111 protein-coding genes, 1 pseudogene and 1 riboswitch (2 of these 113 running past the window's edge) are annotated in these 112,892 nt (G+C 67.6%); of the genes and pseudogenes, 38 read left to right on the top strand and 74 right to left on the bottom strand.

The features are described 5' to 3' along the window. Positions 1–875: the 3' portion of a glycosyltransferase family 4 protein gene (locus tag ACNO8X_RS08250; protein ID WP_418004899.1), read on the top strand. It extends 298 nt beyond the left edge of the window; 875 of the gene's 1,173 nt are visible here — the last part of the coding sequence; its start codon lies beyond the left edge, outside the window; the stop codon is at positions 873–875. A gap of 53 nt (positions 876–928) precedes the next feature. Beyond that, the gene (locus ACNO8X_RS08245) at positions 929–2,185 is read left to right on the top strand and encodes a hypothetical protein (protein WP_418004898.1); all 1,257 of its coding nucleotides are present in this window, start codon (positions 929–931) and stop codon (positions 2,183–2,185) included. Between the two features lie 299 nt (positions 2,186–2,484). Here the strand turns inward: ACNO8X_RS08245 and ACNO8X_RS08240 are convergent, their stop codons facing one another. The 4 genes from ACNO8X_RS08240 to ACNO8X_RS08225 form a co-directional block, all read right to left on the bottom strand. Further along, on the bottom strand, positions 2,485–3,549 hold the full coding sequence (locus ACNO8X_RS08240) for a HoxN/HupN/NixA family nickel/cobalt transporter (RefSeq protein WP_418005820.1): 1,065 nt from the start codon (positions 3,547–3,549) through the stop codon (positions 2,485–2,487). A gap of 72 nt (positions 3,550–3,621) precedes the next feature. Next, a riboswitch (cobalamin riboswitch) is annotated at positions 3,622–3,772 on the bottom strand. Between the two features lie 144 nt (positions 3,773–3,916). Next, positions 3,917–4,891, bottom strand: coding sequence for an o-succinylbenzoate synthase (locus ACNO8X_RS08235; protein WP_418004897.1), 975 nt, complete (start codon positions 4,889–4,891; stop codon positions 3,917–3,919). Continuing rightward, on the bottom strand, positions 4,888–6,453 hold the full coding sequence (locus ACNO8X_RS08230; RefSeq protein ID WP_418004896.1) for a long-chain-fatty-acid--CoA ligase: 1,566 nt from the start codon (positions 6,451–6,453) through the stop codon (positions 4,888–4,890). Before ACNO8X_RS08230 ends, ACNO8X_RS08235 begins: the two co-directional genes overlap by 4 nt. Positions 6,454–6,483: 30 nt before the next feature. Continuing rightward, complete coding sequence (locus tag ACNO8X_RS08225) at positions 6,484–8,094, bottom strand: amidohydrolase (protein WP_418004895.1); 1,611 nt, start codon at positions 8,092–8,094, stop codon at positions 6,484–6,486. A gap of 96 nt (positions 8,095–8,190) precedes the next feature. Here ACNO8X_RS08225 and fadD8 point away from each other — a divergent pair, with 96 nt between their 5' ends. Further along, positions 8,191–9,792 (top strand): fatty-acid--CoA ligase FadD8, encoded by a 1,602-nt coding sequence (fadD8, locus tag ACNO8X_RS08220; RefSeq protein WP_418004894.1) that lies wholly within the window; start codon positions 8,191–8,193, stop codon positions 9,790–9,792. 80 nt (positions 9,793–9,872) lie between these two features. Here the strand turns inward: fadD8 and ACNO8X_RS08215 are convergent, their stop codons facing one another. Continuing rightward, the gene (locus ACNO8X_RS08215) at positions 9,873–10,559 is read right to left on the bottom strand and encodes a FadR/GntR family transcriptional regulator (protein WP_418004893.1); all 687 of its coding nucleotides are present in this window, start codon (positions 10,557–10,559) and stop codon (positions 9,873–9,875) included. 47 nt (positions 10,560–10,606) lie between these two features. Between ACNO8X_RS08215 and ACNO8X_RS08210 the strand changes: the two genes are divergently transcribed. Beyond that, positions 10,607–11,875 carry a CynX/NimT family MFS transporter gene (locus ACNO8X_RS08210; protein WP_418004892.1) on the top strand — a complete coding sequence of 423 codons (1,269 nt, stop codon included), beginning with the start codon at positions 10,607–10,609 and terminating at the stop codon, positions 11,873–11,875. On the opposite strand, the gene ACNO8X_RS08205 is transcribed toward ACNO8X_RS08210, so the two are convergent. Beyond that, positions 11,876–12,625 carry a hypothetical protein gene (locus ACNO8X_RS08205; protein ID WP_418004891.1) on the bottom strand — a complete coding sequence of 250 codons (750 nt, stop codon included), beginning with the start codon at positions 12,623–12,625 and terminating at the stop codon, positions 11,876–11,878. A gap of 71 nt (positions 12,626–12,696) precedes the next feature. On the opposite strand from ACNO8X_RS08205, the gene ACNO8X_RS08200 reads away from it, so the two are divergent. After that, a complete protein-coding gene (locus ACNO8X_RS08200; RefSeq protein ID WP_418004890.1) occupies positions 12,697–13,149 on the top strand; it encodes a nitroreductase/quinone reductase family protein in 453 nt (150 codons plus the stop codon). Positions 13,150–13,223: 74 nt separating this feature from the next. Here the strand turns inward: ACNO8X_RS08200 and ACNO8X_RS08195 are convergent, their stop codons facing one another. Beyond that, the gene (locus ACNO8X_RS08195) at positions 13,224–13,499 is read right to left on the bottom strand and encodes a hypothetical protein (RefSeq protein WP_166651259.1); all 276 of its coding nucleotides are present in this window, start codon (positions 13,497–13,499) and stop codon (positions 13,224–13,226) included. A gap of 99 nt (positions 13,500–13,598) precedes the next feature. Between ACNO8X_RS08195 and ACNO8X_RS08190 the strand changes: the two genes are divergently transcribed. The 5 genes from ACNO8X_RS08190 (at position 13,599) to ACNO8X_RS08170 (ending at position 17,069) form a co-directional block, all read left to right on the top strand. Then, positions 13,599–14,516 carry a 1,4-dihydroxy-2-naphthoyl-CoA synthase gene (locus ACNO8X_RS08190; protein ID WP_418004889.1) on the top strand — a complete coding sequence of 306 codons (918 nt, stop codon included), beginning with the start codon at positions 13,599–13,601 and terminating at the stop codon, positions 14,514–14,516. Between the two features lie 131 nt (positions 14,517–14,647). Continuing rightward, positions 14,648–15,109: a DUF4383 domain-containing protein gene (locus ACNO8X_RS08185; protein WP_418004888.1), complete on the top strand. Its 462-nt coding sequence runs from the start codon at positions 14,648–14,650 to the stop codon at positions 15,107–15,109. Positions 15,110–15,128: 19 nt separating this feature from the next. Next, positions 15,129–15,776 (top strand): 5,6-dimethylbenzimidazole synthase, encoded by a 648-nt coding sequence (bluB, locus tag ACNO8X_RS08180; protein ID WP_418004887.1) that lies wholly within the window; start codon positions 15,129–15,131, stop codon positions 15,774–15,776. A gap of 26 nt (positions 15,777–15,802) precedes the next feature. Further along, a complete protein-coding gene (locus ACNO8X_RS08175) occupies positions 15,803–16,675 on the top strand; it encodes an SDR family oxidoreductase (RefSeq protein WP_418004886.1) in 873 nt (290 codons plus the stop codon). A 4-nt stretch (positions 16,676–16,679) separates the two neighbouring features. Next, positions 16,680–17,069, top strand: coding sequence for a VOC family protein (locus ACNO8X_RS08170; protein ID WP_418004885.1), 390 nt, complete (start codon positions 16,680–16,682; stop codon positions 17,067–17,069). 38 nt (positions 17,070–17,107) lie between these two features. Here ACNO8X_RS08170 and ACNO8X_RS08165 read toward each other — a convergent pair whose 3' ends face one another. The 3 genes from ACNO8X_RS08165 to ACNO8X_RS08155 are packed head-to-tail and all read right to left on the bottom strand — an operon-like array spanning position 17,108 to position 18,988. Next, positions 17,108–17,416, bottom strand: a complete 309-nt coding sequence (locus tag ACNO8X_RS08165) for a DUF3349 domain-containing protein (protein ID WP_418004884.1) — start codon at positions 17,414–17,416, stop codon at positions 17,108–17,110. A gap of 10 nt (positions 17,417–17,426) precedes the next feature. Then, positions 17,427–17,708: a hypothetical protein gene (locus ACNO8X_RS08160; RefSeq protein WP_418004883.1), complete on the bottom strand. Its 282-nt coding sequence runs from the start codon at positions 17,706–17,708 to the stop codon at positions 17,427–17,429. A gap of 32 nt (positions 17,709–17,740) precedes the next feature. Next, the gene (locus ACNO8X_RS08155) at positions 17,741–18,988 is read right to left on the bottom strand and encodes an anion permease (RefSeq protein WP_418004882.1); all 1,248 of its coding nucleotides are present in this window, start codon (positions 18,986–18,988) and stop codon (positions 17,741–17,743) included. A 271-nt stretch (positions 18,989–19,259) separates the two neighbouring features. On the opposite strand from ACNO8X_RS08155, the gene ACNO8X_RS08150 reads away from it, so the two are divergent. From ACNO8X_RS08150 to ACNO8X_RS08140, 3 genes are all read left to right on the top strand, one after another. Then, entirely contained in the window at positions 19,260–19,583 is a 324-nt protein-coding gene (locus tag ACNO8X_RS08150) for a DUF3349 domain-containing protein (protein WP_418004881.1), read from the top strand. Positions 19,584–19,630: 47 nt separating this feature from the next. Beyond that, positions 19,631–20,728 carry an o-succinylbenzoate--CoA ligase gene (gene menE, locus ACNO8X_RS08145; protein ID WP_418005819.1) on the top strand — a complete coding sequence of 366 codons (1,098 nt, stop codon included), beginning with the start codon at positions 19,631–19,633 and terminating at the stop codon, positions 20,726–20,728. A gap of 97 nt (positions 20,729–20,825) precedes the next feature. Next, on the top strand, positions 20,826–22,544 hold the full coding sequence (locus ACNO8X_RS08140) for a DUF4407 domain-containing protein (RefSeq protein ID WP_418004880.1): 1,719 nt from the start codon (positions 20,826–20,828) through the stop codon (positions 22,542–22,544). Between the two features lie 24 nt (positions 22,545–22,568). Here ACNO8X_RS08140 and ACNO8X_RS08135 read toward each other — a convergent pair whose 3' ends face one another. From ACNO8X_RS08135 to ACNO8X_RS08125, 3 genes are read right to left on the bottom strand one after another with little or no spacing between them, the layout of a single operon-like run. Next, the gene (locus ACNO8X_RS08135) at positions 22,569–23,684 is read right to left on the bottom strand and encodes an NAD(P)H-dependent flavin oxidoreductase (RefSeq protein WP_418004879.1); all 1,116 of its coding nucleotides are present in this window, start codon (positions 23,682–23,684) and stop codon (positions 22,569–22,571) included. Positions 23,685–23,733: 49 nt separating this feature from the next. Continuing rightward, on the bottom strand, positions 23,734–24,510 hold the full coding sequence (locus tag ACNO8X_RS08130; RefSeq protein ID WP_418004878.1) for an S-methyl-5'-thioadenosine phosphorylase: 777 nt from the start codon (positions 24,508–24,510) through the stop codon (positions 23,734–23,736). Positions 24,511–24,513: 3 nt separating this feature from the next. Beyond that, the gene (locus ACNO8X_RS08125; RefSeq protein WP_260937057.1) at positions 24,514–24,834 is read right to left on the bottom strand and encodes a hypothetical protein; all 321 of its coding nucleotides are present in this window, start codon (positions 24,832–24,834) and stop codon (positions 24,514–24,516) included. A gap of 35 nt (positions 24,835–24,869) precedes the next feature. Between ACNO8X_RS08125 and ACNO8X_RS08120 the strand changes: the two genes are divergently transcribed. After that, a complete protein-coding gene (locus tag ACNO8X_RS08120) occupies positions 24,870–25,742 on the top strand; it encodes a 1,4-dihydroxy-2-naphthoate polyprenyltransferase (protein WP_418004877.1) in 873 nt (290 codons plus the stop codon). 14 nt (positions 25,743–25,756) lie between these two features. Here ACNO8X_RS08120 and ACNO8X_RS08115 read toward each other — a convergent pair whose 3' ends face one another. Next, the gene (locus ACNO8X_RS08115; protein ID WP_418004876.1) at positions 25,757–26,074 is read right to left on the bottom strand and encodes a DUF4229 domain-containing protein; all 318 of its coding nucleotides are present in this window, start codon (positions 26,072–26,074) and stop codon (positions 25,757–25,759) included. Positions 26,075–26,123: 49 nt separating this feature from the next. Between ACNO8X_RS08115 and ACNO8X_RS08110 the strand changes: the two genes are divergently transcribed. Next, the gene (locus ACNO8X_RS08110) at positions 26,124–26,267 is read left to right on the top strand and encodes a hypothetical protein (protein ID WP_267318817.1); all 144 of its coding nucleotides are present in this window, start codon (positions 26,124–26,126) and stop codon (positions 26,265–26,267) included. An 8-nt stretch (positions 26,268–26,275) separates the two neighbouring features. Here ACNO8X_RS08110 and ACNO8X_RS08105 read toward each other — a convergent pair whose 3' ends face one another. From ACNO8X_RS08105 to hemL, 7 genes are all read right to left on the bottom strand, one after another. Beyond that, positions 26,276–27,337, bottom strand: a complete 1,062-nt coding sequence (locus ACNO8X_RS08105) for a MinD/ParA family ATP-binding protein (RefSeq protein ID WP_418004875.1) — start codon at positions 27,335–27,337, stop codon at positions 26,276–26,278. A 2-nt stretch (positions 27,338–27,339) separates the two neighbouring features. Further along, positions 27,340–28,308, bottom strand: coding sequence for a c-type cytochrome biogenesis protein CcsB (gene ccsB / locus ACNO8X_RS08100; RefSeq protein WP_133761072.1), 969 nt, complete (start codon positions 28,306–28,308; stop codon positions 27,340–27,342). Positions 28,309–28,339: 31 nt separating this feature from the next. Next, a complete protein-coding gene (locus ACNO8X_RS08095; RefSeq protein ID WP_418005818.1) occupies positions 28,340–29,839 on the bottom strand; it encodes a cytochrome c biogenesis protein ResB in 1,500 nt (499 codons plus the stop codon). 107 nt (positions 29,840–29,946) lie between these two features. Continuing rightward, complete coding sequence (locus ACNO8X_RS08090; RefSeq protein ID WP_418004874.1) at positions 29,947–30,732, bottom strand: cytochrome c biogenesis CcdA family protein; 786 nt, start codon at positions 30,730–30,732, stop codon at positions 29,947–29,949. Then, positions 30,729–31,307 carry a TlpA disulfide reductase family protein gene (locus tag ACNO8X_RS08085; RefSeq protein WP_418005817.1) on the bottom strand — a complete coding sequence of 193 codons (579 nt, stop codon included), beginning with the start codon at positions 31,305–31,307 and terminating at the stop codon, positions 30,729–30,731. The genes ACNO8X_RS08090 and ACNO8X_RS08085 overlap by 4 nt, the downstream gene beginning before the upstream one ends. Before the next feature lie 29 nt (positions 31,308–31,336). After that, positions 31,337–31,945, bottom strand: a complete 609-nt coding sequence (locus ACNO8X_RS08080) for a histidine phosphatase family protein (protein ID WP_418004873.1) — start codon at positions 31,943–31,945, stop codon at positions 31,337–31,339. Further along, on the bottom strand, positions 31,942–33,246 hold the full coding sequence (gene hemL, locus ACNO8X_RS08075; protein ID WP_418004872.1) for a glutamate-1-semialdehyde 2,1-aminomutase: 1,305 nt from the start codon (positions 33,244–33,246) through the stop codon (positions 31,942–31,944). The genes ACNO8X_RS08080 and hemL overlap by 4 nt, the downstream gene beginning before the upstream one ends. A 162-nt stretch (positions 33,247–33,408) precedes the next feature. Between hemL and ACNO8X_RS08070 the strand changes: the two genes are divergently transcribed. Beyond that, a complete protein-coding gene (locus tag ACNO8X_RS08070; protein ID WP_418004871.1) occupies positions 33,409–34,275 on the top strand; it encodes an FkbM family methyltransferase in 867 nt (288 codons plus the stop codon). Positions 34,276–34,292: 17 nt separating this feature from the next. Here ACNO8X_RS08070 and ACNO8X_RS08065 read toward each other — a convergent pair whose 3' ends face one another. The 4 genes from ACNO8X_RS08065 to ACNO8X_RS08050 form a co-directional block, all read right to left on the bottom strand. Continuing rightward, positions 34,293–35,741, bottom strand: coding sequence for a cytochrome P450 (locus ACNO8X_RS08065; RefSeq protein ID WP_418004870.1), 1,449 nt, complete (start codon positions 35,739–35,741; stop codon positions 34,293–34,295). Between the two features lie 19 nt (positions 35,742–35,760). Then, the gene (locus tag ACNO8X_RS08060; RefSeq protein WP_418004869.1) at positions 35,761–36,411 is read right to left on the bottom strand and encodes a TetR/AcrR family transcriptional regulator; all 651 of its coding nucleotides are present in this window, start codon (positions 36,409–36,411) and stop codon (positions 35,761–35,763) included. Positions 36,412–36,493: 82 nt separating this feature from the next. Then, positions 36,494–36,880 (bottom strand): hypothetical protein, encoded by a 387-nt coding sequence (locus tag ACNO8X_RS08055; protein ID WP_043401421.1) that lies wholly within the window; start codon positions 36,878–36,880, stop codon positions 36,494–36,496. Positions 36,881–36,895: 15 nt separating this feature from the next. Then, positions 36,896–38,224 (bottom strand): aspartate aminotransferase family protein, encoded by a 1,329-nt coding sequence (locus ACNO8X_RS08050; RefSeq protein ID WP_418004868.1) that lies wholly within the window; start codon positions 38,222–38,224, stop codon positions 36,896–36,898. A gap of 120 nt (positions 38,225–38,344) precedes the next feature. On the opposite strand from ACNO8X_RS08050, the gene ACNO8X_RS08045 reads away from it, so the two are divergent. After that, positions 38,345–38,725: a nitroreductase family deazaflavin-dependent oxidoreductase gene (locus ACNO8X_RS08045; RefSeq protein WP_418004867.1), complete on the top strand. Its 381-nt coding sequence runs from the start codon at positions 38,345–38,347 to the stop codon at positions 38,723–38,725. A gap of 48 nt (positions 38,726–38,773) precedes the next feature. On the opposite strand, the gene ACNO8X_RS08040 is transcribed toward ACNO8X_RS08045, so the two are convergent. Further along, positions 38,774–39,253, bottom strand: coding sequence for a MarR family winged helix-turn-helix transcriptional regulator (locus ACNO8X_RS08040; RefSeq protein ID WP_418004866.1), 480 nt, complete (start codon positions 39,251–39,253; stop codon positions 38,774–38,776). 174 nt (positions 39,254–39,427) lie between these two features. On the opposite strand from ACNO8X_RS08040, the gene ACNO8X_RS08035 reads away from it, so the two are divergent. Beyond that, entirely contained in the window at positions 39,428–39,844 is a 417-nt protein-coding gene (locus tag ACNO8X_RS08035; protein WP_418004865.1) for a DUF5313 domain-containing protein, read from the top strand. Between the two features lie 52 nt (positions 39,845–39,896). Here the strand turns inward: ACNO8X_RS08035 and ACNO8X_RS08030 are convergent, their stop codons facing one another. Both ACNO8X_RS08030 and ACNO8X_RS08025 read right to left on the bottom strand, forming a co-directional pair. Continuing rightward, positions 39,897–40,283: a carboxymuconolactone decarboxylase family protein gene (locus tag ACNO8X_RS08030; RefSeq protein WP_418004864.1), complete on the bottom strand. Its 387-nt coding sequence runs from the start codon at positions 40,281–40,283 to the stop codon at positions 39,897–39,899. A gap of 103 nt (positions 40,284–40,386) precedes the next feature. Further along, positions 40,387–50,361, bottom strand: coding sequence for an Ig-like domain-containing protein (locus ACNO8X_RS08025; protein ID WP_418004863.1), 9,975 nt, complete (start codon positions 50,359–50,361; stop codon positions 40,387–40,389). A gap of 853 nt (positions 50,362–51,214) precedes the next feature. On the opposite strand from ACNO8X_RS08025, the gene ACNO8X_RS08020 reads away from it, so the two are divergent. Then, a complete protein-coding gene (locus tag ACNO8X_RS08020) occupies positions 51,215–51,556 on the top strand; it encodes a DUF485 domain-containing protein (RefSeq protein ID WP_418004862.1) in 342 nt (113 codons plus the stop codon). Beyond that, a complete protein-coding gene (locus tag ACNO8X_RS08015) occupies positions 51,556–53,187 on the top strand; it encodes a cation acetate symporter (protein WP_418004861.1) in 1,632 nt (543 codons plus the stop codon). Before ACNO8X_RS08020 ends, ACNO8X_RS08015 begins: the two co-directional genes overlap by 1 nt. 11 nt (positions 53,188–53,198) lie before the next feature. Here the strand turns inward: ACNO8X_RS08015 and ACNO8X_RS08010 are convergent, their stop codons facing one another. Further along, on the bottom strand, positions 53,199–53,750 hold the full coding sequence (locus ACNO8X_RS08010; protein ID WP_418004860.1) for a DUF5994 family protein: 552 nt from the start codon (positions 53,748–53,750) through the stop codon (positions 53,199–53,201). A 335-nt stretch (positions 53,751–54,085) separates the two neighbouring features. Between ACNO8X_RS08010 and ACNO8X_RS08005 the strand changes: the two genes are divergently transcribed. The 3 genes from ACNO8X_RS08005 to ACNO8X_RS07995 are packed head-to-tail and all read left to right on the top strand — an operon-like array spanning position 54,086 to position 56,323. Then, positions 54,086–54,829 carry a TetR/AcrR family transcriptional regulator C-terminal domain-containing protein gene (locus ACNO8X_RS08005; RefSeq protein WP_418004859.1) on the top strand — a complete coding sequence of 248 codons (744 nt, stop codon included), beginning with the start codon at positions 54,086–54,088 and terminating at the stop codon, positions 54,827–54,829. Positions 54,830–54,854: 25 nt separating this feature from the next. After that, complete coding sequence (locus tag ACNO8X_RS08000; RefSeq protein ID WP_418004858.1) at positions 54,855–55,964, top strand: fatty acid desaturase family protein; 1,110 nt, start codon at positions 54,855–54,857, stop codon at positions 55,962–55,964. 20 nt (positions 55,965–55,984) lie between these two features. Then, entirely contained in the window at positions 55,985–56,323 is a 339-nt protein-coding gene (locus ACNO8X_RS07995) for a hypothetical protein (RefSeq protein ID WP_418004857.1), read from the top strand. On the opposite strand, the gene ACNO8X_RS07990 is transcribed toward ACNO8X_RS07995, so the two are convergent. The 15 genes from ACNO8X_RS07990 to ACNO8X_RS07920 form a co-directional block, all read right to left on the bottom strand. Further along, positions 56,306–57,295, bottom strand: coding sequence for an IS481 family transposase (locus ACNO8X_RS07990; RefSeq protein ID WP_418002682.1), 990 nt, complete (start codon positions 57,293–57,295; stop codon positions 56,306–56,308). The two genes, ACNO8X_RS07995 and ACNO8X_RS07990, sit on opposite strands and share 18 nt — an antisense overlap. A 109-nt stretch (positions 57,296–57,404) precedes the next feature. Continuing rightward, positions 57,405–58,022 (bottom strand): maleylpyruvate isomerase family mycothiol-dependent enzyme, encoded by a 618-nt coding sequence (locus ACNO8X_RS07985; RefSeq protein WP_418004856.1) that lies wholly within the window; start codon positions 58,020–58,022, stop codon positions 57,405–57,407. A gap of 86 nt (positions 58,023–58,108) precedes the next feature. Next, positions 58,109–58,720: a TetR/AcrR family transcriptional regulator gene (locus ACNO8X_RS07980; RefSeq protein WP_418004855.1), complete on the bottom strand. Its 612-nt coding sequence runs from the start codon at positions 58,718–58,720 to the stop codon at positions 58,109–58,111. Beyond that, positions 58,710–59,579, bottom strand: coding sequence for an oxygenase MpaB family protein (locus tag ACNO8X_RS07975; protein ID WP_418004854.1), 870 nt, complete (start codon positions 59,577–59,579; stop codon positions 58,710–58,712). Before ACNO8X_RS07975 ends, ACNO8X_RS07980 begins: the two co-directional genes overlap by 11 nt. A 39-nt stretch (positions 59,580–59,618) precedes the next feature. Then, positions 59,619–60,830: an acyl-CoA dehydrogenase family protein gene (locus ACNO8X_RS07970; RefSeq protein ID WP_418004853.1), complete on the bottom strand. Its 1,212-nt coding sequence runs from the start codon at positions 60,828–60,830 to the stop codon at positions 59,619–59,621. Positions 60,831–60,840: 10 nt separating this feature from the next. Continuing rightward, positions 60,841–61,083 carry a hypothetical protein gene (locus tag ACNO8X_RS07965; protein ID WP_418004852.1) on the bottom strand — a complete coding sequence of 81 codons (243 nt, stop codon included), beginning with the start codon at positions 61,081–61,083 and terminating at the stop codon, positions 60,841–60,843. Further along, on the bottom strand, positions 61,080–61,580 hold the full coding sequence (locus ACNO8X_RS07960; RefSeq protein ID WP_133761050.1) for a DUF3093 domain-containing protein: 501 nt from the start codon (positions 61,578–61,580) through the stop codon (positions 61,080–61,082). Before ACNO8X_RS07960 ends, ACNO8X_RS07965 begins: the two co-directional genes overlap by 4 nt. Continuing rightward, positions 61,577–61,978 (bottom strand): hypothetical protein, encoded by a 402-nt coding sequence (locus ACNO8X_RS07955; protein ID WP_133761049.1) that lies wholly within the window; start codon positions 61,976–61,978, stop codon positions 61,577–61,579. Before ACNO8X_RS07955 ends, ACNO8X_RS07960 begins: the two co-directional genes overlap by 4 nt. A 138-nt stretch (positions 61,979–62,116) precedes the next feature. Next, positions 62,117–63,106 (bottom strand): IS481 family transposase, encoded by a 990-nt coding sequence (locus tag ACNO8X_RS07950; protein ID WP_418002682.1) that lies wholly within the window; start codon positions 63,104–63,106, stop codon positions 62,117–62,119. 109 nt (positions 63,107–63,215) lie between these two features. After that, entirely contained in the window at positions 63,216–63,695 is a 480-nt protein-coding gene (locus tag ACNO8X_RS07945; protein WP_418004851.1) for a hypothetical protein, read from the bottom strand. Continuing rightward, complete coding sequence (gene hemB, locus ACNO8X_RS07940; protein ID WP_043401382.1) at positions 63,692–64,672, bottom strand: porphobilinogen synthase; 981 nt, start codon at positions 64,670–64,672, stop codon at positions 63,692–63,694. The genes ACNO8X_RS07945 and hemB overlap by 4 nt, the downstream gene beginning before the upstream one ends. An 84-nt stretch (positions 64,673–64,756) precedes the next feature. Next, positions 64,757–66,442, bottom strand: coding sequence for a uroporphyrinogen-III synthase (locus tag ACNO8X_RS07935; protein ID WP_418004850.1), 1,686 nt, complete (start codon positions 66,440–66,442; stop codon positions 64,757–64,759). 3 nt (positions 66,443–66,445) lie between these two features. Beyond that, positions 66,446–67,405: a hydroxymethylbilane synthase gene (gene hemC / locus ACNO8X_RS07930; protein WP_043401375.1), complete on the bottom strand. Its 960-nt coding sequence runs from the start codon at positions 67,403–67,405 to the stop codon at positions 66,446–66,448. Positions 67,406–67,411: 6 nt separating this feature from the next. After that, positions 67,412–68,782, bottom strand: coding sequence for a glutamyl-tRNA reductase (locus ACNO8X_RS07925; protein WP_043401372.1), 1,371 nt, complete (start codon positions 68,780–68,782; stop codon positions 67,412–67,414). Between the two features lie 176 nt (positions 68,783–68,958). Continuing rightward, complete coding sequence (locus ACNO8X_RS07920; protein ID WP_043401369.1) at positions 68,959–69,228, bottom strand: glutaredoxin family protein; 270 nt, start codon at positions 69,226–69,228, stop codon at positions 68,959–68,961. Positions 69,229–69,261: 33 nt separating this feature from the next. Here ACNO8X_RS07920 and ACNO8X_RS07915 point away from each other — a divergent pair, with 33 nt between their 5' ends. Beyond that, entirely contained in the window at positions 69,262–70,137 is an 876-nt protein-coding gene (locus tag ACNO8X_RS07915; protein WP_418004849.1) for an HAD family hydrolase, read from the top strand. A 72-nt stretch (positions 70,138–70,209) separates the two neighbouring features. On the opposite strand, the gene ACNO8X_RS07910 is transcribed toward ACNO8X_RS07915, so the two are convergent. Continuing rightward, positions 70,210–71,058, bottom strand: a complete 849-nt coding sequence (locus ACNO8X_RS07910) for a hypothetical protein (protein ID WP_418004848.1) — start codon at positions 71,056–71,058, stop codon at positions 70,210–70,212. Positions 71,059–71,186: 128 nt separating this feature from the next. Here ACNO8X_RS07910 and ACNO8X_RS07905 point away from each other — a divergent pair, with 128 nt between their 5' ends. Further along, positions 71,187–71,717 (top strand): FAS1-like dehydratase domain-containing protein, encoded by a 531-nt coding sequence (locus ACNO8X_RS07905; protein WP_418004847.1) that lies wholly within the window; start codon positions 71,187–71,189, stop codon positions 71,715–71,717. 21 nt (positions 71,718–71,738) lie between these two features. Here the strand turns inward: ACNO8X_RS07905 and ACNO8X_RS07900 are convergent, their stop codons facing one another. The 8 genes from ACNO8X_RS07900 to ACNO8X_RS07865 form a co-directional block, all read right to left on the bottom strand. Then, on the bottom strand, positions 71,739–72,815 hold the full coding sequence (locus ACNO8X_RS07900; protein ID WP_418004846.1) for a lysophospholipid acyltransferase family protein: 1,077 nt from the start codon (positions 72,813–72,815) through the stop codon (positions 71,739–71,741). 15 nt (positions 72,816–72,830) lie between these two features. Continuing rightward, positions 72,831–73,949 (bottom strand): SDR family oxidoreductase, encoded by a 1,119-nt coding sequence (locus ACNO8X_RS07895; protein ID WP_043401358.1) that lies wholly within the window; start codon positions 73,947–73,949, stop codon positions 72,831–72,833. A 48-nt stretch (positions 73,950–73,997) separates the two neighbouring features. Continuing rightward, the gene (locus ACNO8X_RS07890; protein ID WP_003402602.1) at positions 73,998–74,099 is read right to left on the bottom strand and encodes a 30S ribosomal protein bS22; all 102 of its coding nucleotides are present in this window, start codon (positions 74,097–74,099) and stop codon (positions 73,998–74,000) included. 227 nt (positions 74,100–74,326) lie between these two features. Next, entirely contained in the window at positions 74,327–74,551 is a 225-nt protein-coding gene (locus ACNO8X_RS07885; RefSeq protein ID WP_029105159.1) for a cell division/environmental response transcriptional regulator, read from the bottom strand. Between the two features lie 139 nt (positions 74,552–74,690). Further along, positions 74,691–75,554, bottom strand: coding sequence for a pyrroline-5-carboxylate reductase (gene proC / locus ACNO8X_RS07880; RefSeq protein ID WP_418004845.1), 864 nt, complete (start codon positions 75,552–75,554; stop codon positions 74,691–74,693). A 31-nt stretch (positions 75,555–75,585) separates the two neighbouring features. Further along, complete coding sequence (locus ACNO8X_RS07875) at positions 75,586–76,431, bottom strand: sugar phosphate isomerase/epimerase family protein (protein ID WP_418004844.1); 846 nt, start codon at positions 76,429–76,431, stop codon at positions 75,586–75,588. Between the two features lie 11 nt (positions 76,432–76,442). Beyond that, complete coding sequence (locus ACNO8X_RS07870; RefSeq protein ID WP_418004843.1) at positions 76,443–77,579, bottom strand: FUSC family protein; 1,137 nt, start codon at positions 77,577–77,579, stop codon at positions 76,443–76,445. Continuing rightward, the gene (locus ACNO8X_RS07865; protein ID WP_043402100.1) at positions 77,576–78,562 is read right to left on the bottom strand and encodes a Ppx/GppA phosphatase family protein; all 987 of its coding nucleotides are present in this window, start codon (positions 78,560–78,562) and stop codon (positions 77,576–77,578) included. Before ACNO8X_RS07865 ends, ACNO8X_RS07870 begins: the two co-directional genes overlap by 4 nt. A gap of 49 nt (positions 78,563–78,611) precedes the next feature. Between ACNO8X_RS07865 and ACNO8X_RS07860 the strand changes: the two genes are divergently transcribed. Then, entirely contained in the window at positions 78,612–79,439 is an 828-nt protein-coding gene (locus ACNO8X_RS07860) for a hypothetical protein (RefSeq protein ID WP_418005816.1), read from the top strand. Positions 79,440–79,455: 16 nt separating this feature from the next. Here ACNO8X_RS07860 and regX read toward each other — a convergent pair whose 3' ends face one another. From regX to ACNO8X_RS07825, 7 genes are all read right to left on the bottom strand, one after another. Next, complete coding sequence (gene regX / locus ACNO8X_RS07855; RefSeq protein ID WP_043401347.1) at positions 79,456–80,142, bottom strand: two-component sensory transduction protein RegX; 687 nt, start codon at positions 80,140–80,142, stop codon at positions 79,456–79,458. Then, positions 80,139–81,356, bottom strand: a complete 1,218-nt coding sequence (locus ACNO8X_RS07850) for a sensor histidine kinase (RefSeq protein WP_418004842.1) — start codon at positions 81,354–81,356, stop codon at positions 80,139–80,141. Before ACNO8X_RS07850 ends, regX begins: the two co-directional genes overlap by 4 nt. A 125-nt stretch (positions 81,357–81,481) precedes the next feature. Further along, complete coding sequence (locus tag ACNO8X_RS07845) at positions 81,482–82,225, bottom strand: phosphoglyceromutase (RefSeq protein ID WP_418004841.1); 744 nt, start codon at positions 82,223–82,225, stop codon at positions 81,482–81,484. Between the two features lie 202 nt (positions 82,226–82,427). Continuing rightward, on the bottom strand, positions 82,428–82,934 hold the full coding sequence (locus ACNO8X_RS07840) for a YbjN domain-containing protein (protein ID WP_418004840.1): 507 nt from the start codon (positions 82,932–82,934) through the stop codon (positions 82,428–82,430). Beyond that, the gene (gene mshA, locus ACNO8X_RS07835; RefSeq protein ID WP_418004839.1) at positions 82,931–84,217 is read right to left on the bottom strand and encodes a D-inositol-3-phosphate glycosyltransferase; all 1,287 of its coding nucleotides are present in this window, start codon (positions 84,215–84,217) and stop codon (positions 82,931–82,933) included. The genes ACNO8X_RS07840 and mshA overlap by 4 nt, the downstream gene beginning before the upstream one ends. A gap of 34 nt (positions 84,218–84,251) precedes the next feature. After that, positions 84,252–86,201 (bottom strand): GMC family oxidoreductase N-terminal domain-containing protein, encoded by a 1,950-nt coding sequence (locus tag ACNO8X_RS07830; RefSeq protein WP_418004838.1) that lies wholly within the window; start codon positions 86,199–86,201, stop codon positions 84,252–84,254. Between the two features lie 38 nt (positions 86,202–86,239). After that, positions 86,240–87,655, bottom strand: a complete 1,416-nt coding sequence (locus ACNO8X_RS07825) for an aldehyde dehydrogenase family protein (protein ID WP_418004837.1) — start codon at positions 87,653–87,655, stop codon at positions 86,240–86,242. A 146-nt stretch (positions 87,656–87,801) separates the two neighbouring features. Here ACNO8X_RS07825 and ACNO8X_RS07820 point away from each other — a divergent pair, with 146 nt between their 5' ends. Then, complete coding sequence (locus ACNO8X_RS07820; protein ID WP_418004836.1) at positions 87,802–89,025, top strand: PucR family transcriptional regulator; 1,224 nt, start codon at positions 87,802–87,804, stop codon at positions 89,023–89,025. On the opposite strand, the gene ACNO8X_RS07815 is transcribed toward ACNO8X_RS07820, so the two are convergent. Next, on the bottom strand, positions 89,022–90,308 hold the full coding sequence (locus tag ACNO8X_RS07815) for an ROK family transcriptional regulator (RefSeq protein ID WP_418004835.1): 1,287 nt from the start codon (positions 90,306–90,308) through the stop codon (positions 89,022–89,024). The two genes, ACNO8X_RS07820 and ACNO8X_RS07815, sit on opposite strands and share 4 nt — an antisense overlap. 195 nt (positions 90,309–90,503) lie before the next feature. On the opposite strand from ACNO8X_RS07815, the gene ACNO8X_RS07810 reads away from it, so the two are divergent. Further along, positions 90,504–91,265 (top strand): SDR family NAD(P)-dependent oxidoreductase, encoded by a 762-nt coding sequence (locus ACNO8X_RS07810; RefSeq protein ID WP_418004834.1) that lies wholly within the window; start codon positions 90,504–90,506, stop codon positions 91,263–91,265. 109 nt (positions 91,266–91,374) lie between these two features. On the opposite strand, the pseudogene ACNO8X_RS07805 reads toward ACNO8X_RS07810, so the two are convergent. Continuing rightward, positions 91,375–92,712, bottom strand: a pseudogene (locus tag ACNO8X_RS07805) (L,D-transpeptidase); the annotation flags it as partial. Further along, positions 92,688–93,746 (bottom strand): UDP-N-acetylmuramate dehydrogenase, encoded by a 1,059-nt coding sequence (locus ACNO8X_RS07800; RefSeq protein ID WP_418004833.1) that lies wholly within the window; start codon positions 93,744–93,746, stop codon positions 92,688–92,690. The gene ACNO8X_RS07800 and the pseudogene ACNO8X_RS07805, both read right to left, overlap by 25 nt. Positions 93,747–93,772: 26 nt before the next feature. Here ACNO8X_RS07800 and ACNO8X_RS07795 point away from each other — a divergent pair, with 26 nt between their 5' ends. From ACNO8X_RS07795 to ACNO8X_RS07775, 5 genes are read left to right on the top strand one after another with little or no spacing between them, the layout of a single operon-like run. Then, complete coding sequence (locus ACNO8X_RS07795) at positions 93,773–94,279, top strand: DUF2505 domain-containing protein (protein WP_418004832.1); 507 nt, start codon at positions 93,773–93,775, stop codon at positions 94,277–94,279. Positions 94,280–94,300: 21 nt separating this feature from the next. Further along, complete coding sequence (locus ACNO8X_RS07790) at positions 94,301–95,107, top strand: class I SAM-dependent methyltransferase (RefSeq protein ID WP_418004831.1); 807 nt, start codon at positions 94,301–94,303, stop codon at positions 95,105–95,107. Positions 95,108–95,117: 10 nt separating this feature from the next. Beyond that, positions 95,118–96,308 carry a glycoside hydrolase family 3 N-terminal domain-containing protein gene (locus tag ACNO8X_RS07785; protein ID WP_418004830.1) on the top strand — a complete coding sequence of 397 codons (1,191 nt, stop codon included), beginning with the start codon at positions 95,118–95,120 and terminating at the stop codon, positions 96,306–96,308. A 28-nt stretch (positions 96,309–96,336) separates the two neighbouring features. After that, positions 96,337–97,167, top strand: a complete 831-nt coding sequence (locus ACNO8X_RS07780; RefSeq protein WP_418004829.1) for a carbon-nitrogen hydrolase family protein — start codon at positions 96,337–96,339, stop codon at positions 97,165–97,167. Further along, positions 97,164–98,159, top strand: a complete 996-nt coding sequence (locus ACNO8X_RS07775) for an LmeA family phospholipid-binding protein (RefSeq protein WP_418004828.1) — start codon at positions 97,164–97,166, stop codon at positions 98,157–98,159. Before ACNO8X_RS07780 ends, ACNO8X_RS07775 begins: the two co-directional genes overlap by 4 nt. A 60-nt stretch (positions 98,160–98,219) precedes the next feature. Here ACNO8X_RS07775 and deoC read toward each other — a convergent pair whose 3' ends face one another. The 6 genes from deoC to ACNO8X_RS07745 form a co-directional block, all read right to left on the bottom strand. Then, complete coding sequence (gene deoC, locus ACNO8X_RS07770) at positions 98,220–98,900, bottom strand: deoxyribose-phosphate aldolase (protein WP_418004827.1); 681 nt, start codon at positions 98,898–98,900, stop codon at positions 98,220–98,222. Then, entirely contained in the window at positions 98,900–99,322 is a 423-nt protein-coding gene (locus ACNO8X_RS07765) for a DUF2599 domain-containing protein (protein WP_418005815.1), read from the bottom strand. Before ACNO8X_RS07765 ends, deoC begins: the two co-directional genes overlap by 1 nt. A 12-nt stretch (positions 99,323–99,334) precedes the next feature. Further along, a complete protein-coding gene (locus tag ACNO8X_RS07760; RefSeq protein ID WP_020101171.1) occupies positions 99,335–99,619 on the bottom strand; it encodes a DUF2516 family protein in 285 nt (94 codons plus the stop codon). A 42-nt stretch (positions 99,620–99,661) separates the two neighbouring features. After that, positions 99,662–100,348: a heparin-binding hemagglutinin gene (locus ACNO8X_RS07755; protein ID WP_418004826.1), complete on the bottom strand. Its 687-nt coding sequence runs from the start codon at positions 100,346–100,348 to the stop codon at positions 99,662–99,664. Between the two features lie 33 nt (positions 100,349–100,381). Then, positions 100,382–100,837, bottom strand: coding sequence for a helix-turn-helix transcriptional regulator (locus tag ACNO8X_RS07750; protein ID WP_043401313.1), 456 nt, complete (start codon positions 100,835–100,837; stop codon positions 100,382–100,384). Between the two features lie 108 nt (positions 100,838–100,945). Then, the gene (locus ACNO8X_RS07745) at positions 100,946–102,325 is read right to left on the bottom strand and encodes a DUF445 domain-containing protein (RefSeq protein ID WP_418004825.1); all 1,380 of its coding nucleotides are present in this window, start codon (positions 102,323–102,325) and stop codon (positions 100,946–100,948) included. Between the two features lie 59 nt (positions 102,326–102,384). Here ACNO8X_RS07745 and ACNO8X_RS07740 point away from each other — a divergent pair, with 59 nt between their 5' ends. Together ACNO8X_RS07740 and ACNO8X_RS07735 are read left to right on the top strand one after the other, a co-directional pair. Next, complete coding sequence (locus tag ACNO8X_RS07740) at positions 102,385–103,089, top strand: TetR/AcrR family transcriptional regulator (protein WP_043401309.1); 705 nt, start codon at positions 102,385–102,387, stop codon at positions 103,087–103,089. A 5-nt stretch (positions 103,090–103,094) separates the two neighbouring features. Further along, on the top strand, positions 103,095–103,955 hold the full coding sequence (locus ACNO8X_RS07735) for a polyphosphate kinase 2 family protein (protein ID WP_418004824.1): 861 nt from the start codon (positions 103,095–103,097) through the stop codon (positions 103,953–103,955). Between the two features lie 57 nt (positions 103,956–104,012). Here the strand turns inward: ACNO8X_RS07735 and ACNO8X_RS07730 are convergent, their stop codons facing one another. The 4 genes from ACNO8X_RS07730 to ACNO8X_RS07715 form a co-directional block, all read right to left on the bottom strand. Continuing rightward, a complete protein-coding gene (locus ACNO8X_RS07730) occupies positions 104,013–104,888 on the bottom strand; it encodes a cyclopropane mycolic acid synthase family methyltransferase (protein ID WP_418004823.1) in 876 nt (291 codons plus the stop codon). Positions 104,889–105,053: 165 nt separating this feature from the next. Further along, positions 105,054–105,914, bottom strand: a complete 861-nt coding sequence (locus ACNO8X_RS07725) for a 3-hydroxybutyryl-CoA dehydrogenase (RefSeq protein ID WP_418004822.1) — start codon at positions 105,912–105,914, stop codon at positions 105,054–105,056. 125 nt (positions 105,915–106,039) lie between these two features. Continuing rightward, positions 106,040–107,332 carry an isocitrate lyase gene (gene aceA / locus ACNO8X_RS07720; RefSeq protein WP_043401298.1) on the bottom strand — a complete coding sequence of 431 codons (1,293 nt, stop codon included), beginning with the start codon at positions 107,330–107,332 and terminating at the stop codon, positions 106,040–106,042. A 266-nt stretch (positions 107,333–107,598) separates the two neighbouring features. Further along, entirely contained in the window at positions 107,599–108,375 is a 777-nt protein-coding gene (locus tag ACNO8X_RS07715) for an acyl-ACP thioesterase domain-containing protein (protein ID WP_418005814.1), read from the bottom strand. A gap of 203 nt (positions 108,376–108,578) precedes the next feature. On the opposite strand from ACNO8X_RS07715, the gene ramB reads away from it, so the two are divergent. Genes ramB through ACNO8X_RS07700 form a run of 3 tightly spaced genes read left to right on the top strand, consistent with a single transcriptional unit; the run spans position 108,579 to position 111,680 of the window. Then, positions 108,579–109,994: an acetate metabolism transcriptional regulator RamB gene (gene ramB / locus ACNO8X_RS07710; protein ID WP_418004821.1), complete on the top strand. Its 1,416-nt coding sequence runs from the start codon at positions 108,579–108,581 to the stop codon at positions 109,992–109,994. Between the two features lie 28 nt (positions 109,995–110,022). Further along, positions 110,023–111,198, top strand: a complete 1,176-nt coding sequence (locus ACNO8X_RS07705) for a DUF4185 domain-containing protein (RefSeq protein WP_418004820.1) — start codon at positions 110,023–110,025, stop codon at positions 111,196–111,198. 8 nt (positions 111,199–111,206) lie between these two features. Then, positions 111,207–111,680: a hypothetical protein gene (locus ACNO8X_RS07700; protein WP_418004819.1), complete on the top strand. Its 474-nt coding sequence runs from the start codon at positions 111,207–111,209 to the stop codon at positions 111,678–111,680. Between the two features lie 7 nt (positions 111,681–111,687). On the opposite strand, the gene ACNO8X_RS07695 is transcribed toward ACNO8X_RS07700, so the two are convergent. Then, positions 111,688–112,892: the 3' portion of a DUF5933 domain-containing protein gene (locus tag ACNO8X_RS07695; RefSeq protein ID WP_418004818.1), read on the bottom strand. It continues 127 nt past the right edge of the window; 1,205 of the gene's 1,332 nt are visible here — the last part of the coding sequence; the start codon falls outside the window, past its right edge; the stop codon is at positions 111,688–111,690.

Below are 112,892 nucleotides of genomic sequence, written 5' to 3'. Positions count from 1 at the left end.
ACGTGCTGCACGTGCACAGCTACCACGCCACCACCGGGCTGGCCGTATTGTTCAGCAGGCGACCGACCGTCTTCACGCCCCATTATCACGGCATCGTCGGCCACAGCCCGCTGGCGCGGATGCTGCATCCGTTCTACCGGTATCTGGGACGGTTGATACTGGCGCGAAGCGACGCGATCATCTGCGTGTCGCGGGCCGAACATGAGCTTCTCGTAAGGGATTTCCCCGTCGCCGCGGACAAAGTCGAGGTGATCCCCAACGGCGTCCGCGTCGAGGAATTGCGCCAGGCTCAGCCGTTGCCGATTCCGGAGCCCGTTGTACTGTGCGTCGGCCGGCTGGAGCCGTACAAGGGATTCGCAGACGTGGTCCGAGCGTTTCGCCACGTGCCGCCGCCGGCCCGGCTCGTCATCATCGGCGACGGTAGCCAGCGCGACGAACTGCAGCGCCTGGCATGTGAATACGGCCTCCAGGATCGGATATTCATTCTCGGCCGGCTGAGTGACGCCGAGCTGAGACGGTGGTTCCGCACGGCGAAGATTCTGGTGTCGATGTCGGTTCACGAGGCATTCGGAATGGTTCCGCTCGAGGCTGCGGCAGCCGGCGCCCGAGTGATTCTCAGCGATATCCCCGCACACCGAGAAATCGTCGCCGATTTTCTCACCGCGACCGGCGTCATCGTCACCCCGGGAGATTTCCGCGCATTGGCGACGGAAATCTCCAAACAGCTTGATGCTGCCGGACCGTGCGAAACGGAGAATATCCCGACCTGGAGCGCGGCGGCCGCGCGCACCACCCAAATCTACAGCCGACTGCGGTCTGGTCTTCGCACCACATACCCGGCCACCAGCCCGCCTGCGCCGAACCGGAGATCATGATGGTGAGGAATCTGGGCAGACCTCGCACTGTACGAACCAGCTGGGTGGATCGGGTGTGGGCCAGGCATTGGTCGGCGATTGCCATGGGCCCTATCGCCCGTCCAGAAGTCGGCGTGCTGCGGGCCGCGCTTGCCGAATTCATGGCCACGGACCCGATGAACCCCTTGTGCTGCACCCTGAGCGCCGATGGCCGCAGCTGGCTTCCGGTCGAGAACGAGCGTCGCGCCGACTTCCTGCAGCAGGCGGTGGTCTCCACCGAACCCATGGACATGGTCGACGTCCATTCGTACATCCGACGGCACGCGCCCCACCCCGATCAGCGAATCCCCTACAAAATACTGGTTGGACCGGATTCGCTGACCTGCTACCTCGCGCACGTCGTCGGCGACGCCGTACCGCATTCAGCCTTCGCGGTCTCACTGGCCCTGGGTGACGTCGACGAACTTCGCTATCTCAAGCCCGATGTCGGGATGTTCACCGCCGCAAGGCTTCTGGTGAGCCAAACCCGGCCGCACTACAAGGACTGGTGGCAGTATCACCGTGCCGGGCCGCGCCCCGACACCGCAGGACCGACCACGATACCGGTGCCAAACCAGCTCAGCGCCGACGGCATCGGCCTCCGGGTCAGTGCGCCGAGCTTTGAACGTTTCCAACAGTGGCGCAAGGACAATCATCCCGATGTGCCGACGTCCGCGCTGATCGCGGCCGCCGCATACCGGAGTTTGACACACAACGGCGTGCCGTTGAACCCGGACGGTTTCTACACCGTGATCGATCTGCGTAGGTATCTGCCGGCCAAAAACGCCTTGCGTCCGGGCAACCTCGCCAAGAGCATCTACATCCCGGCCGACATGACCGATCCCCGCTCGATCGCGGCAGGAATCAGGTCGGCGGTCGATTCCGCCCGTGGGATACCCGCATTGGCACAAGGCGGGCTCATCGCCGTGCTGCGAGATCGGAAGTGGCAGCAACATCCCACCGAAATCTCGAAGATAACAATGTCATTCAATCTGATGATGCGAAATCCCGGCCTGAACCACATCCCGTGGCTCGACCCGGACGCCGCACGCTACACCGTGATGACCTACCCGACCAGTCCGACCAATCTGACCGTCGCCGCGTGTGGGTCGAACGGCACCATCGAGTTCGCCGTCAGCTTTGTTCCAGAGTTGGTCAGCAAAGCCGCACTAAGACAGTCCCTCACCGAATTGAGCGACCTGACCGCTGTGTTGTCCTCGGGTCCAGCTGCCTGCAGGCCCAGCAACGGCGATCAGTGCGCCGGCCATCCGACATCCGGGATGGTCCACTAGCTGCGCGAGGCGGCCGAGGATCTCGGAACCCGCCAAGACCCCGACTCACCACAGTCACTGACCACACGCTCCGACACCCACGACAGCCGCCGCGGGAGTGTCGTCAGGGGCTGTACTCAAGTGGTGGCGGGGGAATCGGTTCCGCAGGTGCAGCCGGTCCCACAGGTGCAGTCTTCACAAGTACAGTTCGGGTTGGTGCATCCCGTTGACTGCTCGGTCTCATTGCTGGTCATGCACGGATCTTATGCCCCTCCGGTCGATCCGTAAGGGGAGTCTGCGTACCCGGCATCGGGAACGGCTCACGCGTCGCCAGCGGTGGCCCAACGTTTTTCGACGCCGCTCATTTTCCAGTAGCCGACCGCCGCCAGCCAGGTAGCCACGAACAGCCCCACGATGATGAATCCGACATTGTTCAGATCGATGCCACTGACCCAGTCGGTGAACGGATTGGCCCAGCCCACGTCGTCGTGGAGCACCCCGACGAGCTCGATGGTCCCGATCAGCAGCGCCACCGCGACCGAGAGTCCCGTGATCGCGAGGTTGTAGTAGACCTTCCGGACGGGTTTCGCGAACGCCCAGTCATAGGCCACGGTCATGAACAACCCGTCTGCGGTGTCCATGAGGCTCATCCCCGCCGCGAACAGCACCGGCAGCGTCAGGACGGCAAACCACGGTAGGCCCGCAGCTGCGCCGGTACCGGCCAGCGCGAGCAAAGCCACCTCTGTCGCGGTGTCGAAACCCAAGCCGAACAGCACCCCGACCGGAAACATTTGCACCGGCCGCTTGATGCGCTTCATCACCGGCCGCAGAATGCGGGCCAGGAAGCCGCGGTTGTTCAGTTGTTCCTCGAGACCTGCTTCGTCGAATTCGCCTCGCCGCAATCCCCGGAAAACGTGCCAAATGCCAATCAAGGCAACGATGTTGATGATGCCGATCAGCCATAGGAACAGCCCCGAGGCGAGCGTGCCGGCCAGACCGAGATGCTGACGAACGGGCGAGTCGTCGCTGAGCAGTTCTCCGGCGACCCTGGTTCCGACCACGACCAGCACCGCCAGCAGCAGCACCATCATCGAATGCCCCATGGCAAACCAGAACCCGACCGACTTCGGTTTGGCCCCGTCGGCGGTCAGCTTGCGCGTGGTGTTGTCGATGGCCGCGATGTGGTCGGCGTCGAAAGCGTGCCGCAAGCCGAAGGTGTACGCAGTGACACCCAGACCGACGCCGAACACCTGGGTGCCGACTTGGTAGTGGTTCGGCGCAACCAACACGAGCAACGATCCGAAACCTATGATGTGCAACGCCGCGATGGCGGCAGCCAAAGCGCCGAATTCCCGCCAGTCTTTGCGGTTCCAGGACCGCACCATTCGGCGGAACACATTTCCGGCGGATTCGCCTGCTTCGGACACGGTGACCTCCTTGGGGATCACGCGTCCCCGTCGTGGGCGATGTAGGCGGACGGGTCTGACTCCCATCCGTGCGGTAAGCCGGCACGGATGATCACAGTGGCGCGACCGCACCGGACTCACACCGGTTTCCGCGCCGCCTACGACAACAGATGCGCACCGTACCAGCCCGAACTGTCTTCTGCCAGGGCAGATTCCGGGCATCGACGGACCTCGCCACTCGACCTGAAATGTTTTTCCCGGCACGGGAACTCAACCGCGCGCGCCGACGACCAATACGTAGGCAGTCTGTGGCAGTCCGCCCTTCATCGAGGGTCGGGCCGTAGGCCTAGCCGAGCAGCGGGTAGCACTCCCGGACCCGATTGACCCACCAGTCCCGGCGCGCCGGTGCGGCCGCCAAACCCGTCAACCTGGCCGGGTCAGGCACCACCGGGCCGACGGGCAGGAAGCCGTCGACCGGCGGCGGCACCGCGGCCACGTCTTCGACGAACAGCCCGCCGGTGCCCAGCCCGCAGGCGTGTTGCAGCGTCGGCAGGCAGCCGGCGGCCAGCAGCCCGCGCGTCATGCCGACCGCGGAATCCAACGCACTCGACACCACGATCGGGATGTCGATCTCCGCCGCCACCGCCAGTAGCCGCGTCACGCCGCCCAGTGGCGCGACCTTGACCACCGCGATGTCCGCCGCGCGTTCACGCACGACGCGCAGCGGGTCCGAGGCCTTGCGGATGGACTCGTCGGCTGCCACCGGCACGTCGACCAGACGCCGCAATTCGGCCAGTTCCGGCACCGTCGCGCACGGTTGCTCCAGATATTCGAGCGGCCCAGAGGCGGTCAGTGCGTGCGCCGCCGCCACTGCTTGCGCGACGGTCCAACCACCGTTGGCGTCGACGCGCACGACGGACACCAGGGCGCGAACAGCCTCGACGCGTGCCACGTCGTCGGCCAACGTCTGCCCCGGTTCGGCCACCTTCACCTTGGCGGTGCGGGCGCCCGGGAAGCGGGCCAGCACCTCGGGCACCCGTGCCGCCTCGACGGCCGGCACGGTGGCGTTGATCGGGATGCGATCGCGCACCGGTGCCGGTGCCTGTTCGTACGCCGCCTCGATGCCGGCCGCGAGCCAGTGCGCCGCCTCGGGCGGCCCGTACTCGACGAACGCGCCGAATTCGCCCCAGCCACAAGGCCCGTCGATCAGCGCGACTTCACGAACATCGATGCCGCGGAACCGGACCCGCATGGGCAGCGAGACGACGAACAGTCGCTCGAGTAGTTCGTCCAGAGCAGGCACCCCTCCATCGTGCCTCACACGGTCGCGCGGTCCCGACCCTCCCAGTACGGCTTGCGGAGTTCCTTCTTCAGGATCTTGCCGGTGGGATTGCGGGGCATGTCGTCGACGAAGTCGACGGTCTTCGGGCACTTGTAGGCGGCCAGGTGTTCCCGGGCGAAGGCGATCAGGTCGGTGTCCGTCACCTCACCCTCAAGCGTCACAACAGCTTTCACGGACTCGCCCCACTTCTCGTCCGGCACACCGATGATCGCGACCTCGGACACCGCGGGGTGCTCGGCAAGTACGCGCTCCACCTCGATGGAGTAGATGTTCTCGCCGCCAGAGATGATCATGTCCTTGAGCCGGTCCTCGACGAAGATGTAGCCGTCGGCGTCGACGCGGCCGATGTCACCGGTACGGAACCAGCCCTCAGCGGTGATGGCCTCGGCGGTGGCGTCCGGCCGGTTCAGGTATTCCTTCATCAATGTCGGTGTGCGGAACCACAATTCGCCCTGTTCGCCGGCGGGCGCGTCATCGAGGGTCTCGGGGTTGACCACCCGCACCTCGGCCTCGGGGATCAGCACGCCCGCACTGACCAGCCGTTCCTCGTTGTCGGCGCGGTGGTCCTCGGGCATCAGCCGGCTCACCACACCACACACCTCGGTGAGCCCGTACACCTGGATGAACTCCGTCTCGGGCCACGCCTGCAATGCCTGGCGCAGCAGCGGCAGCGGCATGGGCGACGCTCCATAGGCGTACGTCTTCAAGGCGCTGAACAACTTCACCGCATCCGGGCCGGTGTCGAGGACCTTCGCCAGCACAGCGGGCACCAGGAAGGTCCGGTTCGCGCCGGCGAGGATGCCGCCGGCCAGCGACGCCCCGTCGGCGTCGCGCGTCATGTAGCTCGGCACCCCGTTGTGCAACCCGTACTGCACGTAGGACGAACCACCGACGTGGAACAGCGGCATCGCCACCAGATTCTTGTCCGCCGAGCTGCTTTCCCAGCCCTCGAAGGCGTTGATCGTGTGCGCGATCATGGCGGCCTGCGTGAGAGCGACGCCCTTGGGCCGGCCCGTGGTGCCCGAGGAGTACATGATGATGCAGACGTCGGTCGGCTCCACGTCCGACGAGCGGCCCACCGGTGCCGCACCAGCCAGCAGGGCCTCGTACTCGTCGCCGTCTCCGCCCTCGGGCGTCACGCTGACGACGTGTTCGACGGCGGTCAGCTTGTCGGCGATGTTGTCGACAGCTGCGCGAAGCTCGGCTCCGACGATGAGAACCTTTGCGCCGCAATCGTTCAGCACGAAGTCGAGCTCGTCGGCGGCCAGCCGGAAGTTGATGATGGCTGTCGCGGCACCCAGCGACGCCGCCGCCAGCGTCAGCTCCACGCAGGCCGGGTGGTTCTTGTCGAGGAACGACACCACGTCCCCGCGTTTGATGCCCCAGGCGGACAGTGCGCCGGCCAGCCGGCGGACCCGGTCGTTCCACTGCGACCAGGTCCAGGTCCTGCCGAGATAGGTGATCGCGTCTTCGTCTGGCTTGGTCGCTGCCCAGTGGGCAACACGTTCGTCGAGGAATCGGGGTGCCGACAATTCAGTCATGCGCTGAGCCTGCCACGTGGCGCCGTCCGGTCAGTCGGATTTGGCAAACACTTGTTGTCCCGCCAGGTAAGTCGCGAGCACGTCCAGGTCAGCGACGGCTTCCGGCGGCACCGAGCGCGGATCGGCGGACAGCACCACCAGGTCCGCGTACTTGCCGACTTCCAGTGAACCGATCACATTGTCCGAGAACAACTGCCAGGCCGCGTCGATGGTCTGTGCCCGAATGGCCTGATCGACGGTGAGCCGTTCCTGCGGCGCCAGCACGCGTCCGCTGGGCGCGATCCGGGTGGCCGCGACGCTGATGTTGCGCAGCGGCTCCTCCGGAGTCACGGGTGGGTCGTTGTGCAGTGAGATCCGCATGCCGGTGGCCACCGCCGACCCGGCCGGCATCCACACGTCGCCCTTTTCCGGGCCGAAGAGACCGTCGACGATGACGTCACCCCAGTAATGGATCTGGTCGACGAACACGCTGCACGTGACGCCGAGATCGTGGGCGCGCTGCAGCTGCGCCGGGGTGATGGCGCCGACGTGCTCGAGCCGTAAGCGGTGATCGTCGCGTGGATGTTGACGCAGCGCTTCCTCATAGACATCCAAAATGGTGTCGACACCGTGGTCGCCGTGCACATGGCAGGCCATCTGCCAGCCCTGAGGGAAGAACGTGTTGACGATCTCGGCGAGCTGCTCGCGCGTGTAGTTGGCGTGCCCGCACGATCCGGGCACCACGCCGATGGTGCGCGTGGCTTCGGTGTCCAGGTACGGGAAGGTCAGGTCGATGTTGCCGACCCACGGCGACCCGTCGACCCAGATCTTGATGCCGGCCTGCCGGACCATGTCGTCGCCGTTGTCGGGTGACGCATCGGTGTGCAGCGCCGCGGTGGACATCTCGTAGGTGCGCAGCCGCACGGTGAGCTTGTCGCGCATCTGGTCCAGGACCGGCCGGAACATCGGGTCGAACGCCATCTCCGAACACGTCGTCAGGCCGGCCCGGTTCAGCCGGGCACATTCGGCGAGCAGCAGCGCCGGGTAGTCCGCGGGCGTCATCACCCCCGTCACCAGCGGGAACACCGCGCCGGTTTCCACCGCGGTGCCATCGAGTTCGCCGTCGGCGTCGCGCCCGTACTTGGCACCGTGTGGGTCCGGGGTGTCGCGCGTCAGCCCGGCGGCTCGCGCGGCAGCGGAGTTGAAGTACGCCTTGTGCCCCGAGTTGTGCACGATCACCAGCGGACCGTCGGGCGCCGCCTCATCCAGCCAGGCCCGCGTCAGCTCCGGCAGGCCCTGCTGCAGTAGCGGGTCCCAGCCGTTGAGGTAGGCGCCGTCGGCGCCGCGGGCGGCCACCTCGGCGTAGATCGCCGCCACCACGTCGGCCGCGTCGGGCATCGTGACCGGGCGGATGTCGACCATACGGCCACCGAGGACCACCGCCTCCATCAGCGGGTGCCCGTGCGCCTCGACGAACCCGGGCAGCACGCAGCCGGCGACCTCCCGCACCTCGGTGTCAGCACCGATCCACGGCTGGATGTCGTCGCGCGATCCGATGGCCACGATCCGGCCGTCGGTGATGGCAAGTGCCTCGGCGGTGGGCCGCTCCGGGTCGACGGTCAGGATGTTTCCGACGATGACGAGATCGGCAGGGCTGGCCATGAGATGGATGCTAGGCCGCGTCGGCCCGGCGAGTTTCGAGATGCGTCAATTCCAAGGGCTTGACCAACGGACTAGAACACGTTCTAGTCTTAGGTCATGACTGACGAGCTGCTGCGCCATCCCCTGCATTCCGGGCATTTGACGGTCGGCGCCCTCAAGCGCAACAAAGACAAGCCAGTCCTGTTCCTCGGCGACACCACGCTGACTGGCGGCCAGCTCGCCGACCGCATCAGCCAGTACATTCAGGCATTTGAAGCGCTCGGCGCCGGCTCCGGCGCGAGCAGCGGCCTGCTGGCCCTCAACCGGCCCGAGGTGCTGATGATCATCGGCGCCAGCCAGACGCAGGGCTACCGCCGCACGGCACTACACCCTCTCGGCTCGCTGGACGATCACGCCTACGTCCTGAGCGACGCCGGTGTCACGACCCTGATCATCGACCCCACCGAGGCGTTCGTGGAGCGCGCCATCGGCCTGCTGGAGAAGGTGCCGTCGCTCAAGCAGATCCTGACCATCGGCCCGGTGCCCGACGCACTGACCGGGTCGGCCATCGACCTGGCCGCCGAAGCCGCGAAGTACGAGCCGCAGCCGCTGAAGGCCGCCGACCTGGCACCTGATCACGTCGGCGGGCTGACCTATACCGGCGGCACGACCGGCAAGCCCAAGGGCGTCATCGGCACGACGCAGTCCATCAGCACCATGACGACCATTCAGCTGGCCGAATGGGAGTGGCCCGAGCACCCGCGGTTCCTGATGTGCACTCCCCTGTCGCATGCCGGCGCGGCGTTCTTCGTGCCGACCATCGTCAAGGGCGGCGAGCTGATCGTGCTCAAGAAGTTCGACCCCGCCGAGGTGCTGCGGGTGATCGAGGAGCAGAAGATCACCGCCACCATGCTGGTGCCGTCGATGATCTACGCGCTGATGGACCACCCGGATTCGCACACGCGGGACCTGTCGTCGCTCGAGACCGTCTACTACGGCGCCTCGGCGATGAACCCGGTGCGCCTGGCCGAGGCGATCCGCCGGTTCGGCCCGATCTTTGCGCAGTACTACGGCCAGTCCGAGGCCCCGATGGTCATCACCTACCTGGCCAAGGGCGAGCACGACGAGAAGCGGCTGACCTCCTGCGGCCGCCCGACGCTGTTCGCGCGGACCGCGCTGCTCGGCGACGACGGCCGGCCCGTCAAGCAGGGCGAGGTCGGTGAGATCTGCGTGTCCGGTCCGCTGCTGTCGGGCGGCTACTGGAACCTGCCGGAGGCCACTGCCGACACCTTCAAGAACGGCTGGATGCACACCGGCGACCTGGCCCGCGAGGACGAGGACGGCTTCTGGTTCATCGTCGACCGCACCAAGGACATGATCGTCACCGGCGGCTTCAACGTCTTCCCGCGTGAGGTGGAAGACGTTGTCGCCGAACACCCTTCGATCGCGCAGGTCTGCGTGGTCGGCACCCCCGACGAGAAGTGGGGCGAGGCGGTGACGGCCGTCGTCGTGCTGCGTCCGGACGCCGACCGCTCCGACGAGGCCGTCGCGAAGATGACCGCCGAGATTCAGGCTGCCGTCAAGGAACGCAAGGGCTCGGTGCAGTCGCCGAAGCAGGTCGTCATCGTCGACGCCGTGCCGGTGACGGCACTCGGCAAGCCCGACAAGAAGGCCGTCCGAGCGCAGTTCTGGGCCGGCTCAGAGCGTTCCGTCGGCTGAGAGTTCCCTCCGCGAGCTGGGGGTACCTCCCGCTTGCGGGGGAACATAAAACTGTCCTTTTTCGCCGCAGAACGACAGTTTTATGTCGGCTCGCGAGTAGATCGCAACTCGGCGAGCAGCCGGTCGAAGAGCACCGCGGCCGCGTGGGCCGCGCCTTGAGCGTCACCGGCGATGATGTGGTCGAGCAGCCGGTGATGGTCCTCGAACTCGGTCTCCACCGGCGTCTCGTTCATGACGGACACGCTCGCGGTGATGACCTCGATGAGCCCGAGGTACAGGTCGACCAGCATGGCGTTGCCCGATGCCCGCATGACGGCGCAATGGAATTCGGTGTCGGCATGGACGAATTCCTCGTGATGCCCGGCGCGCTGCTCGTTGTCGCGGCCCTCCAGCAGCCGCCGCAGCGTCGTGATGTCGTCGTCGGTCCGGTTGGTGGCGGCCAGCCGGGCGCCTTCCACTTCCAGCCCGCGGCGCACCTGCAGCACGTCACGCAGTTCGTCACTGCACAGTCGGCTCAGCGCACCTGACATCTCGCTGGTGGCGCGGACGTAGGTGCCGTCGCCCTGCCGCACCTCGAACAGGCCGGCGTGCGCCAGCGCCCGGACGGCCTCGCGCACGGTGTTGCGGCCGACGCCGAGCGCTTCGACGAGGTCGGTCTCGTTCGGAATCCGATGCCCGACGGGCCATTCACCGTCGGCAACCGATGCTCGGAGCTGTTCGATGACCTGGTCGACCAAGCCGGCACGGCGGGCTGTGTTCAGCGCCACGCAATCATCCTTTCAACCAATCATAGGATGTATGTCATCATAGCAGGATGAGTGCTGTAGTGAACGGATCCGAACACGCCCGTTACGAGGATGAACTGGCACTCGAACTCGACGGCGCGATCGAGATCACGGATATCCCGGCGAGCCCGAGCACCCGCGTCGCCAGCGGCGTCCTGCTGGCGCTGGCCATCGTCGTCACCGCGCTGAACCTGCGACCGTCGGTCACGAGCGTCGCTCCCCTGCTCGGCGAGATGCGCGCCGCACTCGGCGTGTCGTCGGTCTGGGCCGGCATCCTGACCACGCTGCCCGTGCTGTGCTTCGCCGCCGCCGGAGCGACCGCGCCGTGGCTGGCCAAACGACTCGGCCTGGGCCGGACCGTCACCGTCGCCCTGTTGGTCCTGGCTCTCGGACTGGTGGTGCGCCCGTACGGCGGCGGCGGTCTCATGCTGGGCGCCACCCTGCTCGCCTCGTCCGGCGTCGCGCTGGCGAACGTACTGATCCCGGTGGTGATCAAGAGTTCGTTCCCCGCCCGCGTCGGCCTGATGACGGGCATCTACACCAGCGCACTGCAGGCCGGCGGCGCCTTGGGTGCCGCGGTCACCCCGGCCGTCGAACACACCGTCGGCGGCTGGCGTCCGTCTCTGGCGCTCTGGGCGGCACTCGCGCTGGCCGCCCTGCTGCTGTGGCTCCCGGCCGCCCGTCAGCACCGCGCCGACTGGGCCGCCACCGCCGCCCAGACCACCGCGCGCCGCTCGCTGCTGCGGAACCCACTCGCCTGGACGGTGACGCTCTACATGGGCAGCCAGTCGTTCCTGGCCTACATCATGATGGGTTGGCTCCCACAGATTTTCATCGACAACGGCATGGACAAGACCTCCGCCGGCGTGATGTCCGGCGTGATGTCGCTCATCGGCGTCCCCATCGCGCTCCTGATCTCGCCGCTGGCCGCCCGCAGCACCAACCAGAGCCTGTGGAACGTCGGCCTCGGCGTGCTGGGCCTGTCCGGCGCCATCGGCTTGCTCGTCGCACCGAGCGCGGCCCCGGTCCTGTGGAGCCTGCTGGTCGGTATCGGCATGAGCGCCTTCTCGCTGGCGCTGACGGTCATCGCGCTGCGCGCCCGCAACGCCGAAGACACCGCTCAACTCTCCGGCATGGCACAGGGCTTCGGCTACCTGTTCGCCAGCACCGGGCCGTTCCTGTTCGGGCTGCTGCACGACGTCTCCGGCGGCTGGCACGTCCCGTTCGTGCTGTTCTTCAGCGTGTACGCCGTGCAGCTGACGGCCGGCTGGTTCGCCGGGCGCAACCGCTACGTGTAGTTAGTACTGCTGCGGGTAGCCCGGGTAACCGGCGGGAGCGGCAGGTGTTGTCCGACCGCTCTTCCACTGGCACCACTGCTGCGTCGAGTTCAGGGCGGCCAGCACACCGGTGACGAGCGCGAACACGATCGGCACCGCGGCGGACATCACCGACAGCCCGGCCAGGCCCTGCATCGAATCGCTGTAGCTGCCCAGCGCGGAATCCAGCCGCTTGAGGATGGTCAACGAGGCGAACAGGCCGACCACGTTCGACAACACCACGACCGTGCAACCGCCCATGACGATCCAGCGGCCCACCGAACGCCCGAGGACCAGCAGCACACCGCCAGTGAGCAGCGCGATGGCCACGATGGTCTGCACGACGGCCATGGCACTGGTCAGGCCCATCAGTTCGGATCGGGTGTCACTCGCGTAGGAGCCGGTCAGCGAGCTCAACGTCGCGACGACGTACCAGCTGGAAAACGCCTGGAAAGCCGTCGACACCGCACCGAGCAGGCTCAGCACCGCGGCGATGATCGCCGTCACACCCGACGGTCCGGACGGCCCGGCCGGCATCGGCACGCCGTAACCCGCGGGCTGCGGGTACTGCGGCTGCGGATACTGCGGCTGCGGGTACTGCGGCTGGGGGTACTGCGGCTGGGGGTACTGCGGATAGGGCATGCTCGGCGGCACGCCGGGAGCGCCGTACGGGTCGCCCCCATACGGTTGGCCCGGTCCGAACTGACCAGGCGGCGGCCACTGATTAGACATCGAAACCCTCCTCCAGCTGGGCGAACATAGCACGCCAGCGCGCTTTCGGCGGCTCGTCTAGCCTCGAGCCCATGGCCCAGGACAGCGACGCGAACCTCAAGCCACCATGGTGGCTCAAGCCGATGAACAAAGTGATGATGGCGGTCATGCGGGTGGTCCCGATCAAGGGTCCCGTGGTGCTGACCGTGCCGGGCCGCAAGTCCGGGGAACCGCGGTCGACGCCCATCACCCCATTCGAGGTCGATGGCCTGCGCTACGTGGTGGGCGGATTCCCGAACGCCGACTGGGTGCAGAACGCACGGGCCGCTACCACTGCCACCGTCACCCAGGGCCGCCAACGCGAAGAGGTCCGCCTGTTCGAGGTACCCGCCGAGCAGGCCCGTCCGCTGTTGCGGCAGTTCCCGATCCTGGTGCAGACGGGCGTCGGGTTCATGAAGAACTCCGGCCTGGTGTCCGGCCCCAACCCCGACGAATTCGAGGCGCTGGCGGGCCGCTGCGCGGTGTTCCGGTTCGATCCCGTCTAGCACCTCGGCGAGCGTGGGGCTTTACGAGAAATTCTGGCCGAATTTCCGCGTAAAACCCCACGCTCGGCGGCCGACTAGAGGTGCGGCGCGTCCTTGATCGGGGCGTCCTGCTGGCCGAGGGTCTGGCACCACGCCAGCGCCGACACGCGGGTGCCCGTCACCTCCAGCGACGTCGGATCGGCACCCTTGCGGTCCTTGATCATCTTGTTGACGGCCTGGTTCTGCGTCTTCTCGTCGGCTCCGACGAAGTCCTTGCACTTGGTGTCGCCGCCTTGAACGGCAGGCGAGCATCCGACCAGCACCAGTCCGGCAATGACACCTGACACCAACATTCCTGCAGACCGCTTCATCGAGGTTCTCCTATTCGGGCCGGCATCGGCCGCCTATTGTCACCTGTCTAGTACCCCTGGGTGGCGCGGGCGAAACCAGGTCGCCTCTAAGGTCGAGGCGTGAACGCAGACAATCCGTTTGACCCACAGCTCTGGCAGCCGGTGACCGAGATCGGTGAGCTCACCGACATCACCTACCACCGCCACGTGCTGGACGGTAAGCCGCAGCCGACGGTCCGGATCGCCTTCGACCGGCCCGACGTCCGCAACGCCTTTCGGCCGCACACCGTCGACGAGCTGTACCGCGCGCTCGACCATGCCCGGATGAGCCCCGACGTCGGCGTCATCCTGCTCACCGGCAACGGACCGTCGTCCAAGGACGGCGGCTGGGCCTTCTGCTCCGGCGGCGATCAGCGCATCCGCGGCCGCAGCGGCTACCAGTACGCCGACGGCGAGACCGCCGAGACCGTCGACCCCGCGCGGGCCGGGCGCCTCCACATCCTCGAGGTGCAGCGGCTGATCAGGTTCATGCCGAAGCCCGTGATCTGCCTGGTCAACGGCTGGGCGGCCGGCGGCGGCCACAGCCTGCACGTGGTCTGCGACCTGACCCTGGCCAGTCGGGAACATGCCCGGTTCAAGCAGACCGATGCCGACGTCGGCAGCTTCGACGGCGGCTACGGCAGCGCGTATCTGGCGCGGCAGGCCGGACAGAAGTTCGCCCGTGAGATCTTCTTCCTGGGCCGCGCCTACGACGCCGAGACCATGCACACGATGGGCGCGGTGAACGAGGTCGTCGACCACAAGGACCTGGAAACCGTTGCGCTGCAATGGGCTGCCGAGATCAACGGCAAGTCGCCGCAGGCCATCCGGATGCTGAAGTACTCCTTCAACCTGATCGACGACGGCCTGGTGGGTCAGCAGATTTTCGCCGGTGAGGCCACGCGGCTGGCGTACATGACCGACGAGGCGGTCGAGGGCCGGGACGCGTTCCTGCAGAAGCGCGACCCGGACTGGAGCGAGTTCCCGCGCTACTTCTGAGCCGCACGTATGGCCTCAGTGGTGCCGTGTCGGTCAGCCGGACGACACGTCGCTGTGCGCTTTCCCATGAGTGAGCTGTGTATCCGCTTGGGCGCGTATCGATGTCGGGCACCTCGCGTCAGACTGGGCACGTGAACGTCGCGGCGCGAGCGCGGATCGGCCAGTGGGCGCTGGGGGCCGAGGGCTTCGCGATGGGCGTCTTCGGCGGCGCCGGCCTGGCCTGGTCCATGGCCAACCCGCATTTCGGCGCCGCCGGCGCCCCGATCATGTGGTTGCGGGTGACTCCGCTGCACTGCTCGCTGCTGCTGGTGGTCGGCGTGCTGACGGTGTTCGCCTCGTTCGGCCGGAGAGCGGCGATGTTCAGCCGGATCGCCGCCCTCGGGTGGTTCGTCGTGACGGCGGTGTGCGTGGCGGCGACGTCCAATCACAGCCCGGGCCCGCTGGGTTTCGACTCCCGCGACACCGTGCTCTATGCGGTTCTCACCGTCTACAACGTGGCGTTGGCGGCGTGGTTCGCGCTCCCCGCCCGTTCCCGCCCACGCGCCCGGTCTTCCCGCCGGTTCCACCACTCCGACGCGATCGGTTCCCGCTGATCCCTGTTAGCCTCCCGGAGTGAGCGAGCCGAGCTACTCCGACGCCGAACGCGCAGCCGTCTACCGGGTCATGTCCGAACGTCGGGACATGCGGCACTTCACGCCCAATTCCGTAGTGCCCGAAGATGTTCTGCGCCGCATCCTGGAGGCCGCGCACATGGCGCCGAGCGTTGGGCTGATGCAGCCGTGGCGCTTCCTGCGCATCACCGACCCGGCCATGCGCTCAGCGATCAAGGAGCTCGTCGACGCCGAGCGGATCCAGACCGGCGAGGCCCTCGGGCCGCGCGAGGCGGAGTTCCTGGCGCTCAAGGTCGAGGGCATCCGCGACTGCGCCGAGCTGTTCGTGGTGGCCCTCGGCGACGATCGCGAACGCCACATCTTCGGCCGGCGCACCATGCCGCACATGGATCTGGCGTCGGTGTCCTGCGCGATCCAGAACATGTGGCTGGCAGCCCGCGCGGAAGGCCTTGGGCTGGGCTGGGTTTCACTGTTCGACCCGGCAGAGCTGGCCGCGCTGCTGGCCATGCCCGACGGCGCCGACCCGATCGCGGTGCTGTGCGTCGGTCCCGTGCCGGAGTTCCCGGACCGCCCCGAACTCGAGATCGTGGGCTGGACGACGGCCCGCCCGCTCGACGACCTGGTGTACACGAACATCTGGCCCGCTTGATCGCCGAGCCCCCTAAGCTCAGGGGCGTGAGTAAGAGTCCGCTGCGCCGGGTCACCGAGAGTCTGCTGCTCGCCGGCATGCGACCACCCCTGATCGAACGATTGTCGGGCCAGGGCGACGTGGAGCTGGCCGGGAAACGCATCGTGCTGACGGGCGCGTCGTCGGGCATCGGCGAGGCGGCCGCGGCCAAGCTCGCCCGATTGGGCGCGACGGTCGTGATCGTGGCCCGCCGGGCCGACCTGCTGGACAAGGTGGCCGCCCGGATCACCCACAGCGGAGGCGACGCGATCGCGCGGCCCTGCGACCTCTCGGACATGGACGCCATCGACAAGCTGGTCACCGACATCGAAGCCGAATTGGGCGGCGTGGACATCCTGATCAACAACGCCGGCCGGTCGATCCGCCGGCCGCTGGCCGAATCCCTGGACCGCTGGCACGATCTCGAACGCACCATGGCACTGAACTACTACTCGCCGCTGCGACTGGTCCGCGGCTTCGCCCCCGGCATGCTGGAGCGCGGCGACGGGCACATCATCAACGTGTCCACCTGGGGCGTGATGAACGAGTCGTCGCCGCTGTTCGCGGTGTACAACGCCTCCAAGGCAGCCCTGACCGCCGTCAGCCGCGTCATCGAAACCGAATGGGGCGCAAGCGGAGTGCACTCGACCACGCTGTTCTACCCCCTGGTCAAGACGCCGATGATCGCGCCGACCCGCGCCTACGACGGGCTACCCGGACTCTCGGCTGACGAAGCCGCCGACTGGATGGTCACCGCGGCCAGGACCCGCCCGGTGCGGATCGCACCCCGGATGGCGGTGACGGCGCACGCGCTCAACAGTTTGGTGCCCGGCGTGGTCGACAAGATGATGAAACGTCAACGCGCACAACCGGTTGAGTGAGTCCATGGAAATCCTGGCCAGCCGCGTCCTGATCCGTCCCGCCGACTACACGAAGTCGGTGGCTTTCTACCGCGACGCCATCGGCCTCGCCATCGCCCGCGAATACGGCGCCGGCACAGTGTTTTACGCCGGCCAGTCGCTCATCGAGCTCGCCGGCCACGGCCGCGACGACGACGGTCCCACCGCCCCGTTCCCGGGCGCGCTGTGGCTGCAGGTGCGGGACGTCTACCAGACGCAGGCCGAACTCGAAGGCCGTGGCGTGCCGATTTCCCGTGCGGCACAACAGGAACCGTGGGGCCTGCACGAGCTGCACGTCACCGACCCCGATCAGGTCACCTTGATCTTCGTCCAGGTGCCCGACACCCACCCCCTACGACGAGACACCCGGAGCTAGCCGCTCCGGGTGTCTCGTGTGGTGCGTGGTGCGGCGCGTCAGCGCGCCGGCGTGGCCAGCGGCCAGCCGACCGATGCCAGCCGGGCTGACACCTGGTGGATGTCGTCTGCGCTGGGCTCCTGGTTGGTGACGTTCGCGATCGCGGCCTGAATCTCCGCCTCGGTAACCGGGTTCTCGCCGTCGTTGGTCCGCAGGATGGACCGCGCCGCATCGACGACCTCGTCCTCGGTCAGCGAGCGCTTCAGCAATGCCAGCACCGGGTAGTAATCCTTCGGCGGCACGCCGTCGGGGTATCCGGCCCGCAGCCACTTCAGGACGTTTTCGAACAATCCGTTTGATTCGGTCATTTTCACAGGCTCACTTCTTCAGGAAGGGGAACAGGTCGACGCCGGTGTGGTGGATGATCGTCGACCGCGTGATCCACAGGATCGCGGCCAGGACCACCGCTCCGACGAGCACGAACAGCGCCAGACCCAGGTACTTCAGGATGGGGTTGGGCGCCGTGACGGTCCCGTCGGAGTGCTCTCCGCCGGCTCCGTTGGAGTAGGCGACCAGGCCGCCCGCGAACACGGCGGGCAGGCCGGCGCCGAGGACCAGACCCACGACGAGGACCTTGAAGATGGCTTCCACGTAATTCATCAGTGATTCCTTCTCGTTCAGTTCTCGGGGAATCAGACGCCGGCGGATTCGGGCGACTTGGCGGCGGCGTCACGGACGTCGGCCGGCACCACGGAGTTGGTCGAGTCGTCCCAATCGGCGTTGACGTTGCTGCTGTCGACCTTCTGCTGCTGCGCCCGCCAGTACATGAAGCCCGACAGCGCGACCAGGATGACGAAGATCGTGCCGTCGCCGACCAGTGCAGAACCGGTCGCGGACTTCAGGCCGTAGGACAGCCAGTACGACAGGGCACCGACCAGAGCCGCGGCCGGCAGCGTGATGAGCCAGGCCATGGCCATGCGGCCGGCGACGGCCCAGCGGACCGAGGCGCCCGGCTTGCCGACGCCGCTACCCAGGATCGAACCCGTGGCGACGTGGGTGGTGGACAGCGCCATACCGGCGGCGCTGGAGCTCAGGATGATCGCGGCAGAGGAGGCCTCGGCGGCCAGGCCCTGCGGGGACTCGATCTCGACGAGGCCCTTGCCCAGGGTGCGGATGACGCGCCAGCCACCGATGTAGGTGCCCAGACCGATGGCGAGGGCGCAGGAGGCGATGATCCAGAACGGCAGGCCGTCCTTCTTCACGTCGCCGGTGAGGTGGCCGGTGGTGATGAGCGCCAGGGCGATGACGCCCATGGTCTTCTGTGCGTCGTTGGTGCCGTGGGACAGCGCGACCAGCGAGGCCGTGGCGATCTGGCCCCAGCGGAAGCCGTCTTCACGCCGCTTCTTGATGACGTTGCGCGTGATTCGGTACACCAGCCAGGTGCCGACAGCGGCCACCAGACCGGCGATGAACGGGGCGGCGACGGCGGGGATCAGGACCTTCTGGATGACACCGTTCCAGTTGATCCCTGCGGTGCCGAGCGCGGCCAGGCCTGCACCGATCAGTCCGCCGAAGAGCGCGTGCGACGAACTGGAGGGGATGCCGAACAGCCAGGTGAGGAGGTTCCACAGGATGCCGCCGATGAGGCCGGCGAAGATGATGGTGAGTCCGGTCGACGCATCGATGGACTTGAGGAGGTGCCCGGACTTACTGTCCTGAATCTTCAGCACCGAGGTGGTGACGGTGACGGCGACCTCGACTGACAGGAACGCGCCGACCAAGTTCAGGACGCCGGCCAGCAGCACCGCGGTCTTGGGCTTCAGCGCGCCTGTGGCGATCGAGGTCGCCATGGCATTACCGGTATCGTGAAATCCATTCGTGAAGTCAAATGCCAGTGCTGTTGCGATCAACAGCCCCAGGATGACTAGCTCTGCGCTCATGGCGCTCATTCTGGTGTAACGCCGCCGTTTTTAGCGAGTTACGGCGACCCCCAAATCTGATCACGACCTGGCTTTTTGCAGTTCTGTTCAATGTGTTCACTGAGAGTTCATCGGCCTGTGAGGTCCGGTTCCGCCGCCAACGCGCTGTTCAAAGCTCTGAGTACTACCGTGTCGGTGAGCCTGCCGCAGCCGCCGCTACCGTTTCGGGGCGCAGGATTGCGGCTATAGACATGGACGACGCTGGACGTCCCGGACATCTGGAGGTGACGTCATGAACGCTTTTCTCACCAAGATCGTGGCGTGGCTGCAGGCCGGATATCCCGACGGCGTCCCCGCCACCGACCGGGTTCCGCTGCTGGCCCTACTGTCCCGGCGCCTGACCAATGACGAAGTCAAGTCGTTGGCACGGGTGTTGATGAACCGCGGTGAGTTCGATCAGGTCGACATCGGCGTACTGATCACGCGCATCACCGATGAGCTGCCCCGCGCCGAGGACATCGAGCGCGTGCGGGCGCGGCTGGCCGCCAAGGGCTGGCCCCTCGACGATCCCCGCGATCCGGCCGACGGTGGGCCCGGCGACGGAGGCGTGGCATAGGCGTTCTCCATCCGGTCGCCGTCGGTTCCGGCGCTGCGGCCCTTGCCCTGCTCCCCGAGCTGAAGCGGGCCCTGGACGGCAGCGGCACGCTGCTGCCGGTCCCGGCCGACGACGACCGGCAGGCCGCCCTGCTGACCGAGACGTTGCGGGCCGGTGAGCCCGTCGACGACGCCGTCGCGCTCGTGGTCTCGACATCGGGTTCGACAGGAATCCCCAAGGGCGCCTTGCTTTCCGCGTCTGCGCTGCACGCCAGTGCCGACGCCACCCACGACCGGCTCGGCGGCCCCGGCCGGTGGCTGCTGGCCCTGCCCGCCTACCACGTCGCCGGATTGCAGGTCCTGGTGCGGAGCCGGCGGGCCGGCACCACGCCCGTCGCCCTGGATCCGGGATTCGACGTCAGCGAATTCCCGTCGGCAGTACGGGCTTTGGGCTCGGGCCGGCGCTACACGTCGTTGGTCTCGGTGCAGCTGGCCAAGATTCTGGCCGACCCCGCCGCCACCGAAGCCCTGGCCGAACTGGACGCCGTCCTGATCGGGGGCGGCCCGATGCCCCCGGGTCTCGGCGAAAAGGCCGCGGCCGCAGGGGTTTCCGTGGTGCGCACCTACGGGATGAGCGAAACCTGCGGCGGCTGCATATATGGCGGAACACCGTTGACCGGTGTCCAGTTGCGAATCGACGACACCGGACGGATCTCGCTCGGAGGGCCGACGGTGGCCTCCGGCTACCGCAATCCGGTCGACCCGTCTCCGTTCGTCGACGGCTGGTTCGTCACCGATGACATTGGCGCCGTGGATGATTCGGGTGTGCTACGGGTACTGGGCCGGATCGACGACGCGATCGCCACCGGCGGGCTCAAAGTCCTGCCTGCCCTCGTCGAATCGGCCTTGGCCGGCCACCCGGCCATCGCCGAATGCGCGGTGTTCGGCGTGCCCGACGAACGCCTGGGCCAGCGGGTGGCCGTGGCCGTCGTGCTCCATCCGGGTGCGGACGCACCCACCGTCGCTGACCTGCGGGAACAGGTGAGCGCAGCCCTGGCCGCGACCGCCGCCCCGCGAGAGGTCCATGTGCTCGATGCACTCCCCCGCCGCGGAATCGGCAAGCTCGACCGCCGCGCGCTGACGCTCAGATACCAGAAAAACGCCTGATCGGACCGTGATGCCGGTCACAGGATCAGCGCTTGATTCGGTGGCGAGCCCGGCTCTCTGGGACCCTGGAACGCGGACCGGAAGAGTTGGAGTTTCCATGCCTGCCCACAGACAGCCTGACAACCACCCTGCGGTGACCGCCCTGACCTGGTCAGGAGGTGTGCTGGCCTGGCTCGTCGCCGCCGCCGTCGCGACCCCGTCCACCGGTCTGGCACTGGCCGTCGTGCTGCCCGTCACCCTGATTTTCGGCGTTCTGGTGGTCGTGGCCATCCGCAGCACGGTCGCCAGCGCCCGCGGCACGGCCGGCCGCGTGGCTCTGGCTGTCGCGATCGGCCTGTTGGTCGGCGAACTGGCCGCGATGACCCTGTTCAGCAACGCGATCTCCCAGCGCATGGACAGCCTGGCCGCGGCCCGCGCCGCGACGACACCGGCCGTCACCTCCGCTCAGGGACAGTTGGACGCGCTGCGTGCCAGCCGCGGCACGCTCGACGCGGCCGTCGACTCCGCCCGGCAGCGTCGGGATGACGCCCAGGTCGTGGCCCGCTGCGAGTACCACCCGACTCCGTCCTGCGCCCAGCAGCCGGTCACCGGCGTGCCCGGCGACGGCCAGATCACCCAGAACACGCAGGACACCCTCGCGCACGACCAGCGCGAGCTGGACGCTGCCCTCGCCGCCCGGAACGAGCGGGCCCCGACCCTCGACGCGCGGATCGCCGGTGCCGAGCACGCGGTCACGGCAGCCAGTAACGCGGCCGGTGTCGGCGCCGACCGCGGCTTCGGCGCGCGCTGGATCGCGATGAACGGCTACACCATCGAGACGCCCGCCGCCCTGGTGGCACGCATCGCCGTCATCGGTGTCTGCGTCCTGCTCTACCTGCTGCCGATGCTGCTGCACGCCCGGCAGGACCGGACCATGCGCGAACGCCACGACGAGTCCCGGCTGCGGGCCGAGCTGCGGGCCGAGACCGCCATCGCCGTCAAGCAGGCCGAGGTACGGGCCGAAGCCGAGATCCTGAAGGCCGAGCACCAGCTGGCCGCCATGCGTCTGGCGCTGGAATCCGATGCGGAGATCAACCGCGAATACCACCGCCAGCGCGTGGCCGAGGCCCTCACCGGCGAACCCGCACAGCACGCGATCGCCGCCCCGTCCGCCGAGGTGCTGAGGCCGGCTGCGCAGCCGCAACCGATGTACTCGGACTGGGACGAGCTCATGGCGTTCCCCGACCCGCAGCAACGCTCGCTGGCCGCGGCGCCCGCCCCGGAGCCCGAAACCGACAGCGCCCCGGACGAACCGACCGTCAGGGCCGAACTCGTCCCGATCGACGACACGCCCGCCGAGAACCTGCCGGTGCCCGCGACCTCGCAGCCCGCCGGTGGCCTGACGCTGCCGCAGCTGCCCGACCTCACCAAGGTCGCGGCCCGCCTGCTGCGTCCGCTGATGGCACCCGTGGCGCCGGTGGTCGACCGCGTCATCGACACGTCGGTGCAGCAGCTGCGCTCCGCGCAGAAGGTCATCGAGGAATTCGAGGAGATCACCTTCACCCTGCGGCGTACCTCCCGCACCACCGTGAGCGACAGCGAGCACGAGCAGTCGTCGGGCCCGCGCGCGGCCGATCAGGGCCAGGCGCTCGGACAGGGCAGCCAACCGCGCGTCGAACCCCAGTGGGCCGCACCGCAGATGAACGCCACGTTCGCGCCGACCGCACCGCTGCGGGGCGTCGACCACACAGCGCTCAGCGGCAGCGACACCACGATCATCGACGCCGCGGACGAGCGCCGTCAGCTCCGTGAAGGTCGCCGCGCCATCGAGCCGTGACTGAGTGATTTGTGCACGATTCGCCTATGGCAGCGACCGGTTCAGTCGCTCCGTGGCGGTCAGGTAGTCCTCGATGAACTCGCGAACCACCTCGCGGGCGGGCTTGACCTTGTTCATCAGGCCGACGCCCTGGCCGACGAAGTAGGTCGCCAGCTGCTGGGCGCCCGGATGTCCTTGGGCGGCAAGCCGATCGATGCGGCGGATCACCGGCTCGCTCAGCATGTTCTGCAATGGCAGCGGCAGCGGTTTGCGGCCACCGTCTTTCGGCGCCCAAGCGTCGGTCCAGTCCGAAACCAGTTGGCGGGCAGGCTTTCCGGTCCGCCCCGCGGACCGGACGGTGTCGCGTGAGGTCGCGGCGAGCATCTTCTGCTTGGTGGCCGGCGCGGTCTCGGCTTCCTCGGTGGTCAGCCACACCGAACCGGTCCACGCCCCGGCGGCGCCGAGCGCGACCACGGCGGCCATCTGCCGACCGGTGACGATGCCGCCCGCGGCCAGCACGGGCACCGCATCATCAATGGCCTCAATGACTTCCGGCACCACGACAAGCGTCGACACCTCGCCGCAGTGGCCGCCGGCCTCGGTACCTTGCGCGACAATGATGTCCACTCCGGCCGCGACCTGTTTGACGGCGTGCTCCTTGGCGCCGACCAGCGCGGCCACCGGAATCCCCCGCTCGCGGCCCGCCTCGATCATGTAGTCCGGCGGCACCCCAAGGGCATTGGCGATCAGCTTGATGGGGTGGCTCATCGCCACGTCGAGCAATTCGTGCCCGGTGTTGCCGGACAGCACCGACCCGCCGGTGCGGGCCCGCTCATCCGGCTCGATGCCGTGGTCGGCGAGCAGCTGGGTGACGAATTCCCGGTATTCCGAAGGGATTCGGTCGGCCAGCTGGCCGTCGGAGAGGTTCTCGCCCTTGCCCTCGAATTTCGCCGGCACGATGATGTCCGCACCGTAGGGCCGGCCGCCGACGTGATCGTCGATCCAGGCCAACTCGCGATCCAACTGCTCGGGCGTATACGCCGTCGCGCCCAGCACGCCGAAGCCGCCGGCGTTGGTGACCGCGGCGACCACGTCGCGGCAGTGGCTGAAGGCGAAGAGCGGGAAATCGATGCCGAGCTGTTCGCAGATGCGGGAAGTCACCCCGTCAGTTCTGCCACCCCGTCTTGACGGGTGTCAAGAGCCTGGCTGATCAGGGCAGCTCAAACGGCAACGCCAGCCCGGCGTGGGCCAGGCACTGGGTACAGGTCCGTTCCGCGGGGACCGTGGCGAGAGCCTGCTGCACCAACGCCTTGAACATCGGGGTGTTCCGCTCGAACTCGGCGAAGACGTCGACCGCGGTGACGCCGGCACCGGCCTCGATACCGGCGTCCAGATCGGTCACCAAAGCTATTGCCGCATAGCACATCTCGAGTTCCCGGGCCAGGACTGCCTCGGGGTAGCCGGTCATGTTCACCAGGGTGAACCCCTGCGTCGCGAACCACTGGCTCTCGGCCCGGGTGGAGAAGCGGGGCCCCTGAATGACCACCATGGTGCCGCCGTCGACGACGCCGGGCTGCTCGGCCGCCACGGCACGCAGCGTCGGACAATACGGATCAGCGAAACCGACGTGGATGCCACCGGCATCGAAGTAGGTGTCCTCGCGGCTGCGGGTGCGGTCCACCAGCTGATCAGGCACGACCACCGCGCCGGGGCCGAGATCCGCGGTCAGGCTACCGACGGCGCACGGCGCGAAAATCCGGCGCACCCCGAGCGACCGCAGCGCCCACATGTTGGCCCGGTACGGCACGGTGTGCGGCGAGTATTCGTGCTTGAGCCCGTGCCGCGGCAGGAACGCCACCTCGTGCCCGCCGACGGACCCGACGGTGATCGGCGCGCTCGGCGCGCCGTAGGGCGTGTCCACGCTGACGGTGCGCGCGTCATCCCCGAAGAACGTGTAGAAACCGCTACCGCCGATGACTCCCAGCATCCGTTATTCGGCGTCGGTCGCGGGAGCCTTGGGTGCGTCCTCGGTTTCCGGCTGCACGGCCGTGACCGGCGTCGGCGCGGGCGCCTCCGCGTCGTCGGCCTCATCAGCGCTGTCCTCACGGTCCTCGTCCAGTTGTGCGCGGGCCCGCCGGGCGCCGTCACGGATTTCGAACGCATCGGTGGCCAGGGCGCCGATGGAGCTCGCCACGTCCTTGACGGCAGTGACGACGATGTTCATGACCTCGCCGACGGTGCCGGCAACCGCTTCGACGGATTCCTGAACGACGTCTTTGCGAATCTCGTTCTTGCTGAGCCGATCCTTCATGCCGATAAGTGTAGGGGCGTGGGACGATTGCGCGCGTGGCCAGTCTTTCGCAGTGGATTGAGGGTGCCCGACCACGGACCCTCCCGAATGCCGTCGCTCCGGTGCTGGCAGGTACCGGCGCCGCGGCCTGGGTGGGCGGCGCGGTGTGGTGGAAAGCCGCTCTGGCCCTTGTGGTTTCGGTGGCATTGATCATCGGCGTCAACTACGCCAACGACTATTCCGACGGCATCCGCGGCACCGATGACGACCGGTCCGGGCCGGTCCGCCTGGTCGGCGCCAAGTTGGCTTCGCCACAGGCGGTGCTGGCGGCGGCGGTGATCAGCCTGTGCGTCGGCGCGGGAACCGGCCTGGCGCTGGCCCTGGTGAGCCAGCCGTGGCTGATCGCCATCGGCGCGGCATGTATCGCCGGGGCCTGGTTGTACACCGGCGGCACCAACCCGTACGGCTATCGGGGACTCGGCGAGGTCGCGGTCTTCGTGTTCTTCGGGCTGGTCGCCGTGCTCGGTACGCAGTACACCCAGGCCCTGCGGATCGACTGGGTGGGACTGGTGCTCGCGGTCGCGGTCGGATCGTTGTCGTCGGCAGTGCTGGTGGCCAACAACCTTCGCGACATTCCCACCGATCAGGTGTCCGGCAAGATCACCCTCGCGGTGCGGCTCGGCGATGCGCGCACCCGCCAGCTGTTCCAGGTGCTGACGGCGCTGCCGTTCCTGCTGACCGCGGTCCTGGCGCTCGCCACACCCTGGTGCCTGGTCGGCTTCGCGGCGGCTCCGCTGGCGGTGCGCGCGGCCAAGCCGGTGCGTTCCGGGCTCGGCGGCCGCGAGCTGATCCCGGTGCTGCGCGACACCGGGCTGACGATGCTGGTGTGGGCTGCCCTGGTGACCGCCGTGCTGGTGATCAAACCGTAGGAATCGGAGCGGGGTCAGTCGCCGGAGGAATCCTCGCCGTGCAAGCGGGCCCGCAGCTGCTCGCGCTCGGCGCGGCGGCGCTCGTCGACGGCGGCGATCCCGGCAGTGGCCCGGCGGCGCAGCGGCGCGAACAGCCAGATGCCCAGCGGCATTCCGAGGACCAGCGCGAACAGCAACGCCACCATCGCCGGGAAGTTGCGGATGCCCAGCAACTGAACAACACCGAAGATCGCTCCCGCAATCGCCGCTACCAGCAGCAGGCGGGCAAGCGCGTAGAGAAAGACATCGAGCAGCAAACGTGGCAGGGACGGGGTAGCTGGCGCATCAGACACCGTACGAGTTTACCGACGGACGCGTATATTCGAACAAAGGAGGTTTTACGTGCAGTTCCTGCTCCTGATCGCGCTGCTGGCGCTGTTGGCCTACGTCGGCTGGCGCGCCACTCGCGCTACCGCCGCGCGCCCGACGACCCGCGTCATCGGCCCCGACGACGATCCTGAATTCCTGCGTCGGCTCGGTTCTTAGCGCGCGCGCTACAGCGACAGCGGAAATCCGTCGGCGACGGCCACGGCCAATTCCAGCAACGCATCTCGGGTGTCCGCCCGGAGCCGGTCCAGGCTGATCTCGGCACCCTCCTCCAGGTGCGGATCGAACGGCACCAACTGCACCGACCGGCACCGGCGGCCGAAATGATCGACCACCTTGCGCAGATCGACCTTGCCGGATCGCGGACGCACCGCGTTGACCACCGCGACGGCGTTGCGCACCAACTCCTGATGGCCGTGGGCATCGAGCCAGTCGAGCGTCGCCGCCGCGCTGCGTGCCCCATCGACCGAGCCCGAGCTGATCACGACGAGCACGTCGGCGTGATCGAGCACCGCGCCCATCGCCGAATGCAGCATGCCGGTGCCACAGTCGGTCAGCACCAGCCGGTAGTACGGCTGCAGCACCGCCAGAGTGCGGGCGTAGTCCTCCGAACTGAACGCTTCCGACACCGCCGGATCGCTCTCCGACGCCAGCACCTCGAGCTCGCTCTCGCCGCGCGAGGTGTAGTTGCGGACGTCGCTGTAGCTGGAGATGCCCTCGGCGTCGCGCAGGAGGTGACGGACCGTCGCCGGCGTTTCCAGCGGCACCTTCTGGCTGAGGGTGCCGCGGTCCGGGTTGGCGTCCACCGCGATGACCCGGTCGCCGCGGATCGACGCGAACGTCGCGCCGAGCGTCGCGGTGATGGTCGTCTTACCGACGCCGCCCTTCAGGGACAGCACCGCGATCCGATAGCAGTCCCGCAGCGGCCGGTTGATCTGCGCGGTGAGGGCGTTGCGGCGCAGGGTCAGGGGGCTCTCGCCGGGGTTGAGCAGGGTGCCCGTCGCGTAGTACAGCGCTTTACGCCAGCCGGTCGACGGCGCGCGACTCGGCCGGCTCAGCAGTGCGACAGTCGCAGGGTCCAGGCTCCGCGGTTTCGCGGGTTTCACCGCCAGGACGGGCGTGACCGCGTGCGCGATGACGATCCGGGACTCCGGCGCCGCAGCGGGCGCGGGCACACCGACTGAATCGGCCGGATCCTTGAACCGGCCCTGAGCGCGGAACGAAGCCAAGCTCAGCCGACCCCTGCGTACGAATGCAGGCCGACGGTCACCAGGTTGATGAAGAACAGGTTGAACACCATCGCGACGAAGCCGACGACGTTGATCCACGCGGCCTTCTTGTCGCGCCAGCCGGCGGTGGAGCGGGCGTGCAGGTACGCGGCGTAGACCACCCAGGCGACGAACGACACCGTCTCCTTGGGGTCCCAGCCCCAGTAGCGGCCCCACGCTTCTTCCGCCCAGATCGCCCCGAAAATGACGCCGAACCCGAAGATCGGGAACGCGAAGATGGTGGTCCGGTAGGCGATGCGGTCCAGCGTCTGGGCATCGGGCAGGCGCTGGATCATCCGGCCGAAGCCATTGTCGCGGTCGGCCAGCGGCGACATCTTCAGCAGGAACAGGATGCTCGCCACACCGGCGACCAGGAAGACGCCGGAGCCGATGCTGACCACCGAGACGTGGATGGGCAGCCAGTACGACTGCAGCGCGGGCATCACCGGGGCCGCGTTGGTGTACAGCCATTTTCCGGAGACGGACAGCAGGATCAGTTCGGGCACCAGCACGAAGACCCACAGCGCGCGGAACTGCGGCTTGCGTAGCACAACCGCGGCGGCGATCAACCCGCAGAAGCTGGTCAGGTTGATGAACTCGTACATGTTGCCCCACGGCACGCGCGTGGTGGCCAGACCGCGCAGGACGATGCAGGCGAACAGCATCGCGATCCCGACGTACACCAGGGCGAGCCCGACGCGACCGATGCGCTCGTCAGCCGTCCGCTCCGGCGCGTCGATCACGACACCCGGCGTCATGCTGTCGGCGCCGACACCCGCGGCGACCAGTTCCCGGCTCTCGACCTTGCGGCCACGGCTGTACGCCAGCTCGACGGCCAGCAGCAGCAGGGCACCGACCAGCACCACTACGGACGTGGTGAACGCCCAGTCCGAGTACCGGGCCAGGTCGACATCGATGTGCTCTGTGTTCATGCGCGATCCGCCTTCGCTACTCGCTGACCGTTCATGCTTCCGTTCCTCTCACCAGCCGCGCGGTGAGTCGCTCGAACTCGTCACCCCACCCCGAGTTGTCCGTCCGGGCCAGGCCGCCGAGCTCGACGTTGACGGTACCCGGCTGGGCCGACACGATCCGAATCCAGACGCGGCGGCGGCGCACCACCAATGACACCACCAGCCCGGCCATCATGGTCAGCGCGAACACCAACACCCACACCTGCGCCGGGTCGTGCGAGACCTGCACGTTGATGAACGGCACCGCGCCGTCGAACTTCACGATGGTGCCGTCGTCCAGCTTGGTCTGCTCGCCGGCCTTCAGGTTGACGCGCGCCTGCTTGATGAGCCGCTTCTGCTCGATGAGGCTGGGGTCCAGCGAGAACAAGGATTGCGGCTTACCACTGTCCAGGCCGCTGTCGCCACGGTAGATGTCGATGGCCACCGCGGGCGCGTTCATCGCCGGGAAGCTCGAGGACAGCAGCTTGCCGTCGAGTTCGGCGGTCGGCGCGAACAGCCCCTGGATGGCGATCTGGTGCTTGCGCCGCTCGCGGTCGTCGGGATAGGTACCGCCAGGCGGGTCGACGCGCATCACGCCCGACGACAGCATGGTCAGCGCGTTCTCGGGCTTCCACTGCACCGTCGACGTACGGGTCTGCCCATTCGGGAAGGTGACGGTGAAGGTCGGCGCGTAGCCGTGTCCCTGCAGGTAGATGCGCTCGCCACCGATGCGCAGCGGGTGGTTGACCTCGAGCCGGTACGGCCGCCAGGTGCCGCTGACCAGGTCAGCGCCGTCCTGGTAGTCGATGTTGGCCGCGAATGCGGTGGCCTGCCCGCTGGGCAGGTACCGGGCGTCGAAGTCGTGCACGCGCAGGCAGCTGGGGTGCAGCGCGGTGCCGTCGACGACGTTGCCGGCGCGGAACGAGTCGAATGCGGCCGGCGACGCCGAGCAGAACCCGGGCCCGCCGTCGGCGATGACGATGACGTTGCCCTCGTAGCCGAACAGCTTGCCGAACGCGATGGCGACCAGCAGGCCCAGCAGCGAGAAGTGGAAGACGATGTTGCCGAACTCGCGCAGGTAGCCCTTCTCGGCGGAAATCTCGCGAGTGCCGTCCTCCAGGGTGCGGGTGGTCTGCCGCCAGCCTTTGAGCCGCTTGGTCATCTGCTCGGCGACGGCATCCGGCTCGCCGGGAACGACGGCTTCGGCGTGCTTGGGCAGCCGCGTCAGGTTCCGCGGGGCGGGCACGGGGATGGCGCGCAGGCTGCGGACGTGCTCGAGCATGCGCGGCGTCAGGCAGCCCACGAGCGAGATGAACAGCAGCACGTAGATCGAGGTGAACCAGAAGCTCGAGAACACCGAGAAGGCCTGCACCCTGTCCAGCCACGGGCCGATCGTCGGGTGCTGCGCCAGGTATTCGTCAACCTTGCTGGCGTTGAGCGAGCGCTGCGGCAGCAGTGCACCCGGGACGGCGCCGAGGGCCAGCAGGAACAACAGCACCAGCGCGGTGCCCATCGACGTCAGGTTGCGCCAGGTGTTGCGGAACAGCGCGACCACCCGCGAGATGGGGCCGGGGCGCCGGGTGTCGGTGCCCTGCACATCTTCGGGCGAGGAAACGTCGGTCATATCGGGAGCCTCACGTTGCTGACGAAGGCGTCGCGCACCCACGAAGTGAAGTCGTTCCACACGCCGGTGACCAGCGCCGTGCCCACCACGATCAGCAGCAGCCCGCCGAAGATCTGGATGGCGCGGGTGTGCCGGCGCAGCCAGCCCAGCCCCTGCACGGCACGGGCCGAGCCGAAGGCCAACAGCACGAACGGAATTCCGAGACCCAGGCAGTACGCGATCACCAGAGCGATACCGCGGGCGACGCTGGCGCCGTCACTGGCCGAGGCCACGGCGATGACGCCGGTGAGCGTCGGGCCCAGGCACGGCGTCCAGCCGAGACCGAACACCGCCCCGAGCAGCGGGGCGCCCAGGACCGTCGACACCTGCCGCGGCGTGAACCGCACCTGTCGCTGCAGCGCGGGCACCAGCCCGATGAACACCAGGCCCATCAGCACCGTGACGACGCCGCCGATGCGTTGCAGCAGAAGCTGATTGGCGATCAGCGTGGTGGTGAGGCCGAGGACCGCGACCGCGCCCATGAGGAACACCGCGGTGAAGCCCGCGACGAACAGCGCCGCCGCGCCGGCGACCCGCCAGCGCGCGGTGCGCACCTTCATGGACCCCGCGGCGCCTGCCGCATCGTCGTCGTCCACCCCGACCACCGCGGCCAGATACGACAGATACCCGGGCACCAGCGGCACCACGCACGGCGAGGCGAACGACACCAGACCGGCCAGCACGCTCACCCCGATGGCCACCAACAGCGGTCCAGCCGCGGCGGTCTCGGCGAAGGAGGTCATGCCTTGCCTTCTTCGGCGAGCCGTTCGACGACGGGCTTGAGATCGTCGGCCAGCAGTTCCCGCAGGAACACCGCGGCCACCCGGTGCTCGCGGTCCAGCACCAGCGTCGACGGGATGACCGTCGTCGGGTATTTGCCGCCGAACGCGATCATGGTGCGCATCGCCGGGTCGTAGATGGACGGGAACGTCACCTTGTGGTCGACGACGAAGTCGACGGCGGACTGCCGGTTGTTGTCCCGCACGTCGATGCCTAGAAAAGCCACGCCGCGACCCCTTGTGGCCTCGTACACCTTCTCCAGTTCGGAGATCTCCGAACGGCACGGGCCGCACCACTGGCCCCAGACGTTGATCACCACGACCTGACCCGAAAAGTCGTCCAGGGATAGGGTTTTCGAGGGATCCGCGAGCGACGGCCCACGCACCGCGCCGGGCTTGCCACGGCTGGCGGGCGGGTCGTAGAAGATGTCGGTCTTACCGCCGGGGGCCACGAATTCGAAGGTGCCGCCCTGAGCGACGGCGTCGTCACCGGTGGAGCAGCCGACCAGCAGTGCGGCGGCCATCGATACAGCCACCATCACCACCCGAGCACGGGCCACCCGCGAAATCACTGTCCGGCCAGCTCCGCGTAAGCCCAGCCGACCATCTGGTCGCCGTGGAAGTAGAACGAGGTCACCGACGCCAGGTTGCACATCCGCCTGGTCGGGAAGTGGTGCAGCTTCTTGCCCAGCATCGCGCGCCGCAGCGTCTCGACCGGCAGCTGATGGCTGACGCACACCGCCTCGTGGCCCGCGCCCTTGATCCGGGCCCGGTCGACGGCGCCGGTCATGCGCTCGGCGATGTGCTTGTACGGTTCGCCCCACGACGGGGTCTTCGGGTCGCGCAGGTGCCACCAGTTGCGCGGGTCACGCAGGGCGCCGTCGCCGGGTGAAACCCGCTGTCCCTCAAAGACATTCTCCGACTCGATGAGGTGCGGATCGGTGTCGATGGGCAGGCCGTGCCGGGCCGCGATGGGCGTCGCGGTCTCCTGCGCGCGCTCCAGCGGCGAGGCCACGACGTAGACGATGTCGCGTTCGGCCAGCCAGCCGGCGACCGCCGCGGCCTGGGCCTGGCCGCGTTCGGAGAGGTGGAAATCGGGCTTGCGGCCGTAGAGGATCTGGTCCGGATTGTGGACCTCGCCGTGACGCATCACGTGCACGATCGTCTTGTCGGTCATGCGGGCTCCTGAGCTTGAGCGGCGGCCCGCGCGGCGGCGGGCAGCGCGTCGGCGATCCGGTCGAACGCAGCGTCGTCGAGTGCGGCCGAGACGAACCAGGTTTCGAAGGCACTGCACGGCGGGTACACCCCGGCGTCCAGCAGGGCGTGGAAGAAAGCCGGGTAACGCCAGGTCTCGGTAGCCTTGGCGGACGCGAAGTCGGTGACGGGCGCGTCACCGAAGAACACCGTCAGGAAGTTCCCGGCCCGCGAAATCCGGTGCGCCACAGACGCTTCGGTCAGCGCGTCACCGATGAGCCCGGAGAGCCGGTCGGCGTTCACGTCCAGGGCGCGGTAGACGGCGTCGTCGGCGGCGCGCAGCGTGGCCAGGCCGGCGGCCATCGCCACGGGGTTCCCGGACAGCGTCCCGGCCTGGTACACCGGCCCCAGCGGAGCCAGGCGTTCCATCACCTCGGTGCGGCCGCCGAAGGCCGCGGCGGGCAGGCCGCCGCTCATCACCTTGCCGAAGGTGAACAGGTCGGCGGCGACGGGATCGAGGCCGTACCAACCGCCGCGGCTCACGCGGAAACCCGTCATCACCTCATCGATGATGAGCAGCGCGCCATGCTCGGCGGTGATCTGCCGCAGCGCGGCGTTGTAGCCCTCGGCCGGCGGGACGGTGCCCATGTTGCCGGGGCTGGCCTCGGTGATCACACAGGCGATCTGATCACCGATGGCGGCGAAGGTCTGACGCACCGCGTCCAGGTCGTTGTACGGCAGCACGATGGTGTCGGCCGCTGCCGCACCCGTGACGCCGGGCGACGACGGCAGGCCCAAAGTGGCCACGCCAGAGCCGGCATCGGCCAGCAGCGCGTCGCTGTGGCCGTGGTAGCAGCCGGAGAACTTGATGATCTTGGGCCGGCCGGTGAAGCCGCGGGCCAGCCGGATGGCGCTCATCGTGGCTTCGGTGCCGGAGTTGACGAAGCGGATGCGCTCGACGGGCGCGACCCGGTCGATGATCTCGCGCGCCAGCTCCGTCTCCGCGGGCGTCGGCGCACCGAAGGACAGGCCGTTGACCGCGGTGGTCCGTACGGCCTCGACCACTGCCGGGTGGGCGTGGCCCAGGATCATCGGCCCCCAGGAGCACACCAGATCGACGTAGCGGTTGCCGTCGGCGTCGGTCAGCCAGTAGCCGTTGGCCGAGGTGATGAATGCAGGGGTGCCGCCGACCGAGCTGAAGGCCCGCACGGGCGAGTTGACCCCGCCCGGGATCACGGTCGACGCGTCGGCGAACAGTTTCGCGGAGACGTCGGTAGAGCGCATGGTCACCAGTGTCCCAGCCGCACGCGAATGGACCAACTACAGGGTGTAGGAGGGGGCGGGGCACCAGCCCGGCAGTAAATTGCAATCTCGTCAATATTTCCGCTGCCGGCCGCGAAACCTTGGTAGCTTCGATCTTCGAGATTTCCTCGCGAAGGTTCGCCCATGACTTCTGTCGCCACGTCACCGATCCACGATTTGGTCTGCTGCTCGCGCCTTTCCAGCGTCCTGGACATCGGCGCGAATCCGATCGACGGCGATCCTCCATATCAGGAGATGCTGGAGTCGGCGCTCTGCACGGTGATCGGATTCGAGCCACAAGAAGCTGCGCTGGGCGAACTGGAGCGACGAAAGGGCGCCAGGGAGAAGTATCTGCCCCATGTCGTCGGCGACGGGCAACGGCATCGCTTGAAGATCACCGCGGCATCGGGAATGACGAGCCTTCTCACTCCCGACCCGAAGCAACTCCGCCTGTTCAACGGATTCCCTGAGTGGGGCGCAGTGATCGAGGAGATCGACGTGCAGACGCATCGCCTCGACGACATCGACGACGTCGCCGACTTCGACCTGCTCAAGATCGACGTCCAGGGCGGGGAACTGATGGTGTTCCGGCATGGTCGCGAGAAGTTGAAGAACGCTGTCGCAATCCAAACAGAGGTGTCGTTCGTGCCCCTTTACGAGGGCCAGCCGACTTTCGGCGACGTGGACATCGAACTACGACGCCAGGGATTTCTGCCGCATTCGTTTCCGGCGATAAAGCGATGGGCGATCGCGCCAACTGTTTTCGGTGGTGATTTCCGCCGCGGCGGGAACCAATTGCTCGAAGCCGACATCGTTTACGTACGGGATATCGCCTATCCCGAACGCATGACAACCGAGCAGTTGTCACAGCTCGCGATGATCGCGTTTCACGTCTACGGCTCGATTGACCTTGCGCTGTTCTGCATCACCGAACTGAGCCGCCGCGGGCAGGCTGCAGCGGACGCCGGCACACAGTTCCTACAGCGTGCTGCACCAACTGCTCCGCACTGAATCCGCGGCGACGCCTGTCAGGGTGCCAGTGGCCGCAGGGTCACCGGGAAGTCGTCGGTGGGCACCACGAGCGAGGTGTGGTCCCACTCGAGCTCATAGTCCGCCGGGATTTCGAACCGATAGCGGAGCAGCATCTTGTGCAGCAGCGCTTTCACCTCGGCAGATCCGAACGTCATGCCGATGCACTTGTGGGCGCCACCACCGAACGGCACGTACCCGAAGCGGTGTTCCTTGTGCTCGCTGCGTGGCTCTTCGAACCGGAGCGGATCGAATGCGTGCGAATTGGTCCAGGAGTCCCCCAGCTCGTGGGTGGCCCCCGGTGCGACGGAGATCATGGTGCCTGCCGGCACGTAGTAACCGGCCAGGTCGATGTCCTCGGTGGTCTTGCGCACCATGGCAGGCACGGGTGCGACCAGCCGCATCGACTCCTTGAAGACCAACTCCAGCGTCTCGAGCGTTTCCAGATCGTCGATGCCGATGTGGCCGGGGTCGCCGAGGACCAGCGATTCCGCGCGGCACTTGTCCTGCCACTCGGGGTGCTTGGCCAGGTAGTAGACCATCGCGGTGGCGGTGATGGTCGAGGTGTCGTGCGCCGCCATCATCAGGAAGATCATGTGGTTCACGATGTCGTCGTCGGTGAACTTCTCACCGTCCTCGGTCTCGACCCGACACAGCGTGGCGAACAGGTCGTCGTCGGCAGACGCCCGCTTGGCCGGGATCAGCTCGCGGAAGTACTTCTCGAGTTTCTGCCTGCCGATCAGCCCGCGGTTCCATCGGGTGGGCAGCACGGGCACCGGGCGGCGGATGTAACCCGTGCCGGCCCGTACCGCATCCTCGAACGCCTCGATCAGCTCCTGGGATTCCGCGCTGGGCTCGGCGCCCATGAACACCCGGGTGGCGATCTCGAGCGAGGTGTTCTTGATCGCCGGGTACATCAGCATCGGCTGATCGGTCGGCCAGCTCGGCAAGGTGGCGTCGATGACCGCCTGGACCTGCTCCTGGTACGCCACGAGACGGGTCCGGGTGAACGCCACCTGCATGATCCGCCGGTGCAGGAGGTGTTCCTGGCCGTCGAGCAGCATCAAGCCACGGGTGAAGAACGGGCCGATGAAGTACTCCCAACCGGCCTGGGACATGGCCTTGCTGCGGTTGGTGAGCACCTCCTGCACCGCATCCGGACCGAGCGCCCACACCACCCGCGTCGCGAAAGCATGACTCCAGGTGACGGGGCCGTATTTGGCGTAGTACCGGAGTGCCGATTCCTGGCCGTGCAGCAGCACCTCGACTGTCTTGCCCAGCCCCGGCAGTCCGCGCTCCCCCATCACCGGCTTCAGCCCGCTGCCCGGCGGCGGCTCGGCCAGCGGTTCCCCGGTGGTGCCGATCCGCTCGGTGAGCTCATCCAGAAGGCCAAATACCTTTGTGCCCAACGTTTTCCGGGCATTGCCCAGGATTCCTGCCGAGGTCATGTCGCTTGTTCCTTAGGGGTTAGTTGGCCATGCCGAAGCGAGCGCGGGGCGAGCTGTGCAGCACGTCCGCGGTGATGCTCAAGAAGAATTGGGTGCAGTCGTCGAGCAGTTCTTCGCAGTTCGCGGCAGGGTCGGCCATCCACGCGGTGAGCAGTTCGACGAACCCGCCGACGAAGAAGCGCGAGATGGTCAGCAACCGGCCCGGGTCGGTGCCCGGCCGCAGGTAGTCGCCGCCCAGATTCGCGATGATGGCGGCGATGCGCTCACTGGTGTCGCGACGACGTTCGGCCAGCCCGGGGCTGGCCAGCGAAAGATTGAGCACGACCCGCCCCTTGCGCGGATCCGCCGCGAAAAGGTCCACCGCGCAACGCAATCCCGCATTGACCTGACGAGACAGCTCCGACGGCGCCTGCGCGACCCTATCGAGGCCCAGCTGGATCATTTCTTCGACGATCGAGTCGTAGACGGCCACGGTGAGCGCGTCGGTATCCGCGAAGCTCTCGTAGAAGTACCGCGATGACAGGTTGGCGGTCTTGCAGACCCCGCGCAGGGTGACGGCCGTCAGCCCGCCGGTGCCCAGAAGTTCCAGGCCGACATCAAGGAAACGGGCGCGACGCTCGGAGCTTCGCTCACTGGCGCTACGTCCGCCATAGCTTCGGGCTTCGGCCATTTCGCCATCTTGGCACAAGTGAGTGCAGATGGATAGACCATCTGCTCACATATGTGCGCAGATACTGAGGTCAGCGCGGACCCTACTGCTGCGGAGCCAGCTTGAAGACCGGGTGGTCGGCGTCGTCGGGCAGTTCTTTCCAGTAGCCCTCGACGACCTTGCCGGCCAGCGGCCGGTACGCCGCGATGATCGGCGCCCGGTCCGCGACCGGAATCTCGGTGGCCAGGTAGTTCGCCTTGCCGAGCGCCACCACCGGGTTCTCCCGGACGTTCTTCACCCATGCCGATTCGCCGCGGGTCGACACCAGGTACTTCACCCCGTCCACCTCCGGCACCACGACCGGGATGCGCTGCGGCAAATGGTTGGAGCTGCGGGTGACGGTCAGCGTTTCACTGCCACCGATGCCGGTCAGCCGCGCAATCGGGTTGAAGACGTTGACGACGAACCACGGCGGCTTGAGGTAGGCCATGGCCAAAGCCTATGGCTACACCGCGCTCAGCGCATCGTCCAGAATGTCCAACCCACGCTTGGCATCGTCGATGCTGATGTTGCACGGCGGCACCAGGTGGAAGCGGTTGTAGTTCATGAACAGCAGCAGGCCGTTCTGCCGGGCACGCGCATTGATCGCGCCCATCTCCGGCGAGCTGCCGCCGTACGGTGCCAGCGGCTCCTTGGTGGCCCGGTCCTTGACCAGCTCCACGGCCCAGAACACGCCCAGACCGCGGACGTCGCCGATGATGTCGTGCTTCTCGGCCAGTGCCGCGAGGCCGGGACCGAAGACGTCGGTGCCGATCAGCTCGGCGTTCTCGACGATCTTCTCGTCGTGCATCGCGTTGATCGTCGCCACGGACGCCGCACACGCCAGCGGGTGGCCCGAGTACGTCAGCCCGCCCGGGTACGGCTGCTCCAGGAAGCGCTCCAGGATCTTGTCGCTGACGATGACGCCGCCGAGCGGCACATAGCCGGAGTTGACGCCCTTGGCGAAGGTGATGAGGTCCGGCGTGACGCCGTAGTTGTCCAGCGCGAACCACTTACCGGTACGGCCGAAGCCTGCCATGACCTCGTCGAGGATCATCACGATGCCGTGCTGGTCGCACAGCTCGCGCACGCCCTGCAGGTAGCCGGGCGGCGGCGGCATGATGCCGACGGTGCCGGGCACCGACTCCAGGATGATCGCGGCGAACGCGCCCGGGCCTTCGAATTCAATGACGGACCGCAGGTGCGCCAGGGCGCGCTCGGACTCTTCCTCCTGCGTCTGCGAACCGAACTGGCTGCGGTACTGGAACGGCCCGAAGAAGTGCGTGGTGCCTTCGCTGCCGTAGTCGTTGCCCCAGCGGCGGACGTCGCCGGTCAGGTTGATCGTCAGCGCGGTGCCGCCGTGGTAGCTGCGGTAGGTCGACAGCGTCTTGTAGCGGCCGGTGTACACGCGGGCCATGCGGATGGCGTGCTCAACGGCGTCGGCGCCGCCGTTGGTGAAGAACACGCGGTTGAAACCTTCGGGGGCCACCTGGCAGATCAGGTCGGCGGCAGTGGCCCGGGCCTCGTTGGCGTGCTGCGGCGCGATGGTGCACAGCTTGGCGGCCTGCTCCGCGATGGCCGCGACGACCTTGGGGTGCTGGTGGCCGATGTTGGTGTAGACGAGCTGGCTGGAGAAATCGAGCAGCCGGTTGCCGTCACCGTCGATGAGGTAGCTGCCCTCGGCGCCGGTGAAGACCAGTGGGTCGAGCTTCCCCTGGGCCGACCACGAGTGGAATACGCGGCTGCGCTCCAGGTCATAGATCCGGCGGGCGTCAGCGTTGGCGGGCGCAGGCATGCATTCCTCCTCGAAAATGAATCAGCGGGCTGGTGTGCGGCACGGCGGCATCGCCGCTACCGATCGGTAACATTACTCGCTTCCCTGGCCGCCTCCGTCACGATGGCGCACGATGAGGACATGCAGATTCCGCAATCGGTCGCCCGTTTCAACCGTCGGGTCACCAATCCCATCCAACGGCTGTGGGCCGGCCGCGCGCCGACGTTCGGCATCCTCGAGCACGTCGGGCGTAAGTCCGGCAAGACGTTCCGCACGCCGCTGACGGTGTTCACCACCGCCGACGGCTTCGCCATCCTGCTGACCTACGGCCCCGACCGCGACTGGCTCAAGAACATCACCAAGTCCGGTGGCGGCCGGATAACCCGGCGCGGTCACACGGTCGACGTCGTCGACCCGCGCGTGGTGAGCAAGGAGGAAGCCGCCCCGCTCATCACCGGTTCTCTACGTAAGGTGTTTCCGCGCTTGCCTTTTGAGCAGGCAGTGCTGCTGCGGCGTGGGTAGCTACCCCATCGAACGCACCTCGGCAACGATCGCCGTCTAGTACGCGGGTCACTCTGCCGACTCGCCGGCAGCAACGGCAGCTGCATTGATCTTGGTGAGCACAGCGTGGAGGTGCTCCAGTTCGGTCAGATCAACGCCCAGTTGCTTTACGACTGCCGGCGGGATTTTCAGTGCGCGGCGTCGTAGCGCGACCCCTTTGGGCGTCAGGGTGATGTGTGTGGTGCGTTCGTCGGTGGCGCTACGGGTGCGGTGGATCAGCTCAAGGGTTTCGAGGCGTTTGAGCATCGGCGACACGGTGGCCGAATCCATCTGCAGCAACGCGGCGATCTGTTTGACGGTCAACGGGTCTTGCTTGGATTTTGCGTTGTCCCACAACGCCAGCAGGACAAGGTATTGCGGATGCGTCAGCCCGAGCGGCTCGAGTAGTGGCCGGTAGATGGCAAGCACCGCACGGTTGGTGATAGCCAGCGCGAAGCAGACCTGACGTTCCAGGGCGAGCGGGTCGACGTCTTCTGAGACAGTGGACATGCCGCCCAGTTTATTACCAGTTAGGGCCCTAACATTTTGTGCCCGCTGCGTCTGTCGAAATCGCCATCGGCGGCACCCCCTCCTGGCGGAATAGCGGACTAACAGATAGTGTACTAACTATTAGGGCACAAATAAGGTGGTGTCCCCTCGATCCGATCAGTCAAAGGAGTCGTCATGGCCGCCGATCGTCCGACGTTCTGGCAGCACATCGCCTACGCCTACGGGCGCCGCTTGCCGGATCACCTGCAGGACTGGGTTCGTCGCGACCTCACCGACGACGGGGCGGTACGCCGGCACATGATCCGATACGCAATCCCACCGGTTTTCGTGCTGGCTCCGCTGTGGCTGCTACCGGCATCGGTGTACGTCCACTCCGAGATGACGCTGCCGATCTACTTCTGGGCCTTGGTGATGGCGTTCGTACTCAACAAAGTGTGGCGCCGATACCGCCTCGCCCAACATGGCATGGACCCCAATCTGATCGACGAGGTTCAGCGGCAGCAGCAGGCACAGATGCATGAGCGCTACATCGAGCGCTACGGCCAACGACCAGAATCGGCCAAATGGCAGGCCAACAGCCGGCCGTTCTGACGCCCGCATCCGAGCGCCAGAAAGCGCACCTGAAATCGGCCCGCGTACGCGCCTAGGGAGTCTCGTCCAGCACCTGCTGGACCACCCGCATCGCGCTCAGCGCCGCGGGCGCCCCGCAGTAGCCCGTCGCGTGGATGATCGCTTCGACGATCTCCTCGCGGGTGAGTCCATTGTTCAGACCGCCCCGGACGTGGCCGGCGAGTTCCTCATGGGCGCGCAGGGCCGTCAGCATGCCGAGGTTGAGCAGGCTGCGATCGCGGCGGCTCAGGCCCGGCCGGTTCCACACCGCGTCCCACACGTGTTCGGTGACGAAGCGCTGGATCGGTTCCGATTCGGTGCCGCTGGTTCGGGCCAGCGCACGGTCGACGAACTCGTCGCCCATCACCTGACGGCGGGTGGTGATTCCGGCCTCGAACGCCGAAGCTGGCTCGCTGGTCATGTCTGGGCCTTCCCTCTCGATGTCGTTGCGGCCGACCGTACGCGTAGCAGGGCCAGAATCGAATCAAGCGTTTCGATCGTCTACCTCTGGCAGGCCATCCGGCTCAACCGCCGGTCACGTCCCCGCTACTGCCTGCGCTCCCGCCAAATCCGTCGTCACCGGCGTGACCGCCAAAACTTGCGGCGCCACCGAAACCACCAAGACCACCGATGCCTCCGAATCCACCGAGGGCACTGGCGGTAGAGGCGCTGTTGGTGATGATGGCAGCGCCGCCGTCACCACCATCTCCGCCATCACCACCGCGACCGCCATCGCCAGGGCTGCCGAATGCATCTCCGCCGTTACCGCCGAAGGAGCCGTCACCGCCCCAACCGCCGCTGACCCCGCCCAGCCCTGCTGTGGATGCCGAGCCGCCGTTGCCGCCCGAGCCGCCGCTGCCGCCGTTGTTGCCATTGGGGCCATCGGTGCCGTCACCGCCGAAGCCGCCGCCTCCGCCGTCGCCGCCTATTGCGATGGCGGTGGAAGTGCTGTTGCCGATGGTCGCACCGCCACCGCCGCCGCCCTTGCCGCCGCCTCCACCCGGGGCATTGCCACTGGAGCCGTCATAGACCGCGCTGCCGCCCCAGCCGCCGTGGCCGCCATACGCGTCGCCGCGCCCGGTGGTGGCGACATCACCTCCGAATCCACCGGTACCGCCGGCGGTGAACAGCTGTCCGCCGCCCCAGGTTGAATACGCTTCGTTGCGGCTGCCACTTCCGCCTGATCCTCCGTGGGCACCACTGACGGTGACCGTCGATGTGGTGTTGGTGACACCAGCGAATCCTCCGCTGCCTCCGTTTCCGCCCACACCATCACTACCGTCACCGCCTGCGCCGCCATTGCCGGCAGTGACCTGTCCGGTGCCGTAGGTGATCGCACTGCCACCGTTGCCGCCGGCGCCGCCATTCGTGCCGTCGGAGCCGTTGCGCCCGTCGGCGCCCTGAGCATTGCCGGTCCCGTATGTGACTGCACTGCCGCCCGAACCGCCGGCACCGCCGGTGCTGATCGTTTCCCAGCCGTAGCTGGTCGCGCCGCCGCCACCCGCGTATCCGCCAGCTGCACCGACCGCGTCAACTGGCGACATGCTGTTGTAGATGTTCGCGCTCCCGCCCGAGCCACCGTTGCCGCCAGCGTTTGTGCCATCTCCGCCGTCGCCGCCGGTTCCGGCGTCGGCTTGTCCGAATCCGTAGTTGACGGCGGTTCCACCGGCGCCGCCTGCACCGCCGATGGCCCCGTCGCCACCCGCACCGCCGTGGCCCGCAGTGGCCGTGCCGGTCGAAGAACTGCTGTTGAAGTTGCTGATGTCCCCGTTGGAGTCAGGCATTGGTGTGTAGGTGTAGACGTAGTCGAAGTTGCCGTAGTTGGGACTGTAGAACTGGGGGCCGTTGCTGCCCGAGTCAAGCTTCAGGATGTTGGAATGGCTGCCATAGGGGGTATGGCTGCCAAAGTTGTAGGCGACCAGTCCCGCGCTACCAACGTAGGCGCTACCGCCGGCGCCACCGCCTCCGCCTGTGCCGTAGGGCAAATCGCCGCCGTCTCCACCATCACCAGCAGTAGCGTCTCCGGTTCCGAGAGCGACGGCGTTGCCACCCATGCCTCCACCTCCACTACTACCGCTTCCGCCGTCACCACCCAAGGCCCAACCAGCCCCGTAGTTGACGGCGCCACCGCCGTTGTTTCCAGCGCCGCCCGACCCGCCGTCACCGCCTGCGGCGGTTGAAGTTGAATTGATGTTGAGGATCACCGCGTTACCCCCGCCGCCGCCAGCACCTGTGCCGGCAGCGCCGACGGTCCCGTCACGGCCATCAGCACCGCTAGCTGCCCCGAAGCCATAGGTCACGGCGTCACCGCCGGCGCCGCCTCCGCCGCCTGTCCGGCCGCTGCCGCCGACCCCGCCCACACCTCCGACAACATCAAGGCCAGAGGCACTGTTGGAGATCAAGACGTCCCCGCCTCGGCCGCCCGTACCGCCGGTGTCGGCGCCATCGCCGCCATCGCCACCGGCGCCGGCGCTGACCTGACCCACGCCGTATGTAGTGGCGTCGCCACCTCTACCGCCAGCACCACCGCTGGAAGCGGTGCCTGTACCACCCACTGCGCCAGCACCGCCGAACGCATGCCCACCAGAAGCAGTGTTGTGAATGGTGGCGTCGCCTCCATCGCCTCCGATGCCCCCATTCGGACCCGCGGTACCGATGCGGCCCGCACCGCCGAAAGCGTTTCCGGTGCCATAGGTATCTGCGGTGCCGCCGGCACCGCCGGCGCCGCCAGTGCCAGCGCTGCCGCCGCCGAACCCGCCGTCTCCACCGACTACATCGAGGGTTGACGCGGTGTTCGAGATGCCCACACTGCCACCGCCACCGCCGACCCCGCCTGCGGTGGTGCCGTAGCCTCCGTTGCCCGCGAGACCTGCGGTGACGTGCCCGCTACCGCTCGTCGATGCGGAGCCGCCGTAACCACCTGTTCCACCAGTCGCGCTTATCGAGCTGCTGGAGATCCCGAGGTGAGCGTTGCCGCCTTGACCACCATCACCGCCGCGTAGGTCGCCGCTGCCGGTGGTGCCGACGTAACCGCCGGCTCCGCCCGCGCCCCCGGCAGTGATCTGCGACGACGCGCCCCAGCTCGAGGCGGTTTCGTCGCGAGTCCCGTCGCCACCTCGTCCGCCGCGGGCACCAATGACATTCACGTCGGATGAGGTGTTAGAGATGCTGGCCATGCCCGCGCTACCTGCGATACCGCCGACTCCGTCGGTTCCGTTGCCGCCGTTGCCACCGTTACCGGCGGTGACGTGTCCCGTGCCATAAGTGGTGGCGCTGCCGCCGCTGCCGCCGGCTCCACCGTTTGCCCCGGTCGAGCCGTCGCGTCCGTCGGCGCCGTGCGCGTTGCCGGTGCCATAGGTAACGGCATTGCCTCCGCTGCCGCCAACTCCGCCAGTGCTATTGGTTTGCCACCCATAACTGGTCGCGCCACCGCTACCCGCGTGTCCGCCCTCGGCGCCGACTGCGTCCACCGTCGAGGCGCTGTTGTAGATGTAGGCGCTGCCGCCAGTGCCGCCATTGCCACCAATCGCCGACGAATTCGAAGCTTCGTTCCACGTCGCGACGACGGCACCTTGGAAGTCGGCCAGTTCCTTCTTGATTCCGGAATAGTCGGATGCTGCTGGTCCGGTCAGACCGTCGAAGTCATTTCCTATCTTCTCGTACGTTTTTTCATCTAGGTGCACGTTCCAATATCCACCCGAATCGGCAGCTATTTCCATCGCGACAAGTACTGGGTCCTGACCGTCATCCGAAGGTTCCACGCCTCCGGAATCCACGAACAACTGCGACGCATTCCCTACATCGCCTGCGACCCAGCCGAACGTGAAGGCGCGGAATACAAAGTCTTTAGGGTCTTCGAGGTTGATGACAGCAACGTCACTCGGGAAGTCTGACGGTTCGTGCGTGAGTGGAGTTCCGAAGGTCACCAGGGCCGCCACGTTCGAATAACGACCAGACGCCGCAATGTTGGCGGCATCGATACCGCCTTGACTGTAGCCAACCAACATGATCGGCACATTGGGGTTCTCCGCAACCGCGGCATCCATTTCCCGCGTGACATCGGAATCCGGAATTCCAGCTTCGGCTAAAATATTCTCCTGTACTTTCGACTGATTTTCGCCCCAGAAATCTTGCGACGTACCCCCGACATAAACGATCAAACGTTCGTTGTCGTTGGCATCTCGCACTTTCTCAACAATGACGCCATTCGGAGCCAGCGCCTGCTCCATTGCCACCTTTCTTATGTGGTCGTACAGTCCGGCCGTTGATGTCGGAGACGCGCCGTAGGCGCCGTCACCGCCATCGCCGCCTACACCCGGCGCGGCCGGCCCAAGCCCATAGTTATAGGCGGATCCACCAGATCCGCCGTTACCCGCCACAGCACCGTCGCCACCGTTGCCGCCACGACCGCCGGAAGCGGTTGCAGTGGAGGAACTGCTGTTGACGAAATCGGCGTCCCCGCTGCTATTGATGTGTGGCGGGTACGCGTAGGTGTAGCCGTTCGTATAGGTCTGGACGTAGCCGGCCCCACCCACAAATGCGGTGCCACCGTCGCCACCGCGACCGCCGTAACCACCCGGCTTGTCACCGGTGACGCCCGACGGAACATCGGCACCCGCGTTATCGCCGCCCTCGCCGCCGCGGCCAGCTATGGCGTCTCCGGCTCCGAAGCCGTAGGCGTTACCGCCGGCGCCACCGGCGCCGCCGTTCGAATATTGGAAGTGCGATCCGGTCCCGCCTTCGCCGCCGTCGCCGCCCCAGGCTTGACCCGATCCGTAGTTGGTCGCCGCGCCGCCGGCACCGCCGCCCCCTGCGCCGAATTGCTGGCCGCCCGGGCCGCCGTTGCCTCCATCACCCCCCAGCGCGGTCTGGATGGATGCGACGTTGTAGATGGTCGCACTGCCGCCGGCACCGCCGCTACCACCGGCACTACTGCCCATTGCGCCGTCGCGGCCGTCTGCGCCCCTCGCACTTCCGGTGCCGTAAGTCGTGGCGCTGCCGCCTGCCCCACCGACTCCACCCAGCGGACCTCCGCCGCCAACGCCACCTGCCCCGCCTACGACGTCGACATTCGATGCGCTGTTGTAGACGACAGAGTCGCCCCCGCCGCCTCCGGTGCCGCCGAACGTACTGCCGCTACCACCATCGCCGCCGATGCCGGCAGCGACTTGTCCGAGGCCGGTCGTGGAGGCATCGCCACCGCCGCCGCCGACGCCGCCGTATCCGTAACCGCTGGCAGTTCCAGCCCCGCCATGCCCGCCGGTGCCACCTGTCGCGGTGCCGAAGGAGTTGAGGCTGCCAATGACGGCGGTGCCACCGTCACCTCCGGCGCCGCCTGCGCCGTAGCTGTCCCCGGCCCCGTCGGCGCCGCTATGTCCAGCGCCGCCGGTGGCATTTCCTGCGCCGTAGGTGGTGGCAGTACCGCCGCCGCCGCCGGCGCCGCCCGTTTGACCGGCGCCGCCGATACCGCCCTGTCCGCCAACCACATTCTGAGTGGAGACGTTGTTGTTGATGAAGGCATCGCCACCCTGGCCGCCCGCGCCACCAACGCTGATGCCGGCTCCGCCATTGCCGGCAGCCCCGGGGGTGATGTGCCCGGTGCCGGTGGTGGTGACGGAACCGCCCTTTCCTCCTGACCCGCCAGTGGTGGTGCCGTAGCCGCCGCTTCCTGCGTTCGCACCGGTGATGTCAATGCTGGAGCCGCTCTTGTAGATAGCGGCAGTACCCGCCCCACCGCCGGCACCGCCGGTTCCGTTGGTGCCGGCAGCACCATTGCCGCCCGCGCCGGCGATCACATGTCCCGTGCCGTAGTTGAAGGCACTGCCGCCGGAACCACCGGCTCCCCCATTGGAGCCACCCGTGCCGTCGAGCCCGTCCGCTCCGATCGCATCACCTGCGCCGTAGTTGTAGGCATTGCCGCCCGAAGAACCAGAGGCTCCGCCGCCACTGCCCGACAAGCCACCCGCAGCACCAACGGCATCGGCTGTCGATGCGCTGTTGACGACGTACGAGCTGCCGCCGTAGCCACCGACGCCGCCGACGTCTGTGCCGTCTCCACCGCCGCCTCCGGTACCCGGGTCGGCGTGCCCAAGACCGTAGTTGAAGGCACTGCCGCCGGCGCCCCCACTGCCTCCGGTGACGCCCCGGCCGCCGTGGCCGCCCAGCCCACCGGTCGCGGTAGCGGTCGACGAACTGTTGTTGATATCCGGCGCGTCGGGGCTCCCATAGGCATAGGGAAGATTTCCCTCGCCTGCGATATAGGCCTGGCCGCCCGCACCGCCCGACCCGCTGTAGCCACCGCTGTTATCTGCGCCCCGGCCGCCGACACCACCGTGTGCGTCACCCGCGCCATAGGCGTAAGCGCTGCCGCCGGCACCACCGTACGAGCCGTACTGGCTGGGCATACCTACTGCGCCGGCGCCTCCCGCTCCGCCGTACGCATCTCCGGTCCCATAAGTGGTCGCCTTGCCGCCGTCGGCTCCGACGCCACCGGTGACACTGCCGGTTGCGCCGTCACGTCCAGCACCGCCGATCGCATCACCGTGTCCCCAGGTGGTCGCGCTACCGCCAGCGCCGCCAGCTCCACCGGATTGGCCGGCACCGCCGGCCCCGCCGGATCCGCCAACGGCATCCATTTCTGAAGTGGCACTGGAGATTTGGGCAGTACCGCCCGTGCCACCGGCGCCACCCCAGCTCGAACCATCGCCACCTCTACCGCCGACACCTGCGGTGACATGTCCGACTCCCGCGGTAAGCGCACTTCCTCCGTCACCGCCGCGTCCACCGCCTGCACCTTGGCCGCCCGTTCCGCCACTGCCAGCGACCGCAGTTCCCGCTGAGGCTGCATTTGCCACCTGCGCGTAGCCGCCGTCTCCGCCCCTGCCGCCGCCTCCGTAGGTGCCATCGCCACCGGCGCCTCCCGCTCCGCCGTAGACGTCGCCGGTGCCGTAGGTGACCGCACCGCCACCGTTCCCACCGGCGCCGCCGCTGTAATGATTGGCGTCCGCGTCGGCCCCCGAGCCTCCGTCGCCTCCACGGACGTCGCCAGTAGACGCGCCGCCGATTGCGCCTGTGCTGCCAGCGGTGTAGCCGGTACCGCCGTCGCCGCCGGTACCGCTTGATCCGTCTGCGCCCGCGGCCCCACCGTAGCCACCTTCGCCATCCCAGCCGTGCATTCCGGTCGTACCCCAGATGCCGGCCGCGCCAGCACCGCCGTCGCCGGCCGTACCTGCATTGCCACCCGTACCGCCGTTCCCGCCGCCACCGTCCACGCCAATGTGACCGGATCCACCGGCAGCCACGCCACCCGCCAGGCCCCCGGCTCCGCCGACGCCTCCAGCGCCGCCGTCACCGCCTCGGCCGCCGGTGCTACCCATACCGGCGTTGGTACCCGCGACGCCAGCTGCCCCGGTGCCGCCCTTGCCGCCCGCGCCTCCGGCACCGCCTTGACCGCCGACGCCGCCTACCCCGCCATCGCCGGAGATCGAACCGCCAAGTCCGCCTTGACCTCCCGCACCACCGGCGCCACCGGTTTTACCGTTGCCGCCGGTACCACCGGCGATCGTTGCATCGGCGCCGGCCAAACCTGTCGTGCCGATACCACCAGCACCGCCCCTACCGCCGTCACCGAACAGGACCGCGTTGCCGCCGGTGCCGCCGGTCGCGCCCAGACCACCGGTACCGCCATCACCGCCGTGTCCGACCAGGCCTGCGTCGCCGCCGGCGCCACCGGCCATCCCCGCAGCCGTGGCGTCAAAACCCTTGCCGCCGTTGCCGATCAGCACGCCGCCGCTGCTGCCGTGGGGGTTTGCAGCGGTGCCGTCGGCGCCGTCGCCTACGAGTTCGTCACCGGCCAGGATTTCAGTGGCCACGTGCATCACTGCGCTGCGACTGGCCGCGACGGTAGCTGCCTCGTTCATCGCGGGTGAGCCCGATGCCGGGTTACCGGCGCCTGGGTCCAGATCGATCGTCGTCAGCGTGTCGTCGGCGGCGTTGGTGACATAGACGACCCCGCCGGGGCCAGCGGCCACCGACCCGGGCGCAGCACCCACAGCGTCGGTGCCGACGACGGTGTTGGTCGCGGTGTCGATCACCGACAGGGTGCCGTCGGAGCTGTTGGTGACGTAGACCGCGGTCCCATCGGAGGAGACCGCTACTCCGGTCGGGTCATGACCCACATTGACGGTGTGCGTAACGGTGTTGGTGGCGGCGTCGATCACCGAGACGGTGCCGTCGTTGCCGTTGACGACGTATGCCGTGCTGCCCGCAGGGTTGACCGCAACGCCGAGCGGCTCAGACCCCACCGCGATGGTGTGCGTCACGGTGTTGGTCTCGGTGTCGATCACCGAGACGGTGCCTGCGCCGGCGTTGGTGACATAGACGCTGTTGCCGTTGGGCGCGACCGTGACACCGTAGGGATCAGAACCCACAGTGATGGTTCTGGTGATCGTGTTCGTGGAGGCGTTGATTACCGACACCGTGCCGTCCATGACGTTGGTGACGTAGACGGTCTGTCCGCTGGGTGCGACGGCTACCCCGACGGGGGCCGACCCTACTGCGATGGTGGCGGTGACCGTGTTGGTGGCAGTGTTGATCACTGACACCGTGCCGTCACCCAGGTTGGTGACGTATGCCGTTGTGCCGGTTGGGTTTACCGCAACGCCGTACGGGACGGTTCCGACTGAGACGACGGCGGTGGTCACCCCGGTCTTGGTGTTGACCACCGATAGGGTGCCATCAGCACCATTGGTTACGTACGCGGTGCCGCCGTTGGGGGTAACCGCAACCCCGAACGGGGTGGTCCCGACCGCATCGGTCGTCTGGCTGAGTGTGGTGGCGACCGGCACGGTGACCGTTCCCGGGTCGCTGGTGGTGGAGCCCGAGGTAGCGGTGACGGTGAAACTGTCGATGCTCGCGCCACCCTGGGCACCCTGGTACAGCGCCACCGCCGTCGGTGTGTAGGTGAACGTCGAACCCGCGATTGTGACGGTGCCGTTGGTCGGGGCAGATGCCACGGTGTAGGTGACCGGGGCGTTGGTTGGGTTGGCCGAGATCAAGGTGCCGGTCACCACCCCGGTCGAGGGGTTGGTGGACAGGCTGCCCACCGTCGGGATCGTTTGGGCAGCAACGGTTCCCGGTTCAATCGGCACCGTGATCTGCGAACTAGCACTATAGGTGCCGTTGGACGCTGTCACGCTGAACATGTCGGTGGCGGCGGTGGTTGCAGTGGATCGCGCGGCCGCTGTCGGCGTGTAGGTGAACGCCCCGGTAGCGCTGTCGAGCTGCACTGCCCCGTTCGAAGGTATGGCGGAGACGGTGTAGGTCAATGGCCGCCCCGCCGGGTCGGTCGATGCGACCGTGCCCGTGACCGACCCTCCCACCGGATCCGCGGTGACCTTCGTCGCGACCGGCGCCGACGGTGTGTCCGCGACCGCGGTGATCGGCACAGTGATGAAGCCAGCGGCGCTGGTGTATGTGCCGTTGGTGGCAGTCACCGCGAAGCTGTCCGTCGTCGGCCCGCCGACCGAGGCCTGCTCCTGGGCCAAGAGGGTGGGCGTGTATGTATATGCCCCGGTCGGGGTGACCGTCACCGTGCCGCCCACCGGAGCGCCATTGGCAATTGCGGTGTAGGTCAACGATTTTCCAGCAGGGTCTGTGGCGGCAAGCGTGCCGGTGACAACACCGTTGGCCGCCGTCTGCTGACGGGCCGAGGCGGGTACTGATGGGGTATCGGCCACCATGGAGATCGGCACCGTGACGCTCTCGGTTGTCGAGGCAAGCCCGTCGCCGATCGTGACGGTGAACGTGTCCGCGGTTGCTCCACCTACCGAGGCGGCCTGGCGAGCGTTCACCGTAGGCGTGTAGGTGTAGTCGCCGGTCGGGGTCACCGCGACGGCGCCGTTGACCGGAGCAGCACTGACCGTGTACGTCAGTGGCAGGCCCGCCGGTCCGCGCGCGCCGAGGTTACCCGTCACCGTCCCCGTGGTCGGGTCCGGCGGCCCGACCGTTGGGGTACCGGCGACCGGTGGCGCCGCACCGGCGGCCGTCTGGAACTGGCGGAACAGCCCCCACAAGAATCCGCCGAATGGGCTCGACGGAGGGGTCGGACCTTGCGGATTGGCGCCGAACACGGTGAGGATGCCGGCCACCACCTTCAGCAATGGGATCCACTGCGACTTGAGTGGCGCCACGGGCGCGGTGACGGCGGCGGTGTTGGTGGTGGTGATTGCCGCGAGTCCGGCCTGGGTGGCGGGCACGGTGGCGGTTGCCGGGTTCACATTGAGTAACGCGGCCACGGGCATCTGGAGTTGCCGGCCGCTGGGCCCTGCACCGGCAGCGGGTCCGGGGACGCTTGCCGAAGCTCTCGGCGCTGCTGTCCCCGGTGCCGCCGCCGCGGCAGCCGGCTTGGGTGCGGCAACCACGGCGTTGCGGCTGCCCTTGGCGTTGCGGGACCCCCGTGAGTCGATACCCGACCCCGACTCAGCCGTTGCGGCGCTCACGTCACCGGCGGTCGGTGCTGCCGTTGGTGCAGAGGCGGGCGCCGACTTGGGTCCGCGGGACCGCCGCGGCGTGCCGTCACCGGACGAATGTTTGTCGGGATGGGTTGCGGTTACGGCATTGGGCGAACTCGGTTGTTTTTCATCAATACCCGTACCAGAACCAGACGTGTCGGGGCCGGCAGGCGTGCCGTGGCCGGCGGATGCCCCTTGGGTCTTCGCAGTAGCAGCGTCGGCGTGCTGCTGCCCGGCATGCGCATGGGACTTGTCGACACCGTCGTTGCCGGCTGCCGCGGCACCTTGCGATGTGCCCGGGGTACTCGACCCTGTGCTCGCGCCGCCATCAGCAGTCGAAACACCCATACCGTTGACCAACGCTGTACCGATGCCCAACGCAACGGCACCGGTTCCGAGCCACTTGTAGGGCTCGCGCGCCGGCTTGACCGCGTGACGCCCGCGGCCCGCATTCCGCGCCGAAGCCGCCTTGCCATGTCGATGGTGCCGACCCGCCATCACGCCTCCAGTCGCTAGCTGCCGACAAGAGAGGTATCACACCGTCAGGCAACTTTCCTGGCATTAGCTGGTGCATCCGCTTCTATTCGACCGATCGGACGACACCGTTGACACACAAGAACTTTCATCCTGCGCCATCCGCTCGACAGTTGACGCCAACAACTATTTCAGCGACCAACTCTGCGGGCCTTCACAGCCCACGCGCCGGTCAGCGCAAATCAACACCCGCCGCGCTCACGCTGACGTGTCGACGCCGCGGCAGCAATACCCGCGCACACCGCCCCGTTCTCAATTAGGTTCAGTGCCCAACAGCATCCGCACAGTCAACTGTCAGGAGCCCTCGGTGCCAGAAACCGACCGTCCCGAGAGGGTTGCCCCCGCCGGGGAGCAGTTTCTCGCCATGCAGGCCAGCCCCGAATTCCAGGAGCTGCGTACTCGGTTGCGCCGCTTCGTGTTTCCGATGACCGCGTTCTTCCTGCTCTGGTATGCCCTCTACGTCGCGCTCGGGGCCTTCGCCCACGACTTCATGGCCATCCGGGTGTTCGGCAACATCAACGTCGGCCTGTTGATCGGGTTGGGCCAGTTCCTGACCACGTTCGTGATCACCGGGCTGTACGTGCGTTTCGCGGGCCGGGAACTCGACCCGCGGGCCACCGCTATTCGCGAAGAACTCGAGGGCGCCTGATGACCACGACCGTCCTGGCCGCCCAGACCGTCGGCAATCCGGCCGCCAACATCGGCATCTTCAGCGTGTTCGTCGTCGTCACGATGATCGTGGTGATCAAGGCCAGCAATCGCAACGCCACCGCCGACGAGTTCTTCACCGGTGGCCGCGGCTTCTCGGGTCCGCAGAACGGCATCGCCATCGCCGGCGACTACCTGTCCGCGGCCAGCTTCCTCGGGATCGCAGGCGCCATCGCGGTCTACGGCTACGACGGCTTCCTGTACTCCATCGGCTTCCTGGTCGCCTGGCTGGTGGCGCTGCTGCTGGTGGCCGAATTGCTGCGCAACACAGGCAAATTCACCATGGCCGACGTGCTGAGCTTCCGGCTCAGGCAGCGGCCGGTCCGCCTGGCCGCCGCCACCTCGACGCTGACGGTGTCGTTGTTCTACCTGCTGGCCCAGATGGCCGGTGCCGGCGGCCTGGTCGCCCTGCTGCTCGACGTCAACAGTCGCGCCGGGCAATCGGTGGTGATCGCCGTCGTCGGCGTCCTGATGATTGTCTACGTCCTGGTCGGCGGTATGAAGGGCACCACCTGGGTGCAGATCATCAAGGCCGTGCTGTTGATCGTCGGCGCCGCGTGCATGACGGTCATGGTGCTGGCCAAGTTCGGCTTGAACGTCTCCGACATCCTGGGCTCGGCCCAGTCGGCGATCTCCCACGCCACCACCAAGGGCGTGTCCAGCCGCGACGTCTTGGCACCCGGCGCGCAGTACGGCGGGTCGCTCACCTCGAAGATCAACTTCATCTCGCTGGCGCTGGCGCTGGTGCTCGGCACCGCGGGCCTGCCGCATGTGCTGATGCGCTTCTACACGGTGCCGACGGCGAAAGAGGCTCGGCGGTCGGTGGTTTGGGCGATCGCACTGATCGGCGCCTTCTATCTGTTCACCCTGGTGCTCGGGTACGGCGCGGCCGCGCTCGTCGGCCCGGACCGGATTCTCAAGGCGGCCGGTGGCGTGAACTCCGCAGCGCCGCTGCTGGCCTTCGAACTCGGCGGCGTCATCCTGCTCGGCGTCATCTCGGCGGTCGCGTTCGCGACGATCCTCGCGGTCGTCGCCGGCCTGACGATCACGGCATCGGCCTCGTTCGCGCATGACATCTACGCCTCAGTCCTCAAGTCCCACAAGGTGACCGAGCAGGAACAGGTGCGGGTCTCGCGTATCACTGCGGTGGTGCTCGGGGTGTTCGCGATCGGGCTCGGCATCCTGGCCAACGGTCAGAACGTGGCATTCCTGGTGGCCCTGGCGTTCGCCGTGGCCGCCGCGGCCAACCTGCCGACGATCCTGTACTCGTTGTACTGGAAGCGGTTCAACACCCGCGGTGCCCTGTGGAGCATGTACGGCGGCCTGATCTCGACCATCGTGCTGATCGTGTTCTCCCCGGCGGTATCCGGCACGAAGACCTCGATGATCCCGGGCGCCGACTTCGCGTTCTTCCCGCTGGCCAACCCGGGCATCGTGTCCATCCCGCTGGCCTTCGCCCTCGGCATCATCGGCACGCTCACGTCGTCCGACACCGGCGACCCCGAGCGCACCGCCGAGATGGAGGTGCGGTCACTGACCGGGGTGGGCGCCGAGAAGGCGGTCGCGCAGTGACGGCTCGGAGGTCAGACGAGAACCTGCTCAACCTGTCGGGACGCCGCGGTCCCGCCTTCAGACTCCCAACGCTCTTGAGCGTTCGACGCCTGGGTGCGCCGTTCGCGGTCGCGTGGACTGATCATGAGCAGCCCGTCAGCGGAGACAGCGCTGCCAGACTGGGCCGCGGCCATCATCGTGGTGTGGGCGTCGTCGGGGTCCGTGCGCGGCGGGATCACCAGCAGTATCAGCCGGTCCCGGTCGTCGTCGAGGCCGCGAACCTCGATGGTGTTGAGCGCCTGACGCCGATACCCGTCGAGGCGTACCGCGCGACCACCGGTGGGGAGCTTGCGGGGCGCATTCGCCCAAGCGCCCAGGCGGTATGACACGCGGTCGATACGGCCCAGCCGCACCGACAGCACCGCCAGCAGATCCGGCAGCTCGACGGCAAGGTCATCGCTGTGCGGCCACCATGCCCCGTCGACGTATCCGCCATGCGGCGCTTTGGATTTCAGCCGCAGCCGCGGTGTGTTCGCCGGCACGGTGCCGTTCTGGTCATTCTTGCGGGTCGGTTGTCGCGTCATGACGACGCTCCCTTCGTTGCATCTCTGGTGTCGGCGCGATCCCACTGGGTCGTCGAGCTGTCGAGCGAAGACCGGCGCCTCGGTGTGGCGGCTGCCGGCCGGTCATCTCCGGCTTCAGCAGGAGTCGGTACCGGCTACCGGCCGTTGGCCGCGCCGGACCCCTCGGCCAACGCGACAAGCACAGTGGCCGATCCGACGATCATGACGGCGCCTCATCCGGTGCTACAAGTCCAGTAAACTCCCAGATCAGAGCGATGTCAACATCGTAGACCTACGTTATAGGGCTACACTGAAGTGAGGTCGGAGAGACGCGCACGAAGGGCGGTGCTTGACCCATGACCCCACCCTCGAGAGGGCCATCACGTCCGGGGCGAGACGCGCCCGGCGCCGACGCGATCGCGGCGGATGGCGCGAACCGGCCGATCACCCGTGCGGCAGTCCTGACCAGCGCACTGGAGATCATCGACCGCGAGGGTGTCGACGCGCTGTCGATGCGCCGCCTCGGCGAGGCGGTGGGTCGTGACCCGATGGCGCTCTACCGTCACGTGCCGAACAAAGCGGCCGTGCTCGATGGGGTGGTGGAGATGGTCTTCGAGCAGGTTTCGCTCGACCCCCTGGAGACGGACTGGGCTGCCGCGTTGCGCAAACTCGGCCACGGCTTCCGCGAATTGGCGCGCGCACATCCCCACGTCGTGCCGCTATTGGTCACCCGTCCCCTTGCCACACCCCTCGGGATGCGGCCCCCCGGAATCCTGCGGCACCTCGAACAGGTGCTCGCACTCCTGACCGGGGCCGGGTTCAGCGGAGACGAAGCGCTCCATGTGTACCGGACGTTGTTCGGGTTCTTGTACGGCCATGTGCTGACCGAACTGCAGGAGATCGTCGAACGTCCCGAGGAAACCGATCATGTGCTGCGGCTCGGGCTGTACCGGCTGCCGATCGACCAATTCCCGCATTTACGTGACCTCGCACCGATATGGGCCAGTTACGACGGGCGCGCCGAACTCGACCGGGGACTCGACATCCTGCTCAGTGGCCTGGGCGCCCGATTCGGCGTGCCCGCGGCCGCACCCCCATAAATCACCATGAACGGAGGTGATCCCGATGGCGATCACCGAAGTAGCCGAATACGCCCATCTCAGCGAGTCGGACCTGGACGCGCTCGGAGCCGCCCTCGAGTCCATTCGTCGCGACGTCGAGAACTCGCGGGGCGCGCCGGACCGGGCATACATCCAGCGCACCATCGTGTTTCAGCGCTGCCTCGAGGTCGCCGCGCGACTGATCATCGCGGCCGGCCGGGGCAGACTGGCATGCGCGCTCGGTACCACCGCACTGGCCACCGCCAAGACCATCGAGAACATGGAACTCGGCCACAACATCTGCCACGGTCAATGGGATTGGATGAACGACCCGGAAATCCACTCCAGCACCTGGGAGTGGGACATGACGGGCGTCTCCTCGCAGTGGCGATATGCCCACAACTACCGCCACCACGTTTTCACCAACGTCATCGGCATGGACGACGATCTCGGGTACGGCATCATGCGGGTCACCCCGGACCAGCCGTGGGGCGCCGGAAATCTGCTGCAGCCGCTACGAAATGTCTTGCTGGGCATCATGTTCGAATGGGGCATCGCACTGCAGGGCTGGGAGTCCGAGCAGCGAGGTGCGGCGACTCGCGCCGAGAAATCCGCCCTCACCCGGGCACTGGTCCGCAAGATCGCCCGGCAGGCCGGCAAGGACTACGTGTTCTTCCCCGCGCTGAGCGTTCGCCGATGGCGCCGCACCCTCACTGCGAACGCGGTCGCCAACCTGGCGCGCAACGTGTGGGCCTACGTGGTGATCTGTTGCGGTCATTTCGCCGATGGCACACAGAAATTCACCCCGGCCGCCTTGGATGACGAGACCAAATCCGAATGGTATCTACGACAAATGTTGGGTACCGCGAACTTCCACGCCGGGCCCGTGTTGGCGTTTCTCAGCGGCAACCTCTGCTACCAGATCGAACACCACCTGTTCCCCGACCTGCCGAGCAACCGCTACGCCCAGATCGCGGTACAGGTCCAGGCCGTGTGCGCTCGCTTCGGCCTGCCGTACACGACCGGGCCGCTCGCGCGCCAGTATCTCCGCACCCTGCGCACCATCGTCACACTCGCGCTGCCGAATCGTGTTGCGTCCGATCGCGATTGCGCGTACGCCGTCGCGCCGGGCTAACTCGCCAGAGGGTCGGTGCGATGCAGATCGCACTCGGCGTGATCGCACCGGCGTTGGTGTGCCAATCGGTTGTCCCTGCAGCAGTCGGCGAATCGTGCGCGGCGGCGAATCCTGTCGGTCACCCGGCGGCCGTCGGCGGCGCGACTCGCCGCGGGCTCTCCGGTGATCAGGAACTGCTTTATCGCCGAGCACAACATCATCGCGGACATCAGAGCCTCGCAAGTGCGGCAGCCGAAACGTCGACCTCATCATCGACATCGTGGACGGTCATTGTCCGACCTCATCAATCCCCCGATATCCAGTACACGCCCGCCGCCACGACGCTGTCAACGCCGGGGCGGCTAGCTGTACTGACCTGAGAGGTTAGGTACGCGGCTGGCGGGTGGTTGACCGCCCAGTGCGGTGTGGCCGCGGTGGTGATTGTAGGTGTGTAGCCATCGGGGGTACTCGGCGCAGCGTTCGGCGTCGCTGGTGTAGAGCCGGGCGTAGGCCCATTCATCGGCCAAGGTGCGGTGAAATCTCTCCACCTTGCCGTTGGTCTGGGGCCGGTAGGGACGTGTTCGGCGGTGTTCGATGGCCCCGAGTGCGTCACGGAACGCGTGAGATCGATAGCAGGATCCGTTGTCGGTCAACACCTTCGACACCGTGAACCCGCATTGGTTAAACCATGCGTTGGCCCGGGCCCAGAACGCTGACGCTGTCTCTTTGCGCTCGTCGGCCAGGAGCTCGGAGTAGGCCAGCCGTGAGTAGGCATCGATCGCGGTGTGCAGGAAGTGATGGCCCTTGATCGGGTGACCGTGCTTGCTGACGCGTCCGGAACTCTTATCGGCGCGCGTGTTGTGATTGCCTGCGGTTCGGCCCAGCATCCGCCAGCCCCCGCCGGCAGGAATTTTGCCCAGCTTCTTGACGTCAACATGCACCAGTTCGCCGGGTCGCGCGGCGTGAATTCTGCGGATCACCGTGCCGGTGGGCCGGTCGAGCCAACGCAACCTGGCCACCCCGTAACGGGTTAGCACCCGGTGCACGGTCGAGGGATGAATTCCCAGCAGATAGCCGATTCGTGCTGGCCCCCAACGCCGGATGACCCGCACTTTGATGATCCGGCGCTCGGTACGAGTCGGTGTCTGGTTGGGGCTTCGCTGTGGACGTGAACTGCGATCGACCATGCCGGCTGGGCCCTGCTCGCGGTAGCGACCCGCCCAACGCGCCGCTGTGGTGACCGCGACTTGGAATCGCTCGGCTGCGCGGCGCAGCGACCAGCCGTCCTCGACGACACAACGGGCCAAGCGCAGACGACCAGTTTCCGACAGCGGAGCATTACGGTGGGACACGAAGACCTCCGAGATTGAGTTGGTGCGTTCCTAGACAGCTCGCACTTCACTCGGAGGTCTTCTTCATGTCACCACGCCACGCCGTACCTAACGTCCGTGGTCAGTACAGCTAGCACGCACCCAGGTTCCGGCGTAACCGGTCCACACCGGGGCCGCTGAGATCAGCGAGCGCACAAGGTCGCGCGACCATCACCATCAGGAGGGCTTCCGCGGGCCCGGACGCTTCCGGCCCGCGGCCGAACGACCAGTCCAGATCGGTGGCGACCAACCGCACTCCCCTGGCCCGCCAGGCGCCGCGCAGCAGCGCCGCGTAGCGCGCGAAGTCCAGCACCGTCACCAGCCGGTCGTGCGGTATTTCCCGGGGCAGACCCAACGGTCGACGGATGTCCTGCTGGTGAATCATCCCGTCCGACAAGGCGATCCGGCCGCCGAAGCCGGTCGTCAGACCACGTGGGACGACATGCTCAGCCAACGTGGCGCAGAGTTCGTCGGCGCTGCGGCCCGCATTCCGCGCCAGCACGGCGGCATTGATCCGGGGCGGGTACAGCCCACCGCGCAGGAACTCCCGGACGGTCTCCGCGCCGCTCAACTCGTCGTAGCCGATGAGGTGGCCGACGACGTCGCGCACCCGCCACCCGGTGCACAACGATGGTTGTTCCCACTGCTCGGGCGTCAGCTGCGCCAGGAACTCGACGAGGTCCTCGCGCTCGGCACGGGCCAGCTCCATTGTCGACACGATTTACCCACTTCCCAGCGAAGGACCGGCCGAAACTGATCCAAGCACGAGATCCGCGCGGGCTCCTACCACCTGCGTTACCGCATCGACCCCGCGGCCGACTTGCCCGCCTGACCCTGCAGCGCCGGCGGCAGACTCGGCACGAAATGCCGTGCGGCGAAAGCGCGGATCTCCTCAGCGCTCTCCAGCGCCTCGACACTCGGCAACAGCAGCACCATCGCGGCGTAGCGCAGGATCGTGTCGGCCAGGTCGTTGACGGCCTGCTCGCCGATCCGGTCGGCGAACCCGTCCGGGAAGATGACGCGCAGCGCCGCCGCCATCCGGCCCACCGCAGCACCGTAGTGCTGCTGCATGAGTTCGATCACGAGCGACGGTTCATCGGTCATCATCCGATTCAGCACCCGGTGCCGGCGGAACCGCAGGATCGACAGCGTGAACGCCTCGACATACAAATCCGATTGCGGCCCAGCATTTTTCAGTTCGCCGGCGATATCGTCGAACAGCACGACATTCTCCCGCTCGACGACCGCGGCCACCAGCTCGTCGCGGCCCGCGAACCGCCGGTAGATCGTGGTGCGGCTGACCCCGGCCCGGCGCGCCACGTCGTCGAGCGCAACTCGGCGGAAGCCGTGCTGCTCGAACTCGATGAGCGCTGCGTCGAGGATCGCTTGCGTCGCGTCAGCGGGCACGTGCGTAACCGTTTTGCGCAAAGCTGTTGTACCGCACCGACATCGGCAATCGTTCCCACACCCAGTTCACCGGTTTGGTGCGCCACGCGGCGGCGAACAGTTGGTAGGCGCGTTCCTGCCGGGCGGTCCAGGGCAGCTCCAGCAGGTCCCGCGTCCGCGGCGGCATGCCACCGGTGGTCAGGAACGCCGCGACCGGGTTGAACACCACCGCGATCACGCGCCACACCGCCGGGTTGACACCCTTGGGCGCCGGAAAGCCTTTGGTCACATAGCCGACGCCGTACCGGGCCGTCTTGTGCGGCACCGCGACGTCATTGATCATGCGGTCCCAGTACTCCTCGAATTCGGCGTAGGTGGCCGGCATCGGCCTGTCACTGACGCCATAGCGGCGGTACCACGTCTTGGACTCGAGGTAGATCTGTTCCTTCTCTGCGTAGCTCAGCCGCTTGACGAAGGTATCCGCGAAGTACAGCACCTGGTCGACGAACGTCGCGTGCGCCCAGTAGTAGGTCTCGGGGTCGAGCGCGTGGTAGCGGCTGCCGTCGGGCATGTCGCCCTTGATCTCGCGGTGGAAGTCGCGGACCTGGGTGCCGGTGTTGGCGTCATCGGTGCCGTACACGGTGCGGAAGATCGGCGGCAGCGAGCGCTTGATCCGCGCCGAGGTGTCGGCGAAGAACACCGAATGGTCGAGCACGCCCTGGCCGAGCTGGGCCAGCATGTTCTGCAGGACCGCCGGCCGGGGGCCGATCAGGTACATCCGGTTGTCGCCGAAGTACTTCCATACCAGTGAGTCCGGCCCCAGCGGCAGGGCATCAACCGGCTCCGAGACCAGCTCGGACTGTTCCGCAAGTTCGGTCATACGGAACAGTGTTACAAATTTTGCACTCTGTAACAAGAGCTACTTGAGCGGCAGCCCCGTGATCGCGCGGGACATCACGAGCCGCTGGATCTCGCTGGTGCCCTCGAAGATCGTGAAAATCTTGGCATCGCGGTGCCACCGCTCCACCGGGTAGTCGCGGGTGTAGCCGTTACCGCCCAGAATCTGGATGGCCTCGTCGGTCACGTAGACCGCCGTCTCACTGGCGACCAGCTTGGCCATGGAGCCTTCGGCGTTCTCGAACGGCTTGTTGTTGCGCGCCATCCAGCCTGCCCGCCACACCAGCAGCCGCGCCGCGTCGACGCGGGCCTTCATATCGGCCAGCTTGAACGCGACGGCCTGGAAGTCACCGATCTTGCGGCCGAACTGCTCGCGCTCCTGCGCGTATCCCAGCGCGTACTCGTAGGCAGCACGGGACACGCCCAACGCCATCGCCCCCACCGTCGGCCGCGTCCGCTCGAACGTCTTCATGGCCACCTGGCCCGCAGAACTCTTGCCTTCGCGGGTGCGGGCGATCCGCTCTTCGAACTTCTCCCGGCCACCGACGATCAGCCGGCCCGGCAGCCGGACGTCGTCGAGCACGACCTCAGCGGTGTGCGACGCCCGGATGCCGTGCTTCTTGAACTTCTGGCCCTGGCTGAAACCCTTTGTGCCGGGCGGGATGATGAAGCTGGCCTGGCCGCGCGAGCCGAGCTCCGGGTACACCGAGGCGACGACGATGTGCACGTTTGCGATGCCGCCATTGGAGGCCCAGGTCTTGGTGCCGTTCAGCACCCATTCGTCGGTGGCCTCGTCGTACCGCGCCCGGGTGATGATCGACGAAACATCCGATCCCGCACCGGGTTCCGACGAGCAGAACGCAGCCAGCTTGGGCTCGTTGATGTCGCCGTACATCTGGGGCAGCCACTCGCCCAGCTGTTCCATGGTGCCGTTGGCCGCCAGTGACGCGGCGGCCAGACCGGTTCCCATGATGGACATCGAAATGCCGGCGTCACCCCAGAACAGCTCTTCGACGGCGACGGGCATACCGAGTCCCGTCTCCTCGGCAGTCTGAGCAGCAAAGAACTCCATCGAGTACAGGCCGACCTTGGCCGCCTCCTGGAGGATCGGCCACGGCGTCTCCTCGCGCTCGTCCCACTCCTCGGCGGCCGGACGGATCACGTCAGCAGCGAACTCGTGGACCCAGTCCCGGACCTGTACGACGTCAGCGGACAGTTCAAGCGAAAAAGACATGGGCGACACACTACTTGGCGCGTCGCCACCTCGCCGTACCTACTACTGCGAGTACCCCGGCCAGGGTCGCCAGCAACACCGACAACGTGATGAACGACGGGTCATAGAGCACCGACGTCTTCACCGGCTCGCCGGGAATCACCGGCGCGACGTCGGCGATCGACGATGCGGCCAGCCAACTCACCACCGAGCCGACGGCCGCCAGCACCGCCGCTACCAGCGCGCCGGCCGCCACGATCCTGCCGGTGCTCATTCGTCGTCGTCCTCGCCGAATTCGCGCACACCCAGCGCCTCCAGCTGAGCACGCAACCCGCGATGACGCCGCGCCCACGCCTGCGCGGTCCGGTCACCGGTCAGCTTGAGCCCGATCCCGGTGCGCCCCCGTGGAACACCGGTCAGTTCCCCGAGCGCCCGGTCGGACTGCCAGCGCGGCACGTCGGCTCCCCTCGCCTCCGGGTACATCCCGAGCATGTCCGCGACGCGGACCGACTCGGTGCCCTGGCGCAGGTATTCCGGCGTCAACTCGACCGAGGTATGCAGGCGTGCGGCCTTGATCTGCAGCCCGATGAACCCCGTCACCAGCACCAGGAACACCAGCGGCACCAGCGGGTCCAGCCGGTGGGCCGACCACAACTGCATCGCGGCGATGGAACCGCCGGAGAACGGCCCCAGCAGCAGCCACCACCAGCTGGCACCAACCTCGTGGAAGAGAACCTGTTCGGCGTCGGTGTCTGTCGGCGCGTCCGTCACGCGTTGGCCTTTCCGTCGAACCAGGACTGCGCCGCAGGCCGGGTGATCGAGACCGTCCCACCGATCGCCAACGCCATGACAATCGTCAGCACCAGGAATCCCAGCGGGTCCGCCCCGAACACCAGCAGCAGAAACGCAATCAGCAGGACGATCGCCATCGCCAGCGCCGTCGCGGCCCGGCGAAACCGGGCATCACCACGCCGCGCCCGGCCGGCGAGAAAGCCCAGACCCAGCCCGACCACTGCCAGCAGCCCGCCGATGGCCCGAAACTGAGCGGGCAGGCTCAGGCTCAGCTGCCAGGTACCGATCGCGGTGAGGAGGCCCCCGGCCACCACCCAGCACCAGAAAGCAACGGTCACGGCCTGCGGTCGGGCGGGTGAGGGCGTGGGCTCAGTCATATCCGGGCCAGCCTAGCGGGCCACGTGTGCATCGACGTCGACCTGGGCGCCCACGCGCGGCCCCGAACCGCACGCTCCGCGCGGCGTGTTGCCGTGCAGACACGGCCGCTCGCGGGGGCTCGCGCGGGGGGATGCGGGCTAGCTGTACTGACCTGAGAGGTTAGGTACGCGGCTGGCGGGTGGTTGACCGCCCAGTGCGGTGTGGCCGCGGTGGTGATTGTAGGTGTGTAGCCATCGGGGGTACTCGGCGCAGCGTTCGGCGTCGCTGGTGTAGAGCCGGGCGTAGGCCCATTCATCGGCCAAGGTGCGGTGAAATCTCTCCACCTTGCCGTTGGTCTGGGGCCGGTAGGGACGTGTTCGGCGGTGTTCGATGGCCCCGAGTGCGTCACGGAACGCGTGAGATCGATAGCAGGATCCGTTGTCGGTCAACACCTTCGACACCGTGAACCCGCATTGGTTAAACCATGCGTTGGCCCGGGCCCAGAACGCTGACGCTGTCTCTTTGCGCTCGTCGGCCAGGAGCTCGGAGTAGGCCAGCCGTGAGTAGGCATCGATCGCGGTGTGCAGGAAGTGATGGCCCTTGATCGGGTGACCGTGCTTGCTGACGCGTCCGGAACTCTTATCGGCGCGCGTGTTGTGATTGCCTGCGGTTCGGCCCAGCATCCGCCAGCCCCCGCCGGCAGGAATTTTGCCCAGCTTCTTGACGTCAACATGCACCAGTTCGCCGGGTCGCGCGGCGTGAATTCTGCGGATCACCGTGCCGGTGGGCCGGTCGAGCCAACGCAACCTGGCCACCCCGTAACGGGTTAGCACCCGGTGCACGGTCGAGGGATGAATTCCCAGCAGATAGCCGATTCGTGCTGGCCCCCAACGCCGGATGACCCGCACTTTGATGATCCGGCGCTCGGTACGAGTCGGTGTCTGGTTGGGGCTTCGCTGTGGACGTGAACTGCGATCGACCATGCCGGCTGGGCCCTGCTCGCGGTAGCGACCCGCCCAACGCGCCGCTGTGGTGACCGCGACTTGGAATCGCTCGGCTGCGCGGCGCAGCGACCAGCCGTCCTCGACGACACAACGGGCCAAGCGCAGACGACCAGTTTCCGACAGCGGAGCATTACGGTGGGACACGAAGACCTCCGAGATTGAGTTGGTGCGTTCCTAGACAGCTCGCACTTCACTCGGAGGTCTTCTTCATGTCACCACGCCACGCCGTACCTAACGTCCGTGGTCAGTACAGCTAGCGGACGAAGTAGGCGTTCGAGTCGGGGCGGTGCAGGAGGTACACGCCGCCGCCGATCAGTACCGTGCCGCCGATGCCGCACACCGCGTAGCCCAGCGCCGCGGCCGCGCCGTGGTAGTCGGCGAAGAGATTGGTGGTCAGGTACAGAATCGTCGCCGCGGACCCACCGGTGAGGATGCTGCGCGCCCACCGGTAGCCCTGCCGCAGCAGCACCAGGAACGTGGCCACCAGGACCGCGATGATGAACAGCATCAGACCGGACACCGCGTATGCGTAGCCCGACACCGAGCGCTCGGGCGTGGTCAGCAGGTTGATGACGTAGCCGATGACCGACACCGGCAGCGCGGCCGTCCACAGCCAGAAGCCGGTGACGACGTCCTGCGGCATCTCGTGCGGCTCGGCACCGGAACCGTCCGGGGCCGCGCCCTGAAACGGCGGGTACTGCGGATGCGGGTTCTGCGGGTTTTGGGGGTTCACCGGAGCCAGCCCGCGACGTCCGTCGCCCAGTACGTGAGCACGATGTCGGCACCGGCGCGCCGAATGCTGACGAGCGACTCCAGGACCGAGGCCCGCAGGTCGATCCAGCCGTTGGCCGCGGCCGCGCTGATCATCGCGTACTCACCCGAAATCTGATACGCCGCAACGGGGACCGGCGAGATGTCGGCAGCGGCGCGCACCACGTCCAGGTAGCTCATCGCCGGCTTGACCATCACCATGTCGGCGCCTTCGGCGAGATCGAGTTCGATCTCGCGGACCGCTTCACGGGCGTTGCCCGGATCCTGTTGGTACGTACGACGATCACCCTGCAGGCTCGAGCCCACCGCCTCGCGGAACGGGCCGTAGAACGCCGACGCGAACTTGGCGGCGTAGGCCAGGATCGCGACATCGCTGTGCCCGGCATGGTCCAGCCCATCGCGGATCGCGGCCACCTGACCGTCCATCATGCCGCTCGGACTGACCACGTGCGCACCCGAATGCGCTTGGGCCACAGCAAGTTTGATGTACTGCTCGTTGGTGGCGTCGTTATCGACCCGGCCGTGCACATCGAGCACGCCGCAGTGCCCGTGATCGGTGAACTCGTCCAGGCAGGTGTCGGCCATCAGCACGGTCGCGTCGCCGAGGTCCGAATTCAGGTCGCGCAGTGCCACATTCAGGATGCCGTCGGGGTTGACCCCCTCGGAGCCGGTCGCATCCTTGTCACCGTCGCACGGAACGCCGAACAGCATCAGCCCGCCGACACCGGCCTCGACGGCTTCCGCGGCGGCGCGGCGCACCGACTCCCGGGTGTGCTGGACGACCCCGGGCATCGAGCTGATGGGGCGCGGCTCGGAGAGCCCGTCCGCGACGAACAGCGGCAGCACCAGATGCCGTGGCTCCAGCGAGGTTTCGGACACCAGACGCCGCAGCGCCGGGGTCGTACGCAGTCGCCGCGGCCGATGCCTCGGATACGACACAGCAATGCCTCCTAGTTCGCCGAAACCGCATTCCGGCAGACAAAGTGCGAGTGCACGCCTGCCGGAATGCCGTTTCGATCGAGTTTAGCGGCGCCGGCTCTTCTTACGCGGCGGCGGCAGGGCACCCTCGGCGCGCAGGCGAGCGGCGTGCTCGGCCAGCGCCTCGACCAGCGGGCCCACCGCGGCGGTCTCCGGCTGCACGTCCACGCGCAGGCCGAATTCGGCTGCGGTCTCAGCGGTTTTCGGGCCGATGCAGGCGACGATGGTCCGGGCGTGCGGCTTGCCGGCGATGCCGACCAGGTTGCGCACCGTGGAGCTCGAGGTGAAGCAGACGGCGTCGAAACCACCGGTCTTGATCATCTCGCGGGTGTGCGCCGGCGGCGGGGCCGCGCGGACGGTCCGGTAGGCCGTGACGTCCTCGATCTCCCAGCCCCGCTCGCGCAGGCCCTCGGCCAGCGTCTCGGTGGCGATGTCGGCGCGCGGCAGCAGCACCCGGTTCACCGGGTCGAAAATCTCGTCGTAGTCCGGGAATTCGTCGAGCAGGCCCAGCGACGACTGCTCACCGGCAGGCACCAGCTCGGGGTTGATACCGAACGCGCGCACCTTGTCCGCGGTGGCCTGACCGACACAGGCGATCTTCACGCCGGAGAACGCGCGGGCGTCCAGACCGAACTCGTTGAACTTCTCCCACACCGCACGCACCGCGTTGGTGGAGGTGAACACGACCCACTGGAAGCGGCCGTCGACCAGACCCTTGACCGCACGCTCCATCTGGGCGGGGCTGCGCGGCGGCTCGACGGCGATGGTCGGCACCTCGATGGGCAGCGCGCCGTGGCCCACGAGGCGATCGCTCATCTCGCCGGCCTGGTCCTTGGTGCGCGGCACCAGCACGGTCCAGCCGTACAGCGAGCGGCTCTCCCACCAGTTCAGCTTGGCCCGGTGCGCCACCGTCTTGCCGATGGTGACGACCAGCGGGCCCGCCAGCGGTCCGACCGGCTCGGGGCCGACCGGCTTCTCCAGCACGGCCTTGTCCAGCAGCCCGGCCAGCGTGGTCTCGATGGACCGCTGCTGGCAGGTGGTGCCGTTGGCGGTCACGACGCACGGGGTGCTTTCGGTGAGGCCGTATTCGATCAGGGTGCGGGCGGCGTCCGGCAGGTGCGACACCGTCGCGTGCAGGATCAGTGGCCCGGGGGCGGCGGCCAGCGCGGCCCAGTCCACGTCACCGCGGACGTCGGCCACGGTGTGCGACGACCCGACGGGCAGGCCCGCGTAGGTCGGCACGGCCGTCGACGACGGCAGGCCCGGCACCAACTCGAAGTGCGCCGCGGTCTTGGCCAGGGCGTTCACCTCGGTGATGACGGAGTCGACCGACAACGGGTCGCCGGCGACCAGGCGCACCACGTCGACACCGGTCTTGGCCTCGGCCATCAGCAGCTTGGCCACCTCGGTCGGGTCACCCAGCGCGGGGCGCACGTCGACGCCATGCGGGAACGTCGTCGTGGGCGCGGCAGCCGGCGCCTTTTCGGGCGTGGCCTCGTCGGTCTTGGTCTCGGCAGCCGGCTCCGCCTCGGCCGGGTGCGGCCCGGACGTCGGCGGCAGATCGGTACCGATCAGCGCCAGCACCGCCTCGGGCACGTCAGGATCGGTGAAAACCAATGCCGCATGCGCCAAAACGTTCCGCGCACGCGTCGTCAACAGGCCCGGGTCACCGGGGCCGGAACCGACAAAGGTGATGCGGCCGGGCTTGTGCTTACGCACTCGGGTCGTCATCTCTCACTCCCGCTCTACAGTCCGCTGATCCAACACGTCGCGCGCACCCAGGTCGAACAACTCCGCGGCCAGCGAGAGCCCCAGCTCTCGTGCCCGTTCGGGTGTCCCGATCCCGGACGCCCGGATCACGTCGGATCCGTCCAGCGCCGCCACGCAACCGCGCAACGACAGCTCTTCGAAGACTCGGCCGTCCTCGTCGATGGACTCGACCACTTCAGCGATCGCACCCACCGGCGCGGAACAACCCGCCTCCAGTTCGGCCAACAGGACTCGTTCGGCAGTGACCGCGGCACGCGTGTCGGGATGGTCCAGCTTTCCCAACAGCGTCGCCAACTCGGTGTCCCCCACTCGGCACTCGACCGCGAGGGCGCCCTGCGCCGGCGCTGGCAACATCTGCACCGGCTCGAGGCTCTCGGTGACGACATCGAGCCGTCCGATACGGGCCAGACCCGCTCGGGCGACGACAACAGCGTCGAGATCACCACTACTTACCCTGTTCAACCTGGTATCTAGGTTGCCTCGTAGGGGGCGGATTTCCAAACCGAGACCCAGTGCTCTAAGCTGCGCCGCCCGTCGCGGGCTCGACGTGCCGATCACCGAGCCGGCCGGCAACTCCCCCAGCACCATTCCGTCGCGCGCCACCAAGGCATCCCGCGGATCTTCGCGCGGCGGGACGGCGGCGATGACGAAGCGCTCGTCAGGCGCCGTCGGCAAATCCTTGTAAGAGTGCACCGCGACGTCGATGCGGCCGTCGGCCATGGCGTGCCGCAGCTCGGCGGTGAACACACCGATGCCGATCTCGGCGACGGGCGCCTGGGAGCGGTCGCCGTCGGTGCTGATGATGACCAGCTCCGCGGGCTGCCCCAGAGCTACCAGGGCGTCGCGGATGGTGCCGGCCTGCGTGGTAGCCAACAGGCTGCCCCTGGTGCCGATCCGGACAACGTTATCGAGGGTAGTTACCAAGTGAGATTACTCAGCCTTGTCGTGGTGGGAATGCGGCTCGCCTGCCGCCAAATCTGGTGCCATCAAGGGCAGTTCGCCGGCGGACACGGCGTCGATGGCCTGCGGGTCGAGCTCGAACAGCTCCCGCAGCGCCTCGGCGTAGGTGTCGCCGCCGGGCGCGCTGGCCAACTGCTTGACCCGCACCGTCGGTGCGTGCAGCAACTTGTCCACGACCCGTCGGACGGTCTTGGCGACCTCGTCGCGGTGGGCGGCGTCGAGCCCGGGAACCCGGTTGTCGAGCCGCAGCAATTCCGCTTCGACGACGTCGGCGGCGCGCTGACGCAGGGCGGTGACGGTCGGGGTGACCTCGGCCATCCGCTGGCCGGCCAGGTAGCTGGCGACCTCCGCGGCGACGATCGAGCGGGCCGCTTCGGCGTCCGAGGCAGCGGCCCGGGCCGACGGCTCCCGCTGGATGCGGTCCATGTCGATCATGTGCACGCCGGGTAGGCCAGCAATCGCGCTGTCCACATCGCGGGGCATGCCCAGATCGCAGATCACCAGTTGGTGATGCTCCGGGCGGTTCATCAGTCCGCGGTGCGCATCGGCCAACGACACCACCGGACGCACCGCGCCGGTACACGCGACGACGACGTCTGAGTTGCCCAGCGCGACGGCGATGTCGTCCAGGGTGTGCGCGGCCGCGTCGACGCCCTGTGCCTTCAAATTCTCGACCATGCGCTCGGCTCTCGGCAGCGAGCGGTTGACCACCTCGATGCGGGCGATCCCGGCGCGCGTCAGATGCGCGGCGGCCAGGGCACCCATGGAGCCGGCGCCGATCACGGCGGCCGTCAGCCCGGTCAGCGACGTCAGCTTGGACGTGGCCATGTCCAGCGCCACCGACACCACCGAGGCACCCGCCGAATCGATCCCGGTCTCGGAATGGACCCGCTTACCGACCGACAGTGCCCGCTGCGACAGCTCGTGCAAGGTGCGGCCGACGGTCTGGTGCGCTTCCGCGGAGGTGTAGGCCCGGCGCACCTGACCCAATACCTGCGCCTCGCCGATGACCGCCGAATCCAGGCCGCTGGCCACGGCGAACAGATGCTCGACAGCCGCCTCGGCGTACCGCACGTAGGCGTACTTCGTGAGGTCGTGCAGCGACATGCCCGACCGCTCGGAGAGCACCGAACCGATCACGGAGAGCCCGCCGTGGAAGGCGTCGACCACCGCGTACACCTCGACCCGGTTACAGGTGGAGAGCACCATCGCCTCGGTGACCAGAGAGGACTGCAGCAGCAGCTCGATGATCTTGGCCTGTTCGGCCTCGTCGGTGCTGAGTTGTTCCAGCACGGAAACCGGTGCACTGCGGTGCGAAACCCCGAACAGCAGTACGCTCACGGCCTCTTCACCTCGTCGCACCTCCGTCGCGCAGGCATGTTTCCCGGGCCTCGAGTGGCCGCAGGAACGTATTCAAAGCTAGCCGCTCACCAGCCCGCCGACCAAATTTGCTATACGCACACCGAATCCCCGGGCATGCGCCCCGAGCGACCTGGCCTAGCGGTCAACCCACTGCGTCAACCTGCCAAGTCGGCCCGCAACTGCTCCTCGTCGACCTCCCAGTAGCTGTGCTCAACGTCATCAAGGAGCACCACGGGCAGCCGATCGCCGAACTCCGCGCGCAGGGCGGTATCCCCGGCAGCAGCCAGAACATCGACATCCGTGCTCGTCAGGGTGAAGCCGAGCTCGTCGGACAGCTCCGCGAGCTGAGCCGCCGCGCGCGCACACATGCTGCAGCCGGTACGGGTGAGCAACGTCACGCGGTGGCTGTTCCCTGATCGATCCACGCGCAACAGTATGGCGTGACCTACTGTTGAACCGTGTCCGAATCCAGCCCCGTGACTGCCGACGAGCCCGTGCCCGCCGACGCTGTCGACGGCCAGGATTCCGGAGCCGACGAACCCGCCGCCCCTGCGCTCCCGCCGCCGCCCGACCTCACCGCAGCCGCGTTCTTCGACGTCGACAACACGCTCGTGCACGGCTCATCACTGGTGCACTTCGCCCGCGGCCTCGCCGCCCGCGACTACTTCAAATACTCCGACCTGGCCCGATTCGCCTACGCGCAGGCCAAATTCCAGGTGACCGGCAAGGAGAACAGCGACGACGTCGCCGCCGGCCGGCGCAAGGCCTTGTCGTTCATCGAGGGCAGGCAGACCGCGGAGCTGGAAGCCCTCGGCGACGAGATCTACGACGAGATCATCGCCGACAAGATCTGGCAGGGCACCCGGGCGCTGGCACAGATGCACCTCGACGCGGGCCAGCAGGTCTGGCTCGTCACCGCCACGCCCATGGAGCTGGCCCAGACCATCGCCAACAAGCTGGGGCTGACCGGGGCGCTGGGCACCGTCGCCGAGTCGGTCGACGGGGTCTTCACCGGCCGCCTGGTGGGCGACATCCTGCACGGGGTCGGCAAGGCGCACGCGGTTCGCCAACTCGCCATCAGGGAGGGCCTGAACCTGCGCCGCTGCACCGCGTACTCGGACAGCTTCAACGACGTGCCGATGTTGTCGCTGGTCGGCACGGCCGTCGCGATCAACCCCGACGCCGCGCTGCGCGACGTGGCCCGCGAGCGAGGTTGGGAAATCCGCGATTTCCGGACCGCCCGCAAGGCCGCCCGCATCGGCGTGCCGTCCGCACTGGCCCTGGGCGCCGTCGGCGGGGCGCTGGCCGCCATGGCCTCCAGGAAACAGGGCTAGCGCCTGCCCCGCCGAAAAGGACCAAACGGCGGCTTCGGAGAACCCAACCGCAACCATTTGGTCCTTCTCGACTCAGGGCAGACCCGACCAACCACGGTCAAGCAGGGCTGAGCGGGCATGTTGCACAATCTCGTTGCCGTGGTCCTCCTTGATGACGTGCACGACGTGCCACTTCAGCCTCTGCAGTTCCCGGTTCGCCCACACGTCCTTGGAATACTGGCGGCGGTCGGTCAGGTGCTGGGCACCGTCGTACTCGGCACCGACCTTGAATTCCTCCCAGCACATGTCAATCCGCCGGACGTACTGCCCGAACTCGTTCCGAACCACGTATTGCGTAGTGGGCCATGGCAGTCCGGCGTCGATGAACAACAGCCGCAATCGGGTCTCTCGGGGCGATTCGGCACCGCCATCGACCAACGGCAACGCCTTCCGCAGGCGAGTCAAGCCACGTGCGCCGCGATGTCGCTTTGCGAGCAGGTGCACATCCTCGAGCCCGAACGGCGCGGCGTTCATCAACGCGTCCAGCCGCGCTACGCCGAGGTCCCGCGGCAGGTGGCGAGCCAGATCAAATGCTGTGCGCGCACGCGAAGTGACCCGGACACCACCGATCGTGACCACTTCGTCGTAAGCCAAAACCTCATGACGAACGACGAGTCCGCGCTGACCTTTGCATAGCGCGAGAAGGTCGATAGGCACGCCCTCGTCCACCCACTTCGCCCCGTGCACCGCCGATGCGGCGACCCCACCGATGACACCGGTCGGCACCGCGAGGGCGGCTCCGTGAATCCGGTCGCGCAGCGTCACTCGATGATCTCGGGGTACGTAGATGCCATGGAAGATCGGTCGGTAGCGGTGACGCAACTGCGCTCGGGTCAACACGCCCGCAGCTATCGCGTCGCCGCCGACGAACGGAATCGGCATGCCTTCTTAGACGTGTGGGCGGGCTGATCGGCTCCATCATCGGCCGAAAGGGACCAAATGGCGGCTGCGGAGGACCCAACCGCGACCATTTGGTCCTTCTCGGCGCGAACAGACTAAGCTCACCCGCCATGGGCATCGCGGACAACATCATCGGCACCCACTACCGGTACCCGGATTACTTCGAGGTCGGCCGCGAGAAGGTCAAGGAATTCGCGCTGGCGGTGCAGGACGATCACCCCGCCCATTTCACTGACGAAGCCGCAGCTGAGTGCGGTTCGGACACCCTGATCGCGTCGCTGACGTTCATCGCGGTGGCGGGCCGACGCGTGCAGCTCGAGATCTTCAACCAGTTCGACGTGCCGATCAATCTGGAGCGCGTGCTGCACCGCGACCAGAAGCTGATCTTCCACCGCCCGATCAAGGTCGGCGACCGGCTGTGGTTCGACTCGTACCTGGATTCGGTCATCGAGTCGCACGGCACCGTGATCAGCGAAGTCCGCGCCGAGGTCACCGACGACGACGGCCAGCCGGTGATGACGAGCGTCGTCACGATGCTCGGCGAGGCGCAGCACGACGGCGAGGCCGATGAGGTCAGCGCCCAGATCGCGGCAGCCCGCGACGCCGCCATCGCGAAAATGGTTGCGGCACAAAAGGGTTGATGCACCCTCGCCGGGATTGAACTACAGGAACGTGCCGCGGCGATTCGCCAGCAGCTGGTACAGCGTCTGCTGAATGGTCGCGCGCACCTGGTCGGTCAGCTCGAAGGTGACCATCGGATCGTCGGCCGCGCCGTCCTCGTAGTCGGCCGTCGAGATTGGCTCGCCGAACTGGATGTACCACTTCGACGGCAACGGCAGCAGTCCGAGCGGCCCGGCGAGCGGGAACAGCGGCGTCAGCGGGAAGTACGGCAACCCGAGCAGTCGGGCGAGCAGCTTCACGTCGCCGATCTTCGGGTAAATCTCCTCGGAGCCGACGATCGAGCACGGCACGATGGGCGCGCCGGTGCGCAGCGCCGCCGAGACGAAGCCACCGCGGCCGAACCGCTGCAGCTTGTACCGGTCCTTGAACGGCTTGCCGAGGCCCTTGTACCCCTCGGGGAACACGGCGGTCAGCTCGCCGGCCTCGAGCAGCCGGTGCGCGTCGGCGGTGCAGGCCATGGTGTGCCCGGCCTTGCGCGCGGCCTGGCCGACCACCGGCAGGTCGAAGACGAGGTCGGCAGCCAGCAACCGCAAGTCGCGGTGCTTCGGGTGCTTGTCGTGCACAGCGACCGACGTCATCAGCCCGTCGAACGGCAACACGCCGGCATGATTTGCCACGACCAACGCGGCGCCGTCATCTGGGAGGTGCTCGATACCGGACACCTCGACGCGGAACCAGGAGTTGAAAAGCGTTCGGAGCAAAGGAAGAAACACCGCATCGTTGAGATGCGGGTCGAAACCGAATTCGTCGACGACGTAGTCGCCGGTCATCCGCTTGCGAATGAAATCCGAAGCGGCACCGATACGTTGGGCCAGTTCATTGGGACCGTCAGCGGCCGGAGGGCCGGACGCAGCAAACCTGTGCTGGTCGATCTCGCGGACCACCGCGGCAATCTGTTCAGCCGATGCGCGGGTCCCGGGGTCGGTCAACAGCGAAGGATGTCGCAGCGCCGCATCCCGTCTCGACGCACGACGTTGCGCACCAGCGCGTGTCGAATTCGAATGTAGCGGAATGACTTTGGCTTTAGATTCGCCCGCCACGTCAATATCTCCCACCATCAAAAACTTGCGAAATCAGCGTCCCCACCGCTGCGCTGCGGCCACTGCACGACGCTCCACTGAGCCTACCCACCCTGGACTGATAATGGGCGTCAGCGCGCGGCCTGAAACGTAATCGTCAAAAGCCTCCATGGTCGTCCACTTTGGGGTATAGCCGAGTTCCCTCGTCATCCGTGTGGTGTCCATGACCCGGCCGTAGCGCATGTAGTCGGACTGTTCGCGGTCCAATTCGACGCCCGCGGTCGCTCGTCGCCACGCGTCCAGGGCCCACATCGTGGGTCCGGCGAGCGGCAGCCCGATCCGGCCGGACCGGCGAATGGCCTGGCTCATCAGGATGACGCCCGATGCCCCGATGTTGAAGGTGCCGGCCCGTCCGACCAAGGTGGCGCGTTCCAGCGCCCCGAGGGCGTCCTGCTCATGCAGGAGCTGCAACCGTGCGTCGTGCCCGAAGGCAGTCGGCACCAAAGGACCCGCCAGGTACCGCGACAACGCGGTGTCCATGGCCGGACCGATCATGTTGGCGAGCCGCAGGATGGTGACCGCGATGTCGGGCCGCCGTCGTGCGAGACCGCGGACGTAGCCCTCGATGTCGATGCTGTCCCGGGCGAAACCCTCCCCCGGCGGCCGGCGGGCGCTGCTGTCCTCGGTGAACATCACCGGATCACGCGGACTGGCCCCGTAGATCTCCGATGTCGACTTCAGGATCACCCGACGCACCGACGGCGCCTTCTGACAGGCGGCGAACAACTGCATCGCACCCATCACGTTGAGCTCTTTGAGCGCAGCGCGACCGGATTGCGGCACGTACGACGCCGCCGCCGCGTGGACGACGGTGTCGACGTTGCCGTTCCGGATCACCTTGGCGATGAAGGGATTGCGGATATCCGCGCGGACGAACTCCGCACGGCCCATGCGCCGCAGCATGTCCTTGCTCGGCGTGATCGCGTCGACCGCGATCACGTGCTCGATGAGCTGGTTCTGCGCGAGCCTGGCTGTGAGATAGCCGCCCAGGAACCGGCACGCCCCGGTGACCAGCACCACCTTGGGGTGGTGCAGGGTCTCGGGGATGTCCGGGCCGGAATCGCTTCCGCCCGGCGCGGTGGGCCGGCTTCCAGGGCGTCCGTCGGCATCCATTTGGTCAGCCTAGTGGGCGTCGATGGATGGCACAGGTCGGCGTCGCGGTTACTTACCGAGTTTTCTGCGCTGAACCCGGGTGCGACGAAGCAGCTTGCGGTGCTTCTTCTTCGACATGCGCTTGCGCCGCTTCTTGATGACTGAACCCATAGACTTTGAAGTCTCCGCTACTAGACGTCGATCCGTGAAGATCGGTGTGAAACCAACCCCGCCACTTTACCCGGCGGGGTTTCCGGTCACGAAAACGCCTGCTGGATACGCCCGCTCATCAGCGATTTCGGAGTGCCCGGTAGCGCTGACCGCTACCAATCACACCGAAGACGCGGATTCGGTGCTGCGCACCCAAGGTGCGCAGCACTCAGCCGGGCGCGCGGTGACTAACCCGCGTCGTGGTACGAGGACTCGAGGAGGTCGTGCACCGCCTTGGCGTGCACCCGAAATGATCGGCCGACACGCACCGCGGGCAACTCCCCGTTGTGCACCAGCCGGTATACCGTCATCTTGCTTACCCGCATCAGACTCGCAACCTCGGCAACAGTCAGGAACTGCGTTCGTGGCTGATCGCCACCGTCACGCGCCGATGGCCCGTTCATAGACGTCATCGCAACCCAATCAATCAGGCACGGCCAGCTCCAGCGGCTTCCCCTCCGCTGGCACCAACGCGTGCTTACGAGAAGGAGAATAGCGTGGCCAATGTGGTTATTGCGACGGGTGTGGGGTAATCAATCTGAAATCTTAGAACTACTCAGATGTAATTCTTAGCTGCTCAGACCGTGTTTTTGCGGCTTCGACCGCACTTGCGACCGCGGAGCGCAGCCCGCCCCGTTCGAGTTCCCGCAGCCCAGCGGCGGTAGTGCCCCCCGGAGAGGTCACAGAGGCCCGCAATTCGGCGGCGCTGGTATCCAGCGGACCGACGGTAGAACCGGTTCCCGAATCAGTCATCCGATTGAGCAACATGGCCGCCGAACCGGCCATCGTCTGGACCGCCAACTCGGTCGCCACGGCCCGCGGCAGGCCCGCCGCGACGCCCGCGTCCACCACGGCCTCGACCATCAAAAAGAAGTACGCGGGGCCCGAACCGGACACCGCGGTCACCGCGTCCATCTGCTTCTCCGGCACCGTCAGCACCGCGCCGACGGCAGAGAAGATCTCCGACACCTCGGCGAGTTGGGCCTCGTTCGCGAACCGGCCCCGCGACAGCGCGGTGATGCCTGCGCCCACCAGCATCGGCGTATTCGGCATCGCCCGCACCACCGGCGCACCGGCCGGCAGCTTGGCCTCGTAGAAGGACGTCGGGACGCCCGCGGCCACCGACACCACGACCTGCTCGACGCTGCTGCTGTCGGCGTCGGAGGCCAGTTCGGCCAGCACCTCGACGACACCCTCGACGGCGTCGGGTTTGACGGCCACGATCACGTAGGCCGCGTTCTCGGCGGCGTCGGCGACATCGGTGACCCGGACGGAGTACTTCTCGGCGAGCTGCGCGGCACGCGCCGGATAAGCCTCGGCTACGGCCAGATCCTTGACCTGCCGCCCTGCCTGCAACAGCCCCGCCAGCAGGGCCTCTCCGATATTTCCGCCGCCGATGATCGCAATTCTCGCCACGGGAGACAGCATGCCAGGACGGCGCGCGGGGTCAGCGCAGCAGGTGCCGACGGGCGAATTCGAGCGACTCGACGAGCAGCGCCTCGCGCTCGGCGTTGTTGCGCGCCGCCGACGTGGTGACCTCCAGGATCACGTGCCCGGAGAATTCACTGGCGGCGAGCATCTGACAGACCTGTACGGTCGGCTGGCTGCCGCGCCCCGGCACCAGGTGTTCGTCGGTGGACGCGCCGTTGCCGTCGCACAGATGCAGGTGCACCAGCCCCTTGCCCATCCGGCGGGCCATGTCGATGGCGTCGGTCCCGGCCGTCGCCGAATGCGACAGGTCCAGGGTGTAGTGCGCGTGATTGCCGTCCAGCGGGTCGTAGGACGGCGCGAACGCCGAGATCCCAGGTCCCGGGGCCCCGCCACGCTTGCGCATCCGCTCGATGGACGGCGCTCCGGTGCCGAAGAACCGGTCCGTGCGGAACGGGAACATGTTCTCGACCGCGACCAGCACGTCGCTGGACGCCTCCAGCTCGAGCACCTGATCCGAGAAGCCCTCGGCGTAGCGGCGCTGCCACCGGAACGGCGGGTGCACGACGACCGTCTGCGCGCCCAGCTGCTCAGCGGCTCGCACGCTGCGTTCCAGCTTCGGGATGGGGTTGGAGCCCCACACCCGCTGCGAGATCAGCAGACACGGCGCGTGCACGCTGAGCACCGGCACGCCCCAGCGCTCCGACATGCGCTCGATGGCGTCGATGTCCTGGCTGACGGGCTCGGCCCACACCATCAGCTCGACACCGTCGTAACCCAGGCGTGCGGCGTACTCGAAGGCAGCCTCGGTCCGCAGTGGATAGACCGAGGCGGTGGACAGACCTACCTTGATGGCGGGACGCACAGGGCTCCGGCTCAGGCCGAGTAGAGCAATGCCAGGGGCCCGAACGTGACCAGGCCGCCGACCAGGATCGCGATCAGCGTGCTGGCCAGGTCGTGGTCCTTGCGGATCACCCGGATACCGGCGACCAAGCCTAGGATGACGAGCATCGACAGCATCAGCGCCACGATCTGGTTCCAGCGCCACAGCTGGTCGAACGCGAAGAACATGCCGGCACCGAACGCGACGGCCAACAGGCTCTGGCCGACCACCCAGGCGCCGCGCTTCAGGCCCGAACCTGACTCTTCGTCCTCGTGGTCGGCTTCGTCGCGGTCGTAGTCGTGGTCGTCGCGTTCCGCTTCGTCATGGAACGCGGCCTCGACGTCGTCGCGGCGGGTGTCCTCGTCGGCGGCGAAGCCACCGAACAGGGCGTCGTAGCGCGAACTCCGGCCTTCCCGCGACGTGTCGCGCACGCCGGCGGCGTCGTCAGTGGCGTCGGCAGCCGCAGCAGCGTCGGTGTCGTCGACGACGGGGAGCTTGGCGACGGGCTCCGCGTCCTTGAGCGACAGCAGATCGTCATCGACGTCCGCGTCGGCCGGGACGTCCTCGTCGACCAGGTCGGGGCTCATCTCCTCGGCGCCGCGAACCGGCTTGAACGACCAGCGGAACGCGGGCTTGCGCGACGACGGCGCCACGAACTCCAGCGGATCGGCCTCGGCGTCGCGGCGGCGCAGGTGGTCCTCGTAGTCGTCGGCCGCGGCGTCTGCGGGCGCCGGGTCGACGAGATCGGTGTGCAGCATCGTGTCGTCGACGACGTAGTGGGCGCCGGTGTCGTCGGGCTCCATCTCGTCGGCAGCCGACGGCGTCTCGTCCTCGACAGCGACGTCTTCAGCCGGCGCCTCAGGCTCGACGACGGCTTCGGGCTCGGTTTCAGGCTCCGTGATGGGCTCCGGAACCGTTTCCTCCGGGGCCTGCGCCGGCTCCGCGTGCAGCGTCTCCGGTCGGATGATCGGGATTTCGCCGGTCAGTTCGGCGACCGTCACCGCGTCGCTGTTCCCCCGCCGCCGGCGTCGGCGGCCGCCGACTGGCGGCGCACCGATGGTGCCGTTCTTGGCCAGCAGCTCGGCGACCGAGATCGGTCGCGTCGCGGAGAAGTCGTCTGAATCTGTCATCGTGTCTCGCCTTTGGCGGGAGCTAAGCCCGCGAACGTTTCCACCAAGTCGGTTCCATCGGCTTCACTGTCGAGTTTCCGCAGAATCACACCCTCCCGCAATGCCCACGGGCAGATGTCCACGGCGTCGAGCGACAGCGCCCTCATGGTCGCCTCGGCCACCAACGCACCGGCCACGATCTGTGGCGCGCGGTCGGCACTCACCCCTTCCAACTCGGCTCTGTCAGCCGTGGTCATCCTAGAGATGAAAGATATGAGCTGTCTGAGGCCGGCGGCGGTCAACGTGCGCTTCACGCGCGGCCCCGCCCCGGACGGCGCCGCGCCGGTGAGCCGGGCCAGCGACCGGAACGTCTTCGAGGTCGCGACCGCCAGCTCCGGGGTGCCCGCAGAAAGCACCTTGGCCGCCGAGGCGGACAGCTCGTTGTCCAACCAGTCGCGCAGCACGGCCACGCGCCGACGGCCGGGCGGATCCTCCTGCAGCCATTCCCGCGTCAATCGGCCCGCACCCAGCGGCATTGACAGCGCGACGTCGGGTTCTTCGTCGATACCGCCCGACAGTTCGAGCGAACCCCCGCCGATGTCGAGGTTGATGATGCGGCCCGCGCTCCAGCCGTACCAGCGGCGCACCGCCAGGAAGGTGAGCCGGGATTCGTCGACCCCGGACAGGACCTGCAGCTGGACGCCGGTCTCGGCCCGGACCCGGGCCAGCACCGCTTCGGAGTTGGTGGCGTCCCGGACCGCGGATGTGGCGAACGCCATAAACTCCGCACAGCCCGAGCTGGTGGCGATCTTGGCGAACTCGTCGACGGTCGCGACCAGGCTGTCAGCGCCCTTGCGGGTCAATTTGCCGGTGTCGTCAATGGCCTCCGCAAGGCGCAGTGAGGCCTTGGTCGAACTCATCGGTGTCGGGTGCCCGCCGCGGCGCGCGTCGACTACCAACAGATGAACGGTGTTACTGCCCACGTCGAGGACGCCCAATCGCACGGAAACCACGGTAACGGGTCTACGGTTGCGTGCTGTGACCGCATCACAGATCAGTGCCGGTGGCGCTGGTGCGCCCAAGAACGAGGCGCCGCCGAAGCCCGGTTCCCACGAGGTCGGACTGGACTTTGCCCGCGAGTGGGTGGAGTTCTTCGATCCGGACAATTCCGAGCATCTGATCGCGGCGGATATGACATGGCTGCTGTCGAAATGGACCTGTGTCTTCGGGACACCGGCGTGCCAGGGCACCGTCGAGGGACGGCCCGACGACGGCTGCTGCAGCCACGGCGCCTTCATGGCCGATGACGACGATGTCGCGCAGCTCGAGGAGTCGGTCAAGCTGCTGACCGACGAGGACTGGCAGTTCCGGGAGAAGGGCCTGGGCCGCAAGGGCTACCTCGAGATGGACGAGTACGACGACAAGCCCAACCTGCGGACCCGCAAGTACAAGGGCGCGTGCATCTTCCTGAACCGCCCGGGTTTCGCCGGCGGCGTCGGCTGTGCACTGCACAGCAAGGCGCTCAAGCTCGGCGTCGAACCGCTGACCATGAAGCCCGAGGTGTGCTGGCAGCTGCCGATCCGCCGGACCCAAGACTGGGTGACCCGCCCGGACGGCACCGAAATCCTGCGGACCGTCGTCACCGAATACGACCGGCGCGGCTGGGGCGAGGGCGGCCACGACCTCGTCTGGTACTGCACCGGCGACCCGGCCGCGCACGTCGGCGCCCGGGCCGTGTGGGAGTCCTACGGGCCCGAGCTGACCGAGCTGCTGGGCAAGAAGGTGTACGCCGAGCTGGCGGCCCTGTGCAAGCGCCGGGCCGGGCTGGGGCTCATCGCCGTCCACCCGGCCACCGAGGCTGCCAAGGCCGCCAAGAAGTGACCGCAGAGCGCGGGAACTAGCCCTCGAGCTTGTAGCCCAACCCACGAACGGTGACGAGGTGCACCGGGTTGGCCGGGTCCGCCTCGATCTTGGAGCGCAGCCGCTTCACGTGGACGTCCAGGGTCTTGGTGTCACCGACGTAGTCGGCGCCCCACACGCGGTCGATCAACTGGCCACGGGTCAGCACGCGCCCGCTGTTGCGCATCAGGTACTCGAGCAGGTCGAACTCCTTGAGCGGCAGCGTGATGGCGTCGCCGTTGACCGACACGATGTGCCGCTCGACGTCCATCCGGACCGGTCCGGCCTCCAGCACGCCGTCGGCGCCGACGACGTCGTCGGATTCGCCGCCGCGACGCAGCACGGCCCGAATCCGGGCGATGAGCTCACGGGCCGAGTACGGCTTGGTGACGTAGTCGTCGGCGCCGAGTTCCAGGCCGACGACCTTGTCGATCTCGCTGTCCCGAGCGGTCACCATGATGACCGGGACGCCGGAACGTGAGCGCAACTGCTTACACACGTCGGTGCCGCTCATGCCGGGCAGCATCAGGTCCAAGAGGACGATGTCGGCACCGGCCCGGTCGAACTCGGCCAACGCCGACGGACCATCGGTCACGACGGTGGCTTCGAAACCTTCCTTGCGCAACAAGAACGCCAAGGGATCGGCCAGGGACTCCTCGTCCTCCACGATCAGCACACTGGTCATTGGTTCGGTCGCCCTCCTTGTGATGGCATCGAGTGATCATCCCCCTCGTCGACGTCAGCGTCGTCCGAATCGAGATAAGCCGGAATCGACAACGTGAACGTCGATCCCGTTCCCGGCTGACTCCACAGCCGGATGGTTCCGTTGTGGTTGGCCGCCACATGTTTGACGATGGCCAACCCCAGCCCCGTGCCGCCGGTGGCCCGGGACCGCGCCTTGTCGACGCGGAAGAATCGTTCGAAAACCCGCTCCTGGTCGGCTTTTTCGATACCGATACCGCGGTCGGTCACCGCGATCTCGATGTTGTCGCCGTAGCAGCGCCGACTGATCGACACTTGAGAACCCTTGGGCGAGTATGAGATTGCGTTGGACACCAGGTTCGCCAGCGCGGTCGCCAGCAGGGTCTCGCTGCCCAGCACCTGGTAACCGCGGGGCGCATCGGTGGTGATCGCGATGTCGGCGTTGTCAGCGGCCACCTTGTGCCGGGAAACCACCTCGGCGACAACCGAATCCACGTCCACCGCATCCAGGTGCGGCAGCGGCTCGGCACCCTGCAGCCTCGACAGCTCGATCAGTTCGCCGACCATGTTGGCCAGCCGGGTGGATTCGGTGACGATCTTCTCGGCGAAGCGGTTGACCATCTCCTGGTCCTCGGAGGACGCCAGCAGCGCCTCGGCCAGCAGCCCCATGGCACCGACCGGGGTCTTGAGCTCGTGGCTGACGTTGGCGACGAAGTCGCGGCGACTGGCCTCCATGCGGGCCTGTTCGGACTGGTCGTTGACGTAGACGACCGCGAAGCGGCCGTCCTCTTCGGTCAGCTGACGGGCCAGGCCGCGCACGGCCACTCGCGACCGGCCCGGGTTCGCTCGTTTGGCCGGAGACAGGTCGAACTCGACGTCTTCCCCGGTGGCCAGGGTCCGCTGCGCGGCCTCCCAGGCCCGGTCGTCCAGCAGCCGGTCGCTCACCAGGCCGAGATCTTTGGCCAGGGCGTTGGTGTAGACGACGTCGCGGTAGGTGTCGACCACCGCCATCCCCAGCGGGGACATGGACACGATGTGGGCGAACATCTCCGACACCGTGAGGCCGGACTGCTCCGCGGTGCGACGTTCGCGGCGGTCGCTGCGCCGCAGCACCCACCGCATGCCGATCGCGATGCCCAGGGCCAACGCGAGCAGCGCCGTGGCGGCCACCAGAGGCAGCGCTGACGACAAGCTCACGGGCAAATCGTACGCATCAGGTGAACGTCATCCCAGCAGCGAGCAGCCAGAACGGTGCAAGTCACATGAACAAATCCAGGTGTTCGGCCGGCGTTCACCGGAGTTCACCGACTGTTCTGATGCGATCAGTTCTTTTTCGCACCCTGCGCGGCGACCGCGGCGGCGCCGGCCGCAGCTGCCTCGGGGTCGAGGTACTCGCCACCGGGCACCGTCGGCTTCAGATTCTCGTCCAGCTCGTACTTCAGCGGGATACCTGTCGGGATGTTCAGGCCCGTGATCTCGTCGTCGGACATGCCGTCGAGGTACTTCACCAGGGCGCGCAGCGAGTTGCCGTGCGCGACGATCAGCACGGTCTTGCCGGCCTTGAGGTCGGGCACGATGGTCTGCTCGAAGTAGGGCACGAACCGCTTGACCACGTCGGCGAGGCATTCGGTGAGCGGCGCGTCGATGCCGGCGTACCGCGGGTCGCCGTCCTGGCTGTAGGTGCTGCCCTTTTCGATCGGGGGCGGCGGAGTGTTGTAGCTGCGGCGCCAGGTCATGAACTGGTCCTGGCCGTACTTGGCCAGGGTCTCGGCCTTGTCGAGGCCCTGCAGCGCGCCGTAGTGCCGTTCGTTGAGGCGCCAGTCGCGCTGCACGGGAATCCAGTGCCGGTCGGCGGCGTCCAGCGCGAGGTTGGCGGTGGTGATCGCGCGGCGCAGCAGCGACGTGTACAGCACGTCGGGCAGCACACCCTGTTCGACCAGCAGCTTGCCGCCGCGAACGGCTTCGGCCCGGCCCTTGTCGGTGAGGTCGACGTCGACCCAACCGGTGAACAGGTTCTTCTCGTTCCACTGGCTCTCGCCGTGGCGCAGCAGGATCAAGGTCGGCATCGGCTGATCTTCTCACGTGCGGGTTTGTGGTCTTCGCCGCACCCGGGAGCTGTGGCTGCGCCGTCCCGCGCAGGCCTGTCCCCCACATGTTTCGCCCGGCGCCGTCAACTTTCCTTGACCGTCAAGGAAAGCTGACGGCTTCAGATCGAACATGACCTCACAAGCCCGACACGCCCGGCGACGACACGCCGGGATCGGCCGCCTACTCCGGCCGCAGGTGCTCGAACGCCTGCAGGTTCTTCAGCGACTCCCCGCGGGCCAGCCGCCACTTCCACTCTTTCTCGATCGACGAGCGGAAGCCCAGCTCCAACAGGGTGTTGAAGTCGAAGTCGACGGCCTCGATCACCTGGCCGAGCAGCCGGTCGAGCTCGTCGGCGGTCACCGCGTGCAGCGACATGCGCCCCACCAGGTAGATATCGCCGATGTTGTCGAGCGTGTACGCCATGCCGTACAGCCGCCGGTTGCGGCGCAGCAGGTACTTGTAGACGCCCTCGAAGTTCTCGTCGGGCTTGCGGCAGACAAAGGCCTCCAAGCGCACGCCGTGGTCGCCGACGCTCAGCAGCGTGTTGGTGGTCAGCCTGCGCTCGCCGGGCAGCGCCACGACGATCCCCGGTCGCCCGCCCACTCCCCCGTCGTGGTGCGAGAAATCGAGTTCGTGCGCCTGCAGGGTGGCTTCGATCAATTGCGTGACCGTGGCCGAGGTCGTCACGCGCGCACGCCCCGACGGATCATGAACCGGCGGCTGCGGCGCGCCGCGGCGTCGCGTCGAGGCCGACGGCCGCGATAGTCGGCGATGGCCCGCGTGTAGCCGGCCAGCAGCGCGTCGACGGTATGTGCCCACGAGAACGTCGCGGCGTGCTGCAGCGCGCCCTCGCGCAGTGTCTCCGGCCCCAGCTCCAGCGTCCGCCCGATGGCGTTGGCCCAGTCGCCGGGATCGTGGCCTTCGACCAGAACGCCGCTCACGCCGTCGCGCACCGCGACGGGCAGCCCGCCCACCGCGGCGGCCACCACGGGCGTCCCGCAGGCCTGCGCTTCGACCGCGACGAGACCGAAAGATTCCGAATAGCTCGGCACCGCAACCAGATCCGCTGCGCGGTAGACATTGACCAGCTGTTCGCGGGACTGCGGCGGCAGGAACGTCACCCGGTCGGTGATACCCAGCTCGTCGGCCAGGGAAACCAGCCCGTCGGGCACGGCCAGGCCACTGCCCGACGGACCACCCGCGACGACGACGCGCACGTCGGGCAGCTTGGCGGCCGCACGCAACAGCACGTCGGGGGCCTTCAGCGGCTGGATGCGGCCGATGAACGCGACCACTTGCTCGTCAAGCGAAAGGCCCAGTGCCGCACGGGCTTCGGCCTTGTCTCCGGGCGTGAAGGTCGCCAGGTCGACGCCGGGGTATGCCACGTCGATGCGGGACGGGTCCGCGTGGTGCAGCGAAACCAGTTGCCGCGCTTCGTCTTCGGTGTTGACGATCAGCCGGTCGGCGGCATCGACGACCTGCTGCTCGCCGACTGCGCGCAGCGCCGGCTCCGGGGTGTCGCCTTCGGCCAGCGACAGGTTCTTCACGGCGGCCAGCGTGTGGGAGGTGTGCACCAACGGCACGGCCCACCGGTCCGACGCCAGCCAGCCCACCTGCCCGGAGAGCCAGTAGTGCGAATGCACGATGTCGTAGTACCCCGGCTCGTGGTTGGCCTCGACGCGCAGGACGCCCGCAGTGAACGCGCACAGCTGCGTCGGCAGGTCGTACTTGTCCAGGCCCTCGAACGGACCGGCGACCACATTGCGCACCAGCACGCCGGGCGCCACGCGCACCACCGGGGCGTCGGTCGACGACGTGGCCCGGGTGAAGATCTCCACCTCGACGCCGCGGCGGGCCAACTCGAGGGCACTCTGCAGGACGTAGACGTTCATACCGCCCGCATCGCCGGTACCCGGTTGGGCCAGCGGCGAGGTATGGACCGACAGGACGGCGACACGCACGCCCTCCATCCTTACACCGTCGCGCTGGTGGTTGCCCACCCGGTCAAGCGAGCATGTTGGTGGCGGTCCGGCGGGCGACGGCCATGACGGTGATCATCGGGTTCACGCCGGAACAGGTGGGCATACCGCTCGCGTCGGCGATCCACACGCCGGGAATGTCGTGCAGTTCCCCGGACGGCTTGGCGACGGACGTCTGCGGGTCAGCACCCATCCGCGCGCTGCTCATCTGGTGCGCGCTGAACACCGGGGTGCCGCCGGGCCCGATCGGCAGCTGGTTGACCTGCTCGATGAAGGCCTCCAGGTCCTCGCCTCGCTGCCACGGCGCGAACGGCTGGCCCGCGGCGTAAATCTGGCGCGCACCCGCGGCGGCATGCATCCGGATCGACGTCTCGATGCCCTCCCGGAAATGGCGGCGGTCGAGTTCGTCGGTGAACGGATACCAGTGCACCCCTTCACCATTGGCGTCGATGGTGACGCTGCCTTCGCCGCGGTCCTTGACCAGGACCACCCAATCGGCCCGGTTCTGGTACTGCTGGGCGAGTTCCTTGTGCTGCGCCCCGGACAGCCACGGCACGGTGGTGGTGAACAGCCCGGGCAGGTGCTGCACGCATTCGATGAGGTAGCCGTGATCATCGCGGGCTTCGGCGAACTCGTTCATCACCCCGGCCATCGCGGGGCCGAACCAGGGCTCTTGACGGTCGTCGTAGATGCCGCTGACCAGGGTCGCCGGGTGCAGCCGCAGCCCGGTCCCGACGGCCGGGCCGCCGATCCCCGACCGCAGCAGCAGCGCCGGGGTTTCCAGGCTGCCCGCGGCCGCCACGACCTGTGGGGCGTTGATGGTGACGCGGTAGGCCTGGCCCGTGACCGGGTCGGTGTAGGTCGCCTCGACACCGGCGGCCACCCCATCGCGGGTGACGATCCGGTCCGCCCGGGTGCTCGGCAGCAACTGCGCGCCGGCATCGGAGGCGTCCTGCAGGAAGGTCTTCATGGTGCCTTGCTTGGCGCCGGTCTGATCACCCATCCCGCTATAGCCGATCAGCGCCGGGTCGAAGCGTTCCGGGTCGATGTTGAGCTGGGCCACGCCGTACGAATAGTCCAGTGCCGCAGCACCTTCCGACAACCGGTGATGTGGCTCGTTCTGGACGGCGACCTTGTCGCAACAGCCGATGCGCTCGAACACCGCTGCCAGGTGCTCGTCGAACTCCGGGCCGGCCACGTCCGTGAGCCCGAACTCGGTGGCCCAGGTGTTGCGCACGGTGGCCGGGGTCAGCAGCGAGTTGGACCAGTTGACGGTGCTGCCGCCGCCGACCGTCGAGCCCGCGGCGATGCTGACCATGCCGTCGGCACTCGGAAAGAAGCCGCCGCGCAGGAACAGGTTGTGATAGGCGACGGGTTCGAGCTGCACGAAGTCCGATTCGTTGCGGTAACCGCCGGCCTCCAGCACGATCACGCGCTTGCCGGCTGCGGCGAGGACCGCGGCCGCGACGCCACCGCCCGAACCGGACCCGACGATGACGACGTCCGCGTCGAGGGCGGTATCCGCGGACGGGGTGATCACCGACAGCGTCTTCGGGGTCTGCGGCGGCAGCTGCGCCGGGCCGGGGTACCCCATGCCCGCCCACAGCGGGTTTCCGTCGGCGCCGCCGGGCAGGCTGTAGGAGAACAGCACCGACAGGGTGTACAGCGCCGTCATGGCGGCTTTGGTCTCCGGCGAGATGTGCGACAGATTGCCGACGATCACCTCGCGAACGTTCAGCGGCTGGTTGTTCACGCCGACCAGTTCGGCGGTGTCCAGCAGCTGCTGCAGCCCGACGAACTGTTCGGCGGGCAGTTTGCCGATCAGGTACTGCTCCAGCACCGCATCGGTGCCCAGGTCGCTGCCTTTGGCGGCGAAGAATCCGGTGGGGTCGTCGTCGTGGGGCACCGCGGCGACGTAGGTGTCGACGATGGTGGTGAGGGTCGTGCGCTGCTTGGCGGTGAAGACGTTGGCCATGAGAGGTTCTTTCGGAAGTAGTTGGGGGTCAGGGAGTTTCAGGGCAGCTGCAGGGACTTGGTCTCGAGGAACTCCTCGAGACCCCACCTGCCGAATTCGCGCCCGTTGCCCGACTGGCCGTAGCCGCCGAATGGGGCGTGGATGTTGAAGGTGCCGTCGTTGATCTGCACCTGGCCGGACCGGATCCGACGGGCCACCGCGATCGCGCGCTCCTGGTCACCGGAGTACACCGCGGCGTTGAGCCCGTAGATACTGTCGTTGGCGAGGCGGATGGCTTCGTCTTCGTCGTCGTAGGCCTGGATGACAAGCACCGGCCCGAAGATCTCCTCGCGGACGATGGCCATGTCCGGCGTGCAATCCGAGAACACCGTCGGCCGGACGTAGAAACCGCGGTCCAGGCCGTCGGGCGGGGTCGGGCCGCCCGCCACCAGCCGCGCCCCCTCGGCGATGCCCTGCTCGATGTAGCCGACGACCCGGTCTCGCTGCACCGCGGACACCAGCGGGCCCAGTTCGGTGGCCGGGTCGAAGGGATCACCCACCCGCAGGGCCTCGGTACCGACACGCGCAATCGCCTCTACCTCAGCGAGTTTGGCGCGCGGGACGATCATGCGGGTCAGCGCGATACAGGTCTGGCCGGAGTTGAGGAAGCACTTGCGCAGGCCGTCGCTCACGGCTTCGACCAGGTCGGCGTCGTCGAGCACGACCAGCGGCGACTTGCCGCCGAGTTCCAGCCCGACCCGCTTGATGGTCTGCGCGGCCACCGCGCCGATCCGGCGCCCGGCGACCGTCGACCCCGTCAGCGACACCATGTCCACCTGCTCGTGCGCGACGAGCGTCTCGCCGACGCCCGGGCCGGTCCCCGTGACCAGATTGAAGACGCCGGGCGGCAGACCGATCGAGTCGAACACCTCGGCCAGCAGGTACGCGTTGAGCGGCGCGACCTCGCTGGGCTTGAGCACGACGGTGCAGCCCGCGGCCAGCGCCGGCGCGACCTTGGCCGAGATCTGGTGCAGCGGGTAGTTCCACGGCGTGATCGCGACGACGACACCGATGGGCTCCCGGACGACCAGCGAGTTGTAGACCTGCTCCTCGAACGGGAAGCTCAGCGCCAGATCGGCGATCGACACGAACGACTGCACCGGCAGGCCCGCCTGGATCACGTTGCTGTACGCGAACGGCATGCCGACCTCTTGGCTGATCAGCGTGGCGAGCTCGGTCTGACGGCGCTGCAGCTCCTCGGCCGCGAGCTTGAGGTAGCCGGCGCGCTCGGCCACCGACGTCGCCGCCCAGCCCGGAAACGCGGCGCGTGCCGCGGCCACCGCCGCGTTGGCGTCGTCGGCGTCGCCCAACGGGATGGTCGCGATGACGTCCTCGGTGGCGGCGTTGACGACGTCGAATCGCTCGGTGCCGTGCGACGGCTGCCAGCGGCCGTCGATGTAGTGGGCGTCGTTCATCGGGTAGCTCCTGTCAGGGACTGTCAGAGTTTTGTCACTGCGACCTATGCCATTCCCAGGGTGCGATGTGATGACCGCCATATTCTTGGTCCGGCGAGACAACGAATCGCGCGCGTTTGTTCGCGCGAACAAACAAGGAGCTATCGATGCCGACCGACGCGGCGGTGCTGGATTGGCTGGCGCAGTTCGCCCAGGAATCGGAAAACCGGCAGACGCTCGACCGGCTGGTCACCGTGGTCGACGACGAGATCACCGAGGCCTTGCCCATGTTCACCGACCCGACGCTGCGCCGCGATCTCGATGCGAGCACCCGCTCGAACTGGAAGGGCTTTCTCTCCGTCGTGACCCGCGACCTCGTCGACGTGCGTCCGGCACCCGAGATCTACGACCTGGCGCGCACGCTCGCCCGCCGCGGCTTCGAACTCCCGGTGCTGCTGGCGGTCTACCGGATCGGCCAGCGGTCCGCGTGGCAGTTCATCACCGAGACGCGCGTCACCGCAATCGCGGATCCGGAACTGCGCGCCGCGGTGCTGATGCAGCTCTGGCCCCGACTGGCGAGCTGGCTGGACACCATGGTCGAGGCGCTGATCGTCACCTTCGCCGGCGAACGGGACCAGTGGCAGCGCGGTGCGCGCGCCCGCCGCGCCGAAACCGTCCGGACCATCCTCGCGGGCCAGGCCGTCGACACCGACGAGGCCACCACCGTGCTGTCGTATCCGCTGCGGCAGCGGCACACCGCGTTCGTCGTGTGGGTCGACGACGACGTGGTCGACACCGATGTGCAACGGCTGCTCGACGCCACTCCCGTCGCGATCAGCACCGCCCTCGGCGCCGACCGGCCGTTGACGATCAGCAGCGGGGCCCGCACCGTGTGGTGCTGGTCGGCCACGACAGGACCGTCGAAAGCCCTGTCCGACAACGACATCGCCGCACTACCCAAGTTCGTCCACGTCTCGGCCGGCACCTGCCATCCGAGCCTCGACGGATTCCGCCGCAGCCACGCCGAAGCGCTCGCCGCGCAGACCGTCGCACATCGCCGCGGCGCCAAGGCAATTCGCTATGCCGATGTCGAATTAGCCTGTCTGACAGCAGGTATTGCGGGCGAAGACGGCATGTCCACGTTGGTGCGACGCGAACTCGGCGCACTCGCCGCGGCCGACGATTCGACGGCACGGCTGCGGGACACCCTGCGGCTCTATCTGGAACACGCGGGCGACGCCAGAGCGGTCGGCGAAATCCTGAACCTGCACCCGAACACCGTCCGGTATCGAATCCGGCAGGCCGAACAGCTCCTCGGGCACTCCGCCGACCAGCGCCGCGTCTACGTCGAACTGGCGCTGCACATCGTCAGCGCCTTCGGGACCACTTAGGCGGCGCGCAGAGCGCGGCGCATGGCGCCGATCGGGTCGGCGTAGAGCCCGCCGAGGGACACCACGCCGGCGCCGGCTTCCTGCACCCGGTTACCGAACGTGGTGACCCGAATGTCCCTGACGCCCAACACCGTTCGCTCCGCGAAGGCCTGCTCGACCAGCGGCAGTCCCTCGGGGTACTCGGAGAAGGCCTGACCGCCGACGACGAGGTCGTCGGGGTTGAGCAGGTCGCGCAGCAGCGCCACCGCGGACCCGAGCACGCGGGCCCGCTCGGCCAGCAGCTCGACGGCCGCGGCGTTGCCGGACCGCGCCGCACGCAGCACCGCGGCGATGGTCGACGACGGACCGTCCGCCGGCACGATCCGCTGCTTGCGGGCAGCGGCCAGCACGGCCTCGTCGCTGACGGTGGTCTCGAGCCGACCGGTGCCGCCGAGCAGTTCCGACTGCGCCGGCAGTCCCGAGATGGTGCCCGGGCCACTGGCCGGCGAGTGCACCTTGCCGCCGATCGACAGCGCGTAGCCGACGGTCTCGCGGGCGTACACATACAGGCTGGTAGAGGACTCGGACGCAGCCGACGAGCGGCGGGCACCCAGCAGCAGTTCGGCACCGGCCATCGCGTCGACGTGCGACGCCAGCGACACCGGCAGCCCCAGCGTCTGGGCCAGCACCGGACCGACGGGCGCGTCCACCCAGCCCAGGCGCGGGTGGTCGACGTGACCGGTGGCGCTGTCCACCACACCACCGGCGGCGACGCCGACCCACAGCGGGCGGCGCCGGTGCCAGCGGCTCAGGTAGCGCTGCGCGCTGCCGGCCAGCGAGGCCAGCGCGGCGTTCTGGTCGCCGCGCGGCGTGGGCGTCTCCACCACGTCGAGGGTGCGGCCGAACAGGTCGGTCGCCACGATCGCGGTGGTGCGGGCGCCGACGTGCAGCCCCAGAGTCAGGAACGGTTCGTGGTTCACCTCGACCGGAATGCGCGGGCGGCCGATGGCACCGGCGACGGCCAGGTCGGCCCGCTCACGTAGCATCCCGGCGTCCAGCAGGGCCGTGACCTGGCGGTTCACCGTGGCAATGCTCAGGCCGGTGGCCTGCGCGATCACGTCCCGGGCGATGGGGCCGCGCAGCCGGGCCGCGCTGAAGACCGAGCCGGCGGCGGCGTCGGCGACCCGCAGCGACGGGGCGACGATGTGGTGCCGGGCGAGCAGGGTGCGCTTGGCGTGGGCATTGGAAGAAACAGCAGCACGGACGCCGGAACGGGTGGCGACGGTGGAAACAGAAGCAGGCATTTGGGGGTCCTAGGGAAGAAGTCGGGCTGGTGGGTCCTGAGGCCACACCTGCCGACAGCTAGGACGAAGAGATCCGTGTCGTGAGTCAGGCGCAGCGCGAAGCGCGACAACAACAACACGAACGCCGCACAGCGACGCCGGATGCCTGACTGATGATCACGGAAGGAACTTAGCACGCCCACTAAGGTCGGTCATATGCCAACTGACGAACGCTCCGTGCGCGTCGCGGTGGTCACCGGCGCCAGCTCCGGAATCGGCGCCGCCACCGCGAAAACCCTTGCCGCCCTTGGTTTTCACGTCGTTTGCGCGGCCCGCCGCGCAGACCGGATCACCGCGCTCGCGGCCGAGATCGGCGGCACCGCAGTTGTGACGGACGTCACCGACCAGGCGTCGGTGGACGCGCTTTCAGCCCAGGTCAGCGGGCTGGGACCGGTGCACATCCTGGTCAACAACGCCGGCGGCGCCAAGGGTCTGGCCCCGGTCGCGGAGGCCGATCTGGAGCACTGGGACTGGATGTGGCAGACGAACGTGCTGGGCACCCTGCGGGTCACGCGCGCGCTGCTGCCCGCACTCATCGACTCGGGCGACGGACTGGTCGTCACCGTCACGTCCATCGCGGCGCTGGAGACCTACGACAACGGCGCGGGGTACATCGCCGCCAAGCACGGCCAGGGCGCGCTGCACCGCACCCTGCGCGGTGAACTGCTGGGAAAACCGGTGCGGCTCACCGAGATTGCACCCGGCGCCGTCGAGACAGAGTTCTCCCTGGTGCGATTCGACGGGGATGCCGAGCGCGCGGACGCGGTGTATCAGGGCATCACGCCACTGGTCGCCGAGGATGTCGCCGAAGTGATCGGTTTCGTGGCGTCACGCCCGCCGCACGTCGATCTGGACCAGATCGTCATGCGGCCGCGTGACCAGGCGCCCTACAGCCGGTTCAGCCGCCGGCTGACGTAGTCGCCGGCGCCGAGGAGGTCGGTGCGGCGGTCGCGGTCGACGTTGAAGTCGTCGTCGCGGCCGTCGTCGACGAAGTTGAAGTCGACGTGGAAGTAGAAGTCGAAGTCGAGGTGGCCGACCCCTGCGGCGGCGGTGTCGTCGTGGTGGTCGGGGTACCCGAGTACGTCGGCGCATCGGTCGGGGTGGCCGGTGCGCTCTGCGGGATCGACGTCTCCGCCGGTGCCGCATTCGCCGGCGGCAGTGCGGACATCGACACCCAGGTGGCCCAATCGACCGCCCAGTCCCAGATGTCGCCGTCGGCGTAGGACAGCTGGATCGACGTGCCCGTCACCTCGACCGGGTCGCCGTAGATCGCGGTCTGGAAATACTCCTGGGCATTGTCGGTCGACAGGTTGATACACCCGTTGGTGACGTTGGTGTTGCCCTGCGCGCCCGAGCTGGCCGGGTTGGCGTGGATGAACTCGCCGTTGTTCGAGATTCGCACCGCCCAGCGTTCGTGCACGTGGTCGTAGCCGGCGGCCGGGTTCGACATCCAGAAGTCCGCGTACTTCTCGCTGACCACGTGGACACCGCTGCGCGTGATGTTGCGGGGTTTGTCTGCTTCGCCGTAACTGCAGGGAAAGTCGAACAGCACGCCGGAATCGGTGATCACCTGGATGCGGTGACTGGTCGCATCCGCCTTGACGACCTGACGGCGGCCGATCGAGATATCCAGCGTCGAATCCTGTGCACCGAAGGCACCGTCGCCGAACGATACGCCGTACAACTTGGCTGAGACGCTCACCTTCGTGCCGGCCGGGTAGTAGTCACGCGGGCGCCAGTGGATGCGCGACCCTTCGCGCTCGTCGGGCAGCCAGGCCCAACTGCCCTCGACCGGCGGATCGGTGACGACCTTGACGTTGCGCTCGACGGAAGCCTTGTCGGTGACCGAGGAGTCGAACTGCAGGATGATCGGCGCCGCCACCCCGACGGTCTGCCCGTCGGCGAGCTGGAACTGCCCGTTGACCTGCTTGGTCGGGTTCACGGTGGTGAACGTCGCGGACACCGGTACGGCCTTGCCGTCCCGGCCGACGACGGAGCCGGCGAACGTGTACGTCGCGCCGAAGCCGAGCGGCTCGGCGGTGTTGAACGACGTGCGGTCCTTGTTGAACACCCCGGCGACGACCTTGCCCTCGCCGTTGGTGAGGGTCAGCTTCTGGAACCAGCCGTCGGTGACGTCGACCCCGATGCTGCTGGTCGGCACGACATCGGTGGCTCCGTTGGTGGGCCGGTAGGTGATGACGGGCGCCGCGGACTCCTTGGCAGGGGCCGAGGAGGATGAAGTGCCCGATGAGTCCGAGCACGCGGCGAGCACGCCGGAAGTGCCGACGGCAATCGCGGTCAGCATCTGTCGCCGGTTCACACTCACAGGTTTGAATTTACCTACAGCGAACAGCCGATTAAGCATGGTTCCGGTGTGAGATCTATCCCGAAAGCGGCCTTGACGCCGTCCCGAACCGCTCTGGCCAGCGCTAATACGTCCGCACTGCCAGCAAATCCCCGGTTCGTCAGAGCCAGCGCATGCTTGGTGGACAGCCGCGCAGGTGCCCCGTCACCGGGGTAGCCCTTGCCGAAACCGGCCTGTTCCACCAGCCAGCCGGCGGCCAGTTTGACCCCGTTCGGCGCCGGGTAATTGGGCACCGGCCCGTCTGTGGCGGCCCGGATGCGCTCGAAGACGTCCTGCGAAACCACGGGGTTGGTGAAGAACGACCCGGCACTCCAGGTGTCGCGGTCGGCGGCGTCGGACACCATGCCCTTGCCGCGCCGCAACGCCAGCACCGCCTCACGGACCGCGAGCGCGTCGACACGGGTGCCCGGCTCGGCGCCGAGCCGGGTTGCCAGTTCGCCGTACCGCAGTGGTGCGCTCAGGCCGTCGGCGTCGAGGGTGAACTCCACCTCCAGCACGACGGCGTGGTCGGAGTTCTTCAGCACGCTGTGCCGGTAGCCGAAATCCAGGGTGTCGGGGCTGACCCAGCTGTCCGTACCGGTCTCGCGGTCGAAGAGCCGGACCCGGCTGATGGTGTCGGCCACCTCGGCCCCGTAGGCGCCGACGTTCTGCACCGGCGTCGCCCCGGCCGAGCCCGGGATCCCGGACAGGCATTCCAGGCCGCCGAGCCCGTGCGCCAGCGAGGCCACGACCACGTCGTCCCACAATGCGCCTGCCTCGGCCCGCACCACAGTGCCCTCGACGGTGATCTCGGTGTTCGCCAGCAGGACGACCGTCAGATCACTCAGATCGTCGGCGACCAGCACATTCGACCCGCCCGCCAGGACCAGCAGCGGCCCCGGGTGGTCCTTCAGCGCGGTGAGTGCCGCCACCACCTTTTCGGTGGTATCGCAGGTGATCAGACGGGCTGCCACCGGTCCGACCCGGAACGACGTCAGGGGTGCCAGCGGCACGTCAAAGTCGACCGCAACGCCCCCGATATCCGAACTGACCACGGCCGCTAACGGTAGCGTGGCCGATTATGGCCCGCTCCTTCGACATGGTTGCCGAGTACCTCGGCAGCGTGGCGCAGGTGCATCAGGCCTTCTGCAGCAAGGACTACTGGCTGGACCGGCTCGCCGAGGGCCGCGCCGACGTGTCGACGCTGGACTCGTTTGCCGAGGATGGCCAGGGCGGGACGGACATCACCACCACCCAGACCATGCGCGCCGCGGGGCTGCCCGGCATCGTCACCCAGTTCCACTTCGGTGACCTCAGCTTGGTGCGGGAAGAGTATTGGGGCCCGCTGACCGACGGACGCGCCGCCGGGACGGTACGCAGCCGGGTGCCCGGTGCGCCGGCCACCATCACGGGCTCCGGTGTCCTGTCGCCCACCACGGGCGGCGCGCGGCTCGAATTCTCCGCGCTGGTCGAGGTCCGCATCCCGCTGGTCGGCGGCAAGCTCGAGGCGATGCTGGGTCAGCAGCTCAGATATCTGATCGAGCTGGAACAGAAATTCACCACCGACTGGATCGCCGCCCGCTGGTGACCCGCCCATAAACTCGGGCCCATGAATTCGCCCGGCCAGCCGCGGGGTTCAATTGTCGGCCAGCCGACGCGCGGCACCACCGGATACAACCGCCTGCGCCGCAGCGACCGCTGGCTGGTGCACTCCCCACGGATCCGGGCACTGCTGCGCGACGCGGCCGAGCCACTCGTCGTCGACCTCGGTTACGGCGCGCTTCCGGTCACCACCGTGGAGCTGGCGTCGCGGTTGCGCACGGTCCGGGCCGACGTGCGGGTCGTCGGGCTGGAGATTCACCCGGAGCGGGTGCGGCTGGCGCGTGAATTGGCCGGCGACATCGTCGAATTCGGCCTCGGTGGCTTCGAATTGGCCGGTCACACACCAGTTTTGGTCCGCGCTTTCAACGTGCTGCGGCAGTACGACGTCGCCGACGTGCCCGCCGCCTGGGCGGAGATGACGGGGCGGCTGGCTCCCGGCGGGCTGCTGGTCGACGGCACCTGCGACGAGTTGGGACGACGCTGCTGTTGGGTGCTGCTCGACGCCGCCGGACCGGTGAGCCTGACGTTGTCGTGCGACCCGTTCGCCATCGAACGGCCCTCCGATCTGGCGGAGCGACTGCCGAAAGTGCTTATCCACCACAATGTTCCGGGCCAGCCGATCCACCGGCTGCTGCAGGCCGCGGACCGCGCCTGGGCCACCACGGCCGGACACGGCGTGTTCGGGCCGCGCGTCCGGTGGCGGGCCATGCTCGACCTGCTGGTCGACGAGGGCCATCCCCTCGAGCCGCCGCGGCGCCGGCTGCGCGACGGCGTGCTGACCGTGCCGTGGTCCGCCGTCGCGCCGAACGAATAGGGTTCGCCGTATGCCGTCACCCCGCAGCCGACTGCAATCGCCGGTCGTCCTGGCTTCGGCCGCGGCAGTGATCGTCGTCGGCCTGATCGTCGCGGCCGTCATGAGCAAGCCCCGGCCCGCCCCGACACCGGCCGAACACCCGCCGACGGCCGCCACCGTCGCCGTGGCGGCGCCGCCCCGATGCCAACGGCTCGACACCACGGTGGCCGCGCTCACGCCGCGCCAGAAGCTGGCCCAGCTGCTGATGGTCGGGGTCAAAAACCTGGCCGACGCGCAGGCGGTCGTCCGCGAGCACGAGGTCGGCGGCATCTTCATCACCAGCTGGACCGACTATTCGATGCTCGGCGCTCCCCTCGCCGCCCTGGCGCAGGAACCGCGGCCGCTACCGCTGGCCGTCAGCGTCGACGAAGAGGGCGGTCGGGTGCAGCGGCTGAAGAACCTCATCGGCAGCCAACCGTCACCGCGCGAGCTGGTCGCCGCCGGGAAGACCCCGGAACAGATTCGCGAGATCGCGCGGCTCCGTGGCCAGGCGATGAAAGAACTCGGCATCACCATCGACTTCGCGCCCGTCGTCGACATCACCGGCGCGGCCGACGGCACCGTCATCGGAGACCGGGCCTGGGGCGACGCCGCCGAAGCCGTCACCGCCTACGCCGGGGCGTACGCGGACGGCCTGCGCGACGCCGGGCTGCTGCCGGTGCTCAAGCACTTCCCCGGCCATGGCCACGCGTCCGGCGACTCACACAAGGGCGGCGTCGTCACCCCGCCGTTGGCTCAGCTGGAGACGCTGGACCTGGTCCCCTATCAGTCCTTGACGACACAGCTGCCCGTCGCCGTGATGGTCGGCCACATGCAGGTGCCCGGGCTCACCGACACCGATCCGGCCAGCCTGTCCAAGGCCGCCTACGACCTGCTGCGCAGCGGCAGCTACGGCGGCCGGCCATTCGACGGCGCCGTCTTCACCGACGACCTGTCCAGCATGGGCGCCATCACCCAGCGCTACAGCGTGCCCGAGGCCGTGCTCAAAGCCCTGCAGGCCGGTGCCGACACCGCGCTGTGGATCACCACCAAAGAGGTGCCGGACGTCCTGGACCGCCTGCAGCAGGCCGTCGACGCCCACGAACTGGCGCAGGAACGCGTCGACGACGCGGTGCGCCACATGGCGGTGACCAAGGATCCGGCGCTGGCCTGCACCCGCTGAGGCCACGGCGATAACTACGCTGATCCGCATGCGCATCGCACTGGCCCAGATCGGTACGGGAACCGACCCCGCAGCCAACCTGGAACTGGTCGCCGACCACACCGCGCGCGCCGCCGACGCCGGCGCTGACCTGGTGTTGTTCCCCGAGGCGACGATGTGCCGGTTCGGCGTGCCGCTGGCGCCCGTCGCCCAGCCACTCGACGGACCGTGGGCGAACGCGGTGCGGGACATCGCCGCGCGATCGGGTGTCACCGTCGTCGCCGGGATGTTCTGCCCGGCGCCCGGCGACGCCGACAGCCGCGTCACCAACACCCTGATCGCCACCGGCCCGGGCCTGGATGCCCACTATCACAAGATGCACCTGTACGACGCCTTCGGATTCGCCGAATCAGACACTGTCGCACCGGGTTTCGAGCCCGTCGTGATCGACGTGCAGACCGCCGACACCACCGTTCCCGTCGGCCTGACCACGTGCTACGACGTCCGGTTCCCCGAGCTGCACCTGGAGCTCGCCGAACGCGGCGCCAAGCTGCTGACCGTCCACGCGTCGTGGGCGTCGGGTCCTGGCAAGCTGGAGCAATGGACGCTGCTGGCCCGCGCCCGCGCGCTCGACACCAGCTGCGTCGTCGCCGCCGTCGACCAGCCGTATCCGGGCGACGAACTCGCCAAGAAGGGCCCGACCGGCAGCGGCGGCAGCCTGGTGACGTCCCCCACGGGCGACATCGTCGCGCAGGCAGGCCTCGACCCGGAACTGCTGGTCACGGACATCGACCTGGCCGCGGTCGAGCGGGCCCGCGAGACCATCGCCGTGCTGCGCAACCGCACCACGATTGCGCGTAAGGCACAATCGCAAGGGTGACTGACCCCTGGGCCCGCCCCGCCAATGAGGACGCCGCACCATCTGCCGAGCCCGCGCCGCAGGCGCCGGAGGCTCCGGGTGCACTGCCCACCGAGGTGCTGACGGCCGACAACGCGTCAGTGCCGCCGGCGACCGACATCCCCGCCTACGGCGCCGACGCACCGGCCGCCCCGGCCTACGGCACCGATGTACCGCCGACGTCGTACCCGGCTCCCCAGCAGGTGCCCGCCACCGATCCGCCGAAGAAGCGCCGCGGTGTCATGGAGCTGCTGCGCGACCCGATGTCGCTGATCCTGATCATCGTGATCGCGCTCGCGCTGTCGGCGGCCGGTGTCGTCGGCGGTGAGTTCTACGCCCGCAGCCGCGGCAACAGCGTCGTGTCCTCGGCAGTCCAGTGCGTCGTCCAGGACAAGGTCGACGTGCAGTTCGGCGCCACCCCGTTCCTGTGGCAGGTCGCCAACAGCAACTACGACCACATCATGGTGACCACCGCCGGCAACCAGCTGCGGTTCGCCAAGGGCATGAAGGCCCAGATCGAGATCGACGACGTCAAGCTCGAGAAGACGGCCAAGTCGGCAGGCACCATCGGGTCGCTCGAGGCCACCGTCACCTGGTCGGCCGACGGCATCAAGCAGACCATCGCCGACACCGTCCCCGTGCTGGGCGGCCTGGTCTCCGACGTCACCACCGACCCGTCGTCCGGCACCATCGTGCTGGACGCGCCGATGACCCAGATCATCGCCAAGCCGACGCTGTCCGACGGCACCATCTCGCTCAAGGTGGAGCAGCTGACCGGGCTCGGTTTCCTGTTGCCGCGCGAGTCGATCCAGCCGGCGCTGGATTTGTTCGCCGCGCAGCTGACCAAGGACTACCCGATGGGTATCCGCCCGGAAGCCCTGCAGGTGACCGGTACCGGCGTGACCGCCAAGTTCGGCACCAAGAACGCGACGATCCCGCTGGCCCAGCAGGACACCTGCTTCTCCGGCCTCTGAGTCCAACAGTGATTTCGGCGTGATTCGTAGCGGTAACCGCTACGAATCACGCCGAAATCGCTAGCCCAGCCCGTCGAGGACGGCGCGGGTACCGGACAGACCGAGCCGGGTGGCGCCGGCAGCCAACATGGCCAGCGCGTCATCAGCGGTACGGATGCCACCGCTGGCCTTGACGCCCAGGGCCGGGACGGTCTGCGCCATGATCTCGACGGCCTGCACGGACGCACCGCCCGCGGGGTGGAATCCGGTGGAGGTCTTCACGAAATCGGCGCCCGCGTCGGCCGCCGCGCGGCAGACGTCGGCCAGCGTCGGCGCGCCGGCGAGGTTCAGCAGCGCCGCGGACTCGACGATCACCTTCAGCACGGCCGTCGGGGCGGCCCCGCGGACCGCGGAGATGTCGGCGAACACCGCCGAGATGTCACCTGAGATGGCAGCGCCCACGTCGATCACCATGTCGACCTCGTCGGCTCCGCGCCGGCCGTCGGCACCGACGACCGACAGTGCCGCCTCGCGGGCCTTGATCTGCGAATCATGCTTGCCCGACGGGAATCCCACGACGGTGGCGATCTTGACGCGCTCGGGCACCTCGACCGCGGTCAGCATCGACGGGGACACACAGACCGCGCAGACGCCCAGATCAGCGGCCTCCCAGCACAGGCTCGCGACGTCCGCGGCGGTCGCCTCGGGCTTGAGCAGGGTGTGGTCGACCAGTGCGGCCACCTGCTCGCGGGTCCAACTCATCAGAACGGCTCCTCTGTGCCACCGGGATTGCAACGCGCTTTCACCATCTGTGTGTCGTCGACCACCGGGCGCCACGGCTCGAGGTTCCAGCTGGTCTTGTCGGGCGCGGCGGCTTCGGCGAAGTACCAGTGGCACATGAACTGGGCACGCATCCCGGGGGTGTCGGCGTCAGGCGCCGAGTTCAGGACCTCGGACCAGGCCTCGTCTCCCGGCGCTGTGGCGCCGAGGCCGGACGCGCGCCGGCCGGCCCATGTCGGATACACCCGTAGGCTCGACGCGCCGTCCCATTGCGTCCACCGGGTGTGGTCGACGTAGGGCGGCGGCGGAACGGGTTGTGGAGTCGGTTCGGCGGGATCAACGGGGTCGGCCAAAGCCTGCGGGGCCAGCGCCAACGCGGCGGCCGCCAGGACCGCGAACCGGATCGAACGCACCGATTACCGGGATTTCCCTTGGACCTCAAGGAGTTTGGGCTTCACGTCGACCAGGTAGACACCGGTGGCACAGGCCGCGATGGCCGCGCCCACCGGCGGGCCGATGATCCAGCCCAGGACCGCGCCGCCGCCCAGGATCGCCAGCCATACCGGCTTGGTCAGTTTGTCGACGGCGGTATAGGCATCCGGACGCTGCATGGCGGCATGCACGAACGCGTAGACAGTCGTGGCGAGCACCGCGATCTGCAACGCGAAAAGGACGTAACCCACCAGGCTTCCGAGGTACACGCCCTCAGCCTATGTGGGTTACGTCCTTGACGTCGAACCTGATTACTTCTGGGTGACCTTCTTGGCCGGAGCGGCCTTCTTGGCCGGAGCCTTGGCAGCCGCCTTGGCCGGGGCGGCCTTGGTCGCAGCAGCCTTGGCCGGAGCGGCCTTCTTGGCAGCCGGAGCCTTCTTGGCCGGAGCGGCCTTCTTGGCGGCCGGGGCCTCGTCCTTCTCAGGCAGCTCGACGCCGACCAGCTTGGCGGCGCGCTCGCCGACCGCGCGGGTCTGGCTGGCAACGTTGCCCAGGGCGTCCTGGGTCAGCTCGGTGACCTGCTCGCGCACGTCCTCGACACGCTCACGGACGTCCTCGACGCGCTCACGAACGCTCTCGATGGACGACTGGGCGCGCAGGCGCTCCAGGGCGGCCTCGCCGCGCTCGACCAGCTTGTTGTAGGTGTTCTGAGCGTTCTCGGCGTAGGTCTCGGCGGCCTTGCGCAGCTCGTCGGTGCTGAACTTCTCGCGCAGCTCCTCAACCTGGCCCGGCAGTTCTTCCTGCAGCTTGGTCAGGCGGGCACGGCCCTCTTCGACGCGCGCGTTGGCATCGGTGCGGGCCTCTTCGGCACGCTCACGCAGGCTCGCGACGATCTCGTTGACGGTGGCCAGCGCCAGGTCCGCAGCGCCGACGGCGGCGAACAGGGGGGCCTTGAGGTCCTCGATGGTGGGCTGGGCGGTCTCTTTGTTCTCTGCCATGTTCGTTGTTTCCTTTCTCGGGTACTGCGTTGGTCAGTTCGCTACTTGGTGAGTCTCAGTCGTCGTTGTCTGCTCCTCACTGGCGGCTTCCAATTCAGGCTGATCAGGAAGCGGTTTGGATTCGGCATCGTTCTGCTGCCGGAAGGATGTGTAGATATCGAGCAGCACCTGCTTCTGCCGCTCGGTGATCGAGAGGTCGGCGATGATGGCGTCACGCACCTCGCCGGCGGCACTGGGCTCCAGGATTCCGGCCCGTACGTAGAGCACCTCGGCCGAAACCCTGAGCGCCTTGGCGATCTGGTTCAGCACATCGGCCGACGGCTTGCGCAGGCCACGCTCGATCTGGCTCAGGTAGGGGTTGCTGACGCCCGCCTTCTCAGCGAGCTGGCGGACCGAGACCTGCGCAGCCTCCCGCTGGGTGCGGATGAAGCTGCCGATGTCCTGAGCTGCATTCGACATGACGGCGGCGATGTCTGCATCCTGCGCCATGTCGTTCCCCTGTCTTCGTCGACCGCTTTTGGTGGGCGATCTGTACAAAAACAACGGTAAAAGAGGGTGCTAACTATTGCAAGCGCTTGCAAGCGCTCGCTAGCACGATCAGAGGAAAAGCTCGGCGACCGTGTATATGACCAGCCCGGCCAACGATCCGACGACCGTGCCGTTGATCCGAATAAACTGCAGGTCACGACCCACATGGAGCTCGATCCGCCGGCTCGCTTCGTCGGCGTCCCAACGCTCGATGGTCTCCGTGATGATCGCTGTGATCTCCGTCCCATATTGCGCAACAAGGTGTTTTGCGCCCCTGACGAGCCAGTCGTCAACTTTGTCCCGCAGCTCCGCGTCGTCCCGCAGAGACTCCCCGATCCGCACCACCGAATCTGCAATCCGGGTGCGCAAAACTGACGATGGATCGTCCACCGATTCGAGGATGATGCGCTTGGCGGTGCTCCACGCCGTCTCCGCCGCCCGCGCCACCTCGTCGCGCGCCAGGATCTGTTCCTTGATCCGTTCGGCCCGCGCGATCGTGTCCTCGTCGTTCTGCAGATCGTCGGCGAAGTCGAAGAGGAACTTCGTGGCCGACATCCGCAGCTCGTGCTCGGGGTTGCGCCGCACCTTGTCGGTGAAGTCCATCAGCTCGCGGTGGATGCGGTCGCCCACCAGGTGGTCGACCCAGCGCGGCGACCACGTCGGCGAATCCCGCTCGATGACGCGCTCGATGATCTCGCCGGCATTGAGTGACCACTGGAACGCGCGGTCGGCCAGCAGCTGCAGCAGCGCCTCCTGGCGTCGCTCGGCCAGCAGGCTCTCCAGCACCCGGCCGATCGGCGGGCCCCACTGCGGTTCCGCGATCCGCTTGACGATCATCCGGTCCAGCACGTGCTGCACGTCTTCGTCGCGCAGTAGCTCCACCAGCACCCGCAGCACCGTCGACGCCTCGGCGGCCACCCGTGCCGCGTGCACCGGTTCCGACAGCCACTTGCCCAGCCGGCTGGCCACCTGGGCGTCGCGCAGCTTCGTCTCGACCACTTCCTGCGACATGAAGTTCTCGCGCACGAAGGTGCCCAAGCCCTCGCCGAGCTGGTCTTTCTTGCGCGGAATGATCGCGGTGTGCGGGATGGGGATGCCCAGCGGATGACGGAACAGCGCCGTCACGGCGAACCAGTCGGCCAGCGCACCGACCATGCCCGCCTCGGCACCGGCCCGCACATATCCCACCCATGGACCGGTCCAGCTGTACGCGCCGCCCCGGGCCTGCAACCATGTACACACGGCAAACAACACCGTCGCACCCAGCAGGAAGCTCAGCGCGACCGCTTTCATCCGGCGCAGGTTACGGCGCCGCTCTTCGTCGGCCGTCTGGTCGGCGCCGGCAAACGACTCCGCGAGGCTGACGTGCGGTTCGAGGGATGCCTGATGCCTTGGATGGGGTCCAGGTCCCGGCCTGGGTCGGTGTGCCACGCTTCCATCATCCTGCATGCCCGCAACAGGCGCCCCGTATTATCAAGCTGATCTAGCGGAATGGACGTACTGCGACCGTGGCACAGCAAAACGCACCCTCGTCGGCAAAAGCCGACGGGCGCAAACGACGCTGGCATCAACACAAGGTCGATCGCCGCAATGAACTGGTCGACGGCACACTCGAAGCCGTCCGGCGCCGCGGCAGCAACGTCAGCATGGACGAGATCGCGGCCGAGATCGGCGTGTCGAAGACCGTGCTGTACCGCTACTTCGTCGACAAGAACGACCTCACCACCGCGGTGATGATGCGCTTCGCGCAAACCACGCTGATCCCCAACATGGCATCGGCGCTGTCGTCGAACCTGGACGGCTTCGAACTCACCCGGGAGATCATCCGCGTGTACGTCGACACCGTCGCCGCGGAGCCCGAGATCTATCCGTTCGTGTTCGCCAACAGCTCGGCGAGCAAGAGCAAAGCCATCGCCGACTCGGAACAGATCATCGCGCGGATGCTCGCCGTCGTGCTGCGCCGACGCATGGCGCACGCCGGGATGGACACCGGCGGCGTCGACGCCTTCGCGTTCCACACCGTCGGCGGCGTGCAGCTGGCCACCCACTCGTGGATGTCCAATCGCCGGATGACCGCTGAACAACTCATCGACTACCTGACCTTGTTGTCCTGGGGCGCGCTGCGGGGCGCCGTCGAAGTCGGCGGGTCATTGCAGGAATTCAACGCGCAACCGCATCCGTCCCCGACGATCCCGCCGCATCTGATTCACTGAGCGGCGTGACCTCCGATCTGCCGTCGCTGTGGACCCACGAACCGCACAAGCACCTTGAGTTCAAACCCGGTCACCGGGTGGCCGACATCGACCCGGACGCCACCCCCGGGTTCCGCGGCAGCAAGGCCGACGCCCCCGATCTGCAGACCGAACGCAATGAGCGGTTCGCCGAGCTGCAGGAGATGCTGTACGCGAACAGCCGCTCCGGGGACCGCCGGTCCGTGCTGCTGGTCTTGCAGGGCATGGACACCGCCGGCAAAGGCGGAATCGTCAAACATGTTGTGGGAGCCGGTAATCCGCAAGGGATCTGGTACTCCGCCTTCGGCAAACCCACCCCGGAAGAGCTGTCACATCACTACCTTTGGCGCATCCAGAAGGCGGTGCCGCCGGCCGGGCACATCGGCGTCTTCGACCGGTCGCACTACGAGGACGTGCTGATCGTGCGGGTGCACGACCTGGTGCCGCCGTCGGTATGGGAAGGCCGGTACGACGAGATCAACGCCTTCGAGCGGGAGCTGACCGACGCCGGGACGACGATCATCAAGGTCGCGATGTTCGTCTCGCTCGACGAGCAGAAGAAGCGGCTCTCGGAGCGGCTCGACCGGCCGGACAAGTACTGGAAGTACAACCCCGCCGACATCGATGAGCGCCTGCTGTGGCCGAAGTACCAAGAGGCGTATCAGGCCGTGCTGGACCGCACCTCCACCGCGCATGCGCCGTGGCACGTCGTGCCGTGCAACCGCAAGTGGTACTCCCGGCTGGCCATCACCGAGCTGTTGATCGAAGCGCTCGAACAGCTCCAACTGTCTTGGCCCCCAGCCGATTTCGATGTCGAGGCAGAGAAGAAGCGGCTGGCGGAGGCCTAGGGCGGAAAACCGAAAGCCGCCCCCGGCATCGTCGGGAACGGCTCTTGGTTTGAAAAGCTACTTGACCAGAGTGAACTGGCCGATGTTGGTGATGCCGCGGCGGAAGAAGTCGGCGCAACCGGTCAGATACTTCATGTACCGGTCGTAGATCTCCTGGCCCTGCATGGCGATGGCCTCGTCCTTGTTGGCGGCGAGGTTGGCGGCCCACATATCCAGCGTGCGCGCGTAGTGCGGACGCAGCAGGTGGGTGCGTTCCAGGGTGAAGCCCGAGTTCGCGGCGAGCACCTCGATGTCCTCGACCGCCGGCAGCTGCCCGCCGGGGAAGATCACGTCGCCGATGAACTTCATGAACTTCAGGTCGCTGATGGTCAGCTTGATGCCGTTCTCGCGGAAGAACTGCTGGGTGTGCGCCAGGATGGTGTGCAGCAGCATCCGGCCGCCGTTCTCCGGCAGGATGTTGTAGGCGCGCTCGAAGAAGATCGGGTAGCGCTCCTGCTTGAAGGCCTCGAAAGCGCCGATCGAGACGATGCGGTCGACGGGCTCGTCGAACTCTTCCCAGCCCTGCATCCGGATCTCGATGCTGCGGTTGGTGTCGACCTTGGCCAGCCGCGCGCGGGCCCACTCCGACTGTTCCTTGCTCAGGGTGATGCCGATGACGTTGACGTCGAACTGGGTGATGGCGCGCTCGAGGCAGCCGCCCCAGCCACAGCCGATGTCGAGGAGGGTCATGCCCGGCTTCAGGTCCAGCTTGCCCAGCGCCAGGTCGAACTTGGCGTTCTGCGACTCCTCGAGCGTCATGTCCTCGCGCTCGTAGTAGCCGCAGGTGTAGCCCATCGTCGGGCCGAGCCACAGTGCGAAGAACTCGTTCGAGATGTCGTAGATCGACTGCGACTCCTCGTAATGGGGGGTCAAATCGATGTCGGCTTGTGACATATCGGTATCTATCCTTTGCGGTTACGTTCGCTGTCGCGGGAGGCGCCACGGCCTGGTGCGGCCGGATGACATATCCGTGCGTGCGCATGCCCTAACGGGCCCAGCGAAAAACGACCCGCACGCAAGGTTAACGAAAATTACTGCCAGGCTCCAACCCGGCGTCTGTCAATAGGTGTAGAAGCCTTTGCCAGACTTCTTGCCGAGCTGCCCGGCCTCGACCATGCGCAGCAGCAACGGCGGGGCCGCGTACAGCGGCTCCTTGTACTCGTCGTACATGGAGTCGGCGATCAGCTTCATGGTGTCCAGGCCCACCAGGTCGGCAAGCTTCAGCGGGCCCATCGGATGCGACAAGCCGGCGACGACGGCGGTGTCGATGTCCTCGACGGTGGCGAAGCCCGACTCGGCCATCCGGATGGCTGCCAGCAGGTAGGGAACCAGCAGGAAGTTGACAACGAAGCCCGAGCGATCCGCCGCCCGAACGACCTTCTTGCCCAGCACCTCGCCGGCGAAGGTCTCGACGCGCGCGGCGGCTTCGGGGGCGGTCGTCACCGAGGAGATGAGCTCGACCAGCGGCAGCACCGGCACCGGGTTGAAGAAGTGCAGACCGAGCACGCGGCTCGGGTTCTTGGTGGCGGCGGCGATGCGCATGATCGGGATGGACGACGTGTTCGACGCCAGCACGGCCGCGGGGTCGGTGATGATCTCGTCAAGCTGAGAGAAAACCTTCGCCTTGACGTTGACGTCTTCGACGATCGCCTCGATCACGAGCTGGCGGTCGGCCATGTCGGCCAGGTCGTTCGTGAAGCTCAGACGACCCAGCGCGGCGTCGCGGTCGGCCTCGGACAGCTTGCCCTTCTTGACCGCGTTGTCCAGCGACTTGGTGATCCGCTCCCGGCCGGCGGTGGTCAGCGCCTCGGTCGGCTCGAACGCCAGGACCTGTGCGCCTGCCTTGATGCAGACCTCGGCGATGCCGCCGCCCATCTGCCCGGCCCCGATGACCCCGACTCGTTCGATTGCGTTGCTCACCGCTGTCCTCTCCTCGTGATTACTTCTGAAGATATGCGACAGGCCCCGCCCAGATCCTGAGCGGGGCCTGCCATATCAAAACCAAACGGCTCAGTGACTCAAGCCCTCGGTTCCACTTCGCAAGCTCAGTGGAACTGGCCCTCTTCGGTCGAGCCCTTCAGAGCTGCGGTCGAGGTGTTCGGGTCCACGGTGGTGGCGATCTTGTCGAAGTAGCCGGCGCCGACCTCACGCTGGTGCTTGGTGGCGGTGTAGCCCCGCTCCTCGGCCGCGAACTCGCGCTCCTGCAGGTCGACGTAGGCGGTCATGCCCTCGCGGGCGTAGCCGTAGGCCAGGTCGAACATGGAGTAGTTCAGGGCGTGGAAGCCGGCCAGGGTGATGAACTGGAACGTGAAGCCCATGGCACCCAGTTCCTTCTGGAACTTGGCGATGGTCGAGTCGTCCAGCGCCTGCTTCCAGTTGAACGACGGGCTGCAGTTGTAGGACAGCAGCTGGTCCGGGAAGTCAGCCTTGACGGCCTCGGCGAACTTGCGGGCGACCTCGAGGTCCGGCACGCCGGTCTCCATCCAGATCATGTCGGCGTACGGGGCGTAGGCCTTGGCACGCGCGATGCAGGGCTCGATGCCCTTCTGGATGTTGTAGAAGCCCTCAGCGGTGCGCTCACCGGTGACGAACGGCTTGTCGCGGTCGTCCACGTCCGAGGTGATCAGGGTGGCGGCCTCGGCGTCGGTCCGGGCGATGACGACGGTCGGGGTGCCCGCGACGTCGGCGGCCAGGCGGGCCGAGGTCAGGGTGCGGATGTGCTGCTGGGTCGGGATCAGCACCTTGCCACCGAGGTGGCCACACTTCTTCTCCGACGCCAGCTGGTCCTCCCAGTGGGTACCGGCGGCACCCGCGGCGATCATGGCCTTCTGCAGTTCGTAGACGTTCAGGGCGCCACCGAAGCCGGCTTCACCGTCGGCGACGATCGGCACCAGCCAGTTGTCGACGCTCTTGTCACCCTCGACGCGGGCGATCTCGTCGGCGCGCAGCAGGGCGTTGTTGATGCGGCGGACGACGGCCGGCACCGAGTTGGCCGGGTACAGGCTCTGGTCCGGGTAGGTGTGGCCGGAGAGGTTCGCGTCACCGGCGACCTGCCAACCCGACAGGTAGATGGCCTTCAGGCCGGCGCGGACCTGCTGAACGGCCATGTTGCCGGTCAGGGCGCCCAGCGCGTTGATGTAGGAGCCGTCGCCCTTGGTGACGCCGTCCCAAAGGATTTCGGCACCACGACGCGCGAGGGTGTTCTCCTCGACGACGCTGCCCTGCAGCTCCTCAACCTGAGCTGCGGTGTAGTCGCGGGTGATGCCCTTCCAGCGAGGGTTGGTGTCCCAGTCCTGCTGAATCTCAGCGGCGGTACGTGGCTTTCCGACGTTGGACATTGTGCTCCTTCGTGAGGCCGCGTCGCCGTGGGCGCCAAGAAACAAGTGCGATTGTTAACGCTTTGGCGACTTCGCTTGTGTGCTGATAACGACGATGACACAGCACATACCCGCAGGTCCAGCGGCTACAGGTGCCAACTTTCGCCAACAGTCGTAGCCAAGTTGCGAAGATTGCGAATTTGCTGCGTTGCTTAACCGGTTCAGTAGCTACTGACTGGTAACCGAAATGCGCTGGTCAGTACGCTCGTACTGTTAAATCGGCGCACTCAGAGCGCGAACAGACACGCGACCGCTTTGACCTCGTCACCGACCACATATGTGAGCGTTGTAACACCGCGGTCACATAGCTCCGGACCGAATTTGTCCGTCGATCCGGCCGGGTACTCGTGCGTGATGATCTCCAATCGCTCCCCCAGGGCCACCGCGGCGTCGTGCTCGATGGCGACCCGCAGCGGTGCCTCCAACAGCTCGGGGCGATAGGTCTGCAGGTAGTCCTCGACCACCGACCAGTAGACGGAGTTGTTCATGTGGTCGAACAGGTCGATGTCGCTGACGCGGACCGGGTAGTCCACGATCCGGGTGGCATCGTCACGGCCACCGGCCTTGAGGTAGCCCTTCCACCGCAGCCGATCGGTGGTGGCGGTCCGCTTCAGACCGGCCAGGAAGTCGTCCGAGATCCGCGCCGGCCCCTGAGTCTCGAGGTTCATGTTGATCCAGAACGCCTCGGATTCCATCAGCCCGCCCTTGCGGCCGTCGATGCGCACCCGCATCTCACACCACCGGTTCGAGGTTCCCGAACACCAGCGCCGCAGTCGCAGGATGTCGCCGCGCTCGATGGGGCGGATCAAATCCACCATGGTGCGCCGGACGACCCAGGCGGGGTGGACGTCTTCGTAGCCCATCTGGCGCAGCTGATCCTGGCCGATGTCCTGGATGTGCCGGCAGGCGCCGTCGAACCGCAGTCGGCCGTCCCGATCGACGTCGGCCATCCGCAGCGGCCAGCTGGTGTCGAACACGTCGGGGTGACCTTCAGGGACCGGCATCAGGACCTTGGCCAGCCCCGTTGCCAATGTGGCAGTGGCCTTTTCGACGGTCTTTTCGGCGGTCCCCGCGGTGGTCATGGTGTCCCTTTCCCGGCGGGTCCACTCGGCTGGATCGCCCAACTCACCCGCGGGCCCGATCCTGCCACAGCGCCGATTTGCCAATTCTGCGAAGGCGGTATTCACATCATTGTTAGGCTGCTGTCATGGCGAAGACTTTCGTTGGCTCCCGGGTGCGTCAGCTCCGCGGCGAACGCGGCTTCAGCCAGGCCGCGCTGGCGCAGATGCTCGACATCTCGCCCAGCTACCTCAACCAGATCGAGCACGACGTGCGGCCACTGAGCGTCGCCGTACTGCTCCGGATCACCGAGGTGTTCGGCGTCGACGCGACGTTCTTCGCCTCCCAGGACGACACCCGTCTGGTCGCCGAGCTACGCGAAGCACTGATGGATCGGGACCTGGGCGTCGACGTCGACATCCCCGAGATCGCCGACCTGGTCAGCACCCACCCGACGATGGCCCGCGCGATGGTCGATCTGCACCGCCGCTACCGCCTGTCCACCGCACAGCTGGCCGCCGCCACCGAAGACCGGTTCTCCGACGGCAGCGGCAGCGGCGCCATCACCATGCCGCACGAAGAGGTGCGCGACTTCTTCTACTCACGGCAGAACTACCTCCACGAACTCGACACCGCGGCCGAGGAATTCATCCTGCGCATGCACATGCGCAGGTCCGAGCTGTCCCGCGAGCTCGCCGAGAGGCTGAGCCGCGTGCACCACGTGCGCATCGTGCAGCGGCTCGAACTCGGCGACAACGTGCTGCACCGCTACGACCCGGAGACCAGGACGCTGGAGATCGGTGGCCACCTCTCATCGGGACAGTACGTGTTCAAGCTGGCCGCCGAGCTGGCCTACCTGGAATTCGGCGACCTGCTGGAAAGCCTGGTGGCCGAAGGCAATTTCACCAGCGACGAGTCGGTGAAGCTGGCCCGCATGGGGCTGGCCAACTATTTTGCCGCCGCCGCCGTGCTGCCCTATGGCCAGTTCCACGCTGTCGCAGAAGAATTCCGCTACGACGTCGAGCGGCTGTCGGCCTACCACTCGGTGAGTTACGAGACCATCGCGCACCGGCTGTCGACGCTGCAGCGACCGTCGATGCGCGGCGTACCGCTGTCGTTCGTCCGGGTCGACCGGGCCGGGAACATGTCGAAACGCCAGTCCGCCACCGGATTTCACTTCTCCTCCTCGGGCGGCACCTGCCCGCTGTGGAACGTCTACGAGACGTTCGCGAACCCCGGCAAGATGCTGGTGCAGATCGCCCAGATGCCCGACGGCCGCAACTACATGTGGGTGGCGCGCACCGTGGAACGACGGGCCGCGCGGTACGGCCAGCCCGGCAAGACGTTCGCCATCGGGCTGGGTTGCGAACTGCGCCATGCCAATCGGCTCGTCTATTCCGAAGGGCTGGACCTGTCCGGCGGGGCCGCGACCCCCATCGGCTCGGGCTGCCGGGTGTGCGAACGGGACAACTGCCCGCAGCGGGCGTTCCCCGCGTTGGGCCGGGCACTGGACCTCGACGAACACCGCAGCACGGTGACGCCGTATGTGGTGAAGCGGGGATAGTCGGTCGGTTCGCACCTAACATGACGCCATGGGGAACTGCCTGAGCCGCCTCGTCCAGCGCCTCTTCCGACGTCGAGCAAAGGCACCAGCCCGGGTTGGGCACGGACTGCCTTCGACGCTCTACCCCGTAGCCACCGCACTGTCGGGTACCCGGCCCGGCCACGGCGCCAATGTGGCACCGGGCGCGGTCAGGAACCTCGGCCCGATCGCCGGCACCGGAGCGCGCCGCGGGATTCCCGGGATCGGCGCGGCAGACCTCGGCGAGATCATCGCACTGCCCAATGGCCGGTTGGTGTCGGTGTTCGGCGACTCGTTCAGGGGCGACCGGGTCGGTGGCCCCGACTGCGACCACTACCGCTCGGTCGCCGTGCCGGTTGCGGGCTGGGACGACGACGGCCGCGCGATCTACGGCAGTCCCTTCAACCGAACCGGAGGCCCTGGCGCGCCGAACATCCTGTTCCCGCCGCCCGCCGAAGCACTGAAACTCGATGCCGATACCAACACCCTGCCCGGCGGCGCCATCGTGGTCGACGACACGACCTACATGCTGGTCGCCGGTACCTCCGCCCTGATTCCGACGGCGGGTTCGTGGCTGGTCAAGGTCAATGACGATCCAGCTGCCGGCTGGCCGGCCGTGCCCGGTTCATGGCGGCCGGGCGATGCCGCGCCGTCTCAGGTCAGTGGCTATCTCGCCGGTGACGGCATGGTGTACATCGTCGGCAATTGCTTCGATCGCAGCCGGGGCGTCACGCTGTACCGGGTGTCACCGGCAACGGTCACGGACCGGGATTCCTGGCAGCCATGGACCGGAACTGATTGGGGCACAAAGGAGGATGAGCCCCGCATCCTCAGTGGGCAGCAGACCTTCGGTGAGCTCAGCTTGCGTGAGGTCGGCGGGCAGGTCGTGCTGGCGGCGTTCAACAGCAGCCAGAACGTCTGGCAGGTCGAGGTCCGGGTGAGCACCGACCCGACACGGCTGTTCGCGGGATCGGTGCCGGTGATCGTTGCGGCACAACAACACACCCCGGCGGCACCCAACTTCATCTTTCAGCCCTACGGCGGCTACGTCGTCCCAGGGTCGACGCTGGCCAACCTCAACCTTGTCGTCAGCCAATGGAACACCGGGTGCGATGCCGCAGGCGAACCGCTCGGGGCGCCCTACGATTCACAGCAAGTGATCGTCAATGCGGTCGGCGCACCATGATCAGGCGCGTGGCACCGGCTATGTTTGCACTCGTCGCGGTCGCGTGCTGTCGACCCGAATCTAGTACTGACACACTGCGATTCCCGGATCTGACCAACTACACCCCGGTCGATGTGGCCGGCTTCCAGGTCGACGCCTCGACACCCGGACACCGTGCGACGCAGGTCGTCTTCTTGACGCCCGACGGAATCACCTGTGCCTTCAGCGTTCCCGCCGCAGCGGGCTGCACGGGCAACAACTTCCCCGGCGTACCGCCGGCCGCCGCGGGGGTGAATTCCATTGCCACCAACTCGGCTCTGGACACCACCAATGCGCCCATCGCCCGCACGCCGGCCCTGAAAACCCTGCCGCCTTTGCACACTCTCACGGTCAACGGCGTGACCTGCGGCGTCGACGACAAGCGCACCACCGCGTGCAAGGATTCTCGGGGACGCGGATTCGTCATGTCCCCCAAGGGCACTACGTGGCTGCCCCGCGTGTGACGACGACTCAGACAGTCGGACTGTCTGACGCCTCGCCAGGCAAACGCTCGATCGCCGGCGCAGGTGCGCCCGGACGCGAGAAGAACGTGGCGTAGAAGCCGTAGACCAGCGTCGCGAATGCTCCAATGATGAGCAGCCCGAACATGATCGGGTACGCCGCCATCCAATCGGACAGGTAGCGAACACACAGCAGCAGACCGGCGATTATGGCTACACCACCGGCGATGAGCCGCAGTCGGGCCTGGTGACCCGGTCGAACCGGCTCCCGCAGAGCCGATTCCACCGTCAGGCACAACGCCGCACCGACCACCAGGTCGACGCCGTAGTGGAAGCCGAAGCCCAGGGTCGCGGCCAGGGTGCCCACCAGCCAGCAGGTGCCGCCGATGCGCAACCACCGCGGACCTGACCGCGAATGGATGAACACTGCCAGCGCCCATGCCGTATGCAATGACGGCATGCAATTGCGCGGGGTCGACGTATCGAAGGCGATGGCAGCCGGTGTCCCGTCAACGGGCGGCAGCAGCGCCGGCCAGAAGTCGCCGACCTGGAATCCGCCGCCGGCCGCGCCGAACGCGTAGGTGGGCCCGACCAACGGGAACATCAGATAGATCAGCGGGCCGATCAGACCGAGCACGAGGAAGGTCCGAACGACGAAATGCCGCGGCCACCGTCCACCGGTGGTCACATTCCGCAGCTGATAGATGGCAACAACGGTCGCGGCGGCCGAGAGTTCGAGATACACCCAGTGCAGGAGGAAGTAGAGCACCGAATGGTGCTGGACCAGCTGCCCCAGCACCCAGGACGGCTGCCCGAGGGCGACGTCGGCCCGCACCGCGAACTCATCGAGCACGGTGGGACGCGTCAGCGACGTGATGGTCAGCCAGGCGTCACCGGCCTTGGTGGCGAGCACGAGCAACAGTCCGGTGGCGACACCCTTGAGCGCGGTGTCGCGCTGCGAGCCAGTCCACCGCATCAGCGCAAACACACCCAGCCCGGTGAGGACGACCAGTGCGCCGCTGCCCATCGCCGATGGGAGGCCGACGTACTCCCGGCCGACGACAAAGAGCACATCGAGCCCGAACGCAGCGCCGGCAATCGGCAGCCGGTACTGCCGCGGTACCGCGACGAGCGCCACCACCAGGGCCGCCCAGGGCACCGTGAACCCCGCCGGAGTTCCGACGTAATCGCTGATCAAGCGCTCGAGCGGACCCC

Source organism: Mycobacterium sp. PDNC021, assembly GCF_048282635.1.
GTDB classification, from domain to species: domain Bacteria; phylum Actinomycetota; class Actinomycetes; order Mycobacteriales; family Mycobacteriaceae; genus Mycobacterium; species Mycobacterium llatzerense.
This window is presented reverse-complemented; position numbering and strand designations above follow the sequence as displayed.

Excerpts from the sequence above, each read along its gene's own strand:
- ACNO8X_RS08240 (WP_418005820.1), bottom strand. The coding sequence starts at position 3,549 with ATGGTGCGGTCCTGGAACCGCAAAGACTGGCGGGAATTCGGCGCTTTG.
- ACNO8X_RS08230 (WP_418004896.1), bottom strand. The coding sequence starts at position 6,453 with ATGACTGAATTGTCGGCACCCCGATTCCTCGACGAACGTGTTGCCCAC.
- ACNO8X_RS08225 (WP_418004895.1), bottom strand. The coding sequence starts at position 8,094 with ATGGCCAGCCCTGCCGATCTCGTCATCGTCGGAAACATCCTGACCGTC.
- fadD8 (WP_418004894.1), top strand. The coding sequence starts at position 8,191 with ATGACTGACGAGCTGCTGCGCCATCCCCTGCATTCCGGGCATTTGACG.
- ACNO8X_RS08210 (WP_418004892.1), top strand. The coding sequence starts at position 10,607 with ATGAGTGCTGTAGTGAACGGATCCGAACACGCCCGTTACGAGGATGAA.
- ACNO8X_RS08205 (WP_418004891.1), bottom strand. The coding sequence starts at position 12,625 with ATGTCTAATCAGTGGCCGCCGCCTGGTCAGTTCGGACCGGGCCAACCG.
- ACNO8X_RS08200 (WP_418004890.1), top strand. The coding sequence starts at position 12,697 with ATGGCCCAGGACAGCGACGCGAACCTCAAGCCACCATGGTGGCTCAAG.
- ACNO8X_RS08195 (WP_166651259.1), bottom strand. The coding sequence starts at position 13,499 with ATGAAGCGGTCTGCAGGAATGTTGGTGTCAGGTGTCATTGCCGGACTG.
- ACNO8X_RS08170 (WP_418004885.1), top strand. The coding sequence starts at position 16,680 with ATGGAAATCCTGGCCAGCCGCGTCCTGATCCGTCCCGCCGACTACACG.
- ACNO8X_RS08165 (WP_418004884.1), bottom strand. The coding sequence starts at position 17,416 with ATGACCGAATCAAACGGATTGTTCGAAAACGTCCTGAAGTGGCTGCGG.
- ACNO8X_RS08160 (WP_418004883.1), bottom strand. The coding sequence starts at position 17,708 with ATGAATTACGTGGAAGCCATCTTCAAGGTCCTCGTCGTGGGTCTGGTC.
- ACNO8X_RS08155 (WP_418004882.1), bottom strand. The coding sequence starts at position 18,988 with ATGAGCGCAGAGCTAGTCATCCTGGGGCTGTTGATCGCAACAGCACTG.
- ACNO8X_RS08150 (WP_418004881.1), top strand. The coding sequence starts at position 19,260 with ATGAACGCTTTTCTCACCAAGATCGTGGCGTGGCTGCAGGCCGGATAT.
- ACNO8X_RS08140 (WP_418004880.1), top strand. The coding sequence starts at position 20,826 with ATGCCTGCCCACAGACAGCCTGACAACCACCCTGCGGTGACCGCCCTG.
- ACNO8X_RS08130 (WP_418004878.1), bottom strand. The coding sequence starts at position 24,510 with ATGCTGGGAGTCATCGGCGGTAGCGGTTTCTACACGTTCTTCGGGGAT.
- ACNO8X_RS08125 (WP_260937057.1), bottom strand. The coding sequence starts at position 24,834 with ATGAAGGATCGGCTCAGCAAGAACGAGATTCGCAAAGACGTCGTTCAG.
- ccsB (WP_133761072.1), bottom strand. The coding sequence starts at position 28,308 with ATGAACACAGAGCACATCGATGTCGACCTGGCCCGGTACTCGGACTGG.
- ACNO8X_RS08095 (WP_418005818.1), bottom strand. The coding sequence starts at position 29,839 with ATGGGCACCGCGCTGGTGCTGTTGTTCCTGCTGGCCCTCGGCGCCGTC.
- ACNO8X_RS08090 (WP_418004874.1), bottom strand. The coding sequence starts at position 30,732 with ATGACCTCCTTCGCCGAGACCGCCGCGGCTGGACCGCTGTTGGTGGCC.
- ACNO8X_RS08085 (WP_418005817.1), bottom strand. The coding sequence starts at position 31,307 with ATGGTGGCTGTATCGATGGCCGCCGCACTGCTGGTCGGCTGCTCCACC.
- ACNO8X_RS08080 (WP_418004873.1), bottom strand. The coding sequence starts at position 31,945 with ATGACCGACAAGACGATCGTGCACGTGATGCGTCACGGCGAGGTCCAC.
- hemL (WP_418004872.1), bottom strand. The coding sequence starts at position 33,246 with ATGCGCTCTACCGACGTCTCCGCGAAACTGTTCGCCGACGCGTCGACC.
- ACNO8X_RS08070 (WP_418004871.1), top strand. The coding sequence starts at position 33,409 with ATGACTTCTGTCGCCACGTCACCGATCCACGATTTGGTCTGCTGCTCG.
- ACNO8X_RS08065 (WP_418004870.1), bottom strand. The coding sequence starts at position 35,741 with ATGACCTCGGCAGGAATCCTGGGCAATGCCCGGAAAACGTTGGGCACA.
- ACNO8X_RS08060 (WP_418004869.1), bottom strand. The coding sequence starts at position 36,411 with ATGGCCGAAGCCCGAAGCTATGGCGGACGTAGCGCCAGTGAGCGAAGC.
- ACNO8X_RS08055 (WP_043401421.1), bottom strand. The coding sequence starts at position 36,880 with ATGGCCTACCTCAAGCCGCCGTGGTTCGTCGTCAACGTCTTCAACCCG.
- ACNO8X_RS08050 (WP_418004868.1), bottom strand. The coding sequence starts at position 38,224 with ATGCCTGCGCCCGCCAACGCTGACGCCCGCCGGATCTATGACCTGGAG.
- ACNO8X_RS08045 (WP_418004867.1), top strand. The coding sequence starts at position 38,345 with ATGCAGATTCCGCAATCGGTCGCCCGTTTCAACCGTCGGGTCACCAAT.
- ACNO8X_RS08040 (WP_418004866.1), bottom strand. The coding sequence starts at position 39,253 with ATGTCCACTGTCTCAGAAGACGTCGACCCGCTCGCCCTGGAACGTCAG.
- ACNO8X_RS08035 (WP_418004865.1), top strand. The coding sequence starts at position 39,428 with ATGGCCGCCGATCGTCCGACGTTCTGGCAGCACATCGCCTACGCCTAC.
- ACNO8X_RS08030 (WP_418004864.1), bottom strand. The coding sequence starts at position 40,283 with ATGACCAGCGAGCCAGCTTCGGCGTTCGAGGCCGGAATCACCACCCGC.
- ACNO8X_RS08015 (WP_418004861.1), top strand. The coding sequence starts at position 51,556 with ATGACCACGACCGTCCTGGCCGCCCAGACCGTCGGCAATCCGGCCGCC.
- ACNO8X_RS08010 (WP_418004860.1), bottom strand. The coding sequence starts at position 53,750 with ATGACGCGACAACCGACCCGCAAGAATGACCAGAACGGCACCGTGCCG.
- ACNO8X_RS08005 (WP_418004859.1), top strand. The coding sequence starts at position 54,086 with ATGACCCCACCCTCGAGAGGGCCATCACGTCCGGGGCGAGACGCGCCC.
- ACNO8X_RS08000 (WP_418004858.1), top strand. The coding sequence starts at position 54,855 with ATGGCGATCACCGAAGTAGCCGAATACGCCCATCTCAGCGAGTCGGAC.
- ACNO8X_RS07995 (WP_418004857.1), top strand. The coding sequence starts at position 55,985 with ATGCAGATCGCACTCGGCGTGATCGCACCGGCGTTGGTGTGCCAATCG.
- ACNO8X_RS07985 (WP_418004856.1), bottom strand. The coding sequence starts at position 58,022 with ATGGAGCTGGCCCGTGCCGAGCGCGAGGACCTCGTCGAGTTCCTGGCG.
- ACNO8X_RS07975 (WP_418004854.1), bottom strand. The coding sequence starts at position 59,579 with ATGACCGAACTTGCGGAACAGTCCGAGCTGGTCTCGGAGCCGGTTGAT.
- ACNO8X_RS07970 (WP_418004853.1), bottom strand. The coding sequence starts at position 60,830 with ATGTCTTTTTCGCTTGAACTGTCCGCTGACGTCGTACAGGTCCGGGAC.
- ACNO8X_RS07965 (WP_418004852.1), bottom strand. The coding sequence starts at position 61,083 with ATGAGCACCGGCAGGATCGTGGCGGCCGGCGCGCTGGTAGCGGCGGTG.
- ACNO8X_RS07955 (WP_133761049.1), bottom strand. The coding sequence starts at position 61,978 with ATGACTGAGCCCACGCCCTCACCCGCCCGACCGCAGGCCGTGACCGTT.
- ACNO8X_RS07935 (WP_418004850.1), bottom strand. The coding sequence starts at position 66,442 with ATGACGACCCGAGTGCGTAAGCACAAGCCCGGCCGCATCACCTTTGTC.
- ACNO8X_RS07910 (WP_418004848.1), bottom strand. The coding sequence starts at position 71,058 with ATGCCGATTCCGTTCGTCGGCGGCGACGCGATAGCTGCGGGCGTGTTG.
- ACNO8X_RS07905 (WP_418004847.1), top strand. The coding sequence starts at position 71,187 with ATGGGCATCGCGGACAACATCATCGGCACCCACTACCGGTACCCGGAT.
- ACNO8X_RS07900 (WP_418004846.1), bottom strand. The coding sequence starts at position 72,815 with ATGGTGGGAGATATTGACGTGGCGGGCGAATCTAAAGCCAAAGTCATT.
- ACNO8X_RS07895 (WP_043401358.1), bottom strand. The coding sequence starts at position 73,949 with ATGGATGCCGACGGACGCCCTGGAAGCCGGCCCACCGCGCCGGGCGGA.
- ACNO8X_RS07890 (WP_003402602.1), bottom strand. The coding sequence starts at position 74,099 with ATGGGTTCAGTCATCAAGAAGCGGCGCAAGCGCATGTCGAAGAAGAAG.
- ACNO8X_RS07885 (WP_029105159.1), bottom strand. The coding sequence starts at position 74,551 with ATGACGTCTATGAACGGGCCATCGGCGCGTGACGGTGGCGATCAGCCA.
- ACNO8X_RS07870 (WP_418004843.1), bottom strand. The coding sequence starts at position 77,579 with ATGACAGATTCAGACGACTTCTCCGCGACGCGACCGATCTCGGTCGCC.
- regX (WP_043401347.1), bottom strand. The coding sequence starts at position 80,142 with ATGACCAGTGTGCTGATCGTGGAGGACGAGGAGTCCCTGGCCGATCCC.
- ACNO8X_RS07845 (WP_418004841.1), bottom strand. The coding sequence starts at position 82,225 with ATGCCGACCTTGATCCTGCTGCGCCACGGCGAGAGCCAGTGGAACGAG.
- mshA (WP_418004839.1), bottom strand. The coding sequence starts at position 84,217 with ATGGAGGGCGTGCGTGTCGCCGTCCTGTCGGTCCATACCTCGCCGCTG.
- ACNO8X_RS07830 (WP_418004838.1), bottom strand. The coding sequence starts at position 86,201 with ATGGCCAACGTCTTCACCGCCAAGCAGCGCACGACCCTCACCACCATC.
- ACNO8X_RS07825 (WP_418004837.1), bottom strand. The coding sequence starts at position 87,655 with ATGAACGACGCCCACTACATCGACGGCCGCTGGCAGCCGTCGCACGGC.
- ACNO8X_RS07820 (WP_418004836.1), top strand. The coding sequence starts at position 87,802 with ATGCCGACCGACGCGGCGGTGCTGGATTGGCTGGCGCAGTTCGCCCAG.
- ACNO8X_RS07815 (WP_418004835.1), bottom strand. The coding sequence starts at position 90,308 with ATGCCTGCTTCTGTTTCCACCGTCGCCACCCGTTCCGGCGTCCGTGCT.
- ACNO8X_RS07810 (WP_418004834.1), top strand. The coding sequence starts at position 90,504 with ATGCCAACTGACGAACGCTCCGTGCGCGTCGCGGTGGTCACCGGCGCC.
- ACNO8X_RS07795 (WP_418004832.1), top strand. The coding sequence starts at position 93,773 with ATGGCCCGCTCCTTCGACATGGTTGCCGAGTACCTCGGCAGCGTGGCG.
- ACNO8X_RS07790 (WP_418004831.1), top strand. The coding sequence starts at position 94,301 with ATGAATTCGCCCGGCCAGCCGCGGGGTTCAATTGTCGGCCAGCCGACG.
- ACNO8X_RS07785 (WP_418004830.1), top strand. The coding sequence starts at position 95,118 with ATGCCGTCACCCCGCAGCCGACTGCAATCGCCGGTCGTCCTGGCTTCG.
- ACNO8X_RS07780 (WP_418004829.1), top strand. The coding sequence starts at position 96,337 with ATGCGCATCGCACTGGCCCAGATCGGTACGGGAACCGACCCCGCAGCC.
- deoC (WP_418004827.1), bottom strand. The coding sequence starts at position 98,900 with ATGAGTTGGACCCGCGAGCAGGTGGCCGCACTGGTCGACCACACCCTG.
- ACNO8X_RS07755 (WP_418004826.1), bottom strand. The coding sequence starts at position 100,348 with ATGGCAGAGAACAAAGAGACCGCCCAGCCCACCATCGAGGACCTCAAG.
- ACNO8X_RS07750 (WP_043401313.1), bottom strand. The coding sequence starts at position 100,837 with ATGGCGCAGGATGCAGACATCGCCGCCGTCATGTCGAATGCAGCTCAG.
- ACNO8X_RS07745 (WP_418004825.1), bottom strand. The coding sequence starts at position 102,325 with ATGCAGGATGATGGAAGCGTGGCACACCGACCCAGGCCGGGACCTGGA.
- ACNO8X_RS07730 (WP_418004823.1), bottom strand. The coding sequence starts at position 104,888 with ATGTCACAAGCCGACATCGATTTGACCCCCCATTACGAGGAGTCGCAG.
- aceA (WP_043401298.1), bottom strand. The coding sequence starts at position 107,332 with ATGTCCAACGTCGGAAAGCCACGTACCGCCGCTGAGATTCAGCAGGAC.
- ACNO8X_RS07715 (WP_418005814.1), bottom strand. The coding sequence starts at position 108,375 with ATGCCGGTCCCTGAAGGTCACCCCGACGTGTTCGACACCAGCTGGCCG.
- ramB (WP_418004821.1), top strand. The coding sequence starts at position 108,579 with ATGGCGAAGACTTTCGTTGGCTCCCGGGTGCGTCAGCTCCGCGGCGAA.
- ACNO8X_RS07705 (WP_418004820.1), top strand. The coding sequence starts at position 110,023 with ATGGGGAACTGCCTGAGCCGCCTCGTCCAGCGCCTCTTCCGACGTCGA.